Origin of the sequence: Duganella sp. BJB1802 (assembly GCF_013369445.1) — a bacterium.
Classification (GTDB): domain Bacteria; phylum Pseudomonadota; class Gammaproteobacteria; order Burkholderiales; family Burkholderiaceae_D; genus Rugamonas; species Rugamonas vulcania_A.
On record NZ_JABWEF010000001.1, the window covers coordinates 393,455 to 506,462 of the forward strand.

Here is a 113,008-nt window from a genome sequence, read left to right on the forward strand (position 1 = left end):
ACGCTGTTCAACTCGGGCACCCTGCGCTCGCAGCTGTCGTCGTGCTACCTGACCACCGTCTCGGACGACCTGGAAGGCATCTACGACGCCATCAAGGAAAACGCCCTGCTGGCGAAATTCGCCGGCGGCCTGGGTAACGACTGGACCCCGGTGCGCGCGCTGGGCGCCCACATCAAGGGCACCAACGGCAAATCGCAAGGCGTGGTGCCGTTCCTGAAAGTGGTCAACGACACCGCCGTCGCGGTCAACCAGGGCGGCAAGCGCAAGGGCGCGGTGTGCGCCTACCTGGAAACCTGGCACATGGACATCGAAGAGTTCCTGGACCTGCGCAAGAACACCGGCGACGACCGCCGCCGCACCCACGACATGAACACCGCCAACTGGATCCCGGACATGTTCATGAAGCGCGTGATGGAAAAGGGCGAGTGGACCCTGTTCTCGCCGTCGGACTGCCCGGACCTGCACGACCTGGTCGGCAAGGCCTTCGAAAAAGCCTACCTGGGCTACGAAGCCAAGGCCGCCGCCGGCGAGATCCGCGTGTTCAAGAAGATCGCCGCGCTGGACCTGTGGCGCAAGATGCTGTCGATGCTGTTCGAAACCGGCCACCCATGGATCACGTTCAAAGACCCATGCAACATCCGTTCGCCGCAGTCGCACGTGGGCATGGTCCACAGCTCCAACCTGTGCACCGAGATCACCCTGAACACCGGTCCCGACGAAATCGCCGTCTGCAACCTGGGTTCGGTCAACATGCCGGCCCATATGAAAGAGGGCAAGCTGGATCACGTCAAGCTGAAAAAGACCATCCGCACCGCGATGCGTATGCTGGACAATGTGATCGACATCAATTACTACGCCGTCGACAAGGCCCGCAACGCCAATATGCGCCACCGTCCGGTGGGCCTGGGCGTGATGGGCTTCCAGGACTGCCTGCACATGATGCGCATTCCGTTCTCGTCGAACGAAGCCGTGTCCTTCGCCGACACCTCGATGGAAGCGGTGTGCTACTACGCCTACCTGGCCTCGACCGAACTGGCCGAGGAACGCGGCCACTACCAGTCGTACAAAGGCTCGCTGTGGGACCGCGGCATCCTGCCGCAGGACTCGATCAAGCTGCTGGCCGACGAACGCGGCGGCTATCTGGAGCAGGATACCTCGGCCGCGATGGACTGGACCCCGGTGCGCGACCGCATCAAGAAGTTCGGCATGCGCAACTCGAACTGCGTGGCGATCGCTCCGACCGCGACCATTTCGAATATCATTGGCGTGTCGGCCTGCATCGAACCGACCTTCCAGAACCTGTACGTGAAGTCCAACCTGTCGGGCGAGTTCACCGAGATCAACGCCTACCTGGTGCGCGACCTGAAGGCGCGCGACCTGTGGGACGAGGTGATGATCTCCGACCTGAAGTACTTCGACGGCTCGCTGGCCAAGATCGACCGCATCCCGCAAGACCTGCGTGACATTTATGCAACCGCGTTCGAAGTGTCGCCGACCTGGCTGGTGGAAGCCGCATCCCGCCGCCAGAAGTGGATCGACCAGGCGCAGTCGCTGAACATCTACATGGCTGGCGCGTCGGGCAAGAAGCTGGACGAGACCTACAAGCTGGCATGGCTGCGTGGCCTGAAAACCACCTACTACCTGCGTACCATCGCCGCCACCCACATGGAGAAATCGACCTCCAAGACCGGCGCGCTGAACGCGGTGGCCGTGGACGGCGGCATGTCGGCCAGCGCCATGTCGGCGGCCGGCCCGGCGGCGGCGGCCATGGCCGGTTCGGCGGCGGCGGCATCGTCGGTGGCCCAGGCCGAGGCCGACGGCGCGGCCTGCTACCTGCGTCCCGGCGACGACGGCTTCGAGGAATGCGAAGCTTGCCAATAAGCGGGCGGCAAACGTACTAATATAGAGAGTGAATCGTCCCGGCCCGTCCGGGCGGTTCTTTTGACACCGAATTCAGAAGGAAAACACCATGTCGCTGTCCTGGGACGAAGAGGCCGCACCGGCCGCATCACAAGCTGTCAACCAAGCCGCGCTGGCTTCCGGCGAAGCCAACGCCGAGCAAGTCGCGCTGCGCGTCAACGCCGACGACAAGCGCATCATCAACGGCAAGACCGACGTCAACCAGCTGGTGCCGTTCAAGTACAAGTGGGCGTGGGACAAATACCTGGCCGGCTGCGCCAACCACTGGATGCCGCAGGAAGTGAACATGCAGCGCGATATCGAGCTGTGGAAGAACCCGAACGGCCTGACCGAGGACGAGCGCCGCCTGGTCAAGCGCAACCTGGGCTTCTTCGTCACCGCCGACTCGCTGGCCGCCAACAACATCGTGCTGGGCACCTACCGCCACATCACCGCGCCGGAGTGCCGCCAGTACCTGCTGCGCCAGGCGTTCGAGGAGGCGATCCACACCCACGCCTACCAGTACATCGTCGAGTCGCTGGGCCTGGACGAGGGCGAAATCTTCAACGCCTACAACGAAGTGAAGTCGATCCGCGACAAGGATGAGTTCCTGATCCCGTTCATCAACACGCTGACCGACCCGGCCTTCACCACCGGCACCGTGCACAACGACCAGCAGCTGCTGAAGTCGCTGATCGTGTTCGCCTGCCTGATGGAAGGCCTGTTCTTCTACGTCGGCTTCACCCAGATCCTGGCGCTGGGCCGCCAGAACAAGATGATGGGCGCCGCCGAGCAGTACCAGTACATCCTGCGCGACGAGTCGATGCATTGCAACTTCGGCATCGATCTGATCAACACGATCAAGATGGAAAACCCGCTGCTGTGGACGCCTGCGTTCAAGGAAGAGATCAAGCAGCTGTTCCTGAAGGCGGTGGACCTGGAGTACGCCTACGCCGAAGACACCATGCCGCGCGGCGTGTTGGGCCTGAACGCGACCATGTTCAAGGGCTACCTGCGCTTCATCGCCAACCGCCGCGCCACGCAGATCGGCCTGGAGACGCTGTTCGACCAGGAAGACAACCCGTTCCCATGGATGAGCGAGATGATCGACCTGAAGAAGGAACGCAACTTCTTCGAGACCCGCGTGATCGAGTACCAGACCGGCGGCGCGCTGAACTGGGATTAATCGGTACGCTGGCTGTAGAGCGTCACACAAAAAGCCTGGCTATTGCCAGGCTTTTTTATTTCAGCCGCTTGCGGTTGGCCTCGATGGCGCGGCCGATGGTCTTGATCGTCGCGGTGCGGATCGGGGCGCCGTGGGCCAGATCCGTCCACAGGCCGGTCTGCGCCACCATCGCCTCAATGACGCCGCGCGCGTGCCGTTCGGGGACGCCGGTGTCCGCCGCAAGCCGCAGCAGGTCGGCCAGGCCGGGTGCCCGGCTTTCGCCCATGACCGACATCTGATGCTCGCCGCCGGGACCGGGATTGAAACTCAGGTCGTAGCAGGGCGAGAGCTGCCAGTGCCAGTCGCGGCTCATCCGGTAGGAGAAGTTCTTGGCGTGATCGTCCCGGCTGTTGAACAGCACATTGAAGACGCAGCGCCGGAACGCGGCTTCGACCTGCCGCTGGTCGCCGGTCATCAGGCGCGTGGCACGCAGGAAGGTGCTGTAGTCGACCGACGGCAGACGGAAGTCGACCTGCAGCAGACCGGCCAGCGTGTGGACCGGCACGCGCATGGCGTCTTCGCGGTCGAAGCGCTGGACGCCGAAGGCTGCCAGGCGGCGGTCCAGGTCGATATGGCGGGTCGCCGGCATCTCCAGGCCGCAGTTCCGTGCCAGCTCGGCATACACATGTTCGATGGCACAGACTTCCTTGTGCTCACTCTGCGCAGGAAACTTGATCAGCCAGGATTGCCCCCAGCCGGGGTCGTCCAGCGTGCTCACCTGGCCGCTCGCAGGGTCCAGCCGCACCAGCACCTTGGGCCGCGAGCCGTGCGGCGACCCTCCCAGCAAGACCAGTTGCTTGAGGATGGCGCTATCCTTTCCTTGCGCAAGCGTGTGCGCTGCTTGCGCCAGGTCCAGCAGGTGGAGATCCTCCGGCGACAGCTGAAGCGGATCGGGTGGCACATAGCTGAGCGCACCCATGCCGCGATCACCGACGAACGCCAGCCGGTCCAGCGGCGAGATGCTGTGCAGCGCCCTGCCTTGTTTGCGAAACAACTTATCCATCAACAGCATGCCCCAGCCGTCCGGGAGCGAATCGGCGACCAGTCCAGGCAGGCGCAGTTGATGTCGCGGGAATCCGCTGTAGCCTTCGGCCCTCAGCGGCAGGTGGCGTGGCGAGAGTTCGACGCCGCGTCGCAGCGCTTCCGGCGCGTACTCGAACAAGATGTCGGTGCCGTTGTCGGCGAGGGCGCCCAGCGGCCAGCATTCACCCCAGCCATTGAAGACGACGTTGAGCAGTTTCATTTGGCGGCTCGGCGAGGAGCGCGGCGGCGTTTTGCCAGCTCCGCCTTTTCCATGGCGGCGATCGACACGACCTTGAGTCGGAACAGTTCACCCAGATCGTCAGCCAGGCCGAGTGCCACGACGATCTGGATGAAGGACGCCAGCGAGGCTTGTCCCTTGGCTTCAAGGTTCTTCACGGTGCCGCTGGACAGGCCGGCGCGCTGGGCCAGCTCCACTTGCGACCAGCCCTGCATCAAGCGCCGCGCGCGCAAACGGTGTCCGAGTTCGGCGCTGATCTCAGGCGCGGTGGCCATCATAAAGTCAAACATATTGCCTCCTAACGAGGATATGCGCGTTTAATGATTAATATCTTACTCCTTAACTTTGCAGGCGACGCTTTCCGCAGACTTCGCGCAGCCTCATAGCACGGCAGTGACGTGCCGCCGAAATCTCATAGCGTAAACAAACGTACCCGCCGGCGCCGCGCGATCGATCACGCGGTGGCGCGCGTCGACGAACTGAGTTTGGTGGCGCGGCGCATCGCGTACGCGCGACAAGCATGTGCACGAAGTGGTGGTGACGAAGCCCGGCCGCGAGATGGTGGATGCCGTCGGCCGCGTGTGCGAAAACGCCGTCGCCGAGTCGCCGGTCGATTGCGGTGGTCCGTCGGCGCGCCTTGCCACGCTTGATGAAGCGCGTCGCCGCCGGCGTGAACGCGCGCCTGCATCGGCGCGAAAACGGCGCGCGGAATCGAGCGATGTGCGAGTGCGCGCCGCATGTCGCGCGCGTGCGGCGCGCGAACACCGCAGTATTGTGCTTGCCATTCGCCGCACTCTGTCTCATAATCGCGACGAAATTAAAACAGTGAGTAGCGGCGGCGCGCAAGCGATGCGCAAGCGCTCTCGATTTCGGAAGCGGGTGGTGCGGATTTCTCGCCGGTGACGACGGCATCGCAGAAACCCAGGCGGCATAAGGCGCGCTTTGATGCGGTCTTTTTTTGGCGCGACAGCGCGGACGCTTTTCCGAACTCGATCGAGCGCGCACATCGCGGCGCGGCGACGCAAGCGGGCATGCCGAATCGGCGTGCGTATGTGAGTTGGGCAGCTTAACGCGAAAAAAAGCGCGCGAATATCTCTCGTGCTGGTTGCGTACCGACAAGGTTTTCGTGTACTTTACGAGATTGAAAATGCGTGTTTTGAAATGTGCGGAAATTTGAAGTCGCACATGCCGCAGAAATGATCGCGATACGGGATACAGATTCACACAGATATGCACAAGACCACACTGTTTTTGTTGAGCCGTCTTTCCTGATTAGGTTCAGGTTGGGCGGTTTTTTGTTTGAAAACGAAAACCGTGCATGGCTGCGACGTAGGTCCATGGAGCTGAACATACGCCCGACCACCCGCAAAACGTCGCAACAAGATTAGTACCTGAGCGCCTTCCGGCCACGGACGGCGACCAGGTCGATGGCTGAAGTGCTGCACTCGTGAGGGGTTGCAGCAGTTCAGCTGGTGCCGAATTCATTAGCGCAAACCGTAGTCCGTTTGCGCCGATGAATAATTCGCCTGGCCTAATTCCGGGCCGGACGGGTTTAAATCTTGTAATGAATTTTTCCCATCCCCGATGAAGGAGAACTAAAAATGGCAACAGCCGCAAAGAAACCAGCAGCAAAGAAACCGGCCGCTAAAGCCGCCGCCCCAGCGAAAAAGCCTGTCGCAGCGAAAGCCGCCGCCAAGCCAGCAGTGAAAGCTGCCGCCAAACCAGCCGCCAAAGCCGCAGCTAAACCAGCCGTGAAAAAAGCAGCTGCCAAGCCAGTCGCGAAAAAAGCAGCCGCCAAGCCAGCAGCAAAAGCAGCCGCCAAGCCAGCAGTGAAAAAAGCAGCTGCCAAGCCAGTCGCTAAAAAAGCCGCAGCTAAACCAGCAGCCAAGCCAGCAGCGAAAGCTGCCGCCAAGCCAGCAGCTAAAAAAGCTGTCGCCAAAAAACCAGCGGTAAAAGCAGCAGCCAAACCGGCTGCAAAGGCAGCGGCTAAGCCAGCAGCAAAAAAGCCGGTTAAAGCAGCCGCCAAGCCGGTTGCTAAAAAGCCAGTCGCTAAGAAAGCCGCCGCTAAACCGGCAGCCGCTCCAGCCGCAGCTCCAGCCGCAGCTCCAGTCGTGGCAGCCGCCGCGAAACCAGCTGTGAAAAAAGCCGCGCCGAAGAAGGCTGCAGCACCGAAGAAGGAAGCTGTCGCCAAGCCAGCCGCTCCAGCTCCGGCCGCCGCTCCCGCAGCAAAAACCGTGTTGGCACCGGCCGCAGCTTGGCCGTTCCCAACCAGCACCCGTCCTAGCTAATTAAATAGCTTGGATGCCTGCTGAGGCAATGGGCCGCTGTGTGAGACAATCACACAGCGGCTTTTTTTTGGAGGGGACTCGTGCTTAGTATTCTCGTGTTGATTGTCGACGCCATCGCCACCCTGTTGGGCGGGGCTCTGCTGTTGCGTTTCTGGATGCAGGCGATCCGCGTCCGCCCACCGGCTTCGGTGGCCCAATTCACGTTCCAGCTGTCGGACTGGCTGGTGCGCCCGCTGCGCCGCATCGTGCCCGGCGTGGGCGGCTATGACTGGGCCAGCCTGATCGGCGCCTTCCTGATCGTGCTGCTGGCCACCTCGGTGATGTACCTGGCCGGCTGGACCACGCCGCTGGTGCTGCTGATGGCCTGCCAGCGTTTTCTGCAGTGGATCCTGTACGGCTTCATGGCCCTGCTGGTGGTCGAGGCCATCTTCAGCTGGGTGAACCCGCATGCGCCGCTGGCGCCGTTCGTGCGCGCGCTCAACGAGCCGCTGCTGCGTCCCATCCGCCGCGTGGTGCCGCTGGTCGGCAACCTGGACCTGTCGCTGCTGGTGGCGCTGATCCTGCTGCAGATCGCGCTGCTGGTGCTGGGGATGCTGTTCAGCGGACGCTGATCCAGCTCCTGAGATAAAAAAACCCCGTCGGCCTGAACGCGCTCAAGAGCGCGCTCAGTGCAGACGGGGTTTTTTTGCGCCGTGCGGCTTAGTAGCGGTAGCCGAACGCGGCCTCGAAGCGGTCGGCGATCTCGGCGGCCGTCGGCTTGTGGTTCTGCGCGCCCTTGCTGGCGATCTTGATCGCGCCCAGCAGGCTGGCCAGGCGGCCGGTAGTTTCCCACTTCCAGCCGTTGGTGATGCCGAACAGCAGGCCGGCGCGGTAGGCGTCGCCGCAGCCGGTCGGGTCCACCGCCTCGGCCACCGGCACGGCCGGGATCTCGATGCGCTGGCCGCCGGTGTAGATCTCCGAGCCGTTTTCGCCGCGCGTGATGATCAGCGCTTCCAGGCGGCTGGCGATCTGCGGCACGGTCAGGCCGGTGCGGTCCATCAGCAGTTCGATCTCGTAGTCGTTGGTGGTGACGTAGGTGGCTTGCTCGATGAAGGCGATCAGCTCGTCGCCGTTGAACATCGGCAGCTGCTGGCCCGGATCGAAGATGAACGGGATCTGCAGCTTGGCCAGGTCGGCCGCGTGCTTCTGCATGCCCAGATGGCCGTCCGGCGAGATGATGGCGATCGCGGCCGGGCCGGCCTTGGCGACGTCGTTCTCGTGCGCGTACGACATGGCGCCCGGGTGGAAGGCGTTGATCTGGTTGTTGTCCTCGTCGGCGGTGACGAAGCACTGGGCGTTGTAGGCGTCCGGCTTGATCAGGATGGTGTCGGTGGACAGGCCCAGCTTGCGGAAGCGCTCCATGTAGGCGGCGTTGTCCTGGCCCATGACGCCGACGATGCGCGGGTCGCCGCCCAGCAGCTTGAGGTTGTAGGCGATGTTGGGCGCGCAGCCGCCGAACTCGGTACGCATGGTCGGCGCCAGGAAGGAGACGTTGACCTTGTGCAGCTGGTCGGCCAGCAGGATGCTGTCGAAGCGGCCGGGGAATTGCAGGATGGTGTCGATGGCGATCGAACCGCAAATCAGGGAGGTTGGAGTCATGATGGGTCTTAAGGGTAGAAGACTGCGATGTGATAGCCGGATGCTTTCAGCTGGCTCAGTTCAAAGTACAGTTTGACAGATTGTTCGGTGTGCGGGGCGAAGCCCTTGTCCAGCGCGACGTCCGGGCCCAGGTATTCGCGCGGCGTGAACACGCGGCGCAGCACGGCCTTGTCGTTGGCGTCGTCCAGCACCAGTTCGATGTGCGGCCAGGCTTGCGCGGTGCTGCTCTGGTTGCGCAGCTGGGTGGTGAAGGAGAACGTGGTGTCGCTCAGGGTTTGCAGCTCGCCCTGTTCGATGCTGAGGTCGTCGATCTGCGCCGGCAGTTCGATCTTGCAGCCGAGCGCGTTGCAGGCGGCGGTCAGCGCCGGCTTGAGCGGCGGCAGCGCGGCGGCGATCTGGTTGCGGAAGGTGGTCAGGCCCTGCGCCGCCAGGGCGGCCACCAGCAGCAGCGAGCCCAGGCTCATGGCGATGGTGGCGGCCTTGCCGAACTTCTGGCGGCGGCGGTCGCGCTTGATGAAGCCGGGTTCTTCGACTTCGGCTGTTTCGGTGTCGCTTTCCGTTTCGGCGAACGGTTCGGCCATCGCATGGGCAGGGGCGCGGGCGGACTGGGCTTCCGCCAGGCCCGCCGACGACAGGTGCACCAGCGCCTCCTCGTCGACATCGTCGAGTTCGTTGAAGCGTTCGGCCAGGCTGGGTGGCGGCGCGGCGGCGGCCGGCATGTTGTCCAGCGTCGGCTCGCGGCGCTCGCTGGCGGCGACCGAGGTGAAGGCGTCCTCGGACGCCGGTTCGGCCTCGCCTTCCGGCGGGGCGATGTTCTGTTCCATCACGGCCAGCTCGGCGGCCAGCGCGGCTTCCAGCTCTTCGTCCGACATGGCTTCGATGCTGAGCGCGTCTTCGAGCGGCTCGGCGTCGGCTTCCGGTTCGGCGGCGGTGGGCGCTTCGATGGCTTCGGTGTCCCACTGCGGCTCGATGGCGGCGGCTGGCTCGGGCGTGGCTTCCGGCTCGGGTTCCACATCGAGGTTGAAGTCGAGATCCAGCGCGTCCTCCACGGCGGGCGGCAGGCTGGCGGGCTCGGCGGGCAGCGCGAGCGTGGTGGCGATCGGTTCGTCGTCGTAGGGCTGGCCATCGGGTTCGGCCTCGGCGGCGTACGGCTCGGGTTCGGTGGCGCGTACCTCAGCCTCGGCGGCGGTCGGCTCAGTCTCGGCGACGTGCGCCTCGGCCTCGGCCGTGTCAAGCGCGGCGTCGAGTTCCAGTGTGTAGATGGGTTCGGCGGTGTCGCTGCCCAGCACTTCGGCGGCGCGGGTATCGAGCGCGGCCATCTTCTGGTCGAAGGGTGTGGGTTCGGGCAGCGGGGAAGGTGAGGGCGCCGCAGGCGGCGCGGCAAGCGGCTCCAGCAGGGCCGCGTTGCCATCGAAGACTTCGTTGCAGGAGCCGCAGCGCACTATGCCCCCACGTAATTTCAACTGGTCATGGGCGACCCGAAATATCGTGTTGCAGTGGGGGCATTTGGTGGCGAGCGCCATTGCTATGGTTAGCGCGCCGCTGGAACCACGTCGCTGCCGAGGCGGCCATGCAGGGCCACCCAGCCGTCTTGCTCAGCCCAGACGCCCAGCTTGATGAACGGTGCGTACGCGGCGGCCACTTCCTCGGCCTGGCGCGCCAGCACGCCCGACAGGATCAGCGCGCCGCCGTCGGCCACGCGGCCCGACAGCATCGGCGCCATCAGCTTGAGCGGGCTCGACAGGATGTTGGCGACCACGATGTCGAAACGCTGGGTCGCGTGCTTGGACTGCGCGAAGCTGTCCGGCAGGAAGTACTCGATCTCGCACTTGTTGCGCTGCGCGTTGTCGGCCGCCGACTCGATCGCCTGCGGATCGATGTCCACGCCGACCACTTCGCCGGCGCCGACCTTCTTGGCCACCATGGCCAGGATGCCGGAGCCGCAGCCGTAGTCGAGCACGGTCTTGCCCGGCGCCGGGTTCGCCTCCAGCCACTCCATGCACAGGCGGGTGGTCGGGTGCGAGCCGGTGCCGAAGGCCAGGCCCGGATCCAGTTCCAGGATCAGGCCGTTGGCGTCCGGCGCCTCGTGCCAGCTCGGCACGACCCAGATGTTCTTGCCGATGTGGATGGGCGCGAACTGCGACTGGGTCAGGCGCACCCAGTCCTGCTCCTCCACCTTGCGGGTGGTGAACTTGGGCAGCGCCTCCAGGCCGATCTGGCCGGCCGCGGCCGCCACGATCACGGCCTGGTCGTCATCTTCGTTGGTCAGGGCGACCACGCGGCTGTGTTCCCATGCCGCCTCGGTCGGCTCCATGCCCGGCTCGCCGAACAGCGGCTTTTCCGCGTCGGTGCCTTCGTCCGCGTCTTCCACGGACACCGACAGCGCGCCCACGTCCATCAGCGCTTCCGACAGTGCTTCCGCGTGGTCGCGGGCGATTTCGATGACGATTTCAGTCCAGCTCATTATTGTGGCGCCTTGTTACTCAAACTCAGTTTATGCAGGTCCGGCATGTCCGCCAGCTTCTGCTCCAGATAGTGGATGTTGGTGCCGCCTTCGATGAAGCGGGCGTCGACCATCAGCTCGCGGTGCAGCGGGATGTTGGTCGAAATGCCCTCGACCACCATTTCCGACAGCGCGATCTGCATGCGGCGGATCGCCTGCTCGCGGGTGGCGCCGTAGGTGATGACCTTGCCGATCATCGAATCGTAGTGCGGCGGTACATAATACCCCGCATACGAGTGCGAGTCGACGCGCACGCCGGGGCCGCCCGGCACGTGCCAGGAGGTGATGCGCCCTGGCGACGGGGTGAACTTGAACGGGTCTTCGGCGTTGATGCGGCACTCGATGGCGTGGCCGGACAGCATGACGTCGCGCTGGCGGAAGCGCAGCTTCTCGCCGGCGGCGATGCGGATCTGTTCCTGCACGATGTCGATGCCGGTGATCATTTCGGTGACCGGGTGTTCGACCTGCACGCGGGTGTTCATCTCGATGAAGTAGAACTCGCCGTTCTCGTACAGGAACTCGAAGGTGCCGGCGCCACGGTAGCCGATCTTGCGGCAGGCTTCGGCGCAGCGGTCGCCCACTTTCTCGATCAGCTTGCGCGGGATGCCCGGCGCCGGCGCTTCCTCGATGACCTTCTGGTGGCGGCGCTGCATCGAGCAGTCGCGTTCGCCCAGCCAGACGGCGTTCTTGTGTTCGTCGGCGAGGATCTGGATTTCCACGTGGCGCGGATTTTCCAGGTACTTCTCCATGTAGACTTCCGGATTGCCGAAGGCGGTGCCCGCTTCGGTCTTGGTCATCGCCACGGCGTTGATCAGGGCCGCCTCGGTGTGCACCACGCGCATGCCGCGTCCGCCACCGCCGCCGGCCGCCTTGATGATGACCGGGTAGCCGACCTTGCGCGCAATTTGCACGATCGCCTTTGGATCGTCCGGCAAAGCGCCTTCCGAACCTGGCACGCACGGCACGCCGGCCTTGATCATGGTTTGCTTGGCCGAGACCTTGTCGCCCATGATGCGGATCGATTCGGAGCGGGGGCCGATGAAGACGAAGCCGGATTTTTCCACGCGCTCGGCGAAGTCGGCGTTTTCCGACAGGAAGCCGTAGCCCGGGTGGATCGCTTCGGCGTCCGTCACTTCGGCGGCGCTGATGATGGCCGGCATGTTCAGGTAGCTGAGCGTCGACGGCGCAGGCCCGATACACACCGATTCATCCGCCAACTTGACGTATTTGGCGTCTTTGTCCGCTTCCGAGTGGACCACAACCGTCTTGATGCCCAGTTCGCGGCAGGCGCGCTGGATACGGAGGGCAATTTCGCCACGGTTGGCGATGAGGATTTTTTCAAACATGATAGGTTCGCGTATGTCTGTGAGCACCGGCGGGCCGGTAACGTCAGGTAGAGGAGGGAATGCGGACCAAGCCGGCGCGCCCGTCACCGATGGGGAGGGCGCAGGCCGGTCTTAGCCTATCACAAACAGCGGCTGGCCGAACTCGACCGGTTGGCCGTTCTCGACCAGGATCTGGGTGATCGTGCCGGACTTGTCGGCGTCGATTTCGTTGAGCAGCTTCATCGCTTCGATGATGCACAGGGTGTCGCCTTCCTTGACGGTGGCGCCCACTTCGACATACGCCGGCGAGCCTGGCGCGGACGAACGGTAGAAGGTGCCGACCATCGGCGACTTGACCACGTGGCCGGTCGGCTCGGCGGCGACGGCTGCGACCGGGGCTGCGGCGGCCGGTGCGGGTGCTTGCGCCGGGGCGGCGTGGTATTGCGGCATGCCTTGCGGCTGCATCATCACCATCTGGTTCTGCGGCATGGCGGACGACTTGACGATGCGTACTTTGCTCTCGCCTTCGGTCACTTCGAGTTCGGCGATATCCGATTCCGCGACCAGATCGATCAAGGTCTTCAGCTTGCGTAAATCCATGTAACCCCCAGGAATGTCTTTGTTATGTAAGTGTGAGCGGTGCGCCTTGTGGGCGGAACCGCGCGAAATTGCGCGCAGATCGCGTAGATTATCGCCTTTTAAGGACGAAGTCGATGGCAAACCGATATCCTTCGATACCCAGTCCGCAAATAGTACCTATGGCGATCGCGCTAAGAAATGAGTGATGGCGAAACGTCTCGCGCTGGTAAATATTCGAAATATGCACTTCAACAAACGGTATCGCCACCCCCGCCAAGGCGTCGCGCAAGGCCACGCTGGTGTGGGTCAGGCCGCCCGGGTTGATGACGATGGCGTCCACGCCTTCCGCTCGGGCGGCATGGATGCGGTCGATCAGCGCCCCTTCGTGGTTGCTCTGAAAGCAGGACAAGCTCGCGCCCGCCGCCTGGGCTTGCGCCTGGGCTGCGTGTTCGATGTCGGCCAAAGTGCTAGCGCCGTAGACCTCAGGCTCGCGGCTACCCAGCAAATTCAGGTTGGGGCCGTTGAGCAGTAGGAGGTTTTTTGCCATGGGTTCAGGACCGTTTTCCGCGAAAGTTCCGCATTTTGCCGCCAACTGCCGGCATTGGCAAGAGAAAAAAACTTGTAAAACTATTTACAGAGTTGCCAGGTCCTTGCGCAGCTCGTCAAACTTCAGGCGGCCCAGATAGGTCTTCTTGACTTGGCCGTCGGCGCCGATCAGCACGGTGTACGGAAGCCCGCCGGCGCCGTTGCCGAAGGCGCGCGAGAGGTCGGTGCCGGCCATGCCGGCGACGAAGACTGGATAGCTGATTTTGAACTTGTCGTTAAATTCGGCGATATTTGTTGCCGAATCTATACCAATTCCGATAACTTGCAGCTTCTTACCCTCTTCTCCGGCCGCCAGCGCCGACAGCTCCGGCATCTCCTGCACGCACGGACCGCACCACGGGGCCCAGAAATTGACCAGCATGGCCTTGCCTTTATATTGGGCCAGCGATTGCGAAACGCCCTTGGCGTCCGGCAGGGTCTGCTTATATAAGTCGTTCACCGGGCCGGTGACGCCGGCCGGCTGGGTGGTGGAGATCGGCGATGCCTGGTCTTTTTTATGGGTGCCGACATAGGCGCCGGAGGCGGCAAATAACAAAGCGACAACGACGTAGGCGGCGAGATGTTTTTGATTCATGATATGGATGGGTCTGGGTTTTCGTGAGTACTGTTAACTAGTAGGGCGCGCACGGTGGCGATATCGGCGCGCATCAATTTGCCGTCGGCGCGGGTCTTGACGGCGCCGCGCAGGTCGTCCAGCTCATATAAGGCGGCGTGCACGCCTTCCTTGTGCCACATGAAGCTCACCGTCTCGACCGAGCCGTGGCGCGGACCCTTGAAGTGCGGGGTTTCCGAGATGTCGATTTGCAGGTTGCGGTTCAGCAGGAAGATTTCCACTTCCTTGGCGCTGTCGGCGAACAGCTGCAGGTGGATGTCGTCGTGCGGGCCGGCCGTGCCGTTCAGCACGGCGCCGGTCAGGTAGGGCTGGAAGGCGGACAGGCCGTCCATGATGTCGACCGCCAGCGTGCGCAGCCGGAACAGGCGCGCCGGCTGGGTGTCTGCATGGAACAGCGACTGGTAGATCCGCACCTCCGCCTCGATCTGCGCGTTGTCCGGCAGCAGGTTGAGCGGCGGCTGGGTGTCGCCGAGGATCTGCTTGGCGGCCTTGCGCTTGGCGCTGTTGTAGTCGTGACCGTCCTGGGCGATCAGGCGCGCGGCGGCCGCGGCGATCTCCGCGCGCAGCAGCAGGACTTCTTCGGTGGCATTGGACGTCATGGACGAGATAATACTCCGAACCGGGAAAAGGGCGTCAGGTCGGGTAAAATCCCGTATTCAATCGTCGTCTTGATCACCATGCATATTCATATACTCGGCATTTGCGGCACTTTCATGGGCGGCCTGGCTGTCCTGGCAAAAGAAGCCGGCCACCGCGTCACCGGCTGCGATGCCAACGTCTATCCTCCGATGAGCACCCAGCTGGAAGCCCAGGGCATCGAACTGATACAGGGCTTCGGCCCGGAACAGGTGCAGCTCAACCCCGACCTGTACGTGATCGGCAACGTCGTCTCGCGCGGCAATCCGCTGATCGAGGAGATCATGAACCGCGGCCTGCCGTTCGTCTCCGGCCCGCAATGGATCGGCGACCACATATTAAAAGACAAATGGGTGCTGGCCGTGGCCGGCACGCACGGCAAGACCACCACCTCGGCCATGCTGACCTGGATACTAGAGGACGCCGGCTACGCGCCGGGCTTCCTGATCGGCGGCGTGCCGATGAACTTCGGCGTGTCGGCCCGCATGCAAGGTGACAAGGACTCGATCTTCTTCGTCATCGAAGCCGACGAGTACGACACCGCCTTCTTCGACAAGCGCAGCAAGTTCGTGCACTACCACGCCAAGACCGCGATCATGAACAACCTGGAATACGATCACGCCGACATCTTCCCCGATCTGGGCGCGATCGAAACCCAATTCCATCACCTGGTGCGTACCGTGCCGGGCATCGGCCGGGTCATCTACAACGCCGACGAGGCATCGCTGCAGCGCGTGCTCAAGCGCGGCTGCTGGAGCGAGAAGGAAGGCTTCGGCAGCGCCGAGGGCGCCGATTGGGCGATGAAGGAATACGATGACGGCAGCTTCGACGTGATCTTCGGCGGTGAACTGGCCGGCCATGTCGAGTGGCAGCTGACCGGCAAGCACAACCGCGCCAACGCGCTGGCCGCGATCGCCGCCGCCCGCCACGTCGGCGTGCCGGTGGCGCAGGCGGCCAAGTCGCTGGCCACCTTCGAGAACGTCAAGCGCCGCATGGAAGTGCGCGGCGTGGTAAACGATATTACTGTTTATGACGATTTCGCCCACCATCCGACCGCCATCGCCACCACCGTCGGCGGCCTGCGCCAGAAGGTGGGCAAACAAACCCGCATCCTGGCCGTGCTGGAGCCGCGCTCCAACACCATGAAGCTGGGCGCGATGAAGGATGCGCTGCCGGGCAGCCTGTCCGACGCCGACCTGGTGTTCGGCTTCGGCAGCCAGAAGTCGCTGGGCTGGAGCCTGGGCGACGCGCTGGCGCCGCTGGGCCAGCTCGCCAGCGCCTATGAAGACATCGATGCCTTGGTGGCCGCCATCGTCCAGGCCGCGCGGCCGGGCGACCAGATCCTGGTGATGAGCAACGGCGGCTTCGGCGGCGTGCACAACAAGATACTGGAAGCGCTGGCGCGATGATCCTCTATCTGCACGGATTCCGCTCGTCGCCGAAGTCGATGAAGGCGCGCGTGATGGCCGAGCGCATGGCGGCGCTGGGCTTGTCTGACCAGTTCATCTGCCCGCAGCTGCCGGCCTCGCCGAAGCTGGCGATGGAATTGGCGCTCTCTTTAATAGAGGGCGTCCCGGCCGGCGAGCTGACCATCGTCGGTTCCTCGCTGGGCGGCTACTACGCCACCTGGCTGGCCGAGCGCATCGGCTGCCGCGCCGTGCTGCTGAATCCGGCCATCGTGCCGCTCAAGGACCTGGACCAGCACGTCGGCGTGACCACGCAATTCCATTCCGACGAGCCGTTCGAGTTCAAGCGGGAATACATCGACGAGTTGCGTGCCCTGGCCGTCAACCCGGTCACGCGCCAGGAACGCTACTTCCTGATCGCCGCCACCGGCGACGAAGTGCTGGACTATCGCGACATGGTGGCGCACTATGCGGGCGCGCGCCAGATCGTGATCGAGGGCAGCGACCACGGCATTTCCGAGTTCCCCGACTATGTGGAGTCTGTGCTGGAGTTCTGCGGTATCGAGGCGCATCGGTGACGGCGGCCATTCGTGGCGCCTCGCTGCGGCAGACGCAATGGCAGCCGCACGTGTTGGCGCTGAACGCGCCGCCGGGCTACCGCCAGTGGCTGACGGCCGACGGTTCGCTGACCGCCAAGTTGAAAGCGCACAGCCGCGCCTTCCGCGTGCAGTGTCTGCACCAGAGCACGGCGCGCTGCCTGACGGACGAGGCGGCCGCGATCGGCATGCACCGGCCGGGCCGCGTCTGGGAGAGGGAAGTGCTGCTGCGGTGTGATAATACGCCTGCGGTGTTCGCGCACACGGTGGTGCCGATGTCGGCCACGGCGGCGGACTGGCCGCTGTTCAGCGCGCTGGGCGAGCGCTCGCTGGGCACGACGCTGTTCGGCGACCCGCAAGTGCGGCGCGGTGTTTTGGAATTTGCAAGATTGCGGGAAGGGCATCCCCTGGCGCAGCGTGCGCGCAGGGCGCTCGGGCTGGACGGTCCGCAAGAACTCATATTATATGCACGGCGCTGTCTATATCGGCGCCGTCAAGGTACCCTGCTGGTGACGGAAGTGTTTTTACCTTCCGTACTGGAATTGAAACTAATAACAACGAACAGAAGCTAGCAATGAATCTATTTTTCGAAGAATCCGGCGATTTCAAGGTCGGCTCCATGATGTCGCAAGCCGGCGAGGCCTACCAGGTTGAAATGGCCAGCGGCAAGCGCACCAAGGTCAAGATCAAGGACGTGCTGCTGCAGTACGAGAAGCCGTCGCCGACGGATTTGATGGAACAGGCCAAGGCGGTCGCGGCCGACATCGACCTCGACTTCCTGTGGGAAGTGGCGGGCGAGGAGGAATTCGGCTTCGCCGAGCTGGGCGCCGAATACTTCGGCCACGCGCCGCTGCCGGCCGAAGCCGCCGGCCTGATCCTGAGCCTGCATTCGGCGCCGATCTACTTCTACAAGAAGGGCCGTGGCCGCTACAAGGCCGCGCCCGAGCAATCGCTGCGCGCGGCCCAGGCCGGCATCGAGAAAAAGAAACAGCAGGCGCTGGTGCAGGCCGCGTACGTCGAGGAACTGAAGGCCAACAAGCTGCCGGCCTCGATGCAGAACATCGTCACGCAGCTGCTGTTCAAGCCGGACAAGAACTCGATCGAATACAAGGCGCTGGAAGCGGCGTGCAACGAGCTGCACACCAATCCGCAGCGGCTGATGCTGGCGGCCGGCGGCATCGCCTCGCCCAAGGCGCTGCACATGGCCAAGTTCCTGTTCGAGAACTTCCCGCGCGGCGCCGGCTTCCCGGACGTGCCGGTGCCGGTGCCGCCGACCAATCTGCCGCTGGCCAACGTGCAAGCGTTCTCCATCGACGACGTCACCACCACCGAGATCGACGACGCCTTCTCCGTCACCAAACTGGACGATGGCAACGTCAAGATCGGCATCCACATCGCCGCGCCGGGCCTGGGCATACAGCCGGACGACGCGGTCGACAAGATGGCGCGCGCGCGCATGTCCACCGTCTACATGCCGGGCGATAAGATCACCATGCTGCCGGATTCCATCGTCGAGGCGTTCACGCTGGCCGAGGGCAAGACCTGCCCGGCGCTGTCGCTGTACGCCACCCTGAACCCGGCGGACTGGTCGGTGCTGGCCACCGAGACCCGCGCCGAGATGGTGCCGATCGCGAACAACCTGCGCCACAACGACCTCGACGACCTGGTCAACGAGGAAACGCTGGCCAGCGGCGAGGGCGACTATCCGCACAAGGAATCGCTGGGCCTGATCTGGCAATGGGCGCAGGTGCTGGAGGCCGCGCGCATGGTCAAGCGCGAGGGCTTCGGCTTGAAGCCGGAACAGAACAACCGCGTGGACTTCAACTTCTACGTGGAAGACGACGTGGTCACGGTCAGCCGCCGCAAGCGCGGCGCGCCGCTGGACAAGATCGTGGCCGAGCTGATGATCTTCGCCAACAGCACCTGGGGCAAGCTGATGCACGACCACGGCGTGCCGGGCATCTACCGCAGCCAAGGGCAGGGCGTGGGCGGCTGGGCCGCCAAGATGCAGGTGCGCATGCTGACCCATGCGGCCCCGCACCAGGGCCTGGGCGTGGACCAGTACGCGTGGAGCACCTCGCCGCTGCGCCGCTACACCGACCTGGTCAACCAGTGGCAGATCCTGGCCTGCGCCGAGCACGGCGTGACCGCGCCGCTGGTCGCGCACTTCAAGCACAAGGATGCCAACCTGTTCGCCATCGTGTCGCAGTTCGACGCGGCGTACGCGGCCTATGGCGACCACCAGTCGAACATGGAACGTTACTGGTGCTTGCGCTGGCTGGGCCAGCAGGACGCGCGCCAGGTCGAGGCCGTGGTGCTCAAGGACGAGGTGCTGCGCCTGGTCGACATTCCGCTGATCATCCGCCTGCCGGGCATGCCGCAGGTGGCGCGCGGCGCGCAGGTCAAGCTGGACATCCTGCGCTGGGACGAGGTGGACCTGACCATCGAAGCCCGCATCCTGGAAATCCCGACCACCGACACGGTGGCCGCCGATGCCGAGCTGGACTACGAGGACGAGGAAGCGCCGGAGGAAGCGGTCGATGCGCCGGAAGTGGCGGTAGAGGCCGCGGCCGAAGCCCCGGCCGCCGAATAACGTCATTCCCGCGCTTGCTTTGACGTAAAATCAGCCCTATCTTTTCTACCCCCGGCCTCGCGTGAAGTCTTTCAAAGAAAATCGCTTGCTGTACCTCGCCATCGGCCTGTCGCTGATGGCGCATGGCGCCTTGCTCGCGGTGCACTTTGTCGCGCCCAAGCCGGCGCCGGTGAAGGCCACCGATCCTGGGCTGGAAGTCATCCTGGTCAACGCCAAGCACAGCAAGGCGCCGCTGAAGGCCGACGCGCTGGCCCAGGCCAACCTGGACGGCGGCGGCACGGTCGACAAGGGCCGTTCCAAATCGCCGCTGCCCGACATGCGCAAGATGGAAACGGGCGACAGCATCAAGGCCGCCAAGCGCCGCATCGCCGAGCTGGAGGAGAAGCAGCGCAACCTGCTGACGCAGGCGGCCAAGCAGATTCCATTCACCGCGCCGCCGGTGACGGAAAAGACCAAGCCCGATCCGCTGCCGACCGGCGCCGACCTGCTGGATTCCAGCAAGGCCATCGCCCGCCGCGCAGCCGAGATCAGCGAGACCATCGAGGACCAGAACAAGCGTCCCAAGCGGACCATCATCACGCCGAGCACGCGCGGGGTGGGCTACGCGATGTACTATAAATCGATACAGAAGCGCATCGAAGACATCGGCACGCTGAACTTCCCGCAGCAGAACGGCCGCAAGCTGTACGGCCAGCTGGTGCTGTCGATCCCGGTGTTCCAGGACGGCACGATCTACGAGAAGGACGGCGGCATCAAGGTTGAAACCGGCTCCGGCAACGCGGCGCTGGACCAGGCGGCGATGAACATCGTGCGCCGCGCCGCGCCCTTCGGCAAGTTCCCGCCGAACATGCTGTCGAACGACAAGGACGATCTGTGGGTGATCGTCACGACTTTCAAATTCACCCGCGAAGACAAACTACAAGCCGACCTGAGCGGCGGAGGACGTTGATGGACCGCTACTGCGTATTCGGCAATCCGATTGCCCATAGCAAATCGCCCGAGATCCACGCCGCGTTCGCGGCCCAGACCGGGCAGGAACTAACCTATGAAAAACGGCTGGCGCCGGTGGACGGCTTCGCCGCCGCCGTGCAAGCCTTCATCGCCGAGGGCGGCAAAGGCGCCAACGTCACCGTGCCCTTCAAGCTGGACGCGGTGAAGGTGGCGCAGGCGCTGACCATCCGCGCGCGCGCGGCCGGCGCCGTCAACACGCTGCACTTCACCGAGGACGGCATCGTCGGCGACAACACCGACGGCGCGGGGCTGGTGGCGGACATCGTCGGCAACGCCGGCGTGCCCATCACCGGCAAGCGCGTGCTGCTGCTGGGCGCGGGCGGCGCGGCGCGCGGCGTGGTGCTGCCGATCCTGGAGCATCGCCCGGCGCAGCTGGTCATCGCCAACCGCACCGTGGCCACGGCCGAGGCGCTGGCCGAACAGTTCGCCGCGCTGGGCGGCGAGGGTGTGGTGTCGGCCTGCGGCTATGGCGACATCGAGGGCGCGTTCGACATCGTCATCAACGCCACCTCGGCCAGCCTGAGCGCCGAGCTGCCGCCGGTGTCGCCGTCGGTGTTCGCGCCGGGCGCGCTTGCCTTCGACATGATGTACGGAGCCTCCCCCACGGTATTCTTGCAGTTCGCGGGCCAGCACGGCGCACGCTTGCGCGACGGCCTTGGCATGCTGGTCGAGCAGGCCGCCGAGGCGTTCAGCCTGTGGCGCGGCGTGCACCCGGCCACGGCCGACGTGCTGCAATCGCTGCGGGCCAAGCTGTGAGCGCGGCCAAGGCGGGCAAATGGCGCTGGGTGAAGTGGCTCTTCATCCTGCCGGTGCTGCTGTTCCTGGTCGTGCAGCTGTATTTCTTCCTGCAGATCTGGTGGTGGGTCGACCATAACCCGTCGATGACCAGCTTCATGCGCGAGCAGCAGTCGGCGCTGCGCGAGAAGAACCCCAACGCCAACATCCAGCAGGTCTGGGTGCCGTACAACCGTATTTCGACCAACCTCAAGCGCGCCATCATCGCCTCCGAGGACGCCAATTTCTCCGAGCACGAGGGCGTCGACTGGGACGCGCTGCAAAAGGCCTACGAGAAGAACAACAAGAAACACAAGGTGGTGTCGGGCGGATCGACCATCACCCAGCAGCTGGCCAAGAACCTGTTCCTGTCGGGCTCACGCAGCTATGTGCGCAAGGGCCAGGAGCTGATCATCACCTACATGCTGGAAACCTTGATGGACAAGGAACGCATCTTCGAGATCTACCTGAACGTGGTGGAGTTCGGCACCGGCACGTTCGGCGCCGAGGCGGCGGCGCGGCATTATTATGGCGTCAGCGCGGCCAACCTGGGCGCGGCCCAGGCGGCCAAGCTGGCGGTGATGTTGCCCAATCCGCGCTTCTTCGACAAGCACCGCGATTCGGGTTACTTGGCGCGGCGCACCGGCGTGATCCTGCGCCGCATGGGATCGGCGGAACTACCCTAGGAGGCAGCGATGTTGCACAAGCAGCGTGGACTCGGTTTGATACAGGTGGCCATCATCATGGCCTCGTTGGCGGCGATAGCGATGGCGTTTTTGATGTCGGCCCGCCATGAGCGCAACTTCTTCGCCGAGGGGCTGGGCAAGCTGACCGGCAAGGCGCCGGCGTCGGCCTCCGCCTCCGCCTCCGCTTCGGCGGCGCCTGCCGTCTCCGCCGCGCCGGCCGGCGTGCTGCGCAAGTGCGTCATCGACGGCAAGACCGTGCTGTCGGACGTCGATTGCAAGGACGGCAAAGTGGTCAAGGCCATCGACACGCGCGGCATCGAAGCGCCCAAAATGCCCAAGCCGGACCCGGCCGACTCGGCCCCGCAGTCGGCCACCGACAAAATGATAGAAAAAGCGACCCGCTAGGCTGAAATACCGCATGGCAGGCTGGCCTCGGCGGGGGCTTTGCGGGTACACTTGCGCTGTTTCCAGAAGGCTCACGTACCCATGATTAATGTTTTCGTTCTCCAGAATGGCCGGCTCAACCAGGTTCCCATCGACAGTCGCGAAGACCTGGAAAAGGTCGAGCCTGTCTGGGTCGACCTGACCGACCCGACGGACGACGAACGCGCGTGGGTCAAGGCCATCTACGGCGTGACCTTGCCGGGCGAGGACGAGGTCAAGGACATCGAGGCGTCGGCCCGCTACTACGAGGCCGAGAACGGCGACCTGCACCTGCGCACCGACTTTTTGCTGGAGGAAGAGGACGGCCCGTCGCGCATTGTCACGGTGGCCTTCATCCTGGCGCGCAAGATGCTGTTCTCGGTGCACACCGACGACCTGCCGGTGTTCCGCCTGGTACGCATGCGCGCACGTTCGCGGCCGGGGTCGATCGCCGACTACATGGACGTGCTGCTGGACCTGTACGCGACCGACGCCGAATACTCGGCCGACGCGCTGGAGGGCATCTACCAGAACCTGGAGGAAGTGAGCGGCCGGGTGCTGCAGGAAGAGTTCACCGACCAGGACGCGGCCGCCGCGCTGAACGCCATCGCGCACGAGGAAGACTTGAACGGCCGCATCCGCCGCAACATGATGGACACGCGGCGCGCGGTCAGCTTCCTGATGCGCGGGCGGCTGTTGAATTCGGAGCAGTTCGAGGAGGCGCGCCAGATTCTGCGGGACATCGAATCGCTGGACGGCCACACGTCCTTCCTGTTCGACAAGATCAACTTCCTGATGGACGCCACGGTCGGCTTCATCAACATCAACCAGAACAAGATCATCAAGATCTTCTCGGTGGCCAGCGTGGCCTTCCTGCCGCCGACGCTGATCGCCTCGATCTACGGCATGAACTTCAAGTGGCTGCCGGAGCTGGAATGGCAGCTCGGCTACCCGTTCGCCATCGTGCTGATGATCACCAGCGCCATCGCCCCGTTCTGGTACTTCCGCCGCCGCGGGTGGTTGAAGTAAGTCATACCGCATCGTACTCGCAGTGGCTGGATGGGCTGGAGGCGGCCACGCGCCCCCGCCTTGAGCTCAAACGATGAGGGAACGCGATGGCTTTTGTACGCGCTGCTTCTCCAGGACGACGACCGAATCGTGGATATGAATGCCGGGGCAGAAAGTGCTGACTTCCGGCACCTTCATCCCATCGATGTGGTACCAGTGGTGCAGGTCGTCCATCAGATCCTGCACCATCGTGCTGAAGAAGTTGTGTGGCGAGCGGTAGCCGCCGCCGAAAGTTTCCCAGTAGGCAGTATGCAGGTCTTCGATCATGTAGAGACCGCCTTCGCTGACTTTAGGGAACAACGCTTTCAGCGTCACCGGAATATGCTCCATCTGGTGGCTGCCGTCATCAAGCACGATGTCGACGCCGCCCATTTCCTCCACCACCGATGCCAGGAACTGCGTATCGGTTTGCGAGCCGATTCGTACTTGGCCGGCGATGCCGTTCAACTGGGCGCACTCGGGGTTGATGTCTATGCCGTAGATGATGGCTTCGTCACCAAAATATTGACGCCACATTTGCAAACTGCCTCCCTTGCTGACGCCGATTTCCAGGAAGCGGATTTTCTTGCCGCGATACGCGCCGAAATAGCGCTCGTACAGCGGAATGTAATGGTGCCACTTGTGAACCAGGTAGCCTTTGTTCTCGGCGTAGATGCGGGCAAGGTCGCCTTCGAAGTTGTACTTGCTACGGATGTCATGCTCGACTCCCAGTTGCAGGTCGTAGCCAAACTGGTTGATATCGACGAGGGGGATGCGGTTCTGTCCCATCAGCCAACGCAGTTGATCCTTCGGCAGACCCAGCTGAGTGTGGACGATGTCGTACACGGCCGGCAGCAAGCCGGGATGATTGACAAGCAGGTGATTCAGGGATTCCAGGATGGTGACGTCGATGCTCTTTTGGCTCATGCGTGACTCCTTATTGAATTCGAAGCCAATCATACGCTACCGTTGACGGTCCTACCATGGCACGGTCATTGATTGCCGGATCGCGGGCCGACCTGACTACACCGGCTGCGGGCTGAATTCCAGCGAGAGGGTGCTGAAGTAGGGCGCGGTCGTCCATTTCTCGTTCAGCGACAGCGCGCGGTCGTACAGCGCCGCCTTGATGTCGATGCCGACCTTGCTGAAGTCGAACGGCTGCTTGTCGCGCGCCGTGCAGGCCGAGGCGGCGCCGGCCAGGAAGGCCTGCTCGTCGAACGCGCCCGACCACAACTGCGCCTGCAGCCCCTCGACGATCGCCTCCGCCTGCACCGCCTCGGTCTCCACGTCCTTGTTGGCCGCGTCGTGCACCGCCTCCATGACGAACTGCGCATCGGCGCCGCGCGCCAGCAGGCTGAGGAAGCCGTGCCGCAGCGGCAGGGCCGATTCCACCACGTAGTGCAGCAGATCGTGCGGCAAGATGCCCTGGCGCGGCATCACCGTGTCCGTGCAGCTGCCGTTGTTGCGCACGAAGCGCAGCACGTCATACTTATCCGTCTTGGAACGTTTTTCAGCGATCAGTTTCATAACGCGCAATATTATTTCGAGAGTCACATTATTATGCCCGCAACAAGGGGCGTAAATAGTCACCAACTTTCACGCTTGTAATATATTCACCACCGTAATCCTTTAGAATGGCGGCCTGTGTCACTCTCCGGTCACTCGCCTCGGTTATTCTGGCCGAAGAAAGCCCCAAATAATGAGCAAAAAACGGCAATTTTTCCCCCGCCAGGTGGTCGAAGCCGGCGGTAACCGCTGGGACTGGGCACTGCTGCCCATCGTACTGTCGATCTTTGTCCTGATCGCCTACGGCAGCCAGCAAATGGTGCGCCCGTACGAGGTCGGCCAGGCGTTGCCGTTGTCGCTGGACCCGAGCTACCTGCCTTACTACCTGCTGCGCACCACGCTGCGCATGTTCATCGCGCTGGGCGCGTCGACGGTGTTCGCCTGCGTGTTCGCCGCGCTCACCACCAAGTACAAGCTGGCCGAAAAAATCCTGGTGCCGATGCTCGACATCCTGCAGTCGATCCCCATCCTCGGCTTCCTGTCGATCACCGTCACCGCCTTCATCGCGCTGTTCCCCGGCAGCCTGCTGGGCGTGGAGTGCGCGGCCATCTTCGCCATCTTCACCTCGCAGGCGTGGAACATGGCCTTCTCCGCCTACCAGGGCTTCCGCACCGTGCCGGCCGAACTGTCGGAGGCGGCGCAGGTGTTCCAGCTCTCGGGCTGGCAGCGCTTCTGGCGCCTGGAACTGCCGTTCGCCATGCCCGGCCTGTTGTGGAACATGATGATGTCGATGTCCGGCGGCTGGTTCTTCGTCGTGGCGTCGGAGGCGATCTCGGTCTCCGGCCAGGACATCAAGCTGCCCGGCATCGGCTCCTACATCGCCATGGCCATCGCCCAGAGCGACATGAGCGCCATCGGCTGGGCCATCGGCGCCATGCTGGTCGGGGTGCTGATGTACGACCAGCTGTTCTTCCGTCCCCTGCTGGCCTGGGCCGACAAGTTCCGTTTCGAGGAAACCGGCAGCGACACCGCCCAGCAGTCGTGGCTGCTCACCTGGCTGCGCCGCACCGAGCGCACGCAGGCCATCGTCGAATGGTTCGGCAACATGCTGTCGCGCTCCATCGCGCTGTTCCGCCTCGGGCACGACGGCACCTCGATCCGCGCCCGCCGCGACCAGCCGTCGCTGGTGCCGCAGCGCGTGTGGGACGCGGTGATCGCCGCCGTGGTGTTCTACGCCTTGTGGAGCCTGGGCCACTTCATCCGCACGGAAGTCGGCTGGGCGGAGGTGGGCCATGTGTTCGTGCTCGGCCTGTACACGCTGGCGCGCGTGATCCTGCTGCTGGCGCTGGCCTCCCTGGTGTGGGTGCCGGTCGGCGTGTGGATCGGCATGAACCCTCGCTGGGCCTCGCGCACGCAGGCGGTGGCGCAGTTCCTCGCGGCCTTCCCGACCAATCTGGTGTTCCCGGTGGCGGTGGTGCTGATCGTGCGCTACCACCTGAACCCGGACATCTGGCTGTCGCCGTTGATGATCCTGGGGACGCAGTGGTATTTGCTGTTCAACGTGATCGCCGGCGCCTCCACCATCCCGACCGAGCTGCGGCACGCCGCCAAGAACTTCGGCCTGACCGGTTGGCTGAAATGGCGCCGCTACCTGCTGCCGGCGATCTTCCCCAGCTTCGTCACTGGCGCCATCACCGCCACCGGCGGCTCGTGGAACGCCGCCATCGTGGCCGAATGCGTCAGCTGGGGCTCGACCACTCTGCGGGCGCACGGCATCGGCAGCTACATCCAGGAGATGACCACCGCCGGCGACTTCCCGCGCATCGCGCTGGGCATCGGTATCATGTGCGTCTTCGTCATGGGCTTCAACCACTTCGTGTGGCGCCGCCTGTACACCATGGCCGAGAGCCGGCTGCATTTCTAGTATTGAGATCGAATTATGAGCACTCCTATCGTCGAATTGAAATCGGTCGGCAAGCATTTTCGCGGTGCCGACGGCTCCGCGCGCGCGGTGCTGGAAGGCGTGGACTTCACGCTGCATGAAGGCGAGATCGTCGCGCTGCTGGGCCAATCGGGCTCCGGCAAGTCGACCATGTTGCGCATCATGGCGGGGCTGATCCAGGCCGACGAGGGCCAGGTGCTGTATCGCGGCATGCCTTTGTACGGCACGGCGCGCGGTATCCGCATGGTGTTCCAGTCGTTCGCGCTGTTCCCGTGGCTGACGGTGCAGAAGAACGTCGAGCTGGGGCTGGAGGCGCAGGGCATGCCGGCCGAGGAACGCGCCGAGCGCGCCGAGAAGGTGATCGATTTGATCGGCCTGTCCGGCTTCGAGGGCGCGCTGCCGCGCGAGCTGTCGGGCGGCATGCGCCAGCGCGTCGGCATCGCCCGCGCGCTGGTGATGGAGCCGGAAGTGCTGCTGATGGACGAGGCGTTTTCCGCGCTGGACGTGCTGACCGGCGAGCGCCTGCGCGAAGAGATCCTGGAGCTGTGGCAGTCCGGCCAGATCCCGACCAAGGCGATCCTGGTGGTGTCGCACAACATCGAGGAAGCGGTGATGATGGCCGACCGCGTGCTGATCTTCGCCAGCGACCCTGGCCGGGTGCGCGCCGAGCTGCCGATTTCGCTGCCGCAGCCGCGCAAGGCCGAGGGGCCGGAGGTGCGCCAGCTGATCGACAAGGTGTATGAGCTGATGACCGCCGGCGCCGGCCGCCGTGGCCTGATCAGCGAGAAGGAGGTCAAGCTGCAGCTGGGCGACCGCCTGCCGCAGGCCGACATCGCGCACATGGAGGGTATCGTGGAGCTGCTGTCGGAGGAGCCGTTCTCCGGTCGCGCCGACCTGCCGCAGCTGGCCGAAGAGACGGAACTGACCGACGCCGAGCTGCTGGAAGTGTTGAACGGCTTGATCCTGCTGGGCTTCGCCTACCTGACCAACGGCGACATCCTGCTGACCGACTTGGGCGGGCGCTACGCGGCGGCCAACAACACCGAGCGGCAGGAGATCTTCGGCAAGCAGCTGCTGGAGCATGTGCCGCTGATCGCCTACATCTGCCATGGTCTGCAACAGGACAAGTCGGGCGACCTGCCGGAGGACCTGTTCCTCAAGCTGCTGCGCTTCACGCTCAGCGAAGAGGAGGCCGAGCGCGCGCTGCGGGTCGCCATCGAGTGGGGCCGCTACGGCGACCTGTTCGAGTACAACTTCAACACCGGCGTGATCCAGTCCTCCGAAGAGGACGAGGAAGACGAAGCTTAAGCGGCCAGCTTCTTGAACACGCGCGCGGCGGCGGCGATGGTTTCGTCGATCACCGCGTCGCTGTGCTGCGCCGAGACGAAGCCCGCCTCGAACGCCGCCGGCGCGAAGTACACGCCTTCGTCCAGCATGGCGTGGAAGAACACATTGAAGCGCGCGCGGTCGCCGGCCATCATCTCGGCGTAGTTGTTCGGCGGCGTCTCGCTGAAGTACAGGCCGAACATGCCGCCGATCGAATCGGCGCAGAACACGATGCCCGCATCCTTGGCCGCCTTGGTCAGGCCGGCCGCCAGGCGCGCCGCCGTCGCGCTCAATTTCTCGTAGAAACCCGGCTCCTGGATGATCTTCAGCGTGGTCATGCCCGCCGCCACCGCCACCGGATTGCCCGACAGCGTGCCGGCCTGGTAGACCGCGCCCAACGGCGCCATCTTGCTCATCAACTCGGCGCTGCCGCCGAAGGCCGCCACCGGCAGGCCGCCGCCGATCACCTTGCCCAGCGCCGTCAGGTCCGGCTTGATGCCGTACAGCTGCTGCGCGCCGCCCAGCGCCACGCGGAAGCCGCACATCACTTCGTCGAAGATCAGCACCGCGCCGTGCTTGGTGCACAGCGCGCGCATCGCCTGCAGGAAGGCCTCGGAGGCCTTGATCAGGTTCATATTGCCGGCCACCGGCTCGACGATCACGCAGGCGATGTCGTCGCCGTATTCGGCGAAGGCCTGCTCCAGCTGCGCCACGTTGTTATAGTCCAGCACCAGCGTGTGCTTGACGAAGTCCTCCGGCACGCCGGCCGACGTCGGGTTGCCGAAGGTGAGCAGGCCGCTGCCCGCCTTGACCAGCAGCGAATCGGCGTGGCCGTGGTAGCAGCCCTCGAACTTGATGATCTTGTCGCGGCCCGTGGCGCCGCGCGCCAGGCGCAGCGCGCTCATGGTCGCCTCGGTGCCCGACGAGACCAGGCGCACCTGCTCGATCGACGGCACCAGGCGGCAGATTTCCTCGGCCATCAGGATCTCGCCCTCGGTCGGCGCGCCGAACGACAGGCCGCGCGCGGCCGCCTCCTGCACCGCCTTCACCACCACCGGATGCGCGTGGCCGACGATGGCCGGGCCCCAGGAGCCGATGTAGTCGATGTAGCGCTTGTCGTCCGCGTCCCAGAAGTACGGGCCTTCGGCGCGGGTGATGAAGCGCGGCGTGCCGCCCACCGAGCGGAAGGCGCGCACCGGCGAGTTGACGCCGCCGGGCGTGGTTTTCTGGGCGCGTTCGAACAGCTGGTCGTTTTTTGAGGTCGTGGTCATGATGGCATCTTCGGTATTAAGTTGGTAAGGCCTGGTGCAGATGGAAAAATCGGTTCGGGATGAACTTGCCCATGCCGTAGCGCTGCGCATGGGCCAGCGCGCCGACGGTGTATTCCTGCGCCGCCGTCACCGCTTCCGGCACGTCGGCGCCGCGCGCCATGAAGGCGGTGATCGCCGCCGACAGCGTGCCGCCGGCGCCCAGGAAGGGGCCCGGCATGTGCTGCCAGGCGTCGTGGCTGATCATGCCGTCGGCGCCGAACAGGGTGTTGGCCAGCGTGTTCGGCGCGGCCGTCTCGCCCTGCGGCGTGCCGGCCTGGGTGCCGGTGACGAGCACGAATTCGCAGCCCAGGGCCAGCAGGTGCTCGACGTCCGATTCCATGGTGTCCTCGGCGCCTTCGCGCCAGGTTTCGGCCAGCCGGCCCAGCTCCACCTGCGACAGCATCAGCAGCGTGGCCTGCGGCACCAGCAACTGGCGCAGGGCGGTCAGCAGCTCCTCGGCCTCGTCGGCGTCGGCCGGATCGGGCAGGCGGGAGCTGAACGGATCGAGGATCAGCGGCGCGTCGGGATAGTCGGACAGGATCTCGGCGATGGCCGCCACCTGCTCGATGTTGGTCAGCGCGCCGACCTTGAAGGCGGCCATGCTCATGTCCTCCAGGACCACGCGGGCCTGGTCCGAGACCCAATCGGGATCGATGTCCTGGGCGTCTTCGACGCGGGCGCTGTCGCCGATCAGCAACGCGGTGGTCACCGCCAGCCCGTTGCAGGAGAGGGCGGAAAATACCGCGAGGTCGGCCTGGACGCCGATCGCTCCGGCCGGATCGGCAGCGCCGAAGCTTAATATGAGAGGAGAAGTTTGGTTTTGCACGGCGGGTAGATTAAGATACCTAATTCAGCATTTTACTTGATTGAAGGGTGGCAGAACGTGAGTAGCAATGAAACAACGCAGGAGTTCCAGACCTGGATGTGCCTGATCTGTGGCTGGATCTATGACGAGCAAGCCGGTTTGCCGGACGAGGGCATCGCCCCGGGCACCCGCTGGGCCGACGTGCCGATGAACTGGAGCTGCCCGGAATGCGGCGCCCGCAAGGACGATTTCGAGATGGTAGCCATCTGATACGCCGCGCCGGACGACTGGCGCATCGCTAGTATCGCGCCAACCGCCGCCTGCCTATGCTATGGTGTAGCCACCATACCAGCGAACCGATTATGACGACGACCACGCCGCATGCTAATGCCCTGAAAATCATGGTGATCGACGACAGCAGCACGATCCGTCGTTCGGCCGAGATCTTCCTGACCCAGGCCGGCTATCAGGTGGTGCTGGCCGAGGATGGATTCGACGCGCTGGCCAAGATCAGCGACCACCATCCGGCGCTCATTTTCTGCGACATCCTGATGCCGCGCCTGGACGGCTACCAGACCTGCGCGCTGATCAAGAAGAGCGCCAAATTCCACGCCACGCCGGTGCTGATGCTGTCTTCCAAGGACGGCCTGTTCGATCGCGCGCGCGGCGCCATGGTCGGTTCGGCCGCCTATCTCACCAAGCCTTTTACCAAAGACAGCCTGCTGGCCGCGGTGCGCGAGCATACCGGCGGCGCGGGCGTCTCCACACAAGAATAAGCCAGCTTCAGGGGAACACCATGGCCATACAAAGAATTCTGATCGTCGACGATTCGCCCACGGAGCGCTACTACCTGACCGACATCCTGGTCAAAAACGGCTTTTCCGTCTCGACCGCCGAAAACGGCGAGGAGGCGCTGGCCAAGATCAAGGCCGACAAGCCCCAGCTGATCCTGATGGACGTGGTCATGCCCGGCGCGAACGGCTTCCAGGTCACTCGCGCCATCGCCCGCGATCCCGATCTGCAGGACGTGCCGGTGATTATCTGCTCCAGCAAGAACCAGGAGACCGACCGTATCTGGGGCCTGCGCCAGGGCGCGCGCGACTACCTGGTCAAGCCGGTGGACGCGGCCGAACTGCTGGCCAAGATCGCCGCTTTGTCTGCCGTTAGCTAAGCGATGAGCGGCCCGACGCCCGACACCCCATCCACTCCGGCCGGCCCGGAACGCCGCAGCCGTCTGCGCCAATATCAGGTGCAGCTGCTGGAGCGCATGCAGGCCGCAAAAACCGGCGTCGCGGCGGGCGGTCGTGAACTCGGCGTGCTGATAGGCGGGCGACTCTGCCTGCTGGACTTGACCCAGATCAGTGAAATCGTGCCGCTGCAGCCGGTCACGCCGGTGCCGCTGGCGCAGGACTGGTACCAGGGACTGGCCAATATTCGCGGCAACCTGACCGGCGTGATCGATCTGGCGCGCTACCAGGGCCTGGCCGCCGGCGACGCGGCGGCGGCGGAACGGCGCCTGATCACCTTCGCCCCCACATTGGGTTTCAACTGCGCGCTGTTGGCCGAGCGTGTGCTGGGCCTGCGCAAGCTGGCCGACATGCAGGCGCTGGAAGCGCCGGCCGATGCCGGACCTGAATGGAGCCGCCAGCACTACACCGACGGCGAGGGCCGGCAATGGACCCGCATCGACCTGGCGCAGCTGGTGCGTGAATCGCGTTTTCTGCAGGTTGGTTTGTAAGGGCGGCATACTGGGGTAGATCGCAACTAATCCGAAGAGGGTGTAATGGCTTTCAAGATGGGGTTTTTCTCGCGGGGCGACCGCAAAGCCGCGCCGGACATGGCAGCGAATTCGGAATTTGGCGAAGCGGGCGATTCGCAGTTTTTGCACACCGGCGTGGTGTCGGCGCCGATGCCGATGCCGCCGCCAGCGCCCGCAAGCGCCGCCGATGGCGACAGCACCTCCGCCGTCGCGGATAGCGCCGCGCCGCTGCGCCTGCGCGATGCGCTGGGCCGCCGTGGCGGCGCTCCGGTGGCGCCGGCCGAGCCGGGGGGCGGCTTTAAGCTGCCGCTGATCGGCCACCTGCCGGCGCAGCGCCAGTTGAGCATCCTGTCGACCGCGCTGGCGGTCAGCCTGGCGCTGAGCGCCTTGTTCGTCGCCCTGAACACCATCCACAGCGCCAACCGCTCGACCCAGACCCAGGTCGCCAGCGATGCGCTGATGCACTCGCAACGCATCGGCAAGGCGGCGCCGAACGCGGTGCAGGGCAGCGCGGAAGGCTTCCGCCAACTGGAGGAAAGCCGCAAGGAATTGAACAACGACTTCGCGCTGATGACGCGCGGCGGCCGCTATCAAGGCCGCGAGATCGGCGAGCCGATCGCCGCGCTGGCGCCCGTCGTGGCTGCGGCCCGCAAGCAGTGGGGACCGTCCGATATCGCCGCCGGCACTATCCTGCTGCTGAAGGCGGACCTGAGCGGCGTCGACAAGACGCTGAAGAAGATCAACGACCTGTCGCCGGCCCTGCTCAACCGCACCGAGGACATCTCCGCGCTCAAGGTGCAGCGCGGCGGCTCGGCGCGCGAGATCGCGGCGCTCGGCAAGCTGACCATGCTCACGCAGCGCATGAGCCGAGGCGCCGGCGAGTTCCTCACCGCCGGCGGCATCACGTCGGAGACCGCGTTCCAGCTGGGCCGCGACACCACCGTGTTCCGCAACACCGTCGACGGCTTCCTCAACGGCAGCGCGCCGCTCGGGCTGGCGGCCGTGCGCGAGCCGGACCTGCGCGAGAAATTCACCGCGCTGAAAAACGACTTCGAGGAATACCAGAAGCTGGTGACGGCCATCCTCGACAAGCTGGATAAGTTCAGCGCCGCCAAGAACGCCGAACAGCTGATCTTCAACGACAACGAGGCCCTGCGCCAGCGCCTGTCGGTGCTGCAGCAGGCCTACCGCGAAGACCAGGATTCGCTGGGCCTGACCTTCTGGCTGATGGTGGCCGGCGGCATGCTCACGCTGGTCTCGGCGGCGGCCATCGGCCGCGTGCTGCTGGTCGATTCCTACAACCGCACGCGTGGCGCCGACCGCCGCCGCCAGGAAGCGGAATCCATGCGCCAGCAGTCGCAGCGCAAGGAGGAAGAGGCGAAGGCCATGAATGACCAGAACCAGGCGGCGATTCTGCGCCTGATGAACGAGCTGCAGGAAGTGGCGGACGGCGACTTGACGGTGCAGGCCACGGTGTCCGAGGACATCACCGGCGCCATCGCCGACTCGGTCAACTACACGGTGGAAGAGCTGCGCGGCCTGGTGGGCCGCGTGACCGCCACCGCCGAGCAGGTGACCAAGGCGTCCACCCACGCGCAGAGCATCTCCAGCGACCTGCTGCTGGCGTCGCAGCAGCAGTCGCGCGAGATCCAGGACGCGTCGGCCACGGTGGTCAAGATGGCCAACGAGATCACCGACGTCTCGCGTTCGGCCAGCGAATCGGCCGACGTGGCGCGCCAGTCGGTGGCGGCGGCGCAGCAGGGCGCGACGGCGGTGGAAAACGCCATCAAGGGCATGCACGAGATCCGCGAGCAGATCCAGGACACGTCCAAGCGCATCAAGCGGCTGGGCGAATCGTCGCAGGAGATCGGCGAGATCACCGAACTGATTTCCGACATCACCGAACAGACCAACGTGCTGGCGCTGAACGCGGCGATCCAGGCTGCGTCGGCCGGCGAGGCGGGACGCGGCTTCTCGGTGGTGGCGGAGGAGGTGCAGCGCCTGGCCGAACGCTCGGCCGAAGCGGCCAAGCAGATCGGCGCGCTGGTACGCACCATCCAGACCGACACCCACGACGCCGTGGCCGCGATGGAGAAGTCGACCCAGGGCGTGGTCGAAGGCGCGCGCCTGTCCGACGCGGCCGGCGCGGCGCTGAACGACATCTCGCAGGTGTCGAACCGGCTGGCGGAGCTGATCTCCGGCATCTCGATGGCGACCGGCCAGCAGGCCACGTCGGCGTCCGGCGTGGCGCAGAACATCCAACACATTTTGACGGTGACCGAGCAGACGCAGGACGGTACCCAGCAAACCGCACAATCGATTCATAAGCTGTCAGTGCTGGCGCAGGAATTGAAAAACTCGGTGGCGCGATTCCGTATCGCGTCCTGAACCGCCCATCATTGAAAGGCCGAGGCAAGCATGACCACAACTGATTTTCCGAATCCGCCGCAACCGCAGTTCGATACCGGCCCTTTGTCGTGGGTGATGGTGGAAATCCGCGAGTCGCTGGCACGCTCGAAGACCGCCCTGTTCGAAGCAGGCGGCCGGGCGCCGGAGGATCAGGCGACCCAGTTGCAGCACGCGCGGTCGCACCTGCACCAGGCGCACGGCGCGCTGATGATGGTGGACGTGGACGGCGTGGGCCTGATGACGCAGGTGGCCGAGGAGGCGCTGGACCGCTTCAAGGCCGGCACGCTCAAATGCAGCACCGACCATGCGCAGACGCTGGCGGAGCTGTATCAGGCGCTGGTGGAGTATCTGCAGGAGCTGCTGGAGGGCGCGCCGTCGCAGCCGGTCAAGCTGTTCCCCTACTACCGCGCGGTGCAGGAGATGATGGGCGCGGAGCGCGTCCATCCGGCGGACCTGTTCTATCCCGATTTGTCGCGCAGCGTGGCGCCGCCACCGGCCGGCGAGGCCGCCGCAGCGGACTACACGGCGTTCCGGCAGCGCTTCGAGAAATCGCTGCTGCCTTACCTGAAGAGCACCGAGGCGGCGCAGCAGCAGGAGCATGCCGCCGCGCTGCTGGAGGCCGTGAAGCTGGTCGCCGCCGCCCAGCAGGACGCCAAGGCGCGCACCTTCTGGCTGGCGATGCAGGCCTTCGCCGACCTGGTGGCCAACGGCGATCTGGCCGGCGGCTTGTACGTCAAGCAGCTGTTCGGTTTGATCAATCTGCAGATACGCCGTTTGAGCCAGGGCGCCGCCGCGCAGCCGGATGCGATGCTGCGTGACGCGCTTTTCTTCATCGCTGCCGCTCCGGCGTCGGCATCGTCATCGGAGGCGGTGCTGGAACTGCGCCGCGTGTTTGCGCTTGATGGCCTGGTACCGGCCGATTATGAACGCCGCCGCTACGGCCAGATCGACCTTGATGCGCTGGAGCGCGCCAAGGCAGGCATGGCGCGGGCCAAGGTGAGCTGGGACCGGCTGGCCGGCGCGGAGATCGATCCGGCGCTGGACGCGGCGTTCGGCAGCGCGCTGGCCGATGTGGCCGAGGCTTGCGACCAATTGGATCTGCCGGCATTGAGCATCTTGTTGCGGCAACTGGCCGGCGTGGCGCATACCGCCATCTCGGCCGGCCGCAGCGAGGAGCTGGCGCTGGAGATGGCGACCGCGCTGCTGTTCGCCGAACATGGACTGGAGCAGATCCGCCATCTGCCCGGCGATTTCGCGGCGCATGCGGACACGATAGGCGCGCGCCTGCTGGCGCTGGTGGCCGGCGACACGCCGCCGGAACCGGCGCAGTGGCAGAGCGGCCTGGCGCAGCAGATGCGGCAGGACGACACCGTCGTCGCGCTGGCGATGGAAATGAAGGCCGGCTTGCGCCAAGTCGAGAAGGTGCTCGACGATTATTACGTCGACCCGTCGAAGCGGCCGTCGCTGACGGAGCTGGACCCGGTGCTGCATCAGTTGCAGGGCGCGCTGTCCATCCTCGATCAGGAAGACGCGACGCAGGCGGCGCAGCATGTGAAGGCCGCCGTGCAGGCGCTGGCGGCGGGCGAGGGCGATCCGTCGCTGGAGCCGAAGGCGCTGGACGATATCGCGCAGAACGTCGGTGCGCTGGGCTTCTTTGTCGACATGCTGGCGCAGAACGCTGCCGGTGCGCGCGAGCGCTTTGCGTTCGATGCCGCGCATGGCGCGTTCCGTTCGGTGCCGTTCAAGAAGATGGCTGCTTCGGAGTCGATACCGGTGCTGGAGGAGCAGGTGCCCGCGCCGGCTCCCGTGGCGATGCCGGCGCAGGCGCCCGCGCCGGCCAGCAGCGATGCGGCGGTGGAGGCGGAGCTGCTGGACATCTTCATCTCAGAGGCCGGGGAGGTGCTGCAGTTTATCGATGCGACGCTGGCCAAGCCGCGCGCGGAGTCGGGCAGCGAGGAGAATTTGACCATGCTGCGGCGCTCCTTCCATACGCTGAAGGGCAGCGGCAGGATGGTGGGCCTGAGCCAGTTCGCCGACGCGGTGCATGCCATCGAGCGGGTGATGAATGTGTGGCTGGCGGAGGCGCGGCCGGCCACGGATGCCCTGTTTGATTTGCTGAACGAGGCGGCGCGCCAGATGGGCGCTTGGGTGGGGGAATTGGTGGCGGCCGGGGTCTCGGCGCGCAATGCGGATGCGCTGGTCGCTGCGGCCGCGCGCGTGCAGGAGGGCGGCGAGTTCGCGATCGATGCGGCGGCGCCATCGCCATCGCCATCGTTGGTGCCGGAAGCCGAAGCGGAAGTAGTCGCCGAGGCGGAGGGGCTGCCGGTCATCGCCGCCGACGAGCCGCCGCTGGTCGAGCCGCCGTCGGCCACAGCACCGCCAGCGACCGAGCCGCCGATGCCGACAGCTCCTCCAGCGTTCGAGCCACCGCCGGCGATTGTCTCCAATGGCAACGTCATCGACTTCCCGTCGATCACGCCGGCGGTGCCGCGCGACGACAACGTCAAGCACATCGGCGAGCTGGAGATCTCTCTGCCGCTGTACAACATCTATCTGCACGAGACGGACGAACTGGTTCGCCTGCTCACGCAGGACTTCGGCGAATGGCGCCACGAGCCGCGCCGTCCGGTCCATGCGGAGGCGCTGCAGGCATCGCACACGCTGGCCGGTACGTCGGGCACGGTCGGCTTCAAGGCCTTGCGGGAACTGGCGTTGGCGCTGGAGTCCACGCTGCAGGCGCTGCTGCCGCCCGCGCCGCATCTCGACCAGGTACAGCATGATTTGCTGGACTTTACGATGGAGCGCATCCGTCAGATGCTGCAGAGTTTTGCGGCCGGCGACATGCCGGCGGCGCAGCCGGAGCTGATCACCGCGCTGCACGACCTGCGCTCCGAGCTGCAAGCCACGCCGCCAGCGGCCAGCAACGATATCGAGGCGCGGCTGGACGATCTGGTCGCGGAGACGATGCACGACATCACATCCGCGCCGGTGGAGTCGGCGATGGAGAGGCTGTTCCGCGAGGCGTTCGAAGCGCTCAGCGGCAGCGTGCCGGAATCGGATGCGCCCGTGCGCGAAGCAGCGCCGAAAAAGACCGAGGCGCGCGCGGACGACAGCATCGACGATCTGTTCAACGCCGCGTTCGACGATGCCTTCGCCGAACCGCCGCTCAAAATCGCAGAGCCGGAACCCGAAGCCGCGCCGCCAGCGCCCGTGCTGGAGTTGGCGCCCGAGCCGGCAGCCCCCGCGCCAGAGCCAGAACCCGAGCCAGCAGCCCCCGCGCTCGCACCCGAGCCAGAATCCGAGGCCGAAGTTGTAGCCTCCGCGCTCGCACCCGAGACGGAGCCCGAGACGGAGCCCGAGCCGCTGGCCCTTGCGTCGGAGCCGGAACTCATCCCCGGCGACGACGCTTTGCTGGAGGCCGAAGTTATCGAACTCCCGCCGGCCGAGCCGGAAATCCTGACCGCCGCACCAGCGATCTTCCACGACGAATTGGACGCCGACCTGCTGCCGGTCTTCCTGGAAGAGGGCGCGGACTTGCTGCCGCAGGTGGGCGAGGCATTGCGCACCTGGCACCACAATCCCGCCGACACCGCGCAAGCCCAAAGCCTGCTGCGCCTCCTGCACACCGTGAAGGGCAGCGCCCGCATGGCCGGCGCGATGCGACTGGGCCAACACGCCCACGAAATCGAAACGCACATTGAAAACATGGTGCACGCCGGTTCCGCCACGCCGCAAGCGTTCGACGAACTGCTGGCCCACTACGACCACGCGCTGCTGCTGTTCGAACAGCTCCAGCATCCGGACGCATTGCACCAAGCCGCCGGCCTGGCCGCCGATATCACCAGCCTGGAGGCCGGCCAGCCGGCCATCGCCGGCACCAACGGCATCACGGCGGACGCCGTGGACAGCGCCGAAGCACCCGCCCCCACAGCGCCCGCGCCAGCCGCACAGGCCCCCGCCGACGAACTGCAATCGAGCGCTAAATCGCCGCTGGTCCGCGTCCGTGCCGACATCCTGGACCGCCTGGTGAACCAGGCCGGTGAAGTATCGATTTCCCGCTCCAAGCTGGAGAACGAAGTCGAAACCCTGCGCGCCTCGCTGTTCGACTTCTCAGAAAACCTCACCCGCCTGCGCCGCCAGCTGCGCGAAGTCGAGATGCAGGCCGAATCGCAGATCGCCTCCCGCATGTCGATCTCCAGCGACCGCGAATTCGACCCGCTCGAATTCGACCGCTTCACGCGCCTGCAGGAGCTGACCCGCATGATGGCGGAAAGCGTCAACGACGTCGCCTCCTTCCATGAAAGCCTGACCCGCAGCGTCGACAACGCCGGCGACGACCTGGTGCTGCAAGCGCGCCTCACGCGCGACCTGCAGCGCGACCTGATGCGCGTGCGGATGGTGCCCTTCGCCAGCATCTCCGAACGCTTGTTCCGCGTCGCCCGGCAGAGCGCCAAGGAAGTCGACAAACGCGTCAACCTGGACATACGCGGCAGCGCGGTGGAAATCGACCGCAGCGTGCTGGAACGCATGGCCGCGCCGTTCGAACACCTGCTGCGCAACGCCATCGCCCACGGCGTGGAGAGCCGCGCCGCCCGCAGCGCAGCGGGCAAGAACGAAACCGGCGAACTGCTGGTGCAGGTCACGCAGCAAGGCAATGAAGTCGTCATCGAATTCACCGACGACGGCGGCGGCCTCGATCTGGAGCGCATCCGCGCCAAGGCGATCAGCAACGGCCTGCTGCGGGAAGACGAGGAAGTCACCGACGTCCAGATCGCCGACCTGATTTTCGAACCCGGCTTCTCCACCGCCGAAGCGCTGACCGAATTGTCCGGGCGCGGCGTCGGCATGGACGTGGTGCAGTCCGAGGCGCAGGCGCTGGGCGGCCGCGTCGACACCTTCTCCGAACCTGGCAAAGGCACGCGCTTCACCATCCACCTGCCGCTCACGCTGGCCGTCACGCAGGTGGTGCTGCTTGCCGCCGGCGGCAAGACCTACGCGCTGCCGGCCATCCTGGTCGAGCAGGTGCTGCAGATGAAGGACGCCGCTCTGACCGAGGCGCACCACAACGGCTACGTGCCGGTGCACGGCCAGCACGCCGCGCTGCACTACCTGCCCGCCTTGCTGGGCGACGGCGCGGCGCAACCGCCGGCGCAGCGATCCGCGCCGGTGATGATGCTCAAGAACGGCAACGAGCGGCTGGCGGTGCGCGTCGACGAGGTGCTGGGCAATCGCGAGGTCGTCATCAAGAATATCGGCCCGCAGCTGGCGCGCATGGTCGGCATCGCCGGCGCCACGGTGCTTGGCTCGGGCGACATCGTCCTGATCCTGAATCCGGTCGCACTGGCGCAGCACCTTGCGCACCATCCCGAGATGCAGCAGCACCATGTGCGGGCGGCGGGCGAGGGGGCGGCATCGCGGCAAGGGCGCTCCATCATGGTGGTCGACGATTCACTGACCGTGCGCCGCGTGACCCAGCGGCTGCTGGAGCGCGAAGGCTACAACGTCGCGCTGGCCAAGGACGGCGTCGACGCGCTGGAGCAGCTGCAAGGGGCCAGGCCTGACCTGATGCTGGTCGATATCGAGATGCCGCGCATGGACGGCTTCGACCTGACGCGCAACGTGCGCGGCGACGAGCGCACCAAGGACATCCCCATCATCATGATCACGTCGCGCAGCGCGGACAAGCACCGCAACTACGCCCTGCAACTGGGGGTGAACGCCTACTTCGGCAAACCCTTCCAGGAACCGCTGCTGCTGGATGCGATAGCCGGTCTCTTGAACCCGTAAGCCCGCGCATGAAGATCGTACTGGCATCCATACTGATACTCATGGGCTGCTGTCGCGATCTGGCGTATGCGCAGGCGGCCGAGGTGCTCACCGCCTGGACCTATTACGCGGCGCCGCCGTTCCTGACGGATGCCCGGTCCAATGCCGGATTGGATCGGGACCTGGTGGCCTACCTGAACCAGAAACTGGCTGGCAAATATGAAGTCCGCCTGATGTTCGTGCCGCGCGCCCGCCTGGGTTCCATGCTCGATACCGGCGCCAGGGGCATGGTCTTGTTTGCGCCCTCGGTTATTTTTGGTGGGCCGGCCGGCGGCAAATACCTCTGGACCTCGGCCTTGTTCGACGACCGGCAGGACCTGCTGTCGCGCGCCTCGGAACCGTTCGAATATGACGGTCCCGGTTCGCTGCGAGGCATCCGCTTCGGCGCGATGCTGGGCCATACCTACCCGGCGCTGGCGGAAGACATGGACAGCGGGCGTATCCACGCACACCGCAACAACAACGAAGGCGCGTTACTGAGCATGCTGTTGATGCAGCGTCTCGACGTGATCACGCTTGCCGATTCGTCCGTCCGCTATCTGGTCGAGAAGGATGCTGGCATCGCCGGGAAAATTCATGTCTCAAAACAGAACCTGGGCAGCTACGCCCGCCACCTGATGTTCCAGCAAGGGATGACCAGGGAACGCGACGACATCGAGGACGTCGTGGCCAGGATGGGCAGCGATCCAGCCTGGCTTGCCGTTCTGAGGGCGTACGGCTTGACCCACGGGACGCGTTAGGCGGCGCGCACGGCGGCTTCGATCGCGGCGACGTCGATCTTCCCCATCTTCATCATGGCCGCGAACGCGCGCTGGGCGACGTCGCCGCCCCGGGCCATGGCGTCGGTCAGCACGCGCGGCGTGATCTGCCACGACAGGCCCCATTTGTCCTTGCACCAGCCGCAGGCGCTCGCGGCGCCGCCGTTGTCGATGATGGCGTTCCAATAGCGGTCGGTCTCGGCCTGGTCGTCGGTGGCGATCTGGAACGAGAACGCCTCGCTGTGCTTGAAGGCCTTGCCGCCATTGAGGCCGATGCACGGGATGCCGCAGACCGTGAACTCGACTGTCAATACGCTATCCGCTTTCCCGCCGGGGAAATCGGACGGCGCCCGGTGCACCTTGCCGACCGCGCTGTCGGGGAAGGTGCGGGCGTAGAAGTGCGCGGCTTCTTCCGCGTCATGGTCGTACCACAGGCAGATCGTGTTTTTGTTCATCTTCACTCTCCTTGGTTAGTCGAGGATGTAGTCTACCTCCGCTTGCACGCGCGGCGGCGCGAGTTTGCCCGGGCATTTGCAAGTCATTTGTGGGTCCGACAAGATTAACTTTCTCCCTGCGGTTGTCGATATTCCATCGATGACGCTTTTATCTACAGGAAGAAAGCATCATGTCAGTCACCACCACATATTCATTCATACAAGGGTTCTTCAACGGCGTGTTCGTTGGCCAGAACGCCGTCAGCGCAGCGGATCAACCATTCACCGAATCGCCTCCGGGCAGCGGCATCCTGGTGGTCCATCGTCCCAACGGCGAAAACCTGGTCGATCTCGGCAAGGTGATTAACACCAACGCCAACGTCGGCATGGTCGCCAAGCAGCTGATCGCAGCGGGCGCCTCGCTCACCAGCGGCCTGCGCGTGCAGGGCACGCCGTGGATCAGCGTCCCTTACTTTAGCCAGTCGCCGGCCGCGCACAAACCTTTCGACATGCTAGCCAAGGTCAATTTCGATTTCCATATTGAGACGCCTTGGTATTGCAGCGATATCGACGGCACCATCTCGGTGTTCCTGTTCGTGTTCCTCGACAGCCAGAAGCACCTGCATGTGACGGTCGACGGCACCTGGTTCTCGTTCGAGGGCGGCGCGCCATTCTGCGCCGGCCCCGCTTCCAATGCGCTGAAGGCCGCGCTGCCGGCCGTGCGCAAGGAAGTCCAGGCGCTGTTGCCCCAATTGACGTCGGCTATCGCCAGCGTCAAGTTCTCCAATATTTACTTCTTGCCTGGCGACGGTAAAAAAACCGCCGGCGCCTTCGTACAAAACGCCAGCAGCGATGCGTCGCTCGGCTTGCTCTTAGCTTAAAAGGAAAATGAAAATGGATAAGGATCAAAAACTGGTCAACGACATCAGCGCGCTGCTGCGTGACGCCGGCTACACCGGGCTGAATGTGCATACCGACCAAAATGGCACGCTGCTCAACGCCACCCGTGAACGCGGCGGCGTGGTGCTGCGCCTGGCGCCGGACATGCAGAAAGTCGGCCGCCGCACCGAGGGCGGCGCGGCGGAGGCGCGCGCCGAGCGGCTGGATGTGCATCAGGTGCCGGCGATGGAGGGCGTGGATCAGCAGATACGCGCCAATCCGGAACTGGCCAAGGCCATGGGCATCCCGGCCGAGCATCTGAAGTACATCATGTAGCTCGCTTCGATCCGGCCTTGCCCGCGTAGACGGCGGGGCTGGATTGCGCGGCGCAGGCCATCAGTTGCTGCGCCAGCGCTTCGATCTCCGGCGCCACCGGTGCGCCCAGCGCGCTCAATGCCATGCGCTGGTAGCGCCGGTAGACCGCCAAGCCTTCCTCGAAGCTGGCGTCGTCCAGGTGGAGGCGCATCAGGTCCGTGCTCAGGGCCTTGCAGTACGGGTCCGCCTCCAGCGCGCGCTCCAGCAACTGCGCGGCGGCCGCCGTGTTGCCGGCACGGGCAAGCTGGCGGCCTGCTTCGCCCAGCGCGCGCGCCAGCTTGCCGCGCCATAGTTCGCGCCGCGCCAACAGCCACGGCGCGCTTTCCCCATGCAGCAATTCTCCCCGGTACAGCGACAGCACCTGCGTGGATGCCGCCAGCAGCGCGGCTTCGTGCGATGCCGCGGCATCGCCGGCGGCGCCGCATTCCTGCGTCAGCGTTTGCAGGCGCGCCAGCAGGCGTTCCAGCGCCGCCGTGTCGCTCCAGCAGCGCTGCGGCGCCAGCGACAGCGCTCCCTGTTCCAGCACGATGCTGCCGACGCCCACCGTAGCCCGCAGGCGCGACAGTGTGGTCTCCAGCGCATGGCGCGCGGTGTCGCCGTCGGCGTCCGGCCATAGCAGCTCGGCGGCGCGGTCCAGCGAGATGCTGGCCGGCGCGTGGGCGGCGATCAGTTTCAGGATGTCGAGCTGGCGGTGCTTGGATTTGCCTTGCGAGCGCAGTGGCTCGCCGTCGATGCGCAGCTCGAACCCGCCGAAGACGCGCACCTGCACCGGCCATGGCCAGTGGTCGCCGGCGTCTTCCGGTGGCGCCAGGCGCCAGGCGCGTATCAGCGCGTTGGCCGCGTCGGGGGCGAGACCGGCCGCCAGCGCGTGCGCGCACAGCGGCTGCAGGATGTGCGGCGTGGCGAAGGTCAGGTAGCTGCCCTGCGACGCGAAGTGGTACAGCGCGCGGCGCAGCTTTTCCTGCGCCAGCAGCAGCTGCGCCGGTTGCGCGCGTTGCAGTTGTTGCAGCGGTTGTGCCTTGCCGTCGGCGCCGGTGACCAGCAGCCATGCTTCCAGCAGGTCGGCCCAGGTGGCAGCCAGCGGCGAGCGGTAGTCGGCGGCGTGCCGGCGCAGCACGGCCGTTTCGGCGGCGCAGCGTTCGCGGTCCAGCAGCGTGTAGGCGACGCAGCTGGCGGTCTGCGCGTAAACCTCGTAGGGGATGCTGCCGAAGCGCAGGGCCGCTTCGTGCGCCAGGCGTGCGTGCTCCAGCGCACCGTGGCCGTCGCCCCGGCAGCTGGCCAGCCAGGTCTGCGTCAGCTGCAGGTGGGCCACCAGGTTGTGGTGCTGCACCGGCGTTTGTTCGGCGATCTCGGTGGCGGCGGCGGTGGCTTTGTCGAGTTCTCCGCGCAGCAGGCAGGAGGCGGCGTACAGCAGCACGTAATGCGCGTCCATGATGCGGATGCCGCTGCTTTCCGAACTGGCGCGGCAGGCGGCGAAGGTGGCGTCGAAGCGGGCGTGGTCCATGCCCACCAGCGCATCGTACAGCTGCACGAGGTGCGACAGGTAGCGCGCGTACGGCGGCAGCGCGGAGGCTTCCGGCAGAGCGTCCAGCAGCACCCGAACCTTGCGCACGGCGGCGTAGCGGCCGGACTGGTAGTAGTGCTGGCCCAGCATCGCGCCCAGCCGCACCTTCAGCGTGGGATCGGCCGGCTGGCGCAGCACTTCGAGCGCGCGCCGCTCCCACAGGTCCATGTCCTGGTGGCCGGGATCGGTCATGAACAAGCCGCTCCACATGCTGTGCGTCAGGTGGGCTTTCAGGCCGGGATCGGGCAGCTGGTCGTAGTCCTGCGCCGGGTCCACATGCTGTTGCAGGAAGGCGCGCAGCGGCTGCTCGGCCGCGCCGTCGAAGAAGTAGGAGCTGATGATGGCGCTCAGCGCCAGGAAGCGGTGCATCGGCCGGTTCTGCTCCGTGAACGCCTCCAGCGCCTTGAGCAGCGCGGCGCGGGCGCGCGCGGTGTCGCTCATGAACACGGCCAGGCCCAGCCAGTAGTGGTGCCACGCGCCGCGATGCGCTTCGGGCAGGGCGTCGATCCAGCGCGCCAGCGTGGTGTGGCGCGCGCTGGCCAGCATCGCCTCGGCGCGCGATTCGATCAGGCCCGCCGCGCGTTCGGGCATGCCGTGTTCCAGTGCCAGCTTGATGGCGGCGTCGCCGCTGCCGTCGGCCAGCAGGATGTCGACGCAGCCGGCGATCCAGGCGTGGCGCTGCGCCTCGTCGATGCGGGTGGCGGCCCATTTGCGCAGGAAGCCCTGGAACAGCGGATGCAGCGCATACTGGCGGCCGGGATATTCGTAGATCAGCGCTCCCTGCGCGGCCAGGCGGGCCACGATGTCGGCCGCGTGCGGCGCGCCGGAGAGCGTGGCCGCCCACGCGCCGCTGAAGTTCGGCAGCCAGCACACGGCCAGCAGCGTGGCGCGTTCCTCGTCGCTGTAGGCGCTGAACACTTCCTCTGCCAGGTAGCCCACCATCGCTTCCGACAGCACGTCCTCGGCGGCCAGCGCGGCGCCGGGCCGGCGCTTGAGCCACGAGGCCACCAGCGCGATGCCGGCCGCCCAGCCGCGCGTGAAGTTGTAGACGCTGTCGGCGACGGTGTCGGCGTGGCCGACGCCCAGCACGTTGAGCAGCACTTCGGTTTCGTCGCGGCTGAAGGCCAGCGCGGCGCTGTCCAGTTCATGCATGTCGCCGTGCGCCAGCAGGCGCGCGCAGGCGGACGGCGGCAGCGCGCGGCTCAGCACCACCACCTTGCTGGCCGGCGGCAGCTCGGTCGCCAGCGTTTCGAGGAACTGGCGGAAGAAGGGCGCGTCCTGGCAGCGGTGGGCGTCGTCCATGACGATGCGGCTGGCCGGCGCCAGCGTCGCGCCCAGCGAGCGCGCGTACAGCCGCAGGTAGCCCTGCAGCGCCGGCAGGTGTTCGCGCAGCAGCGGCGGCGGTTGCCAGTCCGGCGCCACGCCGCCGTTGACAATGGCCTGTTCGAAGTAGAGCAGGAAGCTGGCCGGGTCGATGTCGGCTTCGTCCAGCCGCAGCCAGGCCACGGTGGGGCCGGCGGCCTGGCAGAACTCCAGTCCCAGGCTGGTCTTGCCGGAACCGGCCGGCGCGGCGATCCAGGTCAGCGTGGCGGGGGAGTCGAGCACCGTCTGCACGGCGTGGCGGCGGCCGATCAGGCGGGCGACGGGACGGGAGGTCTTGGCGAGTGAGGCCATGATGGCGGTTCCTTGAGGCGGACTGCGCGGGAACAACCAGTTTAATTCTGATTACAAAAAGAACAAATCTTAAATTTCGACAACTATCGTGCTGCAAGGGGCGGGCATGGTCATGCCGCCCCTTGCTTCCCCGCTTACACCGGATCGACCTTGTTGGTCAGCGTGAAGTGTGCCTCCGCGTAGTTGTCGCCGTCGACGAACATCCACCAGGTGCCGGTCTTGTTCGGCCCGACGGTGAACGGCGCCAGGTGGCCTTCCTGGTAGTTGTCGCCGTCGGCGTAGCCCTCGCCGTAGCAGCGCAGCGTGGCCTTGACCTGGATGACGTCATTGGCCAGCAGGTCCAGCGTCAGGATCAGGCGGCCCATCGCATCGTCGGCCACCTGGTCGAACACCTTGACCGCGTGGGTGCTGGACGACGGCCCCAGTTGCGCGATGTTGTAGAAATCGCCCACGCTGTGCGGATACGCGGCGGCGGCGAATTCATAATCGGTGGTCGCCATCCAGCCGTCGATGGTCAGGCGGCGGAACCAGTGCGGCGGCGGTTGCAGGTCCAGTGTCATGTTCGCGGTCTGGTTGGCCGCCACCGTCGCCGAGGCGCTGCCATGCAGCTCCTGCTTGTCGGCGGTCACCAGCACGCTGCCCACCGGTACGCCGGTGAGCGTGAAGCTGCCGTCGGCCGCCGTGTGGGTGAACTGGTTCTGCGAAATCTGCACGCTGACGCCGGCCGCCGCCTTGCCCTCGTAATGCACCACGCCGTGCAGCGTGCCGGTCTGCGCCACCTTCTTCCATTTGTAGATGGTCACCTCCTCCCAGCGCGCCGGCCGGTAGATCAGCGGCTCGCAATAGCCGTACAGCGGCGCGTCGAAGAAGCACAGGTTGGCGGGGCTGACGGCGTTGGCGTCGCCGGTGTGGCGCCAGGCGTCGGAGTCCTTGGCGTCGGTGTCGCACCAGTCGGAGGCGAAGGCGTTGAGCATCTGGTTGGCGGTATCGTCGGCGGCGTCGGTCAGCGCGTTGCCGAACCAGCCGGCGCTCTCCAGCACCATCTCGTGGATCTTCGAGTACAGCACCTCGCCGGCGGCGATCCGTTCGTCGGACTGGTAGAGATACAGGCCGTCCGGCGTGGACGGCGTGATGCCGGCGCCGGCGGCCAGGTCGCTCTGTTCCAGCATGCCGCCTTCCATCGGCACGCCGGACTGCCTGATCGACATCCACAGCAGCGACGAGCACACCGTCGGGAAGGTGTTGGCGGCCCACTTGGCGCTGGCCGGCGCCTTGTCGGTCAGGCCGATGGCGGGATTGGTGTAGCAGAAGAAGCGGTAGTGGCTCTTGCCGGCCTGCTGGGCGGCGAAATCGGCGATGCCGTGCAGCGTCTGGCGGATCTCCAGCGTCTCCTTCAGCGGATCGGGCTTGACCACCATGGCCGGCACGATCTCCGGCGCCACGCCGCCCAGGTCCAGCTTCGATTCGATGGTGGCGAAGCCGGCGATCGAGTGCTTCTTGCCGGTCTCGGGATCGATCATGTCCTCGCCGTCGACCGCGTGTTCGACGGTCTGCGTGACCACGCCGGGCCACAGGTATTTGAGCACGTCGGGCCGGGCGCCGTCGCCGCCGATGAATTCGATCAGCCGGTCTTCCGATGCGGTGGAGTGGGTGATCTCGTCGCGGTTGCGGGTCATGATGCCGGAGTGCGAGTAGCGCTGCGGCGGCGTCACCGTCTGCAGCACGGCGGAGATCAGGCTGCCGTTGCTGGGGTTGAGGATCAAGTCGCCCTTCTTGGCGTTCATGAAGCGCGGCGGCATCTGCATCCAGCGTTTTTCCTGGGTCGGCATGCAGTACATGCCGTCGGGGATGTGGTCCGGCATATTCCACGGATCGCATTCCTGGCCCTCGACCGGGAACGGCGGCTCCACGTGCAGGTCCATCGCCGTCAGCGTCTGCAGCGGTTGCAGTGCGCTGGCCAGGGCGGCCGGCATGCGGCTGATGCCGATTGGGCCGGTGACGGCGGACAGCATGCCGTAGCTGCCCAGGCGCGTCACTTCGTCCAGCGTGATCGTGGCGGGATCGGCGACCAGCTGGCGGCTGGCCAGGTCGCTCAGCAGGGCCTGCGCGTTGGCGTTGACCAGCAGCTTCCTGTTCATGTGCTGCGGCAGGTCGAAGTGCGCGCTGACGCGCACCGGCAAACCGTTCGGCGCGGTGCCGCGATAGTGCACGCTGAAGGCGATGGCCTGCTTAGGCAGCTGCGCTTTGGGGATGACGACGTCGATGCGGGTCGCGGCCTGCGCCTTCAGCACGATGACGCTGGCGGTGGCGGGGCGCAGTTCGAATTCGCGCGGGCCGTCTTCATAGGCCAGCTCCAGCTGCATGCTGCTCAAGGTCAGGTTGTTCGCTTCGGGATTGCGCACGACGAAGCTGGCGCGGTAGCTGCCGTCGATGAACTGGGCGCTGAAGTCGCTGCTCTCGACCGGCGGCTGCAGCACGCCGCGCTGGCGCGCCAGGAAGTAGGGATTGGCCACGCTGACGCTGCGCTGGATGGTGCGCGCCGCCTCGCCCGGCTGCTGCACCGTCACCTGCACGTGGAACACTGTGTGCGGCCGGTTGGGGTTGAGCTGCGCGGAGAAGTCATGCTGCAGCGTGGGATGCGTGCTGCCCAGCGCGACGGCGCCCAGCTGCCAGTTGTAGACGGCGGCCGTGGCGCCGCCGCCCATGTTGGTGGCGGCGCGCGGCGGCGCGGACGTCAGGATGGGATGGCTGGCGGCGTCGCGCGCGGGGATGGTCAGTGCGCTCATCGCGGTCTTGCGCGGCACGATGGGGCCCGTTGGAACGGCGGGGGTGCGCGGCTTGATCTCGATGCGCGGACGTGGCGTGCCCTGGGTGCGGCGCTCGGGCGCGTTCTGCACCGTCAATATCATCGTGGTGGGATTGTGGGGCGCGCTGCGCACCGTCAGCATCGGTGGCTGCTTGCCGTCGGCGGGGGCGTTGATCTGGACTTCGGCCTTGAGCTTTTCGATGGCGCCGCGCTTGCCGGCGACGACGTTGATGGTCTTCTTGCCGGCCCGGTTCCAGACCAGGTACTGCTTGGAGCCGGGCACGCCGTTGATGCTGATGTTGGCGCTTTCGTTGTTGTCGTAGGACTGGCCGTTCGGGGCCTTCACTTCGACACAGACGCTGTCGCCGATGGCGGCCACGGCGGGCGTGCAGACGACGGAACCAAGCAGCGGGGTTGGGGCGGTTGGTGCTTGCAACATGGGAACTCCTGTGGACATTGGGAATGGTTGTGTCAGGCCTGTTTTCGGCGGGCCTGGTGTTCCCAGTGTCGTGCGGAGCGTCCCACAAATCGCTCACAAATGCGTTATTCGGTCTTCTTCACCACCGCGTAGCGTTCCAGCGTGCGCTTGCGCGCCTCGTCGTGCATGACCAGCGGATCGGGATAGTCCAGCGGCAGCATGCGCGGCACCAGCCACGGCGCGTGGATTTCCTTGTCGCTCAAGTCCTTCAACTGCGGCAGGTAGCGGCGGATGAACTTGCCCGTGGCGTCGAACTTTTCCGACTGCGTGACCGGGTTGAAGATGCGGAAGTAGGGCTGGGCGTCGCAGCCGGACGACGAGGCCCATTGCCAGCCGCCGTTGTTGGAGGCCAGGTCGAAGTCGTTCAGATGCTGCGCGAAGTAGGCTTCGCCACGGCGCCAGTCGATGCCCAGGTCCTTGATCAGGAAGCAGGCCGTCACCATGCGCAGGCGGTTGTGCATGTAGCCGGTCTGGTTCAGCTGCGCCATGGCGGCGTCCACCAGCGGATAGCCGGTGCGGCCCTCGCACCAGGCGGCGAACAGCTCGTCCGCGTGCGGGCCGGTCTCCCACTCGATGGCGTCGTAGGCCGGCTTGTAGGAGCCGCCCACCACGTGCGGGTTGTGGTACAGGATCATCGCGTAAAACTCGCGCCAGATCAATTCCGCCAGCCAGACCGGCGCGCCTTCGCCGCCGGCGCCACGCGCCATCAGGTCCAGCACGGTGCGCACCAAATGCCGCACCGACAGCGTGCCGAAGCGGAAGTGGATCGACAAATAGGAAGGTCCCTTCACGGCCGGATAGTCGCGCGCGTCCTTGTAGCCTGCGATGCGGGGCAGGAAGTCCTCCAGCAGCGCGGCGGCGCCGGACATGCCGGTCGGGATCTTCAGCTCGGCCAGGTTGCTGGGCTCGAAGCCGAGCTCGGCCAGTGTCGGCAGGGCCGGGGCGTTGGCCGGAGCCGGCGCCAGCCGCGCGGCGTGCGGCTCCACGTGGCAGGGCGCCAGCACAGACGGGTCCGCTTCCAGCTTCTTCAGCCAGGCGTTCTTGTACGGCGTGAACACCGAGAACACGCCGCCGGTCTGCGACAGCACTTCGCTCTTCTCGAAGATCACCTGGTCCTTGCAGCTGACGAAGCGGCGGCCGTTGGCCAGCAGCGCCCGCTCCACGGCGGCGTCGCGGGCGATGGCTTGCGGTTCGTAGTCGTGGTTGCAGTAGACCGCGTCCACGCCCAGCTCGGCGGCCAGGGCCGGGATCGCGGCGGCCGGATCGGCATGGCGCACGATCAGGTGGCCGCCCAGTTGTTGCAGTTCCGCCGCCACTTCGGCGATGCTGGCATGGATGAAGTCGACCCGCCGGTCGCGGCGCGGCAGGCCGTCCAGGATGGTGGTGTCATAGACAAAAACGCAATGCACGCGGGCGCTGTCTTGCAGGGCGCGGTGCAGGGCTGCATGGTCGAAAACCCGCAAATCGCGGCGCAGCCAGACCAGGGAGGAATTCAGTTTCATTGAGTCTGTGTCAATCTCATGTGGGAACTCAAACGTGGCCGCATCCGCAATTCAGTGTAAACTAGCGGTTAGACAGAGTTGCTAGCCGCGCGAATACTACAGTAATTGTCAGCAGCACAGAAAGAACCACGCATATGAAGAAAAGCAAAATCGGCCAAACTCTCCCTGTACCCGGCATGCTCCAGGAAGCCGGCGATCCATTGGAAGCCCCAGGCGCCGGCGCCACCGCCACCCTGAACCTGGCGAATCATTTCCTGATTGCAATGCCTTCCATGCAAGATCCGGTGTTTGGCGGGACTGTCGTGTACGTGTGCGAGCACAATGAAAACGGCGTGCTGGGCGTGGTCATCAACAAACCCACCGACATGACGATGGAAGTGCTGTTCGAGCGCATCGACCTCAAGCTGGAGTCCAATGTGGACGTCGACGCCCCCATCATGTTCGGCGGCCCGGTGCAGGACGACCGCGGCTTCGTGCTGCACACGCCGGGCACCCGCTATTCGTCGTCGCTGACGGTGACCAAGGACGTGGCCTTCACCACCTCGATCGACGTGCTGGAGGCCGTGGCCGCCGGCGATGGTCCGCCGCGCATGCTGGTGTCGATCGGCTACTCGGGCTGGAGCCCGGGCCAGCTGGAGGACGAGATCAGCCGCAACGGCTGGCTGACCGTGGGCGCCGATCCCGACATCCTGTTCAAGCTGCCGATCGAGGAGCGCTACACGGCCGCCATGCGCCTGCTGGGCATCGATCCGCTGATGCTGACCTCGGAGGCCGGGCATGCATAAGGTGCCAGGCTAACCGTGACCATCGAGACCATCTTCGCATTCGATTTCGGCGTCAAGCGCATCGGCGTCGCCATGGGCAACACCATGATCCGCCAGGCCGAGCCGGTCAAGGTGATCGCCGCCATCGACAACGCCACCCGCTTTGCCGACATCCAGGCCCTGCTGGACGAGTGGAAGCCGGCGCGGCTGGTGGTCGGCCTGCCCATGCATCCCGACGGCGCCGAGCACGAGATGACGGCGCGCGCCCGCAAGTTCGCCAACCAGCTGCACGGCCGCTTCAACCTGCCGGTGGAGCTGGTGGACGAACGCTATTCCTCGGCCGTGATCTCGGCCAAGCGCGGCGAGGTCATCGACGACCGCGCCGCCGCCATCATCCTGCAACAATATTTCGACACTCATTGAACCCATGTCCACACTGAATCCCCACCAACTCGACGCCGAAGCGCTGTACGCGACCCTGCTGGCCGACGTCAAAGCCGGCCTGGCCGGCGTGGCCGATGTCGCCATCGTCGGCATCCACTCCGGCGGCGCCTGGATCGCCGAGCGCCTCGCGGCCGACCTCGGCCTGTCCGCCCGCTGCGGCGTGCTGGACGTGTCCTTCTACCGCGACGACTACGCCAAGAAGGGCCTGCCGGCCGACATCAAGCCGACCAACATCGGCTTCGACGTGGCGGCCGCCAACATCCTGCTGGTGGACGACGTGCTGTACACCGGCCGCACCACGCGCGCCGCGATCAACGAGCTGTTCGACTACGGCCGCCCGGCGCGCATCATGCTGGCCGCGCTGGTCGACCGCGGCGAGCGCCAGTTGCCGGTGGCGGCCGACTTCGTGGCCGGCCATGTGCAGGTGCCGCCGGGACAGGCGCTGGTGCTCAAGCGCGCCGACGATGGAAAATTCACGCTAACCATAGAATAAAACCATGCTTAATCCGCAACTGAACAAACACGGCGAGCTCCAGCACTTGCTGTCGATCGAGGGACTGCCCAAGTCCATCGTCAACCACATCCTGGACACCGCCTCGTCGTTCGTCGGCATCTCCGACCGCGACGTCAAGAAGGTCCCGCTGATGCGCGGCAAATCGGTGTTCAACCTGTTCTTCGAGAACTCCACGCGCACCCGCACCACCTTCGAGATCGCCTCGAAGCGCCTGTCGGCCGACGTGATCAACCTGAACATCCAGGCCTCGTCCGCCAGCAAGGGCGAATCGCTGCTCGACACCATCGACAACCTGTCGGCCATGCACGCCGACATGTTCGTGGTGCGCCACGCGCAATCGGGCGCGCCCTACCTGATCGCCAAGCACCTGCACGACACCAAACAACCGCACGTCCACGTGGTCAACGCCGGCGACGGCCGCCACGCGCACCCGACCCAGGGCCTGCTGGACATGTACACCATCCGCCACTACAAGAAGGACTTCACCAACCTGACGGTGGCGATCGTCGGCGACATCCTGCACAGCCGGGTGGCCCGTTCCGACATCCACGCGCTGACCACCTTGGGCGTGCCGGAAGTGCGCGCCATCGGTCCGCACACGCTGCTACCGGGCGGCCTGGAGCAGATGGGCGTACGCACCTTCACCAACATGGAGGAGGGCTTGAAGGGCGTGGACGTGATCATCATGCTGCGCCTGCAGAACGAGCGCATGAGCGGCGCGCTGCTGCCGTCGGCGCAGGAATACTTCAAGAGCTACGGCCTGACGCCGGAACGCCTGGCGCTGGCCAAGCCGGACGCGATCGTCATGCACCCGGGCCCGATGAACCGCGGCGTCGAGATCGACTCGGCGGTGGCGGATGGTCCGCAGGCGGTGATCCTGCCGCAGGTGACGTTCGGGATCGCGGTACGGATGGCGGTGATGAGCATAGTGGCGGGGACGCAGGGATGAAAGCAGGCATGAAACTTCATATCAAAAACGGCCATATGATTGATCCGGCCAACGGCATCGATGGCAAGAACGACCTTTACATCGCCGACGGCAAGGTGCTGGCGGTCGGTACCGCGCCGGCCGGCTTCACGGCCGACCGGACCATCGACGCGAGCGGCCTGATCGTCTCGCCCGGTTTCGTCGACCTGTCGGCGCGCCTGCGCGAGCCGGGCTACGAATACAAGGCCACCCTGGAATCGGAGATGCAGGCCGCCATGCAAGGCGGCGTGACCAGCCTGATCTGCCCGCCCGACACCGATCCGGTGCTCGACGAGCCGGGCCTGGTCGAGATGCTCAAGCACCGCGCCAAGACGCTGAACCAGGCCAACGTCCACCCGTTGGGCGCGCTGACCGTCGGCCTCAAGGGCCAAGCGCTGACCGAGATGGCCGAGCTGACCGAGGCCGGCTGCATCGGCTTCGCGCAGGCCGAGGAGCCGATCGAGGACACCAACGTGCTGCTGCGCGCCATGCAGTACGCCAAGACCTTCAACTACACCGTGTGGCTGCGCCCGCAGGACGCGCACATCGGCCGCGGCGGCATCGCGGCCAGCGGCCCGCTGGCCTCGCGCCTGGGCCTGTCCGGCGTGCCGGTGATGTCCGAGACCATCGCGCTGCACACGATCTTCGAATTGATGCGCGCCACCGGCGCCCGCGTGCACCTGTGCCGCATGTCGTCGGCGGCCGGCCTGGAGCTGGTGCGCAACGCCAAGAAGGAAGGCCTGCCGGTCACCTGCGACGTCGGCGCCCACCACATCCACCTGACCGACGCCGACATCGGTTTCTTCGATTCGAACGCGCGCGTGACGCCGCCGTTCCGCAGCCAGCGCGACCGCGACGCGATCCGCCTGGGCCTGCTGGACGGCACCATCGACGCGCTGTGCTCGGACCACACCCCGGTCGACGACGACGAGAAGCTGCTGCCGTTCGGCGAAGCCTCGCCGGGCGCGACCGGGCTGGAGCTGCTGCTGTCGCTGGCGCTCAAATGGGCCGACGACTACGCCGCCACGCAGGACACGGGTTCCGTGCGTCCGCTGGCGCGCGCGCTGGCCCGCATCACGTCCGACGCGGCCCGCGTGGCCGGGCTGGACGCCGGCACCTTGTCGGTCGGCGCGGCGGCCGATGTCTGCCTGTTCGACCCCGAGGCGCGCTGGACGGTGGAGGCGTCGGCGCTGGCCAGCCAGGGCAAGCACACGCCTTTCCTCGGCTACAACCTGGCCGGGCAGGTCCGCGCCACCATCGTGGCGGGGCACGTCGCCTTCCAACGCAGCTGATCGGTTTGCATGAAGCTTTCGATGATCTTCCGCCTGGCGCGGGTGTTTCTGCATGTGCTGCGCGGGATGGCGATCTGTGCGACGGTGTTCCCGTGGATCGGGCAGGACAAGCGTAACGGCCACATCCGCCGCTGGTCGACCAGGCTGCTGGCGATGTGCAATGTGACGGTGGAGCAGAGCGCCGGCGTGCCGCTGCTGGAGCGGGCGATGGTGGTGGCCAACCACGTGTCGTGGCTGGACATCTTCGTGATCCACAGCCTGCATCCGAGCCACTTCGTGGCCAAGGCCGAGATCCGCTCGTGGCCGCTGGCTGGCTGGCTGGCGGAGAAGGCCGGCACGGTCTTCATCGCGCGCGGCAACCGGCGCGATTTGCGGCATATCTTCAAGGGACTGGTGCACACGCTGGAGCGCGGCGAGCGCGTGGCCTTCTTCCCGGAGGGGACCACGGCGGCGCAGGGCAGCTTGCTGCCGTTCCACGCCAACCTGTTCGAGGCCGCCATCGACGCCAGGGTGCCGGTGCAGGCCATCGCGCTGTCGTACCGTGATCCTGCGGGCGCTTCGCATCCGTCGGTGGATTTCATCGGCGAGACCACCTTCGCCGAGAGCATCATGCTGATCCTGGATGGCCCGCCGGTGACGGCGCGCTTGACGATACTGCCGGCCATCGACAGCATCGGCGCGCACCGGCGCGAGCTGGCCGAGGCCTCGCACCAGGCCGTCGCCGCCGCGCTGGGCGTGACGGCAAGCCCGCACTAGCCTTTCTTGCCGCCGGGCTGACGGAATTCCGGACACTGCACCTGCAGCAGAGCCCGGTCTTCCAGGCACACGGCGGACAGCTGCCCGCCCCACACGCAACCGCTGTCGAGGCCGATCAAATGCGGCTGCATCAGCAGCCCCAGCGCCGACCAGTGGCCGAACACCACCGTCTCCTTGCGGCTGCGCCGGCCCGGCACCTCGAACCACGGCATCAGGCCCGAGCCCGGCTCGGCCGTGCCGCTCTCCTTCATCTTGAAATCCATCCTGCCCTCGGCGGTGCAGAAGCGCAGCCGCGTCATCGCGTTGATGATGCAGCGCAGCCGGTCCGCGCCCTGCAGCTCGTCGCTCCACTGGTCGGGCAGGTTGCCGTACATTTCGGCCAGGAACTCCGCCAGGCCGGGGCCGCGCAGCATCTGCTGCACCTCGCCGGTCAGCGCCATGGCCTGCGCCGCCGTCCATTGCGGCAGCAGGCCGGCGTGCACCAGCACATGGCCCTGGGTGTGGATGGCCAGCGGACGGCGCCGCAGCCAATCGATCAGCTCGTCGCGGTCGGGCGCGTGCAGGATCTCGGCCAGCGTGTCGGACTTGTGCTCGGGCCGGATGCCGTAGGCCACCGCCAGCAGGTGCAGGTCGTGATTGCCGAGCACGCTGTCGACGCGGCCGCCGCTGCCCATCGCCAGCGCGCGCACGTGGCGCAGCGTGGCCAGCGAGTCGGGGCCGCGATTGATCAGGTCGCCAGCGAACAGGATGGCGGGCTCGTCCTCGCCGGCGTGTTCGCGGATGCGCTCCAGCATCGCCAGGACCTGCTCATGGCAGCCCTGTAAATCCCCGATTACATAGGTTTTCATATGGATGCTCTGTGGTTCGTTGCTTTGGAATCTGAAATACCCTGAAATCAGAGTGCGGGGTGTCGATTTTTGCCCGGTAGCAGGGCAGTTTCACATAAAATCATGCATACGACTAATTTGACTCTTGCAGCGGGATACTAAATGATTTTTGTGACGGGTGGTGCGGGTTTCATCGGCTCGAATTTTGTCCTCGACTGGCTGGCGCAGTCCGACGAGCCGGTTGTCAATTACGATAAGCTGACCTACGCAGGCAATCTGAACAACCTGGCGTCGCTGAAGCAGGACGCGCGCCACATCTTCGTGCGCGGCGACATCTGCGACCAGGCCCAGGTGCTGGCGCTGTTCCAGCAGCACAAGCCGCGCGCGGTGGTGCACTTCGCCGCCGAGAGCCATGTGGACCGCTCCATCCTCGGGCCGGGCGAGTTCATCAACACCAACATCAACGGCACCTTCAGCCTGCTCGAAGCGGCGCGCGCCTACTGGTCGGCGCTGCCGGAGGACGAGAAGGCCGCCTTCCGCTTCCTGCACGTGTCCACCGACGAGGTCTACGGCACGCTGGGCCCGGACGACGCGCCGTTCAGCGAGACCACCGCGTTCGCGCCGAACAGCCCGTACTCGGCGTCGAAGGCCGCGTCCGACCACCTGGTGCGTTCCTACCACCACACCTACGGCCTGCCGGTGCTGACCACCAACTGCTCCAACAACTACGGCCCGTATCACTTCCCGGAAAAACTGATCCCGCTGATCATCGCCAACGCGCAGGCCGGCAAGCCGCTGCCGATCTACGGCGACGGCCAGCAGGTGCGCGACTGGCTGTACGTCAGCGACCACTGCGCCGCGATCCGCCGCGTGCTGGAGGCCGGCCGCCTGGGCGAGACCTACAACGTCGGCGGCTGGAACGAGATGGCCAACCTGGACGTGGTGCACACGCTGTGCGACATGCTGGACAAATTGAAACCGAAGGCGGACGGCGCCAGCTACCGCGCGCAGATCACCTACGTCAAGGACCGTCCCGGCCACGACCGCCGCTACGCCATCGACGCCCGCAAGCTCGAGCGCGAACTGGGCTGGAAACCGGCCGAGACCTTCCAGACCGGCATCGCCAAGACCGTGCAGTGGTACCTGGACAACCAGGCCTGGGTGGCCGACGTGCAGTCGGGCAGCTACGCCAAGTGGGTGGAAACCAATTACTTTAATCGCGAAGGCCAGCAATGAGCATCCCTAACCGCAAAGGCATTATCCTGGCCGGCGGCTCCGGCACCCGTCTGTACCCGGTGACGATGAGCGTCTCCAAGCAACTGCTGCCGATCTACGACAAGCCGATGATCTACCATCCGCTGACGGTGCTGATGTTGGCCGGCATGACCGAGATCCTGCTGATCTCGACGCCGCAGGACACGCCGCGCTTCCAGGACCTGCTGGGCGACGGCAGCCAGTGGGGCCTGAAGATCAGCTACGCGGTGCAGCCGTCGCCGGACGGGCTGGCGCAGGCCTTCATCATCGGCAAGGAATTCGTCGGCGACTCGCCGTCCGCGCTGATCCTGGGCGACAACATCTACTACGGCAACGACCTCGACGCGCTGCTGCGCCACGCCACCGAGCAGACCGACGGCGCCACCGTGTTCGCCTACCACGTGCAGGATCCGGAACGCTACGGCGTGGTCGAGTTCGACGCCAACCGCACCGCCGTGTCGATCGAGGAAAAGCCGGCCCAGCCGAAATCGAACTACGCCGTCACCGGCCTGTACTTCTACGACAACCAGGTGTGCGACATCGCGGCCAGCATCAAGCCGTCCGCGCGCGGCGAGCTGGAGATCACCGACGTCAACCGCGTCTACCTGGAGAAGCAGCAGCTCAACGTCGAAGTGATGGGGCGTGGCATGGCCTGGCTCGACACCGGCACCCACGAGTCGCTGCTGGACGCCTCGCAGTTCATCGCCACCATCGAGAAGCGCCAGGGCCTGAAAGTGGCTTGCCCGGAAGAGATCGCCTACCGCAAGGGCTATATCGACGCCGCCCAGCTGCGCAAGCTGGCCGAGCCGCTGAAGAAAAACAACTACGGCCAGTACCTGCTGCAGATCCTCGAAGACAAGGTAGTCCCACGATGAATGTGATCGCAACACCGCTGGAGGGCTTGCTGGTGCTGGAGCCGCGCGTGTTCGGCGACGACCGCGGCTTTTTCTACGAGAGCTTCAACGCCCGCCGCTTCGCCGAGCTGACCGGCGTGACCCTGCCCTTCGTGCAGGACAACCACTCGCGCTCGGCCAAGGGCGTGCTGCGCGGCCTGCACTACCAGATCCAGCAGGCGCAGGGCAAGCTGGTGCGCGCCACCGCCGGCAGCGTGTTCGACGTCGCCGTGGATCTGCGCAAGAGCTCGCCGACCTTCGGCCAGTGGTACGGCATCGAACTGTCGGCCGAGAACAAGAAGCAGATGTGGATACCGCCCGGCTTCGCGCACGGCTTCGTGGTCACCAGCGACGCCGCCGAATTCCTCTACAAGACCACCGACTACTGGGCGCCCGAGCACGAGCGCTCGGTGCTGTGGAACGACCCGGCCATCGGCATCGACTGGCCGGCGCTGGACGCGGCGCCGCTGCTGTCCGCCAAGGACCAGGCCGCCGTGCCGCTGGCCGACGCCGAGGTGTTCGCATGAAAGTCCTGCTGACCGGCAGCACCGGCCAGGTGGGATACGAACTGGCGCGCAGCCTGCAGGGCATCGGCGAAGTGGTGGCGGTGGACCGCAACGTGATGGACCTGTCCGACCTGGACCAGGTGCGCGACGTGATCCGCCGCGAAAAGCCGGGCCTGATCGTCAACCCGGCCGCCTACACGGCGGTCGACAAGGCCGAGAGCGAGCCCGGGCTGGCGCACCGCATCAACGCCGAGGCGCCGGGTCTGATGGCGCAGGAAGCCAAGCTGCTGGGCGCGGCCATGGTCCACTACTCGACCGACTACGTGTTCGACGGCAGCCAGCCGTCGGCGCGGGTGGAGGACGACCCGACCGGCCCGCTCAACGTCTACGGCGCCAGCAAGCTGGCCGGCGAGCAGGCCATCGCGGCGGCCGGCATTCCGCACCTGATCTTCCGCACCAGCTGGGTGTACGGCATGCGCGGCAAGAACTTCCTGCTGACCATGCTGCGCCTGGCCAGGGAGCGCGACGAGCTGCGCGTGGTGGCCGACCAGCACGGCGCGCCGACCTGGAGCCGCACCATCGCCGACACCACCGCGCTGGTGCTGTCGCAAGCCCACGCGGGCGGACGCGAGTGGTGGGTGCAGAACAGCGGCGTGTACCACCTGAGCGCGCAGGGCCAGACCACCTGGTTCGACTTCACCCGGGCCATCGTCGAGGCGGCCGGGCTGGACTGTCGCGTGCTGCCGATCACCAGCGCCGAGTATCCGGTGCCGGCCAGGCGGCCGCAGTACTCGGTGATGTCGTCCGAGCGGCTGACGGCGCGCTTCTGTCACTTGCCGGAATGGAAAGAGGCCCTGCGCCTGTGCATGGGCTGAGTTGTATCGGTTGGTAAGCCCGTTTCCTCCCACCCCCACGCTGCTGCTATCATGCCGACGCGCCAATACCGCGCGCCGGCAGGATGGCAAGCCATCAATTCCGGCCGGGCCGGCTTAATCCGGTACAATCCCCAGTTAGCGTGCAATCCATCCTTATCGGTTAGCGCCCCGGTAATTTTGTATAGAAAAATATGTTTTCCTTTTTACTGAGCTTTGTCGCTTCCGCGCTGCTAACCCTGCTGGTGATTAAAGAAGCGAGATTGCACGGTCCTGCGCTCGATTCCGATTTCATGGGGGTGCAAAAAGTACACGCCCACCACGTCGCCCGGATCGGCGGCTTATCGATATTCCTGTCGGTGGCGCTGAGTTCTTTCATTTCCATTTGGCGGGTGCCCGCCATGACGCAATTGCTGATGTCGCTATTGGCCTGCGCGGCCGTGGCCTTTGTCGGCGGCATCGTCGAGGACTATACCGGCCGCGTCAGCGCCGGCCGCCGCCTGCTGCTGACCATGGCCGCCGCCGCGCTGGGCTATTTCCTGCTCGACGCCCGCGTCGACCGCATCGACTGGATGTTTAGCGCCTGGCCGCTGCAATACATGTGGCTGACCCTGCCGCTGACGGTGCTGGCCGTGGCCGGCATCGCCAACGCGGTCAACATCATCGACGGCTTCAACGGCCTGGCCAGCGTGGTGTGCATCTGCATGCTGCTGTCGCTGGGCTACGTGGCGCTGCAGGTCAACGACATGTTCGTGCTGATCGCGGCCCTGATGGTGGCGGGCGCCACCGCCGGCTTCCTGATCTGGAATTATCCGGTCGGCATGATTTTCCTGGGCGACGGCGGCGCGTATTTTATCGGCTTCATGTTGGGCGAGCTGACCCTGCTGCTGGTGATGCGCAATCCGCAAGTTTCTACGTGGTACGCGGCGTTGCTGTTAATCTACCCGACCTTTGAAACTTTGTTTTCTGTTTATCGCCGCATGTTTGTCCGTGGAAAATCTCCGGCCATGCCGGACGGCATCCATTTGCATAGTTTAATCTTCCGCCGCATCGTGCAATGGGCGGTCGGCCGCAAAGAGGCGCGCGCGCTGATACGCCGCAATTCGATGACCTCGCCCTATTTATGGCTGTTTTCATTGATGGCGGTGATACCGGCCACGGTATTCTGGCGCTATACCTGGGCATTAATGGTGTGCTGTATTTTGTTTATCGGCAGTTACATCTGGATTTATGTGCGGATTGTCCGATTTAAAGCCCCGCGCTGGATGATACGCCATAAGAAAACCTGATATTTTTATGTTGATGTAATATATTCCCGCCGGGCTTTATATCACCTCACTTAAAAGGAATCTCCAATGGATCTGTCGAATATGTCGTCCGCGGATTTACGCAATCTGCAGGAACAAGTTAAACGCGAATTAAAACAGCGCGAAAGCCAGGACCTGGCCAAGGCGCGCGAACAGATACTGGCCATCGCCCAAAGCGTGGGCGTGCCCCTGAAAGACCTGGTGGGCGGCGCCGGCGGCGGCCGCGCCAAGACCGGCAGCGTGGCGCCGCGCTACCGCAACCCGGCCGACCCCACCCAATTGTGGACCGGCCGCGGCCGCCAGCCCAAATGGGTCAAGGAGTGGGTCGACGCCGGTAAAGACATCGCCGGCTTAAAGGTTTAAACTGCTGGCACTTCGATCACTCGGCGGCCGGATAGGCCGGCCGCCGGCTTCAACCCTCCTCGCTACTACATTCCCACACTATGGTTTCTTTATCTAAAACGATCTTCAAGGCCTACGACATCCGCGGCATCATCGATAAAACCCTGGATGCGGGTGTCGCCCGCCAGATCGGCCAGGCCTTCGGCCAAGCCGCGCTGGCCAAGGGCGAAAAGAAGGTCGTGATCGGCCGTGACGGCCGCCTGTCCGGCCCGGTGCTGGCGGCGGCGCTGGCCGAAGGCCTGCAGGCGGCCGGTGTGGATGTGATCGACCTGGGCGTGGTGGCCACGCCGATGGTCTACTTCGGCACCAACGTGCTGGGCGCGGCGTCCGGCATCATGGTCACCGGCAGCCACAATCCGCCGGACTACAACGGCTTCAAGATGGTGCTGGCCGGCGAGGCCATCCACGGCGAGGCGATCACCGCGCTGTACCAGCGGATCGTCGACCACGACGGCTCGTCGGCCGCCAACAAGGGCGCCTACAGCACCCACGACATCCGCGCCCAGTACCTGGAGCGCATCATCGGCGACGTCAAGCTGGCGCGTCCGATCAAGATCGCGGTGGACTGCGGCAACGGCGTGGCCGGCGCGTTCGCGGGCGACCTGTTCCGTGGCATGGGTTGCGAGGTGATCGAGCTGTTCTGCGAAGTGGACGGCAACTTCCCCAACCACCATCCCGACCCGGCCCATCCGGAAAACCTGCAGGACCTGATCCGCTGCCTGCAAGAGACCGACGCCGAGCTGGGCATCGCCTTCGACGGCGACGGCGACCGCCTGGGCGTGGTCACCAAGGATGGCCAGATCATCTACCCGGACCGCCAGATGATGCTGTTCGCGGCGGACGTGCTGAGCCGCCATCCGGGCGAGCAGATCCTGTACGACGTCAAGTGCACCCGCCACCTGGCGCCGTGGATCAGCAAGCACGGCGGCGTGCCGCTGATGTACAAGACCGGCCACTCGCTGGTCAAGGCCAAGCTGCGCGAGACCGGCGCCCCGCTGGGCGGCGAGATGAGCGGCCACATCTTCTTCAAGGACCGCTGGTACGGTTTCGACGACGGCCTGTATTCCGGCGCCCGCCTGCTGGAGATCCTGACCCGCGAAGCCGATCCGTCCAAGCTGCTGAACTCGCTGCCGCAATCGGACAGCACGCCCGAACTGCACCTGCACCTGAGCGAGGGCGAGAACGTCATCGTCATGGACAAGCTGCGCAGCGACGCCAAGTTCCCAGGCAACGTGCAGATCATCACCATCGACGGCCTGCGTGTGGAATACGAGGACGGCTTCGGCCTGGCGCGTTCGTCCAACACCACGCCGGTGATCGTGATGCGCTTCGAGGCTGAAACGCCGGCCGCGCTGGCGCGCATCCAGGGCCAGTTCAAGAGCGTGATCCTGGCCGCCAAGCCGGACGCGGAACTGCCGTTCTAAGCGCATGACGGCGCAAACGGGCGGCCGCAAGCCGCTGAACATTCTGCTGGTGCGCGTGTCCTCGCTGGGCGACGTGCTGCACAACCTGCCGATGGTGGCCGATATCGCCCGCCATTTCCCGGACGCGAACATCGACTGGGTGGTGGAGGAGGGCTACGTTAGCCTGGTGCGGCTCAACGCGCGCGTTCGCACCATCATTCCGTTTGCGCTGCGGCGCTGGCGCAAGAGTCTCGGCAAGCCCGAGACGCGCGCCGAGATCAAGAGCTTCTTCCGCACGCTGCGCGAGCAGCGGTACGACTACGTGTTCGACACGCAGGGATTGCTCAAGACCGGCATCATCATGGGCGCGGCCCGCGTGGTGAAGGGCGGCCGCAAGGTCGGCCTGGCCAACGGCAGCGAAGGCTCCGGCTACGAGGGCATCTCACGCATCTTCCACAACCTGAGCATCCCGACCGATCCGCGCACGCACGCGGTGGCGCGCGGCCGCCTGGTGGCCGGCGCGGCGCTGGGCTACGAGGTCGACACGCCGGCCGATTTCGGCCTGCCTGAGATCTCGGCCAGCGAGCCGCGTCCCGAGTGGATGCCGGCCGAACCTTACGCCGTCTACTTCCACGGCACCGCGCGCGACCCGAAGAAGTGGGCGCCGGAGAACTGGATCGCGCTGGGCCGCGAACTGGCGCCCATGCCCATCCTGCTGCCTTGGGGCTCGCCGAAGGAAAAGGCCGAAGCCGAAACGCTGGCCGCCGGCCTGCCGAACGCGCGCGTGCTGCCGAAATTGTCGATGGCGGACGCCATGCTGCTGGCGCGCCACGCGGGCCTGGTGATCGGCGTCGATACGGGATTGACCCATATCGCCGCTGCCTTCGTGCGGCCGACGGTGGAAATCTACGCCGACTCGCCGCGCTGGAAGACCGAGGGCAACTGGTCGCCGCGCATCATCAACCTGGGCGATCGCGGCACGCCGCCGTCGGTGGCCGAAGTGCTGTCCGCAGCCCGCAGCCTGCTGGCGTAATTATGCGTATTTTTTATTCCGTGATGTGGTGCCTGGCCTTGCCGCTGGTGCTGACCCGCCTGTGGCTGCGCGGCCGCAAGGAGCCGGGCTACCGCCAGCACTGGGGCGAGCGGCTGGGCTTCTACAGCGGCGCCGCTTCGTCCACGCCGACGCTGTGGGTGCACGCCGTCTCCGTCGGCGAGACGCGCGCCGCCGAGCCGTTGATCGACGCCCTGCTGACCGAGTACCCGCACAGCCGCATCGTCCTCACCCACATGACGCCCACCGGCCGCGCCACCGGCAAGACGCTGTTCGCCAAACATGGCGCGCGGCTGGTGCAGTCCTACCTGCCGTATGACACGGCGACGATGGTGGGCAGCTTTATCAAACACTTCAAGCCTGCGGTCTGCATCCTGATGGAGACCGAGGTGTGGCCGAACCTGATCGCGGTGTGCGGCAAGCGCGACGTGCCGGTGGTGCTGGCCAATGCCCGCCTGTCGGAACGCTCGCTGCGCAGGTCGCGCCGCTTCGGCTCCCTGCTGGTGGACGCGGCGCGCGGCATCTCGCTGGTGGCCGCGCAGACGGCGGCTGACGCGGAGCGCGTGCGCTCGCTGGGCGTGCGGCGCGTGGAGATCACCGGCAGCATCAAGTTCGACGTGGTGGTGCCGGATGCGGCGCTGGCCATCGGCGCGGCGCTGCGCGGCGTGGCCGGCGGCCGTCCGGTGCTGCTGTGCGCCAGCACGCGCGAGGGCGAGGAGGAGCTGATACTCGACGCGTTCCGCCGCGAGCGCGCCGCGCTGCCGGCCAATGTGCTGCTGCTGATCGTGCCGCGCCATCCGCAGCGTTTCGATGAAGTGGAGAAGATGATGGGCGCGCATGGCTTGAACGTGCAACGCCGCAGCAAGCTGGCGCTGGATGGCGGCGACGCCGCGCTGCCGGGCTTTGTCGACGTGCTGCTGGGCGATTCGATGGGCGAGATGTTCGCCTACTACGCGGCCTGTGATGTGGCCTTCGTCGGCGGCAGCCTGCTGCCTTTGGGCGGCCAGAATTTGATCGAGCCGGCGGCGCTGGGCAAGCCGGTGCTGATCGGTCCACACACCTTCAACTTCGCGCTGGTGACGGAGGACGCGCTGGCCGCGGGCGGCGCGCAACGCGTCGCCGACGCGGCGGAGCTGATGTCCGCCGCAGGGCGCCTGCTGAACGACGAGGCTGCGCGCGCGGCGATGGGCCGCAACGCGCTGGCCTTCGCCAACCAGCATCGCGGCGCCACGCGCCGCACGCTGGCCTTGCTGCCGCCGCTGCTCAGGCTTTAACCCGCCAGCTCCGCCTCTTCGGCATAGCGCAGCGCCGTGGAGTGCTGGCGGCAGAAGCGCGTCGCCGCCTTGTAGCCGATATCGAACAGGAACTGCATGTTGGACGTCGACCAGTCCATCGTGTTCGGCATATGATCGTCCGGCACGGCGGCCATCAGCTCCAGCTTGAGCAGGCGGCGCTTCGGCAGGCCGGTCTTACGGTCGGTGTTGTGTTCCAGCTCGAACAGGCGGATCTGGTTCTGCGAAATCTTCACCAGCGGCGTGATCATCGAACCCACCCACGCGTCGTACAGGTTGCGCGGCTTGCGCAGCAGGCGCTCGTCGCCGAGGATGTCGAGCACGATCAGCGTGTCGGTGTCGTGGTGCTCGCCCTTGCCCTCGATGAAGGGATCGAAGTTCAGCGTCTCCAGCGCGGCGCCTTCGATGTATTCCTCGCCGTCGATTTCGGTCGGCGCGTACAGGAAGGGGAAGGACAGCGCGGCGCGCACATGCTCCGCCTTGATTTCATGCTTGTTCCAGATCGTCATGCGATGCTGGTTCAGGTTGTAGGCGTTGATGTAGAACTCCGGCTTCATGCCGGCGATGGCGGAGAAATCGACCGCGCCTTCCAGGAACGGCGCGTGCGCGCACAGGCCCAGGCTCTTGGCGGACAGGTTGGACGGCGACATGGTCGACATCAGCAACTGGGTCCAGTCGGTCCACGGCACCTGGCCGAAAACATTTTGCATCGCACCAAAGACCGGATGGCTGCTGGCCGGCGCGAAGGCGTTGCGGAAGGCGTCCGCCTCCTGGCCCGGCTTGTGGAAGACCTTGTAATTCACCGGCATCATCTTGTAGATGCTGTCGGAGACGCCGGTATCGGCCCATCGTTTCAGCGCCTGGCGGGGCGAGCCCTCCAGCGGCGCCGCATACAGCAAGCCCATCAGAACGCCCGCGCCCGAGGCGGAAATCACGTCGAATTCCACTTCCTGGTCGAGGAAGGCAGCCAGCGCGCCGGCGATCAGAGGCGAGTTCGGCGCACCTCCACCCAAGACCAGGCCGGTCTTCTTTTTCATGGTTTGTTGCATTAAATTTATCCTTTATGCGGCAGTGCAGCACAAGTTATCACGATAAATTCCATGCAGCAACTTTTATTATGAAATGAAGGATATTTGCGGAACGGATAACTGTCTTGTCTTTATGTTGACTCCGGAGCGCGCCCCAGCATGCGTTTGAGGGTGGCGTCCTTGTCGAACAGATGGTGCTTGAGCGCGGCTACGACGTGCAGCACGATCAGCGCCAGCAGCAGGTAGCCGAGGAAGCCGTGCATGGTCTGGCCGAAGTCGGACCAGCGGGCGCTGAGCGGCACGGCCTGGCCGGCGACTTCGTGGCTGGGGAAGATCTGCCAGTCGAAGATGCCGAAGCCGTGGCCGCTGGCGCCGGAGTACAGCATGCCGGTCAGCGGCAGCACGACGGTCAGGACCAGCAGCACCACGTGCGCCGCCACGGCGGTGACATGCTCCAGCCGCGACACCGGGCGCACCGGCTGCGGCAAGCCATTGCGCCAGCGCCAGGCCAGCCGCGCCAGGATCGCCGCGAACGCCAGCAGGCCTATCGATTTGTGGATGTCGTACAGATGCCAGGATTCGGTCTCGACCATGTAGATGCCGAGCGCGATCAGGCCGATGATGCTGGTCGCCACCAGCCAGTGCAGAACGATGGTGGTGCGGCTGAAGTTTGTTTTGGTATCCATGGCGACAAATTACATTCGCATTGACCAAACGTCAACTGCTAGAAGGCCCAATATATGGCCGTCTCCAGGCTGAATGCATGCGCCTCGCTGAGCGGCAAGCGGTCGGTGCGCACACGCAGGCGGAGCGGGCCTTGTTCGTAGCCCAGCCCCACCATGTTGAAACGCGTGTCATAGCTGGTGCTGAAGGTTCCCCATTGGCTGGCGTAGCTGGCGATGGCTTCCGGGATGGTGGTGCCGGCGATGCGCTGCGCACCGGCCCGCAGCGCCCACTGCTGGTAGCGGTAAGTGAGGTTGAGCGCGGTGCTGGCGCCGATGGTGCCGGTGCGCTCGATCAGGCGGTTCTGGCCGACGACCTGCGGCTTGTAGTTGATGTAGCCGTCGCCATCGACCGTCTGCACGTCGGAGGCGATGCGTTGCACCATCGACGGCAGATTGGTCCAGCGCATGCGGCTCCACAAATCGTTGACCGCCAGGTTGGCGGTGAGCTGGCTGCTCAGCGGCCATTGCAGCGCGGCCGAGACGCTGGCGCCCGACGATCTTTGCGCCGACTCCGGCATGAACGGATAGGTGTAGTCCGTCTTCGAGTTCGTATACGTGCCGTCGATCCGGTACGCGGTCTCGGGTTTGTAGCTCACCATGCCGGACGCGCTGCTGTCGTGATTGCGGGCGCGCCCGTACACGGCGGCCGACATCATCAGCAAGGGATGGCCGGCGCCCAGGTCGGGCAGGGCGAAGGTGCGGCCCACGCGCGCGCCCGCCGCCGCCCATTGTTTCGACTGGGCGTCCACCGTCAAATCGAGCGCCTTGCCGGGCGTCTTGTGGCTTTGATAGAGGTGGTACAGGTCCACCGTGTCGCGGCTCGCCTGCAGAGATCCTTCGAGCCGGTATTCCGCACCGACGCGCCAGCCGTCCTTCTCCACGCCGAATTCCACGCGGTCCCGCTGCAGGAAGACGTTGCGGCCGTTGCGCGGGGCGTAGCCATCGCTCCAGTCGCGGCCCAGTTCGCGGATCGGCACGGCGTCGTAGGCCGCCCAGGCCTGTGCCTTGGCATAGGGCTGCCAGGCGGCGCTGGGGGCGTGCAGTGCGATGTCGCTGTCGGCGACGGCGGTCTGCGCCGCCGCCCCGCTTGCCGCAAGCAGGGCGCCCAGTAAGCAAATCAAGCGCATGATGGATTAGTTCAGTGTTTCGAAAGTGCCGTCGATGTAGTTGATCACCCGGGTGCTGGTATTGATCTGCGCGGTCTTGCTGTTGTTCTTGTAGACGTCGACCAGCTTGGCGCCGTCCACCAGCGTGACGGTGACACCCGTGGCGCTGGCGATATGGGTCGTTCCTGGCGGCGCGGTGTTGCCGTCGAACGTGATGGCGTTGGTACCGTCGTTGTAGGTGCCGTTGAATTGGGCAGTGTTGTAGCTGGTGTCATGCTCGGCAAACTCGACGGCCAGCACGGGACGGCCGACGATCTTCAGGTTGCCTTTGAACGAAGTGTTGGTAGGAGCGAAGTTGGTCGCCGACTGCGGCGCGAAGCTATTGAAGTTCTTGTAGTTCGACACGTCGATCGTGATGACGCCGGTGAAGTTCTCCCCACGGCGGTTGGTGAAGCTTCCGCTGAACTGTGTGGAGGTTGGCTGGAGGTAATTGCCGTATTTGTCGGTTTCGAACTTGAGGGACAGCGTGCCGCTGGCGGTGTTGTTGGCCGTTGCGACTTCGATGTCCAGCTTGGCTTCGGTGGCGCGGTACCTGTTGCCGCTGACGGAAGCACGGATGAAGGATGTGTCGGCCAGCTTGACGGTGCCAAGCGCCGCCCCGTCTTTGACCGAGCTGATGCTGCCGGAAACCGCGTAGCTGTTGATGCCGGATGCCTGCGCCGTGGTGGAGGCTTTGACATGCCACGTTTCGTAGTCGGTGACCAAGGTGCCGGCTGCGTTGGCGTGTGCGGGCATGGTGCCGTCGAGCTGCAACGTGGTGAGGATATCGCCGTTGATCCGGTAGCCGACGGTGCCCTGCGCTGGGCTGCCGACGGGCGTCGGGTTGATCAAGGGCTGGTAGCCGTAGGGGCCGTACTGGTCCCGATAATATGTCTGCGAGAAGCGCATCGTCTGGGTGGTGTAGGCGAAGCTGCCGCTGGCTGCCGGCGTCAGCGTGATGTTGTTGCCAATGAGTGTGTGGGCGTAGAGGTTACTCGATGCCGATTTGCGTTCCGAACCTTCGACGACCATGCCGTTCAGCGTGCAGGAGACGCTCTTCGGCGTGACCGACGATACGTCGCTGCTGGTCATGGCGATGGTCGCCGCCGCGTCCTTGAACAGCGTGCATGCGCCCATCGGCGCCCATGACTCGCCGTCCTTGATGGTGATGGCCGTGGATCTCTTCTGGATGAAGTCGTCGTAGAGCTTGATGCCGCTGAAGGAAACGCTGATCCAGTTGGCCAGGTTCTGGTCCAGCGGCGATGTGGCGCTGTCGAAATCGGCCTTCATCGCGTGCGTGCTGTTGCTCAGGCCGCCGCCGTCCTTGTTTGCGTCGGACCAGGCTTGCAGGTTGGTGCGCAGGCTGCCGAACAGGGCTTTCGTGTCGGCCACCGGGCCGGCTGATGGCTGAGCAGGCTGCACGACCACCGAACCGGCGTCGGTGGCAGGGGTGCTGCCGCCACCTCCACCACCGCCGCAGGCGGCCAGGGTGGAAGTGAGTGCGCAGGAGAGGGCGAGTTTGGTCAAATTCATTGCAATAGTTAAATAATAGTTTTCCAACTATCAATTATAACATATGCAATTAATTGTTTTTGGTAAATTGATTTATTGGCAGTCTTACTGAAGTTGTAATTTGACGCTGCCGGCCGAATGCTAGGGGAACAGCACCGGCAGCTCCTGCGCGCGCTTGCGCAGCAGGTTCTTGGCTTCCTCGTATTCGGGATAGATCAGGCCCACCGTGTTCCAGAACTGCGCGCTGTGGTTCATCTCCAGGATGTGCGCCAGCTCGTGCGCGATCACGTAGTCGATCAGCGGTTGAGAGAAGTGGATCAGCTTCCAGTTCAGGCGGATCTTGCGGTCCACCGTGCACGAGCCCCAGCGCGTGCCGGCCGACGACAGCCCGAACGAGTGGTAGCGCACCCCCAGCCGCTCGGCGTACATGTCCAGCCGCTGCTCGAACAGCACCTTGGCCTCCTGCTGGTACCACGACTTCACGCGCTCCTTCAACAGCGTCTCGGTGGCGCCGGGCACCAGCACCATCGACAGCTCGCGCGTGGCCGGGTTGTAGCTGCTGCGATTGCGTCCGCCCACCAGCAGCCGCAGCGTGATGTCGGCGCCGAGATAGGGCAGCTGCGCGCCGTCGATCCACTCCACCGGCGGCTTCTCCAGCCGCGCGGCGCGGCGTTCGCGGCGTTCCTTCAGCTTGCTCAGTATCCAGTGCTGCTTGGTGCGGATGGCGTTGTCGATTTCGGCGATGCTGATGCGCTTGGGCGCCGTCACGCGTAGGCCTTCGTCGTCGATCATGAAGCCGATCGAGCGGCGGGTCGAACGGCGCAGCGAATATTCGAGCACGAAGTCGCCCACCATCAGCTGGCGCTTGGGCAGCTGGTCCGGCGGTGGCGGCGTCTGCGCGCGCGGCTTGACCGGCACGGCGGTCTGCGGCGGCGCGACGTAGGGCGAAACGGGGGGAGGTTTATTCGAGGTGGGCGAGGTCGGAATCGACCATACCGGCGCGGTGTACACGGCTTTGGGAGACGACTGCGCCTCCCGTCCAAACAGGTCCAGCTGGCTGGCGTCGTCTTTCGGCGACGCCGGCTTCACCAGCGTGGCCAGATCATCTAGCCAGCGTTGTAGGCGTGGGGCGAAATGACGCGCATTTCTGATTCTATCCAATTTTCCACCTGTTGCATCATGCCGTCCGGGGTCAGGCCTTCCGGAGAAATCGGTTTGCCTATCGATACTGTAACAAGCCCTGGGCGCTTGATGAAAGAATTTTTTGGCCAGCACTCGCCGGAGTTGTGGGCAATCGGCACAACCACCGCGCCGGTCTCGATGGCCAGGCGCGTGCCGCCGCTCTTGTACTTGCCGGCCTTGCCGACCGGGATGCGCGTCCCTTCCGGGAACATGATAATCCATTGGCCGTCGGCGAGACGGCGCTTGCCGTGGCGGACCACGTCCTGGAAGGCGTACTTGCCCTGCTTGCGGTCGATCGGGATCATGCGCAGCAGCGCCATCGCCCAGCCGAAGAAGGGAATGTACAGGATCTCCTTCTTGAACACGAACACCAGTGGACGCGGCATGTTAGGCAGCAGGAAGATGGTCTCCCACGCCGACTGGTGCTTCGACAGCACCACGGCCGGCGCGTCAGGGAAATTCTCGGCGCCCTTGATTTCGTAGCGGATGCCGCAGATGACCTTGAGGCACCAGATCATGAACACGTTCCAGCGTCCGGTGATGTAGAAGCGCTGGTTGTACGGCAGCGGCGCGGCCAGCAGGCAGACGCAGGCCCAGATGATGGTCGATACCACCATGACGATGGTGAAAATCAGGGAACGCAGAAACAAGACGGGATGACCCAATGCAGACTCCAAAACTGTTTAACTAACGACGTGCAGCGCCGGTGGGGCGCTGGTTTTCAGCAGGTGGTTGACCATCGCGGCCAAGTCGGGAAACACCATGGTCCCTGGCGGTAGTCCGCCGGTGGCCTGGGTTTTCTCGCCCTTGCCGGTCAGGACCAGGTAAGGCACGCAGCCGCTGACGTAACCGGCCTGCAGGTCGCGCAGCGAGTCGCCGACGGTCGGCACGCCTTTCAGGCTGATTTTATAACGCTGCGAGATTTCCGTGAACATGCCCGGTTTCGGCTTGCGGCAGTCGCAGGCGTCGGCCGAGGCGTGCGGGCAGAAGAAGATGGCGTCGATGCTGGCGCCCACTTGCTGCGCCAGGTTGTGCATCTTCTGGTGGATCGCGTTCAGGATCGACATGTCGAAGAACTCGCGGGCGATGCCCGACTGGTTCGACGCCACCACCACGCGGTAACCCGCCTGGTTCAGGCGGGCGATCGCTTCGAGCGAGCCGGGTACCGGGATCCACTCGGCCGGCGACTTGATGAAGTCCGGCGAATCGTGGTTGATGACGCCGTCGCGATCGAGGATGATCAGTTTCATGGACGGCGTACCCATTTAGGCCGCCAGCTTCGAAATGTCGGCCACGCGGTTCATCATGCCGTGCAGCGACGACAGCAGGGCCAGGCGGTTGTTGCGCAGGGCGACATCCTCGGCCATCACCATCACGTCGTTGAAGAAGGCGTCGACTTCCTCGCGCAGCTGGGCCAGCGTTTTCAGCGTGCCGGCGAAGTCGCCTTTGTTGAAGGCGGCGTCGATTTCCGGCAGCACGCGCACCACGGCGGCGTTGAGGTTCTTCTCGGCGGCGTCCTGCAGCAGCGCGACGTTCACGCCGGTGTTGCCGGCGGCGGCCAGCGCTTCCTCGTTCTTCTTCAGGATGTTGGTGATGCGCTTGTTGGCGGCGGCCAGCGAGGCCGATTCCGGCAGCGCGGCGAAGGCTTGCACGGCCTCCAGGCGCTGCACGATGTCGTCCAGGCGGTCCGGGTTTTGCGCGACCACCGCTTCGATTTCGTTCGGCGAGAAGCCGCGCTCGCGCAGGATGCCGCGCAGGCGGTCGATCATGAAGGTATAGACGTCGGCGCTCGGGTCCTTAAAGTCGGTGACGAACTTGAACATCTGCGCGGCGTTCGACAGTAGTTGGTTGATCGAAATCGGCAAGCGTTTCTCGACCAGCATGCGCAGCACGCCTAAGGCGTGGCGACGCAGCGCGAATGGGTCCTTGTCGCCAGTCGGCGCCAAGCCGATCACCCAGATGCCGATCAAAGTTTCCAACTTATCGGCCAGCGCCACGGCAGTACCGGTAACTGTAGTTGGCAACGCGTCGCCGGCAAATCGCGGTTGGTAGTGCTCGGATGCGGCCAGCGCCACTTCTTCTGGCTCACCATCGTTGCGAGCGTAATAGGTGCCCATGATGCCTTGCAGCTCGGGGAATTCGCCGACCATTTCAGTGACCAGATCGGCCTTTGATAGCTTGGCGGCGCGGATAGCCAGCGAGGCTTCGCCGCCGATCAAGGTGGCGATATGGCCGGCCAGTGCAGCGACGCGTGCGCCGCGCTCGCCTTGGGAGCCCAGCTTGTTGTGGTAGACGATCTTATCCAGCAGCGGCAGGCGCGATTCCAGCGTCTTCTTCTTGTCCTGCTCGAAGAAGAACTTGGCGTCGGACAGGCGCGGACGCACCACGCGCTCGTTGCCGTCGATGATGGCGGCCGGCGTGTCGGTGGCGATGTTGGAGACGATCAGGAAGCGCGAACGCAGCTTGCCGTTGGCGTCGGTCAGCGCGAAGTATTTCTGGTTGGTCTGCATGGTCAGGATCAGGCATTCCTGCGGCACGGCCAGGAACTCTTCCTCGAACTTGCACTCATAGACCACCGGCCATTCGACCAGCGCGGCCACTTCGTCCAGCAGGGCTTCGGGCATCAGCACCGTGTCGGCGCCGGCCTTGGCCAGCAGTTCGGCGCGAATTTTCTCCTTGCGGTCTTCGACGCTGGCCAGCACCTTGCCTTCGGTCGCCAGGGTGGCGGCGTAGCTGTCGGCGTTGGCGATGGTGACCATGCGCTGGCCGGGAGCGGTCAGGAAGCGGTGGCCTTCGCTGACGTTCGACGCGGTCAGGCCCAGCAGGGTCAACGGCAGCACGGTGGCGCCGTGCAGTGCGATCAGGCTGTGGGCCGGACGCACGAACTGCACGGTGGCGCCGTCCGGACGCTGGTAGCTCATCACCTTCGGAATCGGCAGCTTGGCGACCGAGTCTTCCAGCGCGGCCTGCAGGCCGGCTTGCAGCGCGCTGCCGGCTGCGGTGTAGGTGTAGAAGAAGCTTTCGGCCTTGCCGTCCTGCGCGCGTTCCAGATCGGCCACGGTCAGGTCGGGGAAGCCCAGCGCGGCCAGTTTCTTGGCCAGCGGCGGCGTGCCGTTGCCGGATGCGTCCAGCGCCACCGACACCGGCAGCACTTTTTCGCGGATCGATTTGTCCGGCGAGGTGGCGCGCACCTTGGTGATGGAGACGGCCAGGCGGCGCGGCGAGGCGTACGAGGTGGCGACGCTGTCGGCTTCCAGGAAGTCGCGCGATTTCAGGCCGTTGACGATGCCGTCCGCGAAAGCCTTGCCCAGTTTGGCGAGCGCCTTCGGCGGCAGTTCTTCGGTCAGCAGTTCGATGAGCAGAGTTTGAGTCATATTATTTATACGGTTTGTTCAACGGCGGCGGCGGCCATGGGGAAGCCCAGGCGCTCGCGCGAATCGTAGTAGGCTTGCGCGATCAGGCGCGACAGGGCGCGCACGCGGCCGATGTAGGCGGCGCGTTCGGTCACGGAGATGGCGCCGCGCGCGTCCAGCAGGTTGAAGCTGTGCGAGGCTTTCATGATCTGCTCATACGCCGGCAGCGTCAGTTGCAGCTCGATCAGGCGCTTGGCTTCCGATTCGTGGTTGTTGAACTGGGTGAACAGCAGCTCGGTGTTCGAGTGTTCGAAGTTGTAGGCCGACTGTTCCACTTCGTTCTGGTGGAACACGTCGCCGTACTTCAGCGTTTTCGTGACGCCGTTCTCTTCCCAGGTGGTCCACACCAGGTCGAACATATTCTCGACGCCCTGCAGGTACATCGCCAGGCGTTCGATGCCGTAGGTGATCTCGCCCAGCACCGGCTTGCAATCGAGGCCGCCGACTTGCTGGAAGTAGGTGAACTGCGTCACTTCCATGCCGTTCAGCCAGACTTCCCAACCCAGGCCCCAGGCGCCCAGCGTCGGCGATTCCCAGTCGTCCTCGACGAAGCGCACGTCGTTCTGCTTCAGGTCCAGGCCCAGCGCTTCCAGCGAACCCAGGTACAGGTCCAGGATGTTTTCCGGCGCCGGCTTCATCACCACCTGGTACTGGTAGTAGTGCTGGCCGCGGTTCGGGTTCTCGCCGTAGCGGCCGTCCTTCGGGCGGCGCGACGGCTGCACGTAGGCCGCGCGCCAAGGCTCCGGGCCGATCGCGCGCAGGAAGGTGCCGGTGTGGAAGGTGCCGGCGCCCACTTCCATGTCGTAGGGCTGGAGCAGGGCGCAGCCTTGCTTGTCCCAATAGGTTTGCAAGGTCAGGATAATTTGTTGAAATGTCAGCATCTTGTTTGGTCGGTGGCGCAGCCCAAAGGCGCGCGGTTGCAGTTTCGCTAAAGGGGCAATTTTAGCGGGTTTTACGGGGAGCCTGTAGAGATTAAGCGGCTTTAGGCCGGTTTTTTGCGCGCCGGGCCCCAAACCAGGCCCCGCCCAGCGACAGCGCGGCCAGCGCCAGGAACAGCTTGTTCCCCCACAGGATGTATGGGGTGCTGCCGGCCGTGCCCTGCACCGTGGCCGCCAGCGCGCCGTAGGTGTCCACGGGCAGCTGCTGCACCACTTTGCCTTCGCCATTGATGATGGCGGTGGCGCCGGTGTTGGTCGCCCGCAGCATCGGGCGGCCGGTCTCCAGCGTGCGCATTTGCGAGATCTGCAAATGCTGGGGGATGGCGATGGTGTCGCCAAACCAGGCCAGGTTCGAGATGTTGAGCAGCATGGTGGCCGGCTTCTGGCCCTGCGCCGGGTTGTTCAGCTGGTCGGCGATCTCTTCGCCGAACAAGTCCTCGTAGCAGATGTTGGGCAGCACGCGCTGGTCCTTGATCGCGAACGACGGCTGGATGTCGCGGCCGCTGGTCTGGTCGCCCAGCGGGATCGACATCAGGTTGACGAACCAGCGGAAGCCGAACGGGATGAACTCGCCGTACGGCACCAAGTGGTGCTTGTCGTAGCGGTAGTAGGCCGAGCCGAGGCGCGACGGGATGCCGATCGCGCTGTTGAAGTAGGCGGTCTGGCTGTCGGCCACCGGAATGCCCAGGATCAGGTTGCTGTTGGTCTTGTTGAGGAACTGGGCGATGCCGGGCAGGTAGTCGGGCGGCAGCTGCTGTGGCAGCATGACGATGGCCGTCTCCGGCGTGGCGATCAGGTCGGCCGGGGCGGCCGTGATGGCGTCCTGGTACAGCTTGAGCGCCGCCATCACATGGGCGCCGTTGAATTTCTCGTCCTGCGGGATATTCCCCTGCAGCAGACGCACCGAGATCGGCTTGCCTTCCGGGTAGGTCCAGTGCAGCAGGCCCAGCGCGACGCCGGCCACCGGGATGGCGACGATCAGCCCGGCCGCGCGCAGGCGCGTGCGGTGCAGCAGCAACAGCAGGGCGCCGGCGATCACCGCCGCCAGCCAGCCCAGGCCGTACATGCCGATCAGCGGCGCGAAGCCGGCCAGCGGGCTGTGGTTGTGGGCGTAGCCGGCCGACAGCCACGGGAAGCCGGTGAACAGCCATCCCCGTATCCATTCGAGCAGCGACCACATGGCGGGCAGCACCAGCAGATTGGCGGCCGGCAGCGGCAGCGCCCAGCGCTTGCGCAGCCAGGCCGCGCCGCCCATCGCCAGCGCGACGTAGAAGCCCATGGCCCAGGCCAGCAGCACAACGGCGGCGGCCGCCAGCGGCACCGGCATGCCGCCGTAGGTGTGCAGGGAAACATAGATCCAGTGGACGCCGGCGGCGGTCCAGCCGAAGCCGAAGGCCCAGCCGATCAGGCCGGCGGCCTTGACGCTGCTGCTGCGCAGCACCTGGTAGAACAAGGTCGCCAGGCCGAGGATCTCCAGCGGCCACCAGCCGAACGGCGCGAAGGCGAACACGCACAGCGCGCCGGCCACGGCGGTGATGGCCATGCGGCCACGGGTGGAGCGTTGCGGCTTGGGCGGGTCGTTCGGGTTGGCGCGGCGAAAACGCATCAGGCGTCGTCGCCGGCTTCAACGGCGGGCGGCAGTTTTTCCACCAGCAGCACGTGGATCTGGCGGGCGTCGGCGCGCAGCACTTCGAAGCGCAGGCCTTCCATGTCGAACACGTCGCCCTTGTGCGGCATGCGCGCCAGGTGCTTGGCGACCAGGCCGCCGATGGTGTCGACGTCGTCGTCCGGCAGCGCGGTGTCGAGTTCCTCGTTGAACTGCTCGATCTCGGTCAGGGCCTTGATGCGCCAGCGCGGGCCGTGCACGCCCTCCTTGATCGACAGGATGTTGTCCTCTTCCTCGTCGAAGTCGTACTCGTCCTCGATGTCGCCGACGATCTGCTCCAGCACGTCCTCGATGGTGATCAGGCCGGCCACGCCGCTGTACTCGTCCACCACGATGGCCATGTGGTTGTGGTTGGCGCGGAAGTCGCGCAGCAGCACGTTCAGGCGTTTCGATTCGGGGATGAAGATGGCGGGGCGCAGCATGTCGCGCACGTCGAACGATTCCTCGGCGTAGTAGCGCAGCAGGTCCTTGGCCAGCAGGATGCCGATCACCTTGTCGCGCTCGCCTTCGATGGCGGGGAAGCGCGAGTGGGCGGTGGACAGCACTTGCGGCATCCATTCCTCGATCGGCTTGGAGATGTCGATGACGTCCATCTGCGAGCGGGGGATCATGATGTCGCGGGCGGACAGGTCCGACACCTGGAACACGCCTTCGATCATCGACAGGGCGTCGGCGTCGATCAGGTTGCGTTCATGGGCGTCGTGCAGAACTTCGAGCAGTTCCGCGCGGTTCTCTGGCTCGGGGGAAATCAGTGCGGTCAGGCGTTCAAACAGCGACCGGTGGGGTTTGGCGTCAGTCTTGACGCCACTAGAGTGCTCTTGCATAGGAGGCGTGAGCCATTGTTTCGAAGGGGTATAGGATACACCAAATGGGGAGGCGGGGCCGATTTTGTCAAAAAGGCAGCGGTCGTCGCTCAGTCGGCGTAGGGATCGGCGTAGCCCAGGCCGGCCAGGATTTCCGTTTCGATGCCTTCCATCTCGGCCGCTTCCTCGTCGTCCATGTGGTCGTAGCCCTGCGCGTGCAGCACGCCGTGGACGATCAGGTGGGCGGCGTGTTCTTCCACGGTTTTCTTTTGCTCGGCCGCTTCCCGCTCCAGCACGTCGGTGCAGAGGATGATGTCGGCCTGGGTCGGCGCGTCGTCGGGCAACTCTTCGCCTTCGTTGTAGGCGAAGGTCAGCACGTTGGTGGCGTAGTCTTTCTCGCGGTAGTCGCGGTTCAGCGTGCGGCCTTCCTCGGCGTCGACGAAGCGTATCGTCAGCTCGGCCGGCGCGAACAGCGCGGCCTGCACCCAGCGGCGGATCTTGGGACGGGTCAGGCTTTCCTGCAGGCGGGCGTCGGGGTATTGCACCGACAGCGTCAGTTTATTTTTTGCGGACATTTTTGAGGGCTGTGGCTTTGAGGAGGGGAGCGATTTCCGCTTCGTGGTTGTGCGCCGTTTCGTAGGCGTCGACGATGCGCGCCACCAGCGGGTGGCGCACCACGTCCTCGCTGTTGAAGTGGCTGAAGGCGATGCCGCGCACTTCCTTCAGCACCTGGATGGCGTCGACCAGGCCGCTCTTCTGGCTCTTGTGCAGGTCGACCTGGGTGACGTCGCCCGTGACCACGGCCTTGCTGCCGAAGCCGATGCGGGTCAGGAACATCTTCATCTGCTCGACCGTGGTGTTCTGGGCCTCGTCCAGGATGACGAAGGCGTGGTTGAGCGTGCGGCCGCGCATGTAGGCCAGCGGCGCGATCTCGATCACCTGCTTCTCGAACATCTTCTGCGTGCGGTCGAAGCCCAGCAGGTCGTACAGCGCGTCGTACAGCGGACGCAGATACGGATCGACCTTCTGCGCCAGGTCGCCCGGCAGGAAGCCCAGGCGCTCGCCCGCCTCGACGGCGGGGCGGGTCAGGATGATGCGCTTGACGGCGTCGCGCTCGAGCGCGTCGACCGCGCAGGCCACCGCCAGGTAGGTCTTGCCGGTGCCGGCCGGGCCGACGCCGAAGCTGATGTCGTGCTCGAGGATGTTGCGCAGGTAGCGGATCTGGTGCGGCGTGCGGCCGCGCAGGTCGGCGCGGCGGGTCTTGAGGATCGGGCTGTTGATGTCCGGCTCGACGAACGGCGCCTCGACCGCGCGCGGCTGGTCCGGCGCCGATGGCGCGGCGCTGGCGGCCGCGGCCAGGCCGGCGCGCTGTTCGACCAGGGCCAGCTGCACTTCCTCGATCGGCACGATCTTGTTGGCGACGGCGTAGAACTGTTCCAGGATCTGCACCGCGCGCTCGGCGTTGTGGCCGCTGACGATGAACTTCTCGCCGCGGCGGAAAATGGTGACGTCCAGCGCGGCGGAAATCTGGCGCAGGTTTTCGTCGAGGGGGCCGCACAGGTGGGCCAGGCGCGCGTTATCGAGCGGCTCCGGGACGAAGTAGTACGGTTGGACTGGCGTTTTGGTTTTCAATGGAATGCTTTATGAGAGAGGCCGGCAGTGCCGGCACAGGCGATAGTTTAACGTAATTTGCCGCCGCCAGACGCGATAAGCCTTGATTTCGGGCGCTCCGCCTTCTACATTGAAAGCGTAGCCTGCGGGCAATTTCCTGGGAGGGGACATGGCAGCCAACTCGATTTCGTCGTCGCGCATCAGCACCCCGCTCGATGGCGTGCAGGCGGCCAACCAGCGCGAGACCCGCGTCAACCGCGAGCGCCAGCGCGGCGAGCAGGCCGGCGCGGCCGAGCGCGCCGACCGGGCTCAGCGCAGCACCGATGCCGAGCGCGCGGTGCAGAACCGGGTGGAGCAGAACGCCGACACCCAGCGTGCCCGCGCCCAGGCCAACGACGATGCCGCCGCCCAGCAGCGGCGCCAGGCGCAGGCGGCCGACAAGCATACCCAGCAGGACCGCCGCCAGACCGAAAAGACCGTCGGCCGCCACATCGACACCACCGCCTGATCCGCCCGCGCCGGCCCTCCGCCGGCCCCGCTTTTTCCCCATTTCCGCCCGTGTAAAGCTGAACTTGCTTTGTGTAACAGTTTCCTACAAGTTCTTGCGTGCGACACCCTCCAGCCCCATGTGATGAAATAGCATTGTTGCTAAGGTTTCTAGCCCGTGATTGATGTCGAACAATCTTCGCTCGGCGCACCGCGGCGGAAACAGGCCCTTTTGAGCATAGAATTATCTTGCACGAAAGGCAATCAGCAGAGGCTAGCTGAAACAAAAACTTAGTCCAAGGAACTAAGTTGCGCTTAAGTTCAGGCCTGCACACTTCATTCACCCAACCAACGAGGAAAATCATGGCACACCACGCTCTCGCTTCCCAGGAAAGCTACAACCCGAACCATCTCCTGGATATCTTGCTCGGCAAGATGCAGTTGAAGAACGACGCAGCGCTGTCGCGCCTGCTGGAAGTCGCGCCGCCGGTCATCAGCAAGATCCGCCACCACCGCTTGCCGGTCGGCGCCTCGCTGCTGATCCGCATGCACGAAGTGACCGGCATGAGCATCCGCGACCTGCGCGACTTGATGGGCGACCGCCGCACCAAGTACCGCCTGTCCGACGCCCAGGGCCGACCAAAGCCGGAAGAGCGCACCGAAAAGGCCGAGGCCGGAAACTACGCGCGTCACTAATGCGCGCGCATGCCCGCTGCTGCCGTTGCCGTGGCTGATTTCAGCCCGGCCGGCAGCCAGCCCGCCGCTTCAGGAGTTTTGCTTCAGAAAGATCATCAGCTCAGCAGCACCATCGAGATTTCTTCATATTGCAGTTCCGTCTCACGGAACAATTGCAGATAGATTTCCTCATCGAGGCCCAGCGCAGTCCAGGCCACGGTGGACACCGGCGGGACCAGATCGTCCTGCGCCTGCGTCAGATCGAGCGCATGCACGATGGCGTCGGCCACATGGATGATGGCCGCCAGGAAGCCTGCGCCCGGCGCCTCCGGGTCGTGGTGGCCGCCGATGGCCAGCCGCATCGTGTCGGAAAAATTCCAGTGCTCCGCCAGCGCCATGCCGGCGTCGACATGATCGACGCCCAGCACCGTGCGTTCCGCCTCCAGCAGATAGCAATCGTGCGCGTCGCGGTAGGCGATGGTTTCCGAATACTGGTTCGGGAAGCACGACACCAGCACCAGCCGGCCGATATCGTGCAGCAGCCCGGCCGTGAAGGCGTAGTCCTGGTTGAAGCGCATCTGCCGCGCCAGCACCTTGGCGCAGGCGGCGGTGGCGATCGAGTGGCGCCAGAAGGCCTTGTGGTCGAAGCCGGGGCAGTGGCCCTCGGCGAAGCAGCCGGTGACGGCGGCCGCCGTGATCAGGTTGCGCGTGGTCTGGAAGCCCAGGTAGGTGATCGCCTGCTGGATGGTGGTCACCTTGACCTGCAGCCCGTACAGCGAGGAGTTGGCCAGGCGCAGCGTCTTGGCCGTCAGCGCCTGGTCGTAGGACACCTTCTTGGCCAGCACGGAGATGTCGACATCGTCCTGGTCGATGCTGTTGAGCAGCTCCATCACCACCGCCGGCAGCGAGGGCAGGTCGTCCAGCGTGCGGACGACGTCGTCGTAACTGAGCGTGTTACTCATGTTCGGCGGCCTCCTGCGGACCGAGCCGGAAGTCCGACACGAACCGGCGCAGCAGCGCGGTGGCCCAGTCGCTGTCGCTGTCGTGATCGTTCTTGCGGAACAGCCGGGCGATGCGCGCCTCGTGGTGCGCCAGCGTGGCCTGCACCGCTTCCGGCGACACCTCTTCCTTCAGGATGGGCAGCACGGCGATGCCGTGGCGCGGCATCAGCGCCAGCATGGCTTCGGTCAAGGTGGTGCCCTGCGGCAGCAGCACATGGCCCTGCACGTCCAGCAGCACGTCCGACAGGACCATGCCCGGCCGCACCTCCGCCAGCGTCAGTTGATGGTAATTGTTCGTCATGTTGCCTCCCGGTTTGCCACCTGATCCACTTTGCGTGATCTTACCATTGCGTGCAAGCAAAGTCTGCCCTGCCGGCATGGCGGCGGGGGCCATAACTTGCCAAGTCGCATGTCATACCGTACATTGGGGCGTTGCCGTCATTTCCATCTATGCAGGGAGGTTGGTCGATGTTTGGTATCCAAGGCCGCTTGACGCTGCTGTTCGTGGTCATCGTCACGTTGGTGCTGGGCATTTCCGGCACCTACGCGCAGTACAGCCTGGGCCACGAGCTGGAAGTGAGCAGCCAGCGCCTGCGCCAGGGCGTGCTGACCCGCTTGCAGACCAGCCTGCCGTCGGCGCTGTGGGACCTGGACAAGGCCAAGGTCGACAACATCGTCGCCGCCGAGATGCTGCCGCCCGAGCTGGTGTCGATCCGCGTGTACGACACCTCGGTCGGCCTGTTCTCCGGCAAGCTGCGCAACGAAAACGGCAGCGTCAGCTCGATCGAGAACGACGCCGCCGTCGGCGGCTCGCCGGTGGTGGCCGACCTGGCCTACCGCGATTCCGGCGCGGCCGGCGCCTCGCTCAAGCCGGTCATCGTCGGCCGCGTGGTGGTCAACTTCAGCCGCGCCCAGATCGACGCCACGCTGGCGGCTGAGGTGCGGCGCAAGGTGATCGAGGTGCTGCTGCTGGACCTGATCCTGGTGGCGGCGCTGGCGCTGTCGCTGCGCATCGTGTTCGATCCGCTCAAGCGCCTGCGCGACGGCCTGTTCGACCTGGCCACGCGCGGCAGCGACGAGGTGGAGGAGCTGCCCGACAGCCGGCACGACGAGCTGGGCGAGGTGATCCGCGGCTTCAACGCCATCCAGCGCAAGATCAAATCCAACATCCAGCGCATCCGCGAGGCCGAGGACGAGGCCCGCAAGTCGGCCCAGGCCACGGCCAAGGCGCTCGACGACCTGCGCCGCACGCAGGAATCGCTGCTGCAGGCCGAGCGGCTGGCCTCGCTGGGCGGGCTGGTGGCCGGCGTCGCGCACGAGATCAACACGCCGGTCGGCATCGCGCTCACCAGCGCCTCGGTGCTGATGGAGGCCACCGAGAAGGTCAACTCGGCGGTGGCGGCCGGCAACATCAAGAAATCCGACATCACGCGCTACCTGGAGACGGCGGCCGAAAGCACGCGCCTGATCATGAACAACGCCTACCGCGCCGCGCACCTGATCCACAGCTTCAAGCAGATCGCGGTCGACCAGGTCAGCGAGGCGCGCCGCCGCTTCGAGCTGCGCGACTACATCAACGAGGTGGTGTCGAGCCTGCAGCCCAAGCTGAAGAAGACGCACATCACCGTCAGCATCGCCTGCCCGCCGGACATCATCCTCGACAGCTATCCGGGCGCGCTGGCCCAGGTCATCACCAACCTGACGCTCAACTGCGTCGAGCACGCCTTCGACCCGGGCGACGAGGGGCGCATCACCATCGGCGTGGCGCAGCAGGGCGACTGGATCGAGATGCAGGTGACCGACGACGGCAAGGGCATTCCGCCGGACATGCTGGACAAGGTGTTCGACCCCTTCGTCACCACCCGCCGCGGCCAGGGCGGCACCGGCCTCGGGCTCAATATCGTGTTCAACTTGATGGCCAAGCAGTTTGGCGGCACCATCACGGTGTCCAGCGTGCTGGGGCAGGGCGCCAGCTTCGTGCTGCGCATGCCGTGCGTGACGCCGGTGGACGAACCGTCCGCCGCCGCGCAGGCCGCCGACGCCCGCCTCCCTTCCTGAAAGGACAGTCATGCCAAGCATCAGCGGTGAATTCAACGTCAAGATGGCGGTCGAAGCCATGTCGGCCGTGGCGGCCGACAGCGGCATCGGCCGCATGTCGCTCGACAAGCAGTACCACGGCGCGCTGGACGCCTTCGGCAGCGGTGAAATGCTGGCGTACATGGACCGCGAACTGGGTTCCGGCGCCTACGTGGCGATGGAGCGGGTGAAGGGGACGCTGGAGGGACGGCGCGGCAGCTTCCTGTTGTGCCACACCGGCACCATGGAGCGCGGCGCGCCGGGGTTGACGGTGGCGGTGGTGCCCGATTCCGGGCGCGACGAGCTGTCCGGCCTCGGCGGCACGTTGCGGATCCGCATCGACGGCGGCAAGCACTACTACGATTTCGACTACACGCTGGGGCCCGCCGTTGCTTAGGCCGGCGGCGCCGCGCTAGAATGCCGCCATGGACAAAGACACACTCAAAGGCTTGGCAATACTGATAGGCGTGGCGCTGGCGGTGGCGATCTTCGCGGTGCTGGGCACCGAGGATGGGGTCCAGAAACTATCGTGCGTCGGGCGCGCCATCCTGCATGGCGTCGCCATCACCAACATCCATTCGGTGTGCGGCCTGTAGCGGCCGCGTTCAGTCGATGAAGGTTTCCGACGCTTCGTTGCGGCGCGAGGCGAAGCCCAGCACGACCAGGCCCAGCATCAGCATGACGAAGGTTTGCGGCTCCGGCACTTCGGCCACCGGATCGATGGCTTGCTTGTCGTCAGGGGCGTTCGACGCCAACGCCTCCGGATCGCGATCCGGGGCGGTCTTTTCCGCAGGGGGCGCATCGTTGATGCCGCACGGCGTGGCGCTGTGGGTGTCGCAATGGGCCAGTACAATTGCTGCGGTTGCAACTTTGCTTTTTTCCGGGTGTTCCGGGGCAGCTTGTGCGGCGCCGATGGTACCCAGGGCTAGCAATAATGTTGTTATTAAAGTCAACTTCTTCACGACATTCTCCTGACTATGCTGCATCCGCAGGACGTTAAGGCTACATTAAAGCATAAACATTAAATTAACAGCGGACGCTAGTCCAACCGTGCTCTACAGATTCGTATTAGACCATATTTGGTAACATATTGCCATCTGTATTTTTCTTTGGGCAATCTATTCGTGCAACGCAACAACGCTTTCCGCTGGCCTGCCTGGGGCGTACACGATTCCAACTTCGCAACAATTAATTCGATTAGATATGGCCCAGACTCAGACGATTTCCACATATAGCGGCATGCCGGCATTGACTTTCGCCGTGGCCGCGCTCGCCTTGCTGGCCGGCTGCGCCAGCGGCGGCAAGGCAGCCGGCGGACCGGCCGCCGCAGCGCCGGCGCCGGCCGGACCCAATCCGCAGGTGCTGCTGTTGGGCGAGGTGCACGACAACGCCGCCGGCCACAAGCTGCGCTACGAGCTGCTGCGCCAGCGGGTGGAGGCGGGCTGGCGCCCGGCCATCGTCATGGAGCAGTTCGACCGCGAAAACCAGGACCTGCTGAGCAAGGCCCAGAAAGGCTGCCTGGACGCCCAGTGCGTGATCCGCGTGGTGGGCGACGTCCGCTGGGACTGGCAGCTCTACTATCCGGTGATCCAGCTGGCGCTGACCTACCAGCTGCCGCTGGTCGCCGGCAACCTGTCGCGCGCGGACGCTTCGCGCGTGGTGCGCGACGGCATCACCGCCACCTTCGACCCGCAGAGCGTGCGCGACTACCACCTGGACCAGCCGCTGCCGGCCGACGTGCGCGGCGGCCAGTACAAGGAAATTCTCGCCGGCCACTGCAACATGCTGCCCGAGATGATGGTCGACGGCATGATCAACGCCCAGGTGTCGCGCGACATCTGGATGGCCAAGATCGTGCGCGACCAGCAGCCGCGCGACGTGGTGCTGATCGCCGGCAACGGCCACGTGCGCAAGGACATCGGCGTGGCGCGCTGGATCAACGCGCTGGCGCCGGCGCTGACGGTGCGCAGCGAAGGCTACCTGGAAGAGGCCGCCGGCGCCGGCCGCTACGACGCGGTCTACACGGTGGCGCCGCAGCCGCGTCCCGACCCGTGCGCCCAACTTAAATCCAAACCCCTATCCTGACGCCATGGAAAAAATCTACGTCCCCGCCGCGCCGGACCGCGCCACCATCGACGCCCTGGCCGGCGCCACGCTGCTGGAATTCGGCGCCAACTGGTGCGGCCACTGCATGGCCGCGCAGGCGCCGCTGGCGCAGGCCTTCGCCGGCCACGACGCGGTGCGCCACTACAAGATCGAGGACGGCCCCGGCCGCGCGCTGGGCCGCTCCTACCGCGTCAAACTGTGGCCGACCCTGATCTTCCTGCGCGACGGCCAGGAGGTGGCGCGCCTGGTGCGGCCGCTGCAGGCCGAGCCGATCAGCGTTGCCTTTACGCAAATCGATACCTAGGTAACAAGCTTAACTGCTTGGCAGCGGGCGAGGCCGGTGTGTATGATGGGCCGCACCATCCACCCGCAGGAGCGTCAAGCATGAGTCAGTCTCACCCCGGATCGCCCAAGGCCAATTCCCCGGCCACCGTGCTGTTTGCCAGCCTGATCGGCACCACGATCGAATTCTTCGATTTCTATATCTACGCCACCGCGGCCGTGCTGGTGTTCCCCAAGCTGTTCTTCCCGGCCAGCGACCCGGCCGCCGCCACGCTGCAATCGCTGGCCACGTTCGCCATCGCCTTCTTCGCGCGCCCTGTGGGTTCGGCCGTGTTCGGCCACTTCGGCGACCGCATCGGCCGCAAGGCCACGCTGGTGGCGGCGCTGCTGACCATGGGTATCTCGACGGTGGTGATCGGCGCGCTGCCGACCTACGCCTCGATCGGCACGCTGGCGCCGGCGCTGCTGGCGCTGTGCCGCTTCGGCCAGGGCCTGGGCCTGGGCGGCGAGTGGGGCGGCGCGGTGCTGCTGGCCACCGAGAACGCGCCGCCGGGCAAGCGCGCCTGGTACGGCATGTTCCCGCAGTTGGGCGCGCCGATCGGCTTCTTCCTGTCGGGCGGCATCTTCCTGCTGCTGAGCCAGACCCTGAGCGACGCCGAGTTCTTCAGCTACGGCTGGCGCATCCCGTTCCTGTCGAGCTCGCTGCTGGTGATCGTCGGCCTGTACATCCGCTTGAAGATCCATGAAACGCCGGACTTCCAGAAGGTGCTCGACAAGAACGAGCGCGTCAAGGTGCCGGTGGTGACGGTGTGGCGCGACCACCGCCGCGTGCTGGTGCTGGGCACGCTGATCGCGCTGGCCACCTTCGTGCTGTTCTACCTGATGACCGTGTTCGCGCTGAGCTGGGGCACCACCGCGCTCAAGTTCAGCCGCAAGGACTTCCTGATCCAGCAGCTGTTCGCCGTGATCTTCTTCGGCCTGACCATCCCGGTGGCGGCGCTGTGGGCCGACCGCTACGGCCGCCGCGCCACGCTGATCTGGGTCTCGGCCGCGATCGCCGTGTTCGGACTGGCGATGGCGCCGATGTTCGGTTCCGGCAGCAGCCTGCAGGTGACCATCTTCCTGTCGCTGGGCCTGGGCCTGATGGGCATGACCTACGGCCCGCTGGGCACCATCCTGTCCGAGCTGTTCCCGGCCGAGGTGCGCTACACCGGCGCCTCGCTGACGTTCAACCTGGCCGGCATCCTGGGCGCCTCGCTGGCGCCGTACGCGGCCACCTGGCTGGCCACCAACTACGGCCTGCAATACGTCGGCTACTACCTGTCCACCGCTGCGGTGATCAGCCTGGTCGCGCTGCTGCTGGCCAAGGGCGGCGCCTCCGCCAAGGCCGCTTAATTGCAATAAATGTCATCATACAACGCCGCCATGGCAGCCCTTGCAACAGGCTGCCATGGCGGCGTAATCCCTTGAATATCCGCATCTTTCCGCTTGCCTATCGCGTTTTATAGTTGTACGATGACTTACGACTAGAATGATCTCGTGGAGACCGAGAGATCATCACCCAAAAACCAAAATAGAGTGATGCCATGAACCTGAGCGAGCCTGTGAACGCGCAAGCGGTGGGAGCAACCGTCGGTAAATACCGGTGGACCATCTGCGCGCTGTTGTTTTTTGCCACCACCGTCAACTACCTGGACCGGCAGGTGCTGAGCCTGCTGGCGCCCGACCTGTCCAAGGAATTCGGCTGGAGCAATACCGACTACGCCAACATCGCCGCCGCCTTCCAGTTCGTGTACGCGATCTCGATGCTGTTCGCCGGCCGCGTGGTCGACAAGATCGGCACCAAGGCCGCCTACGTGGTGGCCATCACCGTGTGGTCGCTGGGCGCGCTGATGCACGCCTTTTCGGTGCCGATGGGCGAGGGCGCCGGCGTGCTGCTGGGCGCCTTCGGCATCGTCGCCGCGCCGTCCATCCTCGGCTTCATGATCTCGCGCGCGGTGCTGGCCATCGGCGAGGCCGGCAACTTCCCGGCCGCGATCAAGGCCACCGCCGAATACTTCCCGAAGAAGGAGCGCTCCTTCGCCACCGGCATCTTCAACTCCGGCGCCAACGTCGGCGCCATCCTCGCGCCGATCTGCGTGCCGCTGATCGCCGGCATCTGGGGCTGGCAGGCCGCCTTTATCATGATCGGCATGCTGGGCTTCATCTGGATGAGCGTGTGGATCACGCTGTACGAAAAGCCGGACCGGCAGAAGCGCCTGACGGCGCAGGAGCTGGCCTACATCCGCAGCGACCTGCCGGCGCAGCCGCCGCAGGGGCAGGCGCCGGCCGGCGGCAAGGTCTCGTGGCTGCAACTGCTGAAGTACCGCCAGACCTGGGCCTTCGCCTTCGGCAAATTCATGACCGACGGCGTGTGGTGGTTCTTCCTGTTCTGGCTGCCGACCTATCTGTCCGCGCAGTACGGCATGAAGGGCGACGCCATCGTCGTGCCGCTGGCGGTCCTGTACAGCATGACGATGATCGGTTCGATCGGCGGCGGCTGGTTCCCCAGCTACTTCATGGCGCGCGGCCACGCGCCCTACGACGGCCGCATGAAAGCCATGCTGGTGATCGCCTTCTTCCCGCTGGTGGTGCTGCTGGCGCAGCCGCTGGGCGCGATCAGCTTCTGGGTGCCGGTGCTGCTGATCGGCGTCGGCGCCTCGGCGCACCAGGCGTGGTCGGCCAACATCTTCACCACCGTCTCCGACATGTTCCCGCAAAAGTCGGTGGCCTCGGTGATCGGCATCGGCGGCATGGCCGGCGGCATCGGCGGCGTGCTGTTGACCAAGCTAGGAGGCTGGGTGTTCGACTACTACAAGTCGGTCAACGACATCCGCACCGGCTACATGATCATGTTCGGCATCTGCGCGCTGGCCTACCTGGTCGCGTGGAGCGTGATGAAGGCGTTGGTCCCGCGCCACAAGGAGATTACCGACCTCTGATCGGTCCCGGAGGGGAGATGCCGACATGCTAAGATTGTCCTTTGGCGCTGCCGCCGTATGAGCAGCCAGGCATCCCCGATAGTCAGAACATGAAAAAAAATGTAGCAACCATCCGCGACGTGGCGGCAGCGGCCGGCGTCTCCACCGCCACCGTCTCCAAGTTCGTCAACGGCGCGCAGCGCTTCTCGCCGGCGGTGGAGGCGACCATCAAGGAAGTCATCGCCAAGCTGGGCTACCGTTCCAACCCGCTGGCGGCATCGATGATCACCGGCCGCACCAAGAGCATCGGCCTGTCGGTGCTGGATGTCGCCAATCCCCACTTCACCAGCATCGTCAAGGGCGCCAACCGCGTGGCGCTGGCGCACGGCTACACGCTGCTGCTGGTCGACACCGAGGAAAACCCCGACCGCGAACGCCCGCTGCTGGAAGCCTTGAGCCGCCGGGTGGACGGCATCATCATGTTCTCGCGCATGCTGGAATCGGAGATGGACTGGGTGATGGAGCTGGGCAAACCGCTGGTGTATTTCGGCCGGCTGTCGCGGCTGCAGATTCCGTGGGTGACCAGCGACGACCATCGCGGCGCCTACATGCTGGCGCGGCACCTGGTGTCGCTGGGGCACAAGCGCATCGGCTACCTGCGCTTCCCGCGCTCGCGGCGCGACGAGGAGCGGCTGGCCGGCGTGCGCGCCTGCCTGGCCGCGCACGACATGGAACTGACGGTGTATGAAGGCGGCGCGCCGACGGCGGCCGAGGGCGAGCGCGTATGCTCGTCCATCATGCTGGGCGGCGAACATCCGGATGCGCTGATCTGCTACAACGACCTGATGGCGCTGGGCTTCATGAAAGCGGCGCAGACGCTGGGCTTCAAGCTGCCGGAGCAGATCTCGGTGGCGGCCTTCGACAACATCGAGTACGGCCAATACACGTCGCCGGCGCTGACCACGGTGGACCTGCAGAGCGAGCGCATGGGCGTGGCCGCGATGGAGAAGCTGATCGCCGCCATCGACGGCAAGTCCTCCCCCGCCGCCACGATGATCGAGCCGCAGCTGATCCTGCGCGGTTCGACCCAGGCGCGGGCCTAGCCTACCGGCCCCTGGGTTTGAGTTCGAGGGCGTCTTCGATCATTGTGCGGGCGTCGTTGGCCAGATCCTTTCCTTCAGCCGCCGACTGGTCCAGTTGCTTGTCCAGCGCAAGCAGCAGCTGACGGTCGCCTTCATTCTTGAAGACCAGCTGCCCATCCTGTAGCGTCACGCTGCCGAGCCGCGATTCATAAAAATTCAGGATGCGGTTGAGCGTGTCGAGCGTTGCCCGCTCGGTCTCGGCCGAGCGCACCAGCAGCGTGAGGACCTTGGCGATCAAAGGCTCAGTGTATTCGTCCGCGGCCGGATCGGCAATGACGGCCCTGAGCTGTTCCCAGTAGCTCCGCAGGTTTTCCTGCTGATCGCGCAGGTGGCGCTCGATGCGCGCCTCCGCCAGGGCCAGCGAATTTTTGGAGCGCGCGATGCCTTCCTTGCTGACCATGCGTTCGTTCTCCAGCACGTGCTCGATGTCATACGCCGCCATGTCTGCTTTAAATGCCGCGTCCATGAGCGCTGTTCGATGATTGTTGTCGATGACCAGCGCGGTCATATTGTCCAGCGAGTTCAGTCCCGTCGGCGTGAGCGCCGGGTTGGGCAAGGGATCTTCGCGCCTGGCGTCGAGGAGGGTTTGGACCTGATTCCGCATGTCGTAGTTTGCCTGGCGTAGCAAGACCGTTTTGTAGACCGTGCTCCAGTTCAGGATGGCGTAGCGCCGCCGGTCCTTGAGCGCATCGCCGTTGGCCTGCAAGGCGCGCGCCCCCGGTAGCGACTCTATCCGTTTGATCTCCAGACGTTCGGCGTCGGAATAGGCCGGATGCGCCTCGCCGGCGGAGGCGCCTGCCTGCACCAGCATCGCCGCGACTCGCTTGCGGCCTGTCTCGGTGCGGTAGTGAACGGCCAGCCGCCTGGCATCCGCCCTGGTCAGGTAGGCGGCATACACCGGCGCCAGCGTGCCGATGATGCTGGCATCGGCGACGTGGTTGCTCATGTGCCGCAGCAGGTCCTGCTGTTCCGCCGTCACGCCGGCCAGCTGGCGCATCTCATGGCGCACCAGGACCGGCAGCTGCAACGCTTCCAGAAGATCCTCGGTGGCCTTCCGCGTGGCTTCGTCGGGCAGCCCCTTGGCCGCGGCGGCCGGCCGGGCCGGCGCGGCCGCGTGGCCGGGGACGGCGAGCGACAGCAGGGCGCAGAGGATCACAGCGCGGGCACTGTTCATTTTCCGGCACCTTCCGCTTCCTTGCGCTGCCCGCCATCGCCGCGCAGGGCGCTTTCCTCCTCGCTCAACTTGGTGACTTGCGCGACCAGCGCGTTGAACACCTGCAGATCGGCTTCGTCGTTGAACATCAGGCGATTGTCCTGGATCTGTATCGCGCCCAGGCGCGAGCTGGCGAAATCGAGCACGCGCTTGTAGACGTCCACCAGGGCCCGCTGGTTTTCGCCCAGGCGCACCAGCTGGTCGTATTCGCGCACCAGATTGGGTTCGAACGCCGCCATCGCGTGCTTGTCCGGGAGGCTGGCGGCGACACGCTCGCGGAAGGCGGCTTGTTGCAGATCGCGGTCGTGCAGATAGCGCTCCATGCGCTCCTCGCACTTGGCCAGGATGTCGCGCGCGCGGCCGATGCCTTCCGCCGTCACCAGCCGCTCCTTCATCAGCAGGTGGTCGACGCCGTAGCGGTTCAGGTCATTGGACATGGCGCGGCTGGTGTTGATCGTTTCGATGTTGTAGTCGGCGATGATGCCCGCGTATTTGTCCAGGGTCGCCAGCCCGGTGCGCCGCAAGATGAATTTCCCTCCCGGGTCGCCAGGCTTGTAATTCGCGTTGGCGGTCCTGATCTCGGCCAGGTTGGCCATGACCTGCTTCTGGTAGCCGGCGTAGTAGCGGCCGCGCCACGCATGCAGCGCGGCGCGGTTGGCCTCGAAAATCTGCGGTTGCGCCGCCGCGAATACCTTATAGACCGGCAGCGCTTCTATCGCGCGCACCTCGCGCGCCTCGCTCTCCGTGAAGTAGGGATTTCGCTCGCCGTTGACGACGCCCTCCCTGGCCAGCATGGCGGTCACCTGGCGGCGGCCAACGCTGGTGCGGTAGTGTATCGCCAGGCGATCCGCTTCGTCCGCGGACAGGTACTTCGCATAGATGGGAGCCAGCGTGGCGCAGATCTCGGCGTCGCTGGCGTGCTGGCTGATATGCTGGTTGACCTCATAGGTCTCCTGGTCCACTTTCGGTGCGCGCCCCAGCAAGACGCGTATCAGCCTGGGCATTTCAAGGGCCTGAAGCAGCCGGGATGCGGCGGCCAGTTGCTCCGGGCTGGCCGGTCCTGCGAAGCGGGCTTCGGCAACCGCGCCGGCGGGAGCCGCGTGCGCAGCCTGCGGCAGGTTGATGGAGGCCGCCAGCATGCAGCACAGGAGCAGGGAGGGGAAGGATTTCATGGGTAGGCCGAGTCTATTGCAGGCGCGCCAGTTCAAGGCGGGCCAGTTGGTGATAGGCGCTCTGCAGCGCCCCCTTGTCGACGGCGCGCTGGAAGTAGACGCGGGCGCGCAGCTTGTCCTGGGCCAGCAGATACGATTTGCCGGCGTAGAAATAGGCTTCCACCAGGCGCAGTTCCAGTCCGTTGGCGCCTTCGCGGCTGGCCAGGCGCAGCATCTGGTCCGGCGCCTGGCGCGACTGGAACATCTCCAGCGCTGCCGACAGCCAGGCTTCGTCCTGCGCTTGCTCGCCGCCGGCCTGGGCGACCTTGTCGGACGGCGCGCCAAGCATCGCTTGCCAGATCTGCGAGCGCACCTGGAGCAGCGGATTGTCGGCGGCCTTGCCGGCGCGTGACAGGTCGTTCAGCGCGTCGCGCTTGTTGCCGAGGTAAAGATCGGCCCAGCCTTTGCGCAGCCAGGTGGTGGTGTCGCCCGCGCCAAGCGCGATCGCGCGCGCGAAGTCGGCGCTGCTGTCCTTGAAGTTCCCCGCCGCGAAATTGACCTCGCCGCGGCACAGCAGGTTTTCCTGGCTATCGTTCTGCTGCACCGCCTTGGCGGCGTCCTTGAGCGCGTCGGCGTACTGGCCCAGCCAGGCGCGCGCGCGGGCCCGTTCGCACCAGGCGCCACCGGCATCCTGGCCGGTCAGCGCGGCGTCGGCCAGCACGCGGTTGGTGGCCTTGAGCGTGGCGTCGATGCGGGTTTGCACCTGCTCCTTGAAGTTCGGCGCGGCCGCCGCCTTGATGGTATTGGACCGTACATACAGGCTGCCCTGCAATTTGTCGCCCATCTTGCGGGCGGCGTCGACAAAGGCCACCATGTCCTGCGGCGCCACGCGGTCGGCGTTGATGTTCAGGCGCAGCCTGGCCTGGGCCACGCGGCCGCTGAACGACAGCACCTCGTTCAGCGTGAAGGCGCCGTTGTTGACGGCGCTCTGCGACGGATTGTAGTGGGCGTCGAACTGTTCCGGCAGCGTCACCGTGAAGTCGTAGTTGTGGACCGCTGGATAGGTCGGCACCGACAGCGGCAGTTCGCGCTTGGCCACATCCGGCACATAGAATTGCTCGACCATGTTGCTGGCCTTGTAGCGCATCAGCCAGCCCTGTTCATCCTTCTCGAAGAACTTGTTGATGCGATAGCGTACATCGACCGCCAGCCGGTTGTTCACCCGGTCGTCGCTGACCTGGGGCGCGGCCAGCATGCTGAAATCGGCGTAGCGCCGGCCCATGTAGGCCTCGTAGGCCTTGGCGATCTGCTGGGCGCTCATGCTGGCCAGCTGGACGCGCATGCCTTCCGCCTGCGCGCCGGCGAATTCGATGTGGGCCTTCAGTTCCACCGGCTGGTCCAGCGCCGTCACCGCCACTTGTTCGGTGCGCTGGTCGGTGTACAGCGCGGGATCGGCCGGCACCGGGATGCTCTCCAGCGCGTTGGTGTCCGGCGCGATCGCCAGCACCTGCGCGCCGCCGTGGACCTGGCCCATGCGGTCGAGCAGGCCGTATTGCCCGAGGCGGGTCGGATCGAAGTAATAGGTCTGGCCCTGCACGCGGGCACGCACGATGGCGTGGTCGAACAGCGTGGGGCTGGGCAGCATCTGGTCCAGGCCCTTTTTGAAGTAGGTCGACACCAGCACCGGCTGGGCGTCGATGCCCAGTTCGCGCAGCATGCTGACCATCAGCAGGGTCTTGTCCTTGCAGTCGCCGTAGCGGCGCTGCAGCACCTGCGCCGGCGGATAGGGCCGGTGCGAGTTCTCGCCCAGCGACAGCGACAGGTAACGGATATCGTTCTGCACGAATTCCAGCACCTTGGCCACCTTTTCCTGCGGCGTGGCGGCCTTGCGCGCGCCCTTCAGCGCCTCGGCGACGGCGGCACCGCCGGATGGCGCGTCGAACAGGTGCAGCGCCCACTGATTGACGTCGCTCCAGCGGTTGAATTCCGAGAACTGGATCCAGCGATAGGCCTGCACGTCGGACGGCACATAGGGTTCGCCCAGCAGGGCCGGCATGTCGCCCGTTTCAAAACGCAGGACGCGGCGGCCGTCGCGGATGATCTCGACCGGCTTGAGGGCGGCGCCCTGGCCGATGGTGCGGTGGTGGATGGTGCGCTGTTCCGGCATGTCGATGGAGATGCGGCGCAGGCCGACGGGGGCGGCGCTGTCCCAGGACGCGGCCTCGAAGAATTTTCCGCCGAAGACGGGATTCTGGCCGATCACCGAATAAGCCAGTTCCAGCGTATCGCCGACGCGCACGTCCTCGGTGACGATGGCCGCCGTGATGGTGCCAGAGTACAGGCCCTGATCGAGACTGGTCTCGCGTTGCAGGAAGCGGATGTCGGCGGTCTTCAGCTGGTCGATCACCTGGCCGCCGCGCAGGATGCGCAGGCTGTGGAGCTGCACGCGCTGGTAGTCCGGCTGGAAGCTGATTTCGTATTGACCTAGCGCAGAAAGGCTGGACGCTTCATTGGCGGTCAGCGCCCGGTGCGCGTAGACGGTGGGCTGGTCGGCGACATGGAACTGCACGTCCGCCAGGCGTATCGACAAAGGTCCGGCCTTGGCGGCGGTGGGGATAGTCCGCACCTGGTCGACCCATGCCGGCACGGCGTCGCCACGGGTGAAGGCGTTTTCCGCCACTTGCACGCTGCGGGGGGAGGCCGCGGCGGCCTGTTGCGCCGACGCGGGCGCGGCCAGTATCGAAGCCGACAGGCAGCAGGCCAAAAATAGACGAAAACGCATTGTTGCGGCGGAGGTTAGTTTCAATAGGGCAATTTTACCTTATAAAATGACTAACCTCCGCGATTGGGGGCGGGGAACCCCCGGATGGCGTTAGAACAGGGTGCTGACGTCCGGGCGGGTGGCCAGCGCCGCCTGGACCACGGCGGTGACGCGGGCGCGGTCGGCGCCCTGCAGCGGCTGGCGTGGACGGCGCACGTACTCGTTGCCGACGCCTGCCAGCGTTTCCACCAGCTTCAGGTTCTGTACCAGCTTGGTCGAGACGTCCAGGTGCATCAGCGGCATGAACCACTGGTACAGCTTGAGCGCTTCATCCCAGCGCTTGGCCTTCATCAGCTTGTACAGCGCCACGGTCTCTTTCGGGAAGGCCACGACCAGGCCGGCCAGCAGGCCGTCCGCGCCCACCGCCAGGCCTTCGAACGACAGGTCGTCCACGCCCATGAACAGCTGGTAGCGGTGGCCGACGGCGTTGCGCAGGTCGGTGATGCGGCGCACGTTGTCGGTCGATTCCTTGATCGCGACGATCCATTCGCAATCGGCCAGTTCCTTGAAGTCTTCCGGCGTCAGATCCACCTTGTACGAGACCGGATTGTTGTAGACCATGATCGGCAGCTGCGCCGCCTTGGCGATCACGCGCAGGTTGTCCATCGCCTCGCGCGAGTCGGCCGCGTACAGCACCGACGGCATCACCATCAGGCCCTGCACGCCCATCTCGTGCGCCTTCTCGGCGAAGCGGCAGGCGGTGGCGGTGCGCGTCTCGCTGACGTTGACCAGCACCGGCACGCGGCCGGCGGCGACGTTCAGCGCGGTCTTGGTGACGGCCAGCTTCTCGTCGAACGACAGCGTGCTGGCTTCACCCAGCGAGCCGCAGGTCAACAGCGCGTGCACGCCGCTGTCGATCTGGAAGTTGAAGTGCTTCTCCATTTCGGCGTGGTCGAGATCCTCGTTCTCCTTGAACTTGGTGGTTACTGCGGGGAAGACCCCTTCCCATTTTGCTGCTGCCATGCTGTTCTCCTTGTGATGAATCGTTGTGGTGAATCGTTTGGATCAATCGTCGATGATGCTGGCGATGCGGGCCGGCGAAATCGGCATGCGCACCGCGTCCGGCCGCCAGCCGTACAGTAGTTCGGTGGCGCCGCCGCAGATGCGTCCCTGGCACGGCCCCATGCCGCAGCGGGTTTGCAGCTTGGCGCTGCGCCAGCTGGTGTGCGTGCGCAGCTCGCTGTGGCAGACGTCTTCGCAGCGGCAGACGATGGTGTCGTCGCCGGCCAGCGTCAGCAGCTCCGGCCGCAGAGCGACGGCGCGCTCCAGCCTTGCCGCGAATTTTCTCCAGCGCGCGCGTTCGGCGTGCAGCTCCTGCGTGGCGGCCGGCTTGCCGCTGGCCGCCAGGCCGGCGATGCGGCCTTCCGCCAGCGCGAGGTCGACGCCGCCGACGCCGGTGCCTTCGCCGGCACAGTAGACGCCGGGCACGGAGGTCAGCTGCGCGTCGTCCACCCGCACGGCCGTTTGGCCGTTGTTCGATGTGGTGGCGCAGCCCAGTGCCAGCGCCAGTTCGACGTTGGGCAGCAGGCCGTAGCCGCAGGCCAGGTAGTCGCATTGCAGCGCTTCCAGCTCGCGCGCGCCGCCACGTTGTATCAGGATCGATTGCAGCGTGCCGTCGCCATGCGCCGAATGCACATAGCTGTCGCGCAGGTAGGGGATGCCGCTCAGCTGCGCCGCCAGTTGCAGCGCCTGCGTGATCTTGGACGGCGTCGCCAGCAGGCCGAATCCGAAGCGCGCCAATGCCGGCAAGGACGCCTGCTCGATGATGGCGGCGATCTCCGCGCCCCTGGCGCGCAGCGTCGCGGCCACCGCCAGCAGCAGCGGGCCGCTGCCCGCCACCACCACGCGCTTGCCCAGCAGCGGATAGCCGCCCTTGGCCAGGGCCTGCAGGCCGCCGGCGCCGGTCACGCCGGGCAGCGTCCAGCCGGGGAAGGGCAGCAGCCGCTCGCGCGCGCCGGTGGCCAGTATCAGTTTTTCGTAGTGCAGCGTGGCCGACGACGATGGCGTCTGCACCTGCAGCTGTCCCGGCTCCGGCGCGTACAGCACCCGCGTCTGCGGCAGGTAGGCGACGTTGGGGGCGGCGCGCAGGTCGCTCCACATTTTCAACGCGCGCGGGTCCTGCTGCTGCTCCGGGCCGCCGCGCCAGATCCGGCCGCCGGCCAGCGGATTGTCGTCGACCAGGCCGACCTGCGCGCCTTGCGCGGCGGCGGCATGCGCCGCCGCCAGTCCGGCCGGCCCCGCGCCGATCACCAGGATGTCGTAGCGGCTCATGGCCGGGACTCGCCGGTGATCACGCGCATGCCGTCGGCGCATAAAGTCTGGCATGACAGCTGGTGCATGCGGCCATCGATGGTGACGCGGCATTCCTGGCAGACGCCCATGCCGCACAAGGGCGCGCGCGCCGCGCCGCGCACCGAGCGCCGGGTGACGGCGCTGCCGGCCATGGCGATGGCCGCGGCCACGCTGACGCCTTGCGCCACGTGGATGTCATGGCCGTTGATGTTGAGGACCACGTCAGTCATTGAAACGCCCCGGCAGGTAGGGAGTGTAGGGGATGCGTGTGCTATCGCCGGTCATCTGCGCGGCCAGCAGCTGCGCCGTCGCCAGCGAGGTGGTGATGCCCAGGCCTTCATGTCCGGTCGCGAGCCACAGTCCGCGCCGCGCGGCGTGGGGGCCGATCAGCGGCATGCCGTCCGGCGTGGCGGCGCGCAGGCCGGTCCAGCAGCGCAGCACGTTCAGTTGCGCCAGGGCCGGCGTGAACGTGGCGGCATGGCGCAGCATGCGTTGCAGCATGGCCGGCTCCACCGCCAGGTCGATTGTGTCGAACTGGCGGGAGGAGCCGATCAATACTTGTCCGGTAGGACGGGGCTGCAAATTGAACGCGACCGAGTCGCCGCTGGCGGCGTGGGCGCTTTTGATGTATCCCAGTTCCACCAGCTGGTGGTGGACAAAGCCGGGATAGCGGTCTGTGATGGCGATGTGTCCCTTCTTCGGCTGCACCGGCAGTTCCGGCAGCAGCGCGGCCGAACGCGAACCGGCGGCCAGCACCACTTGCGGCGCCTGGTGGCGCGTGCCGTCGGCCAGCAGCACGCCGTTGTCTTCGATGGCGGCGACGCTGCCGAGCAGCGTGGTGGCGCCACGGCGGATCGCGCGGTCCAGCAGTATGCGCGCGCTCTTGGGCGGATAGACCAGGCCATCGCCGGGCACCAGCAGGCCGCCGGCCAGGCCGGTGCGCAGTTGCGGTTCGCGCGCATACAGCGCGGCGGGCGACAGCATTTCGCAGGCCAGGCCGTAGGCGCTCAGGGTGTCGGCCTTGGCGCGCGCCGCGTCCATTTCCTCTTCGTCGGCGGCCACCCAGATGGTGCCGCAGCGGCTGTATTCATGGCGCTGGGGCAGGTCGCCCACCAGTGAATTCCACAGCGAGACCGAATACGCCGACAGCGCCAGCTCCGCCGGGTTGTCGTCCATGACCACCAGATGGCCCATGCCGGCCGCGGTGGCGCCGCCGCCGGGCATGTCCTGTTCGATCACCATCACCCGCAGGCCGCGCTGGCTGAGCGCATCCGCGCAGGCTGCGCCGACGATGCCGGCGCCGATGACGATCACGTCTTGCTGGTTCACCGTATGCCCCAGACGAAAGGATCGGTCGGATCGAGGATCAGCTGCGCCTGCGAATTGACCCATGCGCGGCCGCGGATGCTGGGAATCAGCTGCTCGCCGCGATAGCGGTACGAGGCTTCGAACACGCTGCCGATCACGCTCTCCTGCTTCCACAGCGCGCCCTCGGCCAGCTTGCCGTCGGCCGCCAGGCAGGCCAGCTTGGCGCTGGTGCCGGTGCCGCAGGGCGAACGGTCGTAGGCCTTGCCGGGGCAGAGCACGAAGCTCTGGCTGTCGGCGCCGGTGCGCGATGGCGCGAACAATTCGATATGGTCGATCAGCGCGCCGCCGTCGCCGGTGATGCCGGCCCGTTCCAGCGCCGCGCCCACGGCCACGCTGTAGGCGGTCAGCGCCTCGACGTTGCCGACTCCCAGTTCCAGTCCATGACCGGAAACCAGGAAGAACCAGTTGCCGCCCCAGGCGACGTCGCCAGTGACCGGTCCGTGGCCGGGCACCTCGACCGTGACCTGGGCCTGGCTGCGGTAGGAGGCCACGTTGTCCACGGTGACGCTGCCGTCCGCGTGCAGCTCCGCCTCCACCACGCCCACCGGCGTATCGATGCGGTGGCGGCCGGCCCCGATGCGGCCCATGTAGGCCAGCGACGCGACCAGGCCGATGGTGCCGTGGCCGCACATGCCGAGGTAGCCGACGTTGTTGAAGAAGATGACGCCTGCCGCACAATCGGGGGCGTGCGGCTCGCACAGCAGCGCGCCGACCAGCACGTCCGAGCCGCGCGGCTCGCAGACCACGGCGGAGCGGAACGTGTCGTGCTGCCGTTTCAGCAGCGCGAGCCGCTCGCTGAGCGGTCCGTGGCCCAGTTCCGGGCCGCCGTCTATGACCAGGCGGGTCGGTTCGCCGCCGGTGTGGGAGTCGATGATGGAGATGTTTTTCATGCTCAAATCTTAGGCTTCCCGGGGCGCGCTGTCTTGCATCTCCTGCGCATGATCGATGACGAAATCTGCACAATGACGATAAAACAGGAGACGCCGCCCCGCGCCGCTGGCACAATCGCCTTCATGCATACAGAACTCCCTCACGACGACGCCCGCCGCGCCCTGGGCGCGGGCATCGCCGATCCCTTCTTTTCCGAAGCGCTGTTCGACGCGCTGCCGGACGTGGTTTTCTTCGTCAAGGACGTGGAGTGCCGCTACGTGGTGGTCAACCAGACCCTGGTCCAGCGTTGCGGCCAGCGGCACAAGGCGGCGCTGATCGGGCGCACGCCGGCCGAGGTGTTCGCCCGTCCGTTCGGGCAGACCTACCTGGCGCAGGACATGGCGGTGCTGGCCGGCGGTAACGATATCGAAGACCAGCTGGAACTGCACCTGTATCCCAACCGCGATCCCGGTTGGTGCCTGACGCGCAAGACCGCGCTGCGCGACGCCGAGGGCCGCATCGTCGGCCTGACCGGCGTCTCGCGCGACCTGGCGATGGCGGACAAGAAGAATCCCGCCTACCGCAAGGTGGCGGCGGCGGTGAACCTGATCCATCAGGAATACGGCCAGCCCTTGCAGCTGGCCGAGCTGGCGCGCACGGCGCACATGTCGGTGGCGCAGATCGAGCGCTACTTCCTGCGCATCTTCCACCTGACGCCGCGCCAGATGATCATCCAGACCCGGGTCGAAGCGGCGTCGCGCTTGTTGAAGGGGACGGCCAGCGTGGCCGAAATCGCCCAGGCCTGCGGCTACGGCGACCACTCCGCCTTCACCCGCCAGTTCAAGGCCACCACCGGCGTCACGCCGACGCAGTACCGGCAGGCGGTGGCGGGTAAGGGCGGCTAGACGGCGGCGGGTCTCAGGCGATACCCAACAGTTTGATCAGCGCAAAACTGACGGCGGCAAGGCCCAGCAAGGACAGCACGACCACCGCCGCGACCCGCCCGCCGGCGCGCAGCACGGCGCGTGCGTCCACGCCCAGCCCCAGCGCGGCCATCGACATGATGGTGAAGAAGTTGGCCGCCGCGTGCGCCGGCGCCAGCGCGGCCGCCGGTATCGCGCCGAAAGAGCGCAAGGCCAGCAACAGCAGGAAGCCGGCGATGAACCACGGCACCAGATGCGACAGCGCGGGCCGCGATGCGCCTTCGCGCGGCGCCAACAGCGACAGCGTCAGCACCACCGGACCAAGCATCAGCACCCGCACCAGCTTGACCAGCGTGCCGACATGCACGCTGCTGACGGCGACCGAACCGGTGGCGGCCAGCACCTGCGGCACCGCGTACACGGTCAGCCCGGCGAACACGCCGAACTGCACCGGCGAGAACGACAGCAGCGATACCATCAACGGCAGCACCAGCACCACGGCCACGCCCAGCACGGCGGTGAAGGCGATGGCGGCGGCGACATCCTGGCCGTCGGCGTCGATCACCGGCGCCACGGCGGCGATGGCGGAATTGCCGCAGATCGAATTGCCGCAGGCGATCAGGATCGCCATCTTGCGCGGCAGCCCGAAGGCGCGGCCGATGGCGAAACTGAGCGCGATCGCGATCGCCACCACAGCGGCGATCCCGCCGATCAAGCCGATGCCGTTCTCCAGCAGCGAGCGCGCGCTGACCGATGCGCCCAGCAGCACCACGGCGATTTCCAGCAGCAGCTTGGCGCCGACCTGGATGCCGGCCTCGAAGCGCTGCTCGATGCCCAGCAAGGTGCGGATGGCGGTGCCCAGCAGGATGGCCAGCACCAGGCTCTCCAGCCATGCGCGGCCCAGCACCGCGCTCTCCACGGCTTCCAGCGCGTAGGCGGAGGCGGTGACCACGCAGCATAGCGCCAGGCCGGGCAGGGCGTCTGTCATGGTTTTGTTCATTGCGTCATCCTTGAAGGTTCGATAAGAGCGATTATCAAGTCGACAGATCGTTGCGTCCATCTTACAATTTATGACGATTCATTCAATCAAATCGAACAATGACACTGGAACAATTACGCATCTTCGTGGAAGTCGCCGAGCGCCAGCACCTGACGCAGGCGGCGAGCGCGCTGGCGCTCACGCCGTCCGCCGTCAGCGCCTCCATCAAGGTGCTGGAGGAGCGCTATGGAACGCCGCTGTTCAACCGCGTCGGGCGGCGCATCGAAACCAGCGAGGCTGGCCGCATCTTCCTGGTGGAGGCGCGCCGCACGCTGGCCAGCGCCCGCGCCGCCGAACTGACGCTCGCCGAATTGGGCGGCATGAAGCGCGGCACGCTGACCATACAGGCCAGCCAGACCATCGCCAGCTACTGGCTGCCGCAGTTCCTGGTGCGCTTCCGCCAGGCCTGGCCGTCGATCACGCTCGACGTCGCGGTGGATAACACCCAGAACGTGGCGCAGGCCGTGGTGCAGGGCGTCGCCGACCTCGGGTTCGTGGAAGGCGCGATCGACGAGCCGGCGCTGCTGGCCGAGCCGGTGGCACAGGACCGCATGGTGGCGGTGGTCGCGCCGGATCATCCCTGGGCGGCCGGCAAGGCGCTGCGGCCGGCGCAGCTGCTGGCGGCCCAGTGGATATTGCGCGAGGAAGGCTCGGGCACCCGCTCCGCGTTCGAGGCGGCGCTGGCGGCGCGCGGCATCCCGGTGGACGCGCTGCAGGTCGCGCTGTCGCTGCCGTCGAACGAGGCGGTGCGCTCGGCCGTGATGGCGGGGCCGTTCGCCACCGTCGTGTCGGAGCTGGTGGTGGCCTCGCATTTGCAGGCGGGCTTGCTGGCCAAGGCGAACTTCAAGATGGCGGGGCGCGACTTCCTGATGCTGCGCCATCGGGAGCGTTACAAGAGCAAGGCCTCGATGGCGTTGGAACAGTTGATTCGGGAGACGCGCACCGATTTGTGGCAATATTGACGCCGTTATCATCACAACAATTCGGAGACCGGTATGGCGACTAAAGCGTTGGTATTGACAGCGGAGGCGCTGCGGCGCCGTTCCTTTTTGCGGCAGGCCGGCACGCTAGGCGCGACCGCCGCTTTCGGCAGTCCGGCGCTGGACGCCCTCGCGGCGGATGCAGGCCGCGTCACGCTGCCGTTCGAAAACGGCGAGCGCGAACTGGTCGCCTATCCGCAGAAGCGGCCGCTGATCCTGCTCACCGCCCGTCCGCCGCAGCTGGAAACGCCGTTCAGCGTCTTCAACGAATCGGCGATCACGCCCAACGACGCCTTCTTCGTGCGCTACCACTGGAGCGGCATCCCGACCTCCATCGATCCGCAGACGTATCGCCTGCGCGTGGGCGGCAACGTCAACACGCCGCTGGAGCTGTCGCTGTCCGACCTGCGGCAGATGGCCGATGCGACCGAGTTGGTCGCCGTGGTCCAATGCTCGGGCAACAGCCGTGGGCACTTCGAGCCGCGCGCCAATGGCGGCCAGCTGTCGAACGGCGCCATGGGCAACGTGCGCTGGACCGGCGTCCCGCTGCGCAAGGTGCTGGAGAAAGCCGGCGTGAAAGCCGGCTCGGTGCAGGTGGCCTTCAATGGCCTGGACACGCCGCCGCTCGGCGACGGCCCGGATTTCGTCAAGGCCCTCAACCTCGACCACGCGCTGGACGGCGAAGTGATGCTGGCCTGGCAGATGAACGGCGCCGACCTGCCGATGTTGAACGGCTATCCGCTGCGCCTGATCGTGCCCGGCTACTACGGCACCTACTGGGTCAAGCACCTGTCCGACATCACCGTGACCGACAAGGTGTTCGACGGCTTCTGGATGAGCACCGCGTACCGTATCCCGGACAACCAGTGCGCCTGCACCGAACCAGGCAAGGCACCAACCAAGACCGTGCCGATCAATCGCATGAACGTACGCTCCTTCATCACCAGCCTGGTCAACGGCGCGCACGTCAAGAGCGGGAAGCAGATCGTGGTGCGCGGCATCGCGTTCGACGGCGGCTATGGCGTCAACGAGGTGGCCTTCTCTGCGGACGGCGGCAAGACCTGGCAGGCCGCGCAACTGGGCAAGGACCTGGGTAAATATTCGTTCCGCGAATGGAGCGCGGCGTTCACGCCCAAGCAGAAGGGCAGCCACGAGCTGTTGGTGCGCGCGGTCAACCGCATCGGCCAGGGCCAGCCCGCCGGCGCCTTGTGGAACCCGCCCGGCTACATGCGCAATGTGGTCGAATCGACGCGCATCGTCGCCGTTTAAGGAGAGCCCCATGATGATCCGTTCCCTGCTTGCCGCCGGCCTGCTGACCGCCGCCCCCGCGTTCGCGCTCGACATTAACCTGCCGTCCGAAACCTCGCTGTTCAAACCGAGCACGCTGCCGGGTTATGCGCTGGTGCAGAACAACTGCATGCTGTGCCACTCGGTCCACTATATTCAATCGCAGCCGCCGGCATCGCCGCGCGCGTATTGGGAGGCCACGGTGAAGAAAATGAAGAAGCCATTCGGCGCCACTTTCGCGGACGCCGACATTCCCGACATGGTCGATTACCTGGTCAAGACCTATGGCGCCGAACGGCCGGCTGCGACAAAGCCCGCCGCCAGCAAATGTATGATCATTGACCCGGCACGCCGCGCTTCCACGCGGGCCAGTTGCCGACGATGTTCTGGATGACCGGGCGGGCGGTCAGCGCGAGATTGGCTGCGGCGGGCGCGAAGCCGCCTTGCTGCGTGTAGTTCAGCAGCACGTCGCTGCCGCTCTGTCCCGGATGCGGACGGTCGACGTCTGAGCCGGCGCGCAGGATCAGCACTCGCTTGAAATCCAACTTGCCGGCGGCCCCGCCGCGCCGCAGTACTTCGAGCGTCGAGTTGTCCTCCTGCTGCGCGGTGCAGTACCTGGCCTTGCCGTCGGTGAGCAGCGCGGACCAGGTCTCGGCGCGGCCGGCCAGCGCGGCGCCGCCGAACCAGGTGTCGGTCGATGCGGTGTCACAGCGCAGCACTGCGGGCGGCTGGTTGGCCGGAGCTGTGTCGAAGTTGGCCCGGTAGGCGATGGCGGCGGCGGAATCGCCAAGCGTGACGTTTTTGGAGAGCTGGTACGCGCGCGTCACCAGTTCGGGATTGAGCTGGAAGGATTCGGTCCGGTAGCTGAACGTGGGCTTGATATCCGGCGCGCTGGTGTGGATGCCGAAGTAGCCGCTCGCCCATTCCTGCGGCATTTCCCGCGCGTCGATCTCGTGCAGCAGCGAGAAGTCCACCGCGTAGTCGGCCCAGGCCGTCGAGCCGACGGTGCCCAGCTTGGGATTGATGCCCGCGATGCCCGCGATGATGAAATAGGTGTGGCGCAGGTCGAAGCCGCTGGCGTAGAGCAGGGCAGCGACGCTGGATGCCGCGTTGCTGTAGCCCATGTCGGTGGTGACCTGGCAGACGTCGTCGCGGTCGCAGCGCAGCGCCGGATAGCGTGCGGACAGCCCCGGCACCGGATGCTCGGTCGTCAGCCCCAGCTCGCTGATGAAGGGCGCCGCTTCGCCGGCGAACATGTTGATGATCACCACCTTCGGTGCGAAGGCCGGGCGCGGGGGCTCACGGTGCGCGGGCCGGGCCAGCGGCGCGCCACCCTTCCAGTCCGGCCAATGCTGGACGATGTCCTGCACCAGCGGGTGCGCCGTGCGATACAGGTTCTGCAGCGCCAGCGGAAAGCCGCCCGCATTGGTGGTCAGCGACGCCAGCGCCGTCTGGCCCGGATGCGGACGGTCGAAGTTGGACGCGGCGCGCAGCACCGCCACCCGCTGGGCATCGAGCAGCCCGGCTTCGGCGCCGCGCAGCAGGGCGGTGTAGGTCGCGTTGTCTTCCTGTGAGCTCATGCAGTAGCTGCCCTGCTGGTCGGTGAGCAGCGCGACCCAGTCCCGCGCGCGCTGGCCGAGCAGGTCGCCGTGGAACCAGTTATTCCCGGTCAGCGAATCGCATTGCGTCACTTGCGGCGCCAGGTTCGCGGGCGCGGACGGGTACTGGGCGCGGTAGGCCGCCGCTTCGGCGGAATCGGCCAGCGTCACGCCGCGCGACAGTTCCAGCGCCTTGTTCAGCAAGCCTTCATTGAGCCGGTACACCTCGGTGCCATAGCCCAGCGCAGGCTTCACGCCGGGCGCCTTGGCGCCGATGCCCAGATAGCCGGTCGACCAGCCGGCGGGGCGTTCGCGCGCGTCCACCTCCCAGGCCAGGTCCGAGTCCACCAGATAGCGCGACCACGCCGCCGTGCCGATCGTGCCCTGGGCCGGATCGACGCCGGCGACCCCGGCGACGATGAAGTAGCTTTGCCTGAGGTCGAACAAGCCGCTGTGCACCAGCGCCGCCACCGACGCGGCGGCGTTGGCCTTGCCCATGTCGGTCGTCAGCTGGCAGACGTCGTCCCGGTTGCAGCGCACCGCCGGATAGGTGGGCGACAGGCCCGGCACAGGAATGGCCTGGTCCAGCTTGAGCTTGTCGGTCCACACCGCCGCTTCTTGCGCGAACATGCCGATCAACAGGACTTTGACGGGGCGGGGAGCGGCGGTGGCCGGGCTGGCGAGCGCGGCGGCAAGCAGCAGGGCGGGAAGGCGATATGCGGAGGTCGTAATCATGGTCGGCGTGATCCTGTTGGGGAGTGGGCGAGAGCGCATGAATGACTATGCAAGAGGTATGCCATTGCGGCTGATCCGGTCCAGCCGCGCTCGAACGAGGTGCAGGTGCGGAAATGAAAAAGCCGCTGAACCTTGCGGGTCAGCGGCTTTCGAATTCTTGGTGGTGATAGGTGGACTTGAACCACCGACCCCAGCATTATGAATGCTGTGCTCTAACCAACTGAGCTATATCACCTGCAACGCCCAGCATTATGGGGGTTGGAGCCTAAGCTGTCAACGATGGTTCCGAAAATTTTTGAAAAATTTTGAATCGCGTCGCCAAAAGATAGTCAAATTGGTATGCTGTTTCGGTTGATGTGAGCATTTTTTTAACGGAGACAATATGGCGACCAATATCTTTGTGAACCTGCCCGTGCGCGACCTGGCCGCGTCGGTCAGGTTCTTCACGCATTTGGGCTACACCTTCAACCCGCAGTACACGGACGAGGGCGCCACGTGCATGATCGTGGCGGAGAATATCTTCGTCATGCTGCTGGTGGAGGAGCGCTTCAAGAGCTTCACGCCGAAGCCGATCTGCGATGCGCGCACGTCGACCGAGGTGCTGGTGTGCCTGCAAGTGGGATCGCGCGAGCAGGTCACGTCCATGGTCAACAAGGCCATCGAGGCCGGTGGCAGCGCCTACAAGGAGCCGCAGGACCACGGCTTCATGTACGGCCACGGCTACCAGGACCTGGACGGCCATTTGTGGGAAATTATTTATATGGATTCGGCGCCGCCGAAAACTTAGCCCAGCTTCTCCGCGATCCGCGCCAGCATCGCGCCGGCCGGGTCGGGACCCAGGCAGTCGAGCGTCACGCGCTCCGGCATGGAGCGCAGCCACGTCAACTGCCGCTTGGCCAGCTGGCGCGTGGCGATGATGCCGGTTTCGCGCATGGTCTTGTAGTCGATGGTGCCGTCCAGGTATTCCCACGCCTGCCGGTAGCCCACGCAGCGCATCGACGGCAGGCCGGGATGCAGGTCGCCACGGCGGCGCAGCACTTCCACTTCGGTGATCAGGTTACCGTCCGGGCCTTCCTCCAGCATGATGTCGAAGCGGCGCGCGATGCGCTCGTGCAGCACGGCGCGGTCCGAAGGCTCCAGCGCGAACGACAGCAGCTCGAACGGCAGCTCGGTCTTTTCCTTCAACGCCAGTAGTTCGGACATCGGCTTGCCGCTCAGGGTGCAGATCTCCAGCGCGCGCTGGATGCGCTGCGCGTCCGCCGGCGCCAGGCGGGCGGCGGTTTCGGGATCAAGCAATGCCAGCTTGGCGTGCATGGCCGGCCAGCCGACACGGGCCGCTTCGTCTTCCAGCTCGGCGCGCAAGGCCGGATCGGCGCCGGGCAGGTCGTCAAGGCCATCGGCCAGTCCCTTGAAGTACAACATGGTGCCGCCCACCAGCAGCGGCAGTTTGCCGCGTGCGACGATCTCGTCGACCAGCCGCAGCGTATCGTTGCGGAACTGGGCCACCGAGTAGGAGTCGAGCGGATCGATGATGTCGATCAGGTGGTGCGGCGCGGCGGCGCGTTCCTCGCGCGTGGGCTTGGCGGTGCCGATGTCCATGCCGCGATACACCAGCGCGGAATCGACCGAGATGATCTCCGACGGAATGCGCTGCGCGATCGCCAGCGCGGATGCGGTCTTGCCCGACGCCGTCGGCCCCATGATGGCGACCGCCAGCGGTTTTGAAACGATGGCGCTCATCTTATTGCCCGCGCAGGAACAGCTTGTCGAGCGCGCCGATTTCCACCTGCACCCAGGTCGGGCGGCCGTGGTTGCACTGGTCGGCGCGTTCGGTGGTTTCCATCTGGCGCAGCAGGGCGTTCATCTCCTGCGTCGACAGGATGCGGTTGGCGCGCACCGCCGTGTGGCATGCCAGTGTGCCCAGCAGCTCGTTCTGGCGCTCGATCAGCACCCGCGAGCCGCCGAACTCGCGCACGTCGCGCAGCACGTCGCGCGCCAGCGTCTGGGCGTCGGCATTTTTCAGCAGCACCGGCACCGAGCGCACCGCCAGCGTGGTCGGCGACAGTGTGGCGATGTCGAAGCCCAGTGCCTGCAAGGTCTCCTGGTGTTCGGAGGCGGTGGCCACTTCCACCGTGTCGGCGTAGAAGGTGACGGGGATCAGCAACGGTTGCACCTGCATCTCTTCGCCGGCGACGCGGCTGTCCAGGGCGTTCTTCAGTTGTTCGTACAGGATGCGTTCGTGCGCGGCGTGCATGTCGACCAGCACCAGGCCCTTGGCGTTCTGCGCCAGGATGTAGATGCCGTGCAGTTGCGCCAGCGCGAAGCCGAGCGGGAATTCTTCCTGCGCCATCGCGGCCGCGGAGACGGTGAACGGGCTGGCCTGCGGCAGCGCCATGTCCGATTCGGCGCGGTAGCCGGTGACGGGGCCGGAGCCGCCGAACAGGGCGCCGTATTTTTCCGTGCTCTGGGCGACGCCGCCTTCGCTGCCGCCGAAGCGCGGCACGCCGAAGCCTGCGCCGTTTGAACCGCCTGCGCCGCCATCACGCGACCCGAATGGCGACGGCGAGAACGTCGGCGCGTAATCAGGCGCCAGCAGCGGCCCGAATGAAGTCTGCTCGCCGCGCCAGGTGGAGCTGCCCAGGCTTTCGGCCGCCGGCAGCGGCGACGGCACGCTGCCGTGCGACGTGGCCGAGGTCTGCGCCAGCGCGCGCTGCACCGCGTGGAACACAAACTGGTGCACCGCCCGGCTGTCGCGGAAGCGCACTTCGATCTTGGACGGATGGACGTTGACGTCCACCAGCGATGGATCGAGATCGAGCGCCAGCACATAGGAAGGGAAGCGGTCGCCGTGCAGCACGTCCTGGTAGGCCGCCTTGACGGCGTGGACCAGCACCTTGTCGCGCACGAAGCGGCCGTTCACGTAGAAGAACTGGCCGTCGGCGCGCGCCTTGGAGGCGGTGGGCAGGCCGGTGTAGCCGTGCAGGCGCAGCGGGCCGGCGCTTTCGTCGATCGGCAGGCGCGCCTCGGCGAAGCCTTCGCCGAGGATGTGGGCGCTGCGCTTGGCCATCTCGCTGACGTTCCAGTGGTCGATGGTGCGGCCGTTGTGGCTCAGCGAGAACGACACGTCCGGCCGCGCCAGCGCGATGCGGCGCACGACTTCGGCGCAGTGGCCGAATTCGGTCTGCTCGGATTTGAGGAACTTGCGGCGCGCCGGCGTGTTGAAGTACAGGTCCTGCACGTCGACCGTGGTGCCCTGGGCGCCGGACGACGGCGCCACCGCGCCGTTGTGCGAGCCGACGATTTCCCAAGCATGGGCGGCGTCGGCGGTGCGCGAGGTCAGGGTGACGGCGGCCACCGAGGCGATCGAGGCCAGCGCCTCGCCACGGAAGCCCAGCGTGCCGACGTTTTCCAGGTCGTCCAGCGAGGCGATCTTGGAGGTGGCGTGGCGCGCCAGCGCGAGCGGCATCTGCTCGGGCGGGATGCCACGGCCATTGTCGGTGATGGCGATGCGTTTGACGCCGCCCTCCTCCAGCCGCACGGTGATCTGCGTGGCGCCCGCGTCGAGCGCGTTCTCCAGCAGCTCCTTGACCACGGCGGACGGCCGTTCGACCACCTCGCCGGCGGCGATCTGCGAAATCAGCTGGTCGGGGAGGGCCTGGATGGGGCGGGGCGTGCGGGGGGAGGTGTCGGGCGCGTTCATCACGAGATTATAACTGCTCGCCGCGCCCGGTCCTCGCCGGGATTACTCCTTCGGATGCTCGCGCACCGGCATCGGCGCGTTGCACAGCTCAACGTAGTGCGGCGTGAACTTGTTCCATGGGCCGCCACGGTTGCGCGCCGCGTCCACCACGTCCTTGTAGATAGGCGCCTCGCTGCGCATCACCTCCAGGTGGCTGCGTTCGGCCTCCGGCACGTCCGCCTCCAGCCGCACCGATTTGATCGGCAGGCGGGTGTCCTTGGCGCCGTAGAAGCCCATGTTCTCGCTGCCGCGCGGCAGGACGGACAGCAGCGGCATGCCCGACACCACCCGGCCCACCGCCGTGATATTGCGGTCCAGGTGGCGCGGCGCGTGGCCGGTGATGGCATACAGCTCGGCGCCGTTGCCGCTGTCGGTGTCGTTGTCGCGGCCCACGCCCACCGTGGCGTAGCAGTGCGCCAGCCAGGTGGTCTTGGCCTTGGGATCGCGCCCGACCGGGAAACCGTTCGAATGGCCGATCTGCGGCGCGTAGCCGTCCAGGTCCGGCTGGCGCACGAAGTGCTTGTCGTTCGCCATCGGCACGGTGAACTCGCCCACCACCTTGGCCTTGGCCGATCCCAGCGATTTCGGCGTGGTCTCGGCGTTCGGGTCGCCCCATTGCGCCACGTAGTTGTCCTGCGAGCGCAGCATGGCCAGGCCGTCGAAATACTGTTCCTTGACCATGGTCTTGATATTGGCGATGTTCTGTGGCGCGAACTCCGGCGCCAGTTCGATCACCACGCGGCCGGTGGGCAGCTCCATGTACAAGGTGTTGTTCGGGTCCAGCGGCCGCCAGTCGGACGGCTTGGACTGCTTGACGAGGTCGGCGACGCTGGGCCTGACCGGCAGGTCGGCGGCGTGCGCAAGGGAGGCCAGGCTGATCGCCAGGACGGAGAGGGGAAGGGCGCGGAACGGGTGGGTCTGGGACATCCAATATCTCCTAGGTTGGTCGCGTCCGCTTGCTGCGGGCGCTCGGACGATTGTAAACTGCTTGGCCGAGTCTGGAAACTTCCGCCGAAGGGGCACGGGTGGTGTATGATTCCGGCGCAGACTTTATGGGAAGAATATGGATTTTATGCAATTTTTTGACATGATCCTTCATGTCGACAAGACACTGGAAGTATTGATTCAGCAATACGGAACCTTGGTCTACGCCGTGCTGTTCGCGATCATTTTTTGCGAAACCGGGCTGGTGGTCCTGTTCTTCTTCCCAGGCGACACGCTGCTGTTCATCGCCGGCGCCCTGTGCGCGCTGGGCGAAATGAATTTGTTCCTGCTGATGCTGCTGCTGATTACGGCGGCGGTCTCCGGCAACACGCTCAACTACTGGATAGGCGAGGCCATCGGGCAGCGCGTGTTCACGCATGATTACCGATGGCTCAACAAGGATGCGCTGCGCCGCACCCACGAGTTCTTCGAAAAACACGGCGGCAAGACCATCGTGCTGGCGCGCTTCGTGCCGGTGGTGCGTACCTTCGCGCCGTTCGTGGCCGGCGTGTCGGACATGACCCATGCCCGCTTCCAGATGTACAACATCACCGGCGCCGTGCTGTGGGTGGCGCTGCTGACCACGGCCGGCTACTTCTTCGGCAACATCGCCATCGTCCGCGAGCACCTGACCGAGATCGTGCTGTTCGGCGTCGGCATCGCCGTGGTGCCGATGGCGCTGGGCGGCATGTGGAAGCTGTCGCGCCGCATGCTGGGCCGCTGAGCCCGATGTTTCATAAATAAATTCCTTCCGAAAGGCCGGCGCCGCTCAAGTTTTGCCCAAATGCATCCGTATACCAGTATGTAATTCTTTTCTTTCTGGATACACATGCGTACTCTGCTCACCCTGATTGCCTGCTGCTGCGTCCTCGCGACCGCCAGCGCCGCAAACGATCCGCTGATTTCGCCCTCGACGAAATCCTCGGTGGGTGGGAGCACGGGCTCGATCGCGTCCATCCGTCCGAGCAATCCCGGTTCCGCCAGCGCCTCCGCTTCCGGCGCGTCGTCCGCGCCGCGCAAGCTCACCGAGCGTGAGCGCGAGGCCGAGGCGGAATCCGACCTGTCGGCCAAGATCGCGGCCCGCCTGGCCATCATGCGCGCCAACCAGCAGGCGCGCGTCGCCGCCGCCGCCCGTGCCAAGAAAGTGGCCGCCGCCGCGCCGGTCGTGCCCAAGGTGTACAGCAACCACTGGTCGTACGAGGGCGAGGACGGCCCGGCCAACTGGGGCAAGATCAATCCCGAATGGGCCAAGTGCAGCACCGGCAACCGCCAGTCGCCGATCGATATCCGCGACGGCATGAAGGTGGAGCTGGAGCAGATCACCTTCGACTACCATCCCTCTTCGTTCAACGTGACCGACAACGGCCACACCGTGCAGGTCATGGTCGGCAGCGGCAATTTCATCACGGTGAACAACCGCATGTATGAGCTGATCCAGTTCCACTTCCACCGGCCGTCGGAGGAGCGCATCAACGGCAAGGGTTATGAGATGGTCGTGCACCTGGTGCACAAGGATGGCGAGGGCAAATTGGCCGTGCTGGCGCTGCTGCTGGAGCGCGGCAAGCCGCAGCCGGTGATCCAGACGGTGTGGAACAACCTGCCGCTGGAGAAGCTCGAAACGATGGCGCCATCGACCGTGCTCGATCCGCTGGACCTGATCCCGGCGCGCCGCGACTACTTCACGTTTATGGGGTCGCTCACCACGCCACCCTGCAGCGAGGGCGTGCTGTGGCTGGTGATGAAGGAGCCGGTGCAGGCCTCGCCGGCGCAGATGGCGCTGTTCAGCCGTCTCTATCCGCTCAACGCGCGGCCTATCCAGCCGGGCTCCGGCCGCATCGTCAAAGAGTCGAACTAAATCCGAATTAATCGGCCGCGATGCGGTGCTTGCCGGTCCACGTGGCGCCGGCCGCCAACGGGCGCTGGTCGGCGCACGCCGGCTCGATGCAGACGAAGCGCAGGTATTCGTCGTCCGCCAGGTCCACCAGCGCCCTGGCGTCGTCCTGGCCCGGATTCCACACCACCCAGTTGTCGAAACCTTGCTGCTCCAGGCGCAGCGTGGCGTTGGCCGTGTTCAGCGTCAGCGTCGGCGTGGACTGGTACAGGCGGTCGAGCTTCTCGGTGAAGTGCAGCGCCGGATGCTCCTGCTTCAGCGTCTCGTTGTGATGGTCGGTGCAGCGCATGTGCTGCAGGCCGCTGATGCTGGTCGCATCCAGTTGGCCGACGTCGTAGTAGGTGTGCAGCGCGAGGCCGA

The 113,008-nt window shown here is 65.6% G+C and carries 106 protein-coding genes, 1 tRNA gene and 1 pseudogene (2 of these 108 cut by a window edge); 56 read left to right on the plus strand and 52 right to left on the minus strand.

Going from position 1 to position 113,008, the window contains the following annotated elements:
• Together HUX88_RS01830 and HUX88_RS01835 are read left to right on the plus strand one after the other, a co-directional pair.
• A protein-coding gene (locus HUX88_RS01830; protein WP_176360621.1) for a ribonucleoside-diphosphate reductase subunit alpha crosses the window boundary here: on the plus strand, positions 1-1,881 show its 3' portion. It extends 1,074 nt beyond the left edge of the window; only the last 1,881 of its 2,955 coding nucleotides appear in the window; its start codon lies beyond the left edge, outside the window; the stop codon is at positions 1,879-1,881.
• A gap of 88 nt (positions 1,882-1,969) precedes the next feature.
• Positions 1,970-3,085: a ribonucleotide-diphosphate reductase subunit beta gene (locus HUX88_RS01835; protein ID WP_117012079.1), complete on the plus strand. Its 1,116-nt coding sequence runs from the start codon at positions 1,970-1,972 to the stop codon at positions 3,083-3,085.
• 55 nt (positions 3,086-3,140) lie between these two features.
• Here the strand turns inward: HUX88_RS01835 and HUX88_RS01840 are convergent, their stop codons facing one another.
• Positions 3,141-4,367 carry a type II toxin-antitoxin system HipA family toxin gene (locus HUX88_RS01840; RefSeq protein ID WP_176360622.1) on the minus strand — a complete coding sequence of 409 codons (1,227 nt, stop codon included), beginning with the start codon at positions 4,365-4,367 and terminating at the stop codon, positions 3,141-3,143.
• Positions 4,364-4,675, minus strand: coding sequence for a helix-turn-helix domain-containing protein (locus HUX88_RS01845; protein ID WP_161089303.1), 312 nt, complete (start codon positions 4,673-4,675; stop codon positions 4,364-4,366). The genes HUX88_RS01840 and HUX88_RS01845 overlap by 4 nt, the downstream gene beginning before the upstream one ends.
• Positions 4,676-4,922: 247 nt before the next feature.
• Here HUX88_RS01845 and HUX88_RS01850 point away from each other — a divergent pair, with 247 nt between their 5' ends.
• Positions 4,923-5,288 (plus strand): hypothetical protein, encoded by a 366-nt coding sequence (locus tag HUX88_RS01850; RefSeq protein WP_176360623.1) that lies wholly within the window; start codon positions 4,923-4,925, stop codon positions 5,286-5,288.
• 649 nt (positions 5,289-5,937) lie between these two features.
• On the opposite strand, the gene HUX88_RS01855 is transcribed toward HUX88_RS01850, so the two are convergent.
• The gene (locus tag HUX88_RS01855; protein ID WP_176360624.1) at positions 5,938-6,576 is read right to left on the minus strand and encodes a hypothetical protein; all 639 of its coding nucleotides are present in this window, start codon (positions 6,574-6,576) and stop codon (positions 5,938-5,940) included.
• Positions 6,577-6,771: 195 nt separating this feature from the next.
• On the opposite strand from HUX88_RS01855, the gene HUX88_RS01860 reads away from it, so the two are divergent.
• The gene (locus HUX88_RS01860) at positions 6,772-7,284 is read left to right on the plus strand and encodes a YggT family protein (RefSeq protein ID WP_161082979.1); all 513 of its coding nucleotides are present in this window, start codon (positions 6,772-6,774) and stop codon (positions 7,282-7,284) included.
• Positions 7,285-7,372: 88 nt separating this feature from the next.
• Here HUX88_RS01860 and HUX88_RS01865 read toward each other — a convergent pair whose 3' ends face one another.
• The 8 genes from HUX88_RS01865 to HUX88_RS01900 all read right to left on the minus strand — a co-directional run bounded on the left by HUX88_RS01865 (position 7,373) and on the right by HUX88_RS01900 (position 14,536).
• A complete protein-coding gene (locus HUX88_RS01865; RefSeq protein WP_117012074.1) occupies positions 7,373-8,311 on the minus strand; it encodes a carbohydrate kinase family protein in 939 nt (312 codons plus the stop codon).
• An 8-nt stretch (positions 8,312-8,319) separates the two neighbouring features.
• Entirely contained in the window at positions 8,320-9,834 is a 1,515-nt protein-coding gene (locus HUX88_RS01870; RefSeq protein WP_176360625.1) for a DUF3426 domain-containing protein, read from the minus strand.
• Positions 9,835-9,842: 8 nt separating this feature from the next.
• Positions 9,843-10,775, minus strand: coding sequence for a 50S ribosomal protein L11 methyltransferase (prmA, locus tag HUX88_RS01875; protein ID WP_117012072.1), 933 nt, complete (start codon positions 10,773-10,775; stop codon positions 9,843-9,845).
• Complete coding sequence (gene accC, locus HUX88_RS01880) at positions 10,775-12,160, minus strand: acetyl-CoA carboxylase biotin carboxylase subunit (RefSeq protein WP_117012071.1); 1,386 nt, start codon at positions 12,158-12,160, stop codon at positions 10,775-10,777. Before accC ends, prmA begins: the two co-directional genes overlap by 1 nt.
• Before the next feature lie 111 nt (positions 12,161-12,271).
• Positions 12,272-12,739, minus strand: a complete 468-nt coding sequence (accB, locus tag HUX88_RS01885; protein ID WP_161089296.1) for an acetyl-CoA carboxylase biotin carboxyl carrier protein — start codon at positions 12,737-12,739, stop codon at positions 12,272-12,274.
• An 88-nt stretch (positions 12,740-12,827) separates the two neighbouring features.
• Positions 12,828-13,265 (minus strand): type II 3-dehydroquinate dehydratase, encoded by a 438-nt coding sequence (aroQ, locus tag HUX88_RS01890; protein ID WP_117012069.1) that lies wholly within the window; start codon positions 13,263-13,265, stop codon positions 12,828-12,830.
• An 84-nt stretch (positions 13,266-13,349) separates the two neighbouring features.
• Complete coding sequence (locus HUX88_RS01895) at positions 13,350-13,898, minus strand: TlpA disulfide reductase family protein (RefSeq protein ID WP_117012068.1); 549 nt, start codon at positions 13,896-13,898, stop codon at positions 13,350-13,352.
• Positions 13,895-14,536 carry a hypothetical protein gene (locus HUX88_RS01900; RefSeq protein ID WP_117012067.1) on the minus strand — a complete coding sequence of 214 codons (642 nt, stop codon included), beginning with the start codon at positions 14,534-14,536 and terminating at the stop codon, positions 13,895-13,897. Before HUX88_RS01900 ends, HUX88_RS01895 begins: the two co-directional genes overlap by 4 nt.
• 78 nt (positions 14,537-14,614) lie before the next feature.
• Here HUX88_RS01900 and mpl point away from each other — a divergent pair, with 78 nt between their 5' ends.
• The 9 genes from mpl to corA all read left to right on the plus strand — a co-directional run bounded on the left by mpl (position 14,615) and on the right by corA (position 23,091).
• Positions 14,615-15,982 (plus strand): UDP-N-acetylmuramate:L-alanyl-gamma-D-glutamyl-meso-diaminopimelate ligase, encoded by a 1,368-nt coding sequence (gene mpl, locus HUX88_RS01905; protein WP_176360626.1) that lies wholly within the window; start codon positions 14,615-14,617, stop codon positions 15,980-15,982.
• Positions 15,979-16,557, plus strand: coding sequence for a YqiA/YcfP family alpha/beta fold hydrolase (locus HUX88_RS01910; protein ID WP_117012066.1), 579 nt, complete (start codon positions 15,979-15,981; stop codon positions 16,555-16,557). Before mpl ends, HUX88_RS01910 begins: the two co-directional genes overlap by 4 nt.
• Positions 16,554-17,147, plus strand: a complete 594-nt coding sequence (locus tag HUX88_RS01915) for a chorismate lyase (RefSeq protein WP_117012065.1) — start codon at positions 16,554-16,556, stop codon at positions 17,145-17,147. The genes HUX88_RS01910 and HUX88_RS01915 overlap by 4 nt, the downstream gene beginning before the upstream one ends.
• 2 nt (positions 17,148-17,149) lie before the next feature.
• The gene (locus HUX88_RS01920; protein ID WP_176360627.1) at positions 17,150-19,168 is read left to right on the plus strand and encodes a ribonuclease catalytic domain-containing protein; all 2,019 of its coding nucleotides are present in this window, start codon (positions 17,150-17,152) and stop codon (positions 19,166-19,168) included.
• 61 nt (positions 19,169-19,229) lie between these two features.
• Positions 19,230-20,117 (plus strand): TonB family protein, encoded by an 888-nt coding sequence (locus HUX88_RS01925; protein ID WP_117012063.1) that lies wholly within the window; start codon positions 19,230-19,232, stop codon positions 20,115-20,117.
• Complete coding sequence (gene aroE, locus HUX88_RS01930; RefSeq protein ID WP_176360628.1) at positions 20,117-20,935, plus strand: shikimate dehydrogenase; 819 nt, start codon at positions 20,117-20,119, stop codon at positions 20,933-20,935. Before HUX88_RS01925 ends, aroE begins: the two co-directional genes overlap by 1 nt.
• The gene (mtgA, locus tag HUX88_RS01935; protein WP_117012061.1) at positions 20,932-21,639 is read left to right on the plus strand and encodes a monofunctional biosynthetic peptidoglycan transglycosylase; all 708 of its coding nucleotides are present in this window, start codon (positions 20,932-20,934) and stop codon (positions 21,637-21,639) included. Before aroE ends, mtgA begins: the two co-directional genes overlap by 4 nt.
• 9 nt (positions 21,640-21,648) lie before the next feature.
• Positions 21,649-22,044, plus strand: a complete 396-nt coding sequence (locus HUX88_RS01940) for a DUF4124 domain-containing protein (protein WP_176360629.1) — start codon at positions 21,649-21,651, stop codon at positions 22,042-22,044.
• Positions 22,045-22,125: 81 nt separating this feature from the next.
• A complete protein-coding gene (gene corA, locus HUX88_RS01945) occupies positions 22,126-23,091 on the plus strand; it encodes a magnesium/cobalt transporter CorA (RefSeq protein WP_117012059.1) in 966 nt (321 codons plus the stop codon).
• A gap of 66 nt (positions 23,092-23,157) precedes the next feature.
• Here the strand turns inward: corA and HUX88_RS01950 are convergent, their stop codons facing one another.
• Positions 23,158-24,036 (minus strand): class I SAM-dependent methyltransferase, encoded by an 879-nt coding sequence (locus HUX88_RS01950; protein WP_176360630.1) that lies wholly within the window; start codon positions 24,034-24,036, stop codon positions 23,158-23,160.
• 96 nt (positions 24,037-24,132) lie between these two features.
• Positions 24,133-24,636 carry a hypothetical protein gene (locus tag HUX88_RS01955; RefSeq protein ID WP_117012057.1) on the minus strand — a complete coding sequence of 168 codons (504 nt, stop codon included), beginning with the start codon at positions 24,634-24,636 and terminating at the stop codon, positions 24,133-24,135.
• Between the two features lie 172 nt (positions 24,637-24,808).
• Between HUX88_RS01955 and HUX88_RS01960 the strand changes: the two genes are divergently transcribed.
• Positions 24,809-26,539 (plus strand): ABC transporter permease subunit, encoded by a 1,731-nt coding sequence (locus tag HUX88_RS01960; RefSeq protein WP_117012056.1) that lies wholly within the window; start codon positions 24,809-24,811, stop codon positions 26,537-26,539.
• 15 nt (positions 26,540-26,554) lie between these two features.
• A complete protein-coding gene (locus HUX88_RS01965; protein ID WP_117012055.1) occupies positions 26,555-27,865 on the plus strand; it encodes a nitrate/sulfonate/bicarbonate ABC transporter ATP-binding protein in 1,311 nt (436 codons plus the stop codon).
• Here the strand turns inward: HUX88_RS01965 and hemL are convergent.
• Together hemL and HUX88_RS01975 are read right to left on the minus strand one after the other, a co-directional pair.
• On the minus strand, positions 27,862-29,154 hold the full coding sequence (gene hemL, locus HUX88_RS01970; RefSeq protein WP_117012054.1) for a glutamate-1-semialdehyde 2,1-aminomutase: 1,293 nt from the start codon (positions 29,152-29,154) through the stop codon (positions 27,862-27,864). The two genes, HUX88_RS01965 and hemL, sit on opposite strands and share 4 nt — an antisense overlap.
• Before the next feature lie 16 nt (positions 29,155-29,170).
• A complete protein-coding gene (locus tag HUX88_RS01975; protein WP_176360631.1) occupies positions 29,171-30,019 on the minus strand; it encodes a bifunctional hydroxymethylpyrimidine kinase/phosphomethylpyrimidine kinase in 849 nt (282 codons plus the stop codon).
• 57 nt (positions 30,020-30,076) lie between these two features.
• On the opposite strand from HUX88_RS01975, the gene HUX88_RS01980 reads away from it, so the two are divergent.
• The 7 genes from HUX88_RS01980 to HUX88_RS02010 all read left to right on the plus strand — a co-directional run bounded on the left by HUX88_RS01980 (position 30,077) and on the right by HUX88_RS02010 (position 40,732).
• The gene (locus HUX88_RS01980; protein WP_301547057.1) at positions 30,077-30,268 is read left to right on the plus strand and encodes a rubredoxin; all 192 of its coding nucleotides are present in this window, start codon (positions 30,077-30,079) and stop codon (positions 30,266-30,268) included.
• A 92-nt stretch (positions 30,269-30,360) separates the two neighbouring features.
• Positions 30,361-30,774, plus strand: coding sequence for a PleD family two-component system response regulator (locus HUX88_RS01985; RefSeq protein WP_117012052.1), 414 nt, complete (start codon positions 30,361-30,363; stop codon positions 30,772-30,774).
• Between the two features lie 20 nt (positions 30,775-30,794).
• Complete coding sequence (locus HUX88_RS01990) at positions 30,795-31,169, plus strand: response regulator transcription factor (RefSeq protein WP_117012051.1); 375 nt, start codon at positions 30,795-30,797, stop codon at positions 31,167-31,169.
• Between the two features lie 3 nt (positions 31,170-31,172).
• On the plus strand, positions 31,173-31,736 hold the full coding sequence (locus HUX88_RS01995) for a chemotaxis protein CheW (protein ID WP_117012050.1): 564 nt from the start codon (positions 31,173-31,175) through the stop codon (positions 31,734-31,736).
• 99 nt (positions 31,737-31,835) lie between these two features.
• Positions 31,836-34,145 carry a methyl-accepting chemotaxis protein gene (locus HUX88_RS02000; RefSeq protein WP_229219153.1) on the plus strand — a complete coding sequence of 770 codons (2,310 nt, stop codon included), beginning with the start codon at positions 31,836-31,838 and terminating at the stop codon, positions 34,143-34,145.
• A gap of 30 nt (positions 34,146-34,175) precedes the next feature.
• Entirely contained in the window at positions 34,176-39,953 is a 5,778-nt protein-coding gene (locus tag HUX88_RS02005; RefSeq protein ID WP_176360633.1) for an Hpt domain-containing protein, read from the plus strand.
• 8 nt (positions 39,954-39,961) lie between these two features.
• Positions 39,962-40,732 carry a hypothetical protein gene (locus HUX88_RS02010; protein ID WP_176360634.1) on the plus strand — a complete coding sequence of 257 codons (771 nt, stop codon included), beginning with the start codon at positions 39,962-39,964 and terminating at the stop codon, positions 40,730-40,732.
• Here HUX88_RS02010 and HUX88_RS02015 read toward each other — a convergent pair.
• Positions 40,729-41,205 carry a VOC family protein gene (locus HUX88_RS02015; RefSeq protein WP_176360635.1) on the minus strand — a complete coding sequence of 159 codons (477 nt, stop codon included), beginning with the start codon at positions 41,203-41,205 and terminating at the stop codon, positions 40,729-40,731. The two genes, HUX88_RS02010 and HUX88_RS02015, sit on opposite strands and share 4 nt — an antisense overlap.
• 170 nt (positions 41,206-41,375) lie before the next feature.
• On the opposite strand from HUX88_RS02015, the gene HUX88_RS02020 reads away from it, so the two are divergent.
• Complete coding sequence (locus HUX88_RS02020) at positions 41,376-42,065, plus strand: hypothetical protein (protein WP_117012046.1); 690 nt, start codon at positions 41,376-41,378, stop codon at positions 42,063-42,065.
• A 13-nt stretch (positions 42,066-42,078) separates the two neighbouring features.
• Positions 42,079-42,399: a hypothetical protein gene (locus HUX88_RS02025; RefSeq protein ID WP_176360636.1), complete on the plus strand. Its 321-nt coding sequence runs from the start codon at positions 42,079-42,081 to the stop codon at positions 42,397-42,399.
• Here HUX88_RS02025 and HUX88_RS02030 read toward each other — a convergent pair.
• The 3 genes from HUX88_RS02030 to HUX88_RS02040 form a co-directional block, all read right to left on the minus strand.
• The gene (locus HUX88_RS02030) at positions 42,392-45,676 is read right to left on the minus strand and encodes a BTAD domain-containing putative transcriptional regulator (protein ID WP_176360637.1); all 3,285 of its coding nucleotides are present in this window, start codon (positions 45,674-45,676) and stop codon (positions 42,392-42,394) included. The genes HUX88_RS02025 and HUX88_RS02030 overlap by 8 nt on opposite strands.
• A gap of 134 nt (positions 45,677-45,810) precedes the next feature.
• Positions 45,811-48,921, minus strand: coding sequence for a carboxypeptidase-like regulatory domain-containing protein (locus HUX88_RS02035; protein ID WP_176360638.1), 3,111 nt, complete (start codon positions 48,919-48,921; stop codon positions 45,811-45,813).
• A gap of 104 nt (positions 48,922-49,025) precedes the next feature.
• Complete coding sequence (locus tag HUX88_RS02040; protein ID WP_176360639.1) at positions 49,026-50,462, minus strand: deoxyribodipyrimidine photo-lyase; 1,437 nt, start codon at positions 50,460-50,462, stop codon at positions 49,026-49,028.
• Positions 50,463-50,638: 176 nt separating this feature from the next.
• On the opposite strand from HUX88_RS02040, the gene HUX88_RS02045 reads away from it, so the two are divergent.
• The 6 genes from HUX88_RS02045 to HUX88_RS02070 are packed head-to-tail and all read left to right on the plus strand — an operon-like array spanning position 50,639 to position 55,199.
• On the plus strand, positions 50,639-51,247 hold the full coding sequence (locus HUX88_RS02045) for a YqgE/AlgH family protein (RefSeq protein ID WP_229219154.1): 609 nt from the start codon (positions 50,639-50,641) through the stop codon (positions 51,245-51,247).
• A gap of 15 nt (positions 51,248-51,262) precedes the next feature.
• Positions 51,263-51,649 (plus strand): Holliday junction resolvase RuvX, encoded by a 387-nt coding sequence (ruvX, locus tag HUX88_RS02050; protein WP_176360641.1) that lies wholly within the window; start codon positions 51,263-51,265, stop codon positions 51,647-51,649.
• 4 nt (positions 51,650-51,653) lie between these two features.
• Positions 51,654-52,163, plus strand: a complete 510-nt coding sequence (gene pyrR / locus HUX88_RS02055) for a bifunctional pyr operon transcriptional regulator/uracil phosphoribosyltransferase PyrR (RefSeq protein WP_117012039.1) — start codon at positions 51,654-51,656, stop codon at positions 52,161-52,163.
• A gap of 4 nt (positions 52,164-52,167) precedes the next feature.
• Positions 52,168-53,133: an aspartate carbamoyltransferase catalytic subunit gene (locus HUX88_RS02060; RefSeq protein ID WP_117012038.1), complete on the plus strand. Its 966-nt coding sequence runs from the start codon at positions 52,168-52,170 to the stop codon at positions 53,131-53,133.
• A gap of 8 nt (positions 53,134-53,141) precedes the next feature.
• On the plus strand, positions 53,142-54,443 hold the full coding sequence (locus tag HUX88_RS02065) for a dihydroorotase (RefSeq protein ID WP_176360642.1): 1,302 nt from the start codon (positions 53,142-53,144) through the stop codon (positions 54,441-54,443).
• Between the two features lie 9 nt (positions 54,444-54,452).
• Entirely contained in the window at positions 54,453-55,199 is a 747-nt protein-coding gene (locus HUX88_RS02070; RefSeq protein WP_176360643.1) for a 1-acyl-sn-glycerol-3-phosphate acyltransferase, read from the plus strand.
• Here HUX88_RS02070 and HUX88_RS02075 read toward each other — a convergent pair.
• A complete protein-coding gene (locus HUX88_RS02075) occupies positions 55,196-56,047 on the minus strand; it encodes a symmetrical bis(5'-nucleosyl)-tetraphosphatase (protein ID WP_176360644.1) in 852 nt (283 codons plus the stop codon). The genes HUX88_RS02070 and HUX88_RS02075 overlap by 4 nt on opposite strands.
• Before the next feature lie 141 nt (positions 56,048-56,188).
• On the opposite strand from HUX88_RS02075, the gene rfbB reads away from it, so the two are divergent.
• From rfbB to waaA, 9 genes are all read left to right on the plus strand, one after another.
• Positions 56,189-57,262, plus strand: a complete 1,074-nt coding sequence (gene rfbB / locus HUX88_RS02080) for a dTDP-glucose 4,6-dehydratase (protein ID WP_117012034.1) — start codon at positions 56,189-56,191, stop codon at positions 57,260-57,262.
• On the plus strand, positions 57,259-58,155 hold the full coding sequence (gene rfbA / locus HUX88_RS02085) for a glucose-1-phosphate thymidylyltransferase RfbA (protein WP_117012033.1): 897 nt from the start codon (positions 57,259-57,261) through the stop codon (positions 58,153-58,155). The genes rfbB and rfbA overlap by 4 nt, the downstream gene beginning before the upstream one ends.
• Entirely contained in the window at positions 58,152-58,700 is a 549-nt protein-coding gene (gene rfbC / locus HUX88_RS02090; protein WP_176360645.1) for a dTDP-4-dehydrorhamnose 3,5-epimerase, read from the plus strand. The genes rfbA and rfbC overlap by 4 nt, the downstream gene beginning before the upstream one ends.
• Positions 58,697-59,554 (plus strand): dTDP-4-dehydrorhamnose reductase, encoded by an 858-nt coding sequence (gene rfbD, locus HUX88_RS02095; RefSeq protein WP_117012031.1) that lies wholly within the window; start codon positions 58,697-58,699, stop codon positions 59,552-59,554. The genes rfbC and rfbD overlap by 4 nt, the downstream gene beginning before the upstream one ends.
• 191 nt (positions 59,555-59,745) lie before the next feature.
• Positions 59,746-60,840, plus strand: coding sequence for a glycosyltransferase (locus HUX88_RS02100; RefSeq protein WP_117012030.1), 1,095 nt, complete (start codon positions 59,746-59,748; stop codon positions 60,838-60,840).
• A gap of 66 nt (positions 60,841-60,906) precedes the next feature.
• Positions 60,907-61,221 (plus strand): H-NS family nucleoid-associated regulatory protein, encoded by a 315-nt coding sequence (locus tag HUX88_RS02105; RefSeq protein WP_117012029.1) that lies wholly within the window; start codon positions 60,907-60,909, stop codon positions 61,219-61,221.
• Positions 61,222-61,301: 80 nt separating this feature from the next.
• On the plus strand, positions 61,302-62,684 hold the full coding sequence (locus HUX88_RS02110) for a phosphomannomutase/phosphoglucomutase (protein WP_176360646.1): 1,383 nt from the start codon (positions 61,302-61,304) through the stop codon (positions 62,682-62,684).
• Between the two features lie 4 nt (positions 62,685-62,688).
• Entirely contained in the window at positions 62,689-63,696 is a 1,008-nt protein-coding gene (waaC, locus tag HUX88_RS02115) for a lipopolysaccharide heptosyltransferase I (protein WP_176360647.1), read from the plus strand.
• A gap of 2 nt (positions 63,697-63,698) precedes the next feature.
• Entirely contained in the window at positions 63,699-64,988 is a 1,290-nt protein-coding gene (gene waaA / locus HUX88_RS02120) for a lipid IV(A) 3-deoxy-D-manno-octulosonic acid transferase (RefSeq protein ID WP_176360648.1), read from the plus strand.
• Here the strand turns inward: waaA and HUX88_RS02125 are convergent.
• From HUX88_RS02125 to HUX88_RS02185, 13 genes are all read right to left on the minus strand, one after another.
• Positions 64,985-66,043: a patatin-like phospholipase family protein gene (locus tag HUX88_RS02125; RefSeq protein WP_229213055.1), complete on the minus strand. Its 1,059-nt coding sequence runs from the start codon at positions 66,041-66,043 to the stop codon at positions 64,985-64,987. The genes waaA and HUX88_RS02125 overlap by 4 nt on opposite strands.
• Positions 66,044-66,165: 122 nt before the next feature.
• Complete coding sequence (locus tag HUX88_RS02130; RefSeq protein WP_176360649.1) at positions 66,166-66,720, minus strand: cytochrome b; 555 nt, start codon at positions 66,718-66,720, stop codon at positions 66,166-66,168.
• Positions 66,721-66,758: 38 nt separating this feature from the next.
• A complete protein-coding gene (locus tag HUX88_RS02135) occupies positions 66,759-67,886 on the minus strand; it encodes a hypothetical protein (RefSeq protein ID WP_176360650.1) in 1,128 nt (375 codons plus the stop codon).
• A gap of 6 nt (positions 67,887-67,892) precedes the next feature.
• The gene (locus HUX88_RS02140; RefSeq protein ID WP_217916189.1) at positions 67,893-69,437 is read right to left on the minus strand and encodes a hypothetical protein; all 1,545 of its coding nucleotides are present in this window, start codon (positions 69,435-69,437) and stop codon (positions 67,893-67,895) included.
• A gap of 120 nt (positions 69,438-69,557) precedes the next feature.
• Positions 69,558-70,505 (minus strand): YgjP-like metallopeptidase domain-containing protein, encoded by a 948-nt coding sequence (locus tag HUX88_RS02145; protein ID WP_176360652.1) that lies wholly within the window; start codon positions 70,503-70,505, stop codon positions 69,558-69,560.
• Positions 70,506-70,522: 17 nt separating this feature from the next.
• On the minus strand, positions 70,523-71,215 hold the full coding sequence (locus tag HUX88_RS02150; RefSeq protein ID WP_373886616.1) for a lysophospholipid acyltransferase family protein: 693 nt from the start codon (positions 71,213-71,215) through the stop codon (positions 70,523-70,525).
• Between the two features lie 66 nt (positions 71,216-71,281).
• Positions 71,282-71,848: a D-glycero-beta-D-manno-heptose 1,7-bisphosphate 7-phosphatase gene (gmhB, locus tag HUX88_RS02155; protein ID WP_117012154.1), complete on the minus strand. Its 567-nt coding sequence runs from the start codon at positions 71,846-71,848 to the stop codon at positions 71,282-71,284.
• 15 nt (positions 71,849-71,863) lie between these two features.
• Entirely contained in the window at positions 71,864-73,972 is a 2,109-nt protein-coding gene (glyS, locus tag HUX88_RS02160; RefSeq protein WP_176360653.1) for a glycine--tRNA ligase subunit beta, read from the minus strand.
• 5 nt (positions 73,973-73,977) lie between these two features.
• Positions 73,978-74,892 carry a glycine--tRNA ligase subunit alpha gene (gene glyQ, locus HUX88_RS02165; protein WP_117012019.1) on the minus strand — a complete coding sequence of 305 codons (915 nt, stop codon included), beginning with the start codon at positions 74,890-74,892 and terminating at the stop codon, positions 73,978-73,980.
• A gap of 91 nt (positions 74,893-74,983) precedes the next feature.
• A complete protein-coding gene (gene lnt / locus HUX88_RS02170; protein WP_176360654.1) occupies positions 74,984-76,555 on the minus strand; it encodes an apolipoprotein N-acyltransferase in 1,572 nt (523 codons plus the stop codon).
• Positions 76,555-77,439, minus strand: coding sequence for an HlyC/CorC family transporter (locus HUX88_RS02175; RefSeq protein ID WP_117012017.1), 885 nt, complete (start codon positions 77,437-77,439; stop codon positions 76,555-76,557). The genes lnt and HUX88_RS02175 overlap by 1 nt, the downstream gene beginning before the upstream one ends.
• Before the next feature lie 89 nt (positions 77,440-77,528).
• Positions 77,529-77,993, minus strand: a complete 465-nt coding sequence (ybeY, locus tag HUX88_RS02180; protein WP_161089245.1) for an rRNA maturation RNase YbeY — start codon at positions 77,991-77,993, stop codon at positions 77,529-77,531.
• A complete protein-coding gene (locus HUX88_RS02185; protein WP_117012015.1) occupies positions 77,977-79,050 on the minus strand; it encodes a PhoH family protein in 1,074 nt (357 codons plus the stop codon). Before HUX88_RS02185 ends, ybeY begins: the two co-directional genes overlap by 17 nt.
• A 148-nt stretch (positions 79,051-79,198) precedes the next feature.
• On the opposite strand from HUX88_RS02185, the gene HUX88_RS02190 reads away from it, so the two are divergent.
• Together HUX88_RS02190 and HUX88_RS02195 are read left to right on the plus strand one after the other, a co-directional pair.
• A complete protein-coding gene (locus tag HUX88_RS02190) occupies positions 79,199-79,537 on the plus strand; it encodes a hypothetical protein (RefSeq protein WP_117012014.1) in 339 nt (112 codons plus the stop codon).
• A 341-nt stretch (positions 79,538-79,878) separates the two neighbouring features.
• The gene (locus HUX88_RS02195) at positions 79,879-80,211 is read left to right on the plus strand and encodes a hypothetical protein (RefSeq protein ID WP_008451968.1); all 333 of its coding nucleotides are present in this window, start codon (positions 79,879-79,881) and stop codon (positions 80,209-80,211) included.
• Between the two features lie 95 nt (positions 80,212-80,306).
• Here the strand turns inward: HUX88_RS02195 and HUX88_RS02200 are convergent, their stop codons facing one another.
• Positions 80,307-81,152, minus strand: coding sequence for an HDOD domain-containing protein (locus tag HUX88_RS02200; protein WP_117012013.1), 846 nt, complete (start codon positions 81,150-81,152; stop codon positions 80,307-80,309).
• The gene (locus HUX88_RS02205; RefSeq protein ID WP_176360655.1) at positions 81,145-81,492 is read right to left on the minus strand and encodes a hypothetical protein; all 348 of its coding nucleotides are present in this window, start codon (positions 81,490-81,492) and stop codon (positions 81,145-81,147) included. The genes HUX88_RS02200 and HUX88_RS02205 overlap by 8 nt, the downstream gene beginning before the upstream one ends.
• Positions 81,493-81,659: 167 nt before the next feature.
• Here HUX88_RS02205 and HUX88_RS02210 point away from each other — a divergent pair, with 167 nt between their 5' ends.
• The 3 genes from HUX88_RS02210 to HUX88_RS02220 are packed head-to-tail and all read left to right on the plus strand — an operon-like array spanning position 81,660 to position 83,863.
• Positions 81,660-83,249 carry a sensor histidine kinase gene (locus HUX88_RS02210; RefSeq protein WP_117012011.1) on the plus strand — a complete coding sequence of 530 codons (1,590 nt, stop codon included), beginning with the start codon at positions 81,660-81,662 and terminating at the stop codon, positions 83,247-83,249.
• Between the two features lie 10 nt (positions 83,250-83,259).
• Entirely contained in the window at positions 83,260-83,664 is a 405-nt protein-coding gene (locus HUX88_RS02215; RefSeq protein WP_176360656.1) for a DUF3224 domain-containing protein, read from the plus strand.
• 28 nt (positions 83,665-83,692) lie between these two features.
• Entirely contained in the window at positions 83,693-83,863 is a 171-nt protein-coding gene (locus HUX88_RS02220) for a hypothetical protein (RefSeq protein WP_175001076.1), read from the plus strand.
• A gap of 9 nt (positions 83,864-83,872) precedes the next feature.
• Here HUX88_RS02220 and HUX88_RS02225 read toward each other — a convergent pair whose 3' ends face one another.
• Positions 83,873-84,229, minus strand: a complete 357-nt coding sequence (locus HUX88_RS02225; protein ID WP_373886740.1) for a PEP-CTERM sorting domain-containing protein — start codon at positions 84,227-84,229, stop codon at positions 83,873-83,875.
• A 277-nt stretch (positions 84,230-84,506) separates the two neighbouring features.
• On the opposite strand from HUX88_RS02225, the gene HUX88_RS02230 reads away from it, so the two are divergent.
• From HUX88_RS02230 to HUX88_RS02250, 5 genes are all read left to right on the plus strand, one after another.
• Positions 84,507-85,352: a ChaN family lipoprotein gene (locus HUX88_RS02230; protein ID WP_176360658.1), complete on the plus strand. Its 846-nt coding sequence runs from the start codon at positions 84,507-84,509 to the stop codon at positions 85,350-85,352.
• A gap of 4 nt (positions 85,353-85,356) precedes the next feature.
• A complete protein-coding gene (locus tag HUX88_RS02235) occupies positions 85,357-85,677 on the plus strand; it encodes a thioredoxin family protein (RefSeq protein ID WP_176360659.1) in 321 nt (106 codons plus the stop codon).
• An 80-nt stretch (positions 85,678-85,757) separates the two neighbouring features.
• Entirely contained in the window at positions 85,758-87,050 is a 1,293-nt protein-coding gene (locus HUX88_RS02240; protein ID WP_176360660.1) for an MFS transporter, read from the plus strand.
• Positions 87,051-87,241: 191 nt separating this feature from the next.
• Positions 87,242-88,636 carry an MFS transporter gene (locus HUX88_RS02245; RefSeq protein ID WP_176360661.1) on the plus strand — a complete coding sequence of 465 codons (1,395 nt, stop codon included), beginning with the start codon at positions 87,242-87,244 and terminating at the stop codon, positions 88,634-88,636.
• Between the two features lie 89 nt (positions 88,637-88,725).
• On the plus strand, positions 88,726-89,718 hold the full coding sequence (locus tag HUX88_RS02250) for a LacI family DNA-binding transcriptional regulator (protein WP_176360662.1): 993 nt from the start codon (positions 88,726-88,728) through the stop codon (positions 89,716-89,718).
• Position 89,719: 1 nt separating this feature from the next.
• Here the strand turns inward: HUX88_RS02250 and HUX88_RS02255 are convergent, their stop codons facing one another.
• From HUX88_RS02255 to HUX88_RS02290, 8 genes are all read right to left on the minus strand, one after another.
• A complete protein-coding gene (locus HUX88_RS02255) occupies positions 89,720-90,931 on the minus strand; it encodes a DUF2059 domain-containing protein (protein WP_176360663.1) in 1,212 nt (403 codons plus the stop codon).
• Positions 90,928-92,142 carry a hypothetical protein gene (locus tag HUX88_RS02260; RefSeq protein WP_176360664.1) on the minus strand — a complete coding sequence of 405 codons (1,215 nt, stop codon included), beginning with the start codon at positions 92,140-92,142 and terminating at the stop codon, positions 90,928-90,930. Before HUX88_RS02260 ends, HUX88_RS02255 begins: the two co-directional genes overlap by 4 nt.
• A 13-nt stretch (positions 92,143-92,155) precedes the next feature.
• Positions 92,156-94,903 carry a DUF3857 domain-containing protein gene (locus tag HUX88_RS02265; protein WP_176360665.1) on the minus strand — a complete coding sequence of 916 codons (2,748 nt, stop codon included), beginning with the start codon at positions 94,901-94,903 and terminating at the stop codon, positions 92,156-92,158.
• A 90-nt stretch (positions 94,904-94,993) separates the two neighbouring features.
• Positions 94,994-95,905, minus strand: coding sequence for a dihydrodipicolinate synthase family protein (locus HUX88_RS02270; protein WP_117012000.1), 912 nt, complete (start codon positions 95,903-95,905; stop codon positions 94,994-94,996).
• Between the two features lie 42 nt (positions 95,906-95,947).
• A complete protein-coding gene (locus tag HUX88_RS02275; RefSeq protein WP_176360666.1) occupies positions 95,948-97,213 on the minus strand; it encodes an FAD/NAD(P)-binding oxidoreductase in 1,266 nt (421 codons plus the stop codon).
• Positions 97,210-97,464 carry a 2Fe-2S iron-sulfur cluster-binding protein gene (locus HUX88_RS02280; protein ID WP_117011998.1) on the minus strand — a complete coding sequence of 85 codons (255 nt, stop codon included), beginning with the start codon at positions 97,462-97,464 and terminating at the stop codon, positions 97,210-97,212. The genes HUX88_RS02275 and HUX88_RS02280 overlap by 4 nt, the downstream gene beginning before the upstream one ends.
• Positions 97,457-98,563 carry an FAD-dependent oxidoreductase gene (locus HUX88_RS02285; RefSeq protein WP_176360667.1) on the minus strand — a complete coding sequence of 369 codons (1,107 nt, stop codon included), beginning with the start codon at positions 98,561-98,563 and terminating at the stop codon, positions 97,457-97,459. The genes HUX88_RS02280 and HUX88_RS02285 overlap by 8 nt, the downstream gene beginning before the upstream one ends.
• Positions 98,560-99,492 carry a 4-hydroxyproline epimerase gene (locus HUX88_RS02290; RefSeq protein WP_217916191.1) on the minus strand — a complete coding sequence of 311 codons (933 nt, stop codon included), beginning with the start codon at positions 99,490-99,492 and terminating at the stop codon, positions 98,560-98,562. The genes HUX88_RS02285 and HUX88_RS02290 overlap by 4 nt, the downstream gene beginning before the upstream one ends.
• 48 nt (positions 99,493-99,540) lie before the next feature.
• On the opposite strand from HUX88_RS02290, the gene HUX88_RS02295 reads away from it, so the two are divergent.
• Positions 99,541-100,377 (plus strand): AraC family transcriptional regulator, encoded by an 837-nt coding sequence (locus tag HUX88_RS02295; protein WP_176360668.1) that lies wholly within the window; start codon positions 99,541-99,543, stop codon positions 100,375-100,377.
• A 13-nt stretch (positions 100,378-100,390) separates the two neighbouring features.
• On the opposite strand, the gene HUX88_RS02300 is transcribed toward HUX88_RS02295, so the two are convergent.
• Positions 100,391-101,395 (minus strand): YeiH family protein, encoded by a 1,005-nt coding sequence (locus HUX88_RS02300; protein ID WP_176360669.1) that lies wholly within the window; start codon positions 101,393-101,395, stop codon positions 100,391-100,393.
• Positions 101,396-101,493: 98 nt separating this feature from the next.
• Between HUX88_RS02300 and HUX88_RS02305 the strand changes: the two genes are divergently transcribed.
• Genes HUX88_RS02305 through HUX88_RS02315 form a run of 3 tightly spaced genes read left to right on the plus strand, consistent with a single transcriptional unit; the run spans position 101,494 to position 104,095 of the window.
• Complete coding sequence (locus HUX88_RS02305; protein ID WP_117011994.1) at positions 101,494-102,396, plus strand: LysR family transcriptional regulator; 903 nt, start codon at positions 101,494-101,496, stop codon at positions 102,394-102,396.
• A gap of 33 nt (positions 102,397-102,429) precedes the next feature.
• A complete protein-coding gene (locus HUX88_RS02310) occupies positions 102,430-103,683 on the plus strand; it encodes a molybdopterin-dependent oxidoreductase (RefSeq protein WP_176360670.1) in 1,254 nt (417 codons plus the stop codon).
• Positions 103,684-103,693: 10 nt separating this feature from the next.
• A complete protein-coding gene (locus HUX88_RS02315; RefSeq protein ID WP_229219156.1) occupies positions 103,694-104,095 on the plus strand; it encodes a cytochrome c in 402 nt (133 codons plus the stop codon).
• On the opposite strand, the gene HUX88_RS33225 is transcribed toward HUX88_RS02315, so the two are convergent.
• The 3 genes and pseudogenes from HUX88_RS33225 to HUX88_RS02330 form a co-directional block, all read right to left on the minus strand.
• Entirely contained in the window at positions 104,037-104,957 is a 921-nt protein-coding gene (locus tag HUX88_RS33225; protein WP_176360795.1) for a purine nucleoside permease, read from the minus strand. The genes HUX88_RS02315 and HUX88_RS33225 overlap by 59 nt on opposite strands.
• Positions 104,958-105,023: 66 nt before the next feature.
• A pseudogene (locus HUX88_RS33230) lies at positions 105,024-106,034 on the minus strand (purine nucleoside permease); the annotation flags it as partial.
• A gap of 158 nt (positions 106,035-106,192) precedes the next feature.
• A tRNA-Met gene (locus tag HUX88_RS02330) sits at positions 106,193-106,269 on the minus strand.
• Positions 106,270-106,416: 147 nt separating this feature from the next.
• Here HUX88_RS02330 and HUX88_RS02335 point away from each other — a divergent pair.
• A complete protein-coding gene (locus tag HUX88_RS02335; protein ID WP_176360671.1) occupies positions 106,417-106,821 on the plus strand; it encodes a VOC family protein in 405 nt (134 codons plus the stop codon).
• Here HUX88_RS02335 and miaA read toward each other — a convergent pair.
• Genes miaA through HUX88_RS02350 form a run of 3 tightly spaced genes read right to left on the minus strand, consistent with a single transcriptional unit; the run spans position 106,818 to position 110,700 of the window.
• Positions 106,818-107,774, minus strand: a complete 957-nt coding sequence (gene miaA, locus HUX88_RS02340) for a tRNA (adenosine(37)-N6)-dimethylallyltransferase MiaA (RefSeq protein ID WP_176360672.1) — start codon at positions 107,772-107,774, stop codon at positions 106,818-106,820. The genes HUX88_RS02335 and miaA overlap by 4 nt on opposite strands.
• 1 nt (position 107,775) lies before the next feature.
• Positions 107,776-109,734, minus strand: coding sequence for a DNA mismatch repair endonuclease MutL (gene mutL, locus HUX88_RS02345; RefSeq protein WP_176360673.1), 1,959 nt, complete (start codon positions 109,732-109,734; stop codon positions 107,776-107,778).
• A 42-nt stretch (positions 109,735-109,776) separates the two neighbouring features.
• Positions 109,777-110,700, minus strand: coding sequence for a peptidylprolyl isomerase (locus HUX88_RS02350; RefSeq protein WP_176360674.1), 924 nt, complete (start codon positions 110,698-110,700; stop codon positions 109,777-109,779).
• Positions 110,701-110,836: 136 nt separating this feature from the next.
• On the opposite strand from HUX88_RS02350, the gene HUX88_RS02355 reads away from it, so the two are divergent.
• Positions 110,837-111,481 carry a VTT domain-containing protein gene (locus HUX88_RS02355; RefSeq protein ID WP_117011986.1) on the plus strand — a complete coding sequence of 215 codons (645 nt, stop codon included), beginning with the start codon at positions 110,837-110,839 and terminating at the stop codon, positions 111,479-111,481.
• A 105-nt stretch (positions 111,482-111,586) separates the two neighbouring features.
• Positions 111,587-112,612, plus strand: coding sequence for a carbonic anhydrase (locus HUX88_RS02360; RefSeq protein WP_176360675.1), 1,026 nt, complete (start codon positions 111,587-111,589; stop codon positions 112,610-112,612).
• A gap of 7 nt (positions 112,613-112,619) precedes the next feature.
• Here the strand turns inward: HUX88_RS02360 and HUX88_RS02365 are convergent, their stop codons facing one another.
• On the minus strand, positions 112,620-113,008 hold the end of the coding sequence (locus tag HUX88_RS02365) for a D-hexose-6-phosphate mutarotase (protein ID WP_176360676.1). 454 nt of this gene lie beyond the right edge of the window; 389 of the gene's 843 nt are visible here — the last part of the coding sequence; the start codon falls outside the window, past its right edge; its stop codon occupies positions 112,620-112,622.

Bases quoted from the DNA above. Each gene is read 5' to 3' on its own strand.
- HUX88_RS02300 (WP_176360669.1), bottom strand. From the start codon at position 101,395: ATGAACAAAACCATGACAGACGCCCTGCCCGGCCTGGCGCTATGCTGC.
- HUX88_RS02295 (WP_176360668.1), top strand. From the start codon at position 99,541: ATGATCGATGACGAAATCTGCACAATGACGATAAAACAGGAGACGCCG.
- HUX88_RS02205 (WP_176360655.1), bottom strand. From the start codon at position 81,492: ATGACGAACAATTACCATCAACTGACGCTGGCGGAGGTGCGGCCGGGC.
- HUX88_RS02110 (WP_176360646.1), top strand. From the start codon at position 61,302: ATGGTTTCTTTATCTAAAACGATCTTCAAGGCCTACGACATCCGCGGC.
- miaA (WP_176360672.1), bottom strand. From the start codon at position 107,774: ATGAGCGCCATCGTTTCAAAACCGCTGGCGGTCGCCATCATGGGGCCG.
- mpl (WP_176360626.1), top strand. From the start codon at position 14,615: ATGCATATTCATATACTCGGCATTTGCGGCACTTTCATGGGCGGCCTG.
- HUX88_RS01995 (WP_117012050.1), top strand. From the start codon at position 31,173: ATGAGCGGCCCGACGCCCGACACCCCATCCACTCCGGCCGGCCCGGAA.
- HUX88_RS02220 (WP_175001076.1), top strand. From the start codon at position 83,693: ATGGACAAAGACACACTCAAAGGCTTGGCAATACTGATAGGCGTGGCG.
- mutL (WP_176360673.1), bottom strand. From the start codon at position 109,734: ATGAACGCGCCCGACACCTCCCCCCGCACGCCCCGCCCCATCCAGGCC.
- HUX88_RS02210 (WP_117012011.1), top strand. From the start codon at position 81,660: ATGTTTGGTATCCAAGGCCGCTTGACGCTGCTGTTCGTGGTCATCGTC.
- HUX88_RS01895 (WP_117012068.1), bottom strand. From the start codon at position 13,898: ATGAATCAAAAACATCTCGCCGCCTACGTCGTTGTCGCTTTGTTATTT.
- gmhB (WP_117012154.1), bottom strand. From the start codon at position 71,848: ATGAAACTGATCATCCTCGATCGCGACGGCGTCATCAACCACGATTCG.
- waaC (WP_176360647.1), top strand. From the start codon at position 62,689: ATGACGGCGCAAACGGGCGGCCGCAAGCCGCTGAACATTCTGCTGGTG.
- HUX88_RS02150 (WP_373886616.1), bottom strand. From the start codon at position 71,215: ATGGTGGTATCGACCATCATCTGGGCCTGCGTCTGCCTGCTGGCCGCG.
- accC (WP_117012071.1), bottom strand. From the start codon at position 12,160: ATGTTTGAAAAAATCCTCATCGCCAACCGTGGCGAAATTGCCCTCCGT.
- HUX88_RS01955 (WP_117012057.1), bottom strand. From the start codon at position 24,636: ATGAAACTGATCGCTGAAAAACGTTCCAAGACGGATAAGTATGACGTG.
- HUX88_RS02015 (WP_176360635.1), bottom strand. From the start codon at position 41,205: ATGAACAAAAACACGATCTGCCTGTGGTACGACCATGACGCGGAAGAA.
- HUX88_RS01840 (WP_176360622.1), bottom strand. From the start codon at position 4,367: ATGAAACTGCTCAACGTCGTCTTCAATGGCTGGGGTGAATGCTGGCCG.
- HUX88_RS01835 (WP_117012079.1), top strand. From the start codon at position 1,970: ATGTCGCTGTCCTGGGACGAAGAGGCCGCACCGGCCGCATCACAAGCT.
- HUX88_RS02245 (WP_176360661.1), top strand. From the start codon at position 87,242: ATGAACCTGAGCGAGCCTGTGAACGCGCAAGCGGTGGGAGCAACCGTC.
- HUX88_RS02100 (WP_117012030.1), top strand. From the start codon at position 59,746: ATGTTTTCCTTTTTACTGAGCTTTGTCGCTTCCGCGCTGCTAACCCTG.
- HUX88_RS02290 (WP_217916191.1), bottom strand. From the start codon at position 99,492: ATGAAAAACATCTCCATCATCGACTCCCACACCGGCGGCGAACCGACC.
- HUX88_RS02260 (WP_176360664.1), bottom strand. From the start codon at position 92,142: ATGAAATCCTTCCCCTCCCTGCTCCTGTGCTGCATGCTGGCGGCCTCC.
- HUX88_RS02310 (WP_176360670.1), top strand. From the start codon at position 102,430: ATGGCGACTAAAGCGTTGGTATTGACAGCGGAGGCGCTGCGGCGCCGT.
- HUX88_RS02250 (WP_176360662.1), top strand. From the start codon at position 88,726: ATGAAAAAAAATGTAGCAACCATCCGCGACGTGGCGGCAGCGGCCGGC.
- HUX88_RS02000 (WP_229219153.1), top strand. From the start codon at position 31,836: ATGGCAGCGAATTCGGAATTTGGCGAAGCGGGCGATTCGCAGTTTTTG.
- HUX88_RS01910 (WP_117012066.1), top strand. From the start codon at position 15,979: ATGATCCTCTATCTGCACGGATTCCGCTCGTCGCCGAAGTCGATGAAG.
- HUX88_RS02130 (WP_176360649.1), bottom strand. From the start codon at position 66,720: ATGGATACCAAAACAAACTTCAGCCGCACCACCATCGTTCTGCACTGG.
- HUX88_RS01920 (WP_176360627.1), top strand. From the start codon at position 17,150: ATGAATCTATTTTTCGAAGAATCCGGCGATTTCAAGGTCGGCTCCATG.
- pyrR (WP_117012039.1), top strand. From the start codon at position 51,654: ATGTCCACACTGAATCCCCACCAACTCGACGCCGAAGCGCTGTACGCG.
- HUX88_RS02075 (WP_176360644.1), bottom strand. From the start codon at position 56,047: ATGAAAACCTATGTAATCGGGGATTTACAGGGCTGCCATGAGCAGGTC.
- HUX88_RS02190 (WP_117012014.1), top strand. From the start codon at position 79,199: ATGGCAGCCAACTCGATTTCGTCGTCGCGCATCAGCACCCCGCTCGAT.
- HUX88_RS02070 (WP_176360643.1), top strand. From the start codon at position 54,453: ATGAAGCTTTCGATGATCTTCCGCCTGGCGCGGGTGTTTCTGCATGTG.
- HUX88_RS02315 (WP_229219156.1), top strand. From the start codon at position 103,694: ATGATGATCCGTTCCCTGCTTGCCGCCGGCCTGCTGACCGCCGCCCCC.
- HUX88_RS02060 (WP_117012038.1), top strand. From the start codon at position 52,168: ATGCTTAATCCGCAACTGAACAAACACGGCGAGCTCCAGCACTTGCTG.
- HUX88_RS01870 (WP_176360625.1), bottom strand. From the start codon at position 9,834: ATGGCGCTCGCCACCAAATGCCCCCACTGCAACACGATATTTCGGGTC.
- HUX88_RS02045 (WP_229219154.1), top strand. From the start codon at position 50,639: ATGCTCCAGGAAGCCGGCGATCCATTGGAAGCCCCAGGCGCCGGCGCC.
- glyQ (WP_117012019.1), bottom strand. From the start codon at position 74,892: ATGCTGACATTTCAACAAATTATCCTGACCTTGCAAACCTATTGGGAC.
- HUX88_RS02125 (WP_229213055.1), bottom strand. From the start codon at position 66,043: ATGAAAAAGAAGACCGGCCTGGTCTTGGGTGGAGGTGCGCCGAACTCG.
- HUX88_RS02235 (WP_176360659.1), top strand. From the start codon at position 85,357: ATGGAAAAAATCTACGTCCCCGCCGCGCCGGACCGCGCCACCATCGAC.
- HUX88_RS02035 (WP_176360638.1), bottom strand. From the start codon at position 48,921: ATGTTGCAAGCACCAACCGCCCCAACCCCGCTGCTTGGTTCCGTCGTC.
- HUX88_RS01950 (WP_176360630.1), bottom strand. From the start codon at position 24,036: ATGAGCCAAAAGAGCATCGACGTCACCATCCTGGAATCCCTGAATCAC.
- hemL (WP_117012054.1), bottom strand. From the start codon at position 29,154: ATGACCACGACCTCAAAAAACGACCAGCTGTTCGAACGCGCCCAGAAA.
- HUX88_RS02335 (WP_176360671.1), top strand. From the start codon at position 106,417: ATGGCGACCAATATCTTTGTGAACCTGCCCGTGCGCGACCTGGCCGCG.
- HUX88_RS02135 (WP_176360650.1), bottom strand. From the start codon at position 67,886: ATGCGCTTGATTTGCTTACTGGGCGCCCTGCTTGCGGCAAGCGGGGCG.
- HUX88_RS01900 (WP_117012067.1), bottom strand. From the start codon at position 14,536: ATGACGTCCAATGCCACCGAAGAAGTCCTGCTGCTGCGCGCGGAGATC.
- HUX88_RS01960 (WP_117012056.1), top strand. From the start codon at position 24,809: ATGAGCAAAAAACGGCAATTTTTCCCCCGCCAGGTGGTCGAAGCCGGC.
- glyS (WP_176360653.1), bottom strand. From the start codon at position 73,972: ATGACTCAAACTCTGCTCATCGAACTGCTGACCGAAGAACTGCCGCCG.
- HUX88_RS02360 (WP_176360675.1), top strand. From the start codon at position 111,587: ATGCGTACTCTGCTCACCCTGATTGCCTGCTGCTGCGTCCTCGCGACC.
- corA (WP_117012059.1), top strand. From the start codon at position 22,126: ATGATTAATGTTTTCGTTCTCCAGAATGGCCGGCTCAACCAGGTTCCC.
- aroQ (WP_117012069.1), bottom strand. From the start codon at position 13,265: ATGGCAAAAAACCTCCTACTGCTCAACGGCCCCAACCTGAATTTGCTG.
- HUX88_RS02140 (WP_217916189.1), bottom strand. From the start codon at position 69,437: ATGAATTTGACCAAACTCGCCCTCTCCTGCGCACTCACTTCCACCCTG.
- rfbB (WP_117012034.1), top strand. From the start codon at position 56,189: ATGATTTTTGTGACGGGTGGTGCGGGTTTCATCGGCTCGAATTTTGTC.
- waaA (WP_176360648.1), top strand. From the start codon at position 63,699: ATGCGTATTTTTTATTCCGTGATGTGGTGCCTGGCCTTGCCGCTGGTG.
- HUX88_RS02275 (WP_176360666.1), bottom strand. From the start codon at position 97,213: ATGAGCCGCTACGACATCCTGGTGATCGGCGCGGGGCCGGCCGGACTG.
- HUX88_RS02265 (WP_176360665.1), bottom strand. From the start codon at position 94,903: ATGCGTTTTCGTCTATTTTTGGCCTGCTGCCTGTCGGCTTCGATACTG.
- ybeY (WP_161089245.1), bottom strand. From the start codon at position 77,993: ATGTCCGCAAAAAATAAACTGACGCTGTCGGTGCAATACCCCGACGCC.
- HUX88_RS02280 (WP_117011998.1), bottom strand. From the start codon at position 97,464: ATGACTGACGTGGTCCTCAACATCAACGGCCATGACATCCACGTGGCG.
- HUX88_RS01940 (WP_176360629.1), top strand. From the start codon at position 21,649: ATGTTGCACAAGCAGCGTGGACTCGGTTTGATACAGGTGGCCATCATC.
- HUX88_RS02065 (WP_176360642.1), top strand. From the start codon at position 53,142: ATGAAACTTCATATCAAAAACGGCCATATGATTGATCCGGCCAACGGC.
- HUX88_RS02175 (WP_117012017.1), bottom strand. From the start codon at position 77,439: ATGCAAGAGCACTCTAGTGGCGTCAAGACTGACGCCAAACCCCACCGG.
- lnt (WP_176360654.1), bottom strand. From the start codon at position 76,555: ATGCGTTTTCGCCGCGCCAACCCGAACGACCCGCCCAAGCCGCAACGC.
- rfbA (WP_117012033.1), top strand. From the start codon at position 57,259: ATGAGCATCCCTAACCGCAAAGGCATTATCCTGGCCGGCGGCTCCGGC.
- HUX88_RS02240 (WP_176360660.1), top strand. From the start codon at position 85,758: ATGAGTCAGTCTCACCCCGGATCGCCCAAGGCCAATTCCCCGGCCACC.
- HUX88_RS02230 (WP_176360658.1), top strand. From the start codon at position 84,507: ATGCCGGCATTGACTTTCGCCGTGGCCGCGCTCGCCTTGCTGGCCGGC.
- accB (WP_161089296.1), bottom strand. From the start codon at position 12,739: ATGGATTTACGCAAGCTGAAGACCTTGATCGATCTGGTCGCGGAATCG.
- HUX88_RS02025 (WP_176360636.1), top strand. From the start codon at position 42,079: ATGGATAAGGATCAAAAACTGGTCAACGACATCAGCGCGCTGCTGCGT.
- HUX88_RS02305 (WP_117011994.1), top strand. From the start codon at position 101,494: ATGACACTGGAACAATTACGCATCTTCGTGGAAGTCGCCGAGCGCCAG.
- HUX88_RS01985 (WP_117012052.1), top strand. From the start codon at position 30,361: ATGACGACGACCACGCCGCATGCTAATGCCCTGAAAATCATGGTGATC.
- HUX88_RS01990 (WP_117012051.1), top strand. From the start codon at position 30,795: ATGGCCATACAAAGAATTCTGATCGTCGACGATTCGCCCACGGAGCGC.
- HUX88_RS02105 (WP_117012029.1), top strand. From the start codon at position 60,907: ATGGATCTGTCGAATATGTCGTCCGCGGATTTACGCAATCTGCAGGAA.
- HUX88_RS01865 (WP_117012074.1), bottom strand. From the start codon at position 8,311: ATGACTCCAACCTCCCTGATTTGCGGTTCGATCGCCATCGACACCATC.
- HUX88_RS02200 (WP_117012013.1), bottom strand. From the start codon at position 81,152: ATGAGTAACACGCTCAGTTACGACGACGTCGTCCGCACGCTGGACGAC.
- aroE (WP_176360628.1), top strand. From the start codon at position 20,117: ATGGACCGCTACTGCGTATTCGGCAATCCGATTGCCCATAGCAAATCG.
- HUX88_RS02255 (WP_176360663.1), bottom strand. From the start codon at position 90,931: ATGAACAGTGCCCGCGCTGTGATCCTCTGCGCCCTGCTGTCGCTCGCC.
- HUX88_RS02195 (WP_008451968.1), top strand. From the start codon at position 79,879: ATGGCACACCACGCTCTCGCTTCCCAGGAAAGCTACAACCCGAACCAT.
- HUX88_RS02350 (WP_176360674.1), bottom strand. From the start codon at position 110,700: ATGTCCCAGACCCACCCGTTCCGCGCCCTTCCCCTCTCCGTCCTGGCG.
- HUX88_RS02355 (WP_117011986.1), top strand. From the start codon at position 110,837: ATGGATTTTATGCAATTTTTTGACATGATCCTTCATGTCGACAAGACA.
- HUX88_RS02040 (WP_176360639.1), bottom strand. From the start codon at position 50,462: ATGAAACTGAATTCCTCCCTGGTCTGGCTGCGCCGCGATTTGCGGGTT.
- HUX88_RS33225 (WP_176360795.1), bottom strand. From the start codon at position 104,957: ATGTTCGCCGGCGAAGCGGCGCCCTTCATCAGCGAGCTGGGGCTGACG.
- HUX88_RS02215 (WP_176360656.1), top strand. From the start codon at position 83,260: ATGCCAAGCATCAGCGGTGAATTCAACGTCAAGATGGCGGTCGAAGCC.
- HUX88_RS02005 (WP_176360633.1), top strand. From the start codon at position 34,176: ATGACCACAACTGATTTTCCGAATCCGCCGCAACCGCAGTTCGATACC.
- HUX88_RS02270 (WP_117012000.1), bottom strand. From the start codon at position 95,905: ATGGCAGCAGCAAAATGGGAAGGGGTCTTCCCCGCAGTAACCACCAAG.
- rfbD (WP_117012031.1), top strand. From the start codon at position 58,697: ATGAAAGTCCTGCTGACCGGCAGCACCGGCCAGGTGGGATACGAACTG.
- HUX88_RS01845 (WP_161089303.1), bottom strand. From the start codon at position 4,675: ATGTTTGACTTTATGATGGCCACCGCGCCTGAGATCAGCGCCGAACTC.
- prmA (WP_117012072.1), bottom strand. From the start codon at position 10,775: ATGAGCTGGACTGAAATCGTCATCGAAATCGCCCGCGACCACGCGGAA.
- HUX88_RS02030 (WP_176360637.1), bottom strand. From the start codon at position 45,676: ATGGCCTCACTCGCCAAGACCTCCCGTCCCGTCGCCCGCCTGATCGGC.
- HUX88_RS01965 (WP_117012055.1), top strand. From the start codon at position 26,555: ATGAGCACTCCTATCGTCGAATTGAAATCGGTCGGCAAGCATTTTCGC.
- HUX88_RS02010 (WP_176360634.1), top strand. From the start codon at position 39,962: ATGAAGATCGTACTGGCATCCATACTGATACTCATGGGCTGCTGTCGC.
- rfbC (WP_176360645.1), top strand. From the start codon at position 58,152: ATGAATGTGATCGCAACACCGCTGGAGGGCTTGCTGGTGCTGGAGCCG.
- HUX88_RS02020 (WP_117012046.1), top strand. From the start codon at position 41,376: ATGTCAGTCACCACCACATATTCATTCATACAAGGGTTCTTCAACGGC.